Origin of the sequence: Sphingomonas citricola (genome assembly GCF_019429535.1) — a bacterium.
GTDB classification, from domain to species: domain Bacteria; phylum Pseudomonadota; class Alphaproteobacteria; order Sphingomonadales; family Sphingomonadaceae; genus Sphingomonas; species Sphingomonas citricola.
Genome location: NZ_JAHXZM010000005.1, coordinates 109,690 through 221,708 on the forward strand (window position 1 = coordinate 109,690; position 112,019 = coordinate 221,708).

The 112,019-nt window shown below is 68.8% G+C and carries 110 protein-coding genes, 1 tRNA gene and 1 pseudogene (1 of these 112 running past the window's edge); 37 read left to right on the top strand and 75 right to left on the bottom strand.

The features are described from left to right. Nucleotides 1–152: 152 nt before the first annotated feature. From nudC to KZ810_RS13315, 3 genes are read right to left on the bottom strand one after another with little or no spacing between them, the layout of a single operon-like run. Nucleotides 153–1,028 (bottom strand): NAD(+) diphosphatase, encoded by an 876-nt coding sequence (gene nudC, locus KZ810_RS13305; RefSeq protein ID WP_219769768.1) that lies wholly within the window; start codon nucleotides 1,026–1,028, stop codon nucleotides 153–155. A gap of 5 nt (nucleotides 1,029–1,033) precedes the next feature. Further along, nucleotides 1,034–2,443, bottom strand: coding sequence for a serine hydrolase domain-containing protein (locus KZ810_RS13310; protein WP_258044899.1), 1,410 nt, complete (start codon nucleotides 2,441–2,443; stop codon nucleotides 1,034–1,036). Further along, nucleotides 2,440–3,534 carry an A/G-specific adenine glycosylase gene (locus tag KZ810_RS13315; RefSeq protein WP_219769607.1) on the bottom strand — a complete coding sequence of 365 codons (1,095 nt, stop codon included), beginning with the start codon at nucleotides 3,532–3,534 and terminating at the stop codon, nucleotides 2,440–2,442. The genes KZ810_RS13310 and KZ810_RS13315 overlap by 4 nt, the downstream gene beginning before the upstream one ends. 26 nt (nucleotides 3,535–3,560) lie before the next feature. Here KZ810_RS13315 and KZ810_RS13320 point away from each other — a divergent pair, with 26 nt between their 5' ends. Genes KZ810_RS13320 through smc form a run of 4 tightly spaced genes read left to right on the top strand, consistent with a single transcriptional unit; the run spans nucleotide 3,561 to nucleotide 8,935 of the window. Next, a complete protein-coding gene (locus tag KZ810_RS13320; protein ID WP_373369166.1) occupies nucleotides 3,561–4,073 on the top strand; it encodes a DUF721 domain-containing protein in 513 nt (170 codons plus the stop codon). Next, the gene (locus KZ810_RS13325; RefSeq protein WP_219769609.1) at nucleotides 4,070–4,738 is read left to right on the top strand and encodes a thioredoxin domain-containing protein; all 669 of its coding nucleotides are present in this window, start codon (nucleotides 4,070–4,072) and stop codon (nucleotides 4,736–4,738) included. The genes KZ810_RS13320 and KZ810_RS13325 overlap by 4 nt, the downstream gene beginning before the upstream one ends. Nucleotides 4,739–4,768: 30 nt before the next feature. Continuing rightward, on the top strand, nucleotides 4,769–5,497 hold the full coding sequence (locus KZ810_RS13330) for a thioredoxin domain-containing protein (RefSeq protein WP_258044900.1): 729 nt from the start codon (nucleotides 4,769–4,771) through the stop codon (nucleotides 5,495–5,497). A gap of 30 nt (nucleotides 5,498–5,527) precedes the next feature. After that, nucleotides 5,528–8,935 carry a chromosome segregation protein SMC gene (smc, locus tag KZ810_RS13335; RefSeq protein WP_219769611.1) on the top strand — a complete coding sequence of 1,136 codons (3,408 nt, stop codon included), beginning with the start codon at nucleotides 5,528–5,530 and terminating at the stop codon, nucleotides 8,933–8,935. Here smc and KZ810_RS13340 read toward each other — a convergent pair. Beyond that, nucleotides 8,877–10,142, bottom strand: coding sequence for a glycosyltransferase family protein (locus tag KZ810_RS13340; protein ID WP_219769612.1), 1,266 nt, complete (start codon nucleotides 10,140–10,142; stop codon nucleotides 8,877–8,879). The genes smc and KZ810_RS13340 overlap by 59 nt on opposite strands. Before the next feature lie 87 nt (nucleotides 10,143–10,229). Between KZ810_RS13340 and KZ810_RS13345 the strand changes: the two genes are divergently transcribed. Continuing rightward, nucleotides 10,230–11,477 carry a putative DNA modification/repair radical SAM protein gene (locus KZ810_RS13345; protein WP_219769613.1) on the top strand — a complete coding sequence of 416 codons (1,248 nt, stop codon included), beginning with the start codon at nucleotides 10,230–10,232 and terminating at the stop codon, nucleotides 11,475–11,477. Between the two features lie 3 nt (nucleotides 11,478–11,480). Here KZ810_RS13345 and KZ810_RS13350 read toward each other — a convergent pair whose 3' ends face one another. Then, entirely contained in the window at nucleotides 11,481–11,966 is a 486-nt protein-coding gene (locus KZ810_RS13350) for a GNAT family N-acetyltransferase (RefSeq protein WP_219769614.1), read from the bottom strand. Between the two features lie 102 nt (nucleotides 11,967–12,068). Here KZ810_RS13350 and KZ810_RS13355 point away from each other — a divergent pair, with 102 nt between their 5' ends. Continuing rightward, nucleotides 12,069–13,472: a UdgX family uracil-DNA binding protein gene (locus tag KZ810_RS13355; RefSeq protein WP_219769615.1), complete on the top strand. Its 1,404-nt coding sequence runs from the start codon at nucleotides 12,069–12,071 to the stop codon at nucleotides 13,470–13,472. A 97-nt stretch (nucleotides 13,473–13,569) separates the two neighbouring features. Here the strand turns inward: KZ810_RS13355 and KZ810_RS13360 are convergent, their stop codons facing one another. Next, entirely contained in the window at nucleotides 13,570–14,364 is a 795-nt protein-coding gene (locus tag KZ810_RS13360) for an aldo/keto reductase (protein WP_219769616.1), read from the bottom strand. Nucleotides 14,365–14,455: 91 nt separating this feature from the next. Here KZ810_RS13360 and KZ810_RS13365 point away from each other — a divergent pair, with 91 nt between their 5' ends. Then, nucleotides 14,456–15,088: a DedA family protein gene (locus tag KZ810_RS13365; protein WP_219769617.1), complete on the top strand. Its 633-nt coding sequence runs from the start codon at nucleotides 14,456–14,458 to the stop codon at nucleotides 15,086–15,088. 23 nt (nucleotides 15,089–15,111) lie between these two features. Here the strand turns inward: KZ810_RS13365 and KZ810_RS13370 are convergent, their stop codons facing one another. The 9 genes from KZ810_RS13370 to KZ810_RS13410 form a co-directional block, all read right to left on the bottom strand. Continuing rightward, nucleotides 15,112–15,564 carry a hypothetical protein gene (locus KZ810_RS13370; RefSeq protein ID WP_219769618.1) on the bottom strand — a complete coding sequence of 151 codons (453 nt, stop codon included), beginning with the start codon at nucleotides 15,562–15,564 and terminating at the stop codon, nucleotides 15,112–15,114. A gap of 9 nt (nucleotides 15,565–15,573) precedes the next feature. Beyond that, on the bottom strand, nucleotides 15,574–16,107 hold the full coding sequence (locus tag KZ810_RS13375) for a demethoxyubiquinone hydroxylase family protein (protein WP_219769619.1): 534 nt from the start codon (nucleotides 16,105–16,107) through the stop codon (nucleotides 15,574–15,576). Then, nucleotides 16,104–16,598, bottom strand: coding sequence for a disulfide bond formation protein B (locus KZ810_RS13380; protein WP_219769620.1), 495 nt, complete (start codon nucleotides 16,596–16,598; stop codon nucleotides 16,104–16,106). The genes KZ810_RS13375 and KZ810_RS13380 overlap by 4 nt, the downstream gene beginning before the upstream one ends. Further along, nucleotides 16,595–17,974, bottom strand: coding sequence for a S41 family peptidase (locus tag KZ810_RS13385; protein WP_219769621.1), 1,380 nt, complete (start codon nucleotides 17,972–17,974; stop codon nucleotides 16,595–16,597). Before KZ810_RS13385 ends, KZ810_RS13380 begins: the two co-directional genes overlap by 4 nt. Nucleotides 17,975–18,089: 115 nt before the next feature. Further along, on the bottom strand, nucleotides 18,090–19,220 hold the full coding sequence (locus tag KZ810_RS13390; RefSeq protein WP_219769622.1) for a murein hydrolase activator EnvC family protein: 1,131 nt from the start codon (nucleotides 19,218–19,220) through the stop codon (nucleotides 18,090–18,092). Nucleotides 19,221–19,223: 3 nt separating this feature from the next. Then, complete coding sequence (locus tag KZ810_RS13395) at nucleotides 19,224–19,646, bottom strand: 23S rRNA (pseudouridine(1915)-N(3))-methyltransferase RlmH (RefSeq protein WP_219769770.1); 423 nt, start codon at nucleotides 19,644–19,646, stop codon at nucleotides 19,224–19,226. A gap of 1 nt (nucleotide 19,647) precedes the next feature. Beyond that, nucleotides 19,648–20,016, bottom strand: coding sequence for a ribosome silencing factor (gene rsfS, locus KZ810_RS13400; RefSeq protein WP_219769771.1), 369 nt, complete (start codon nucleotides 20,014–20,016; stop codon nucleotides 19,648–19,650). A gap of 75 nt (nucleotides 20,017–20,091) precedes the next feature. Beyond that, the gene (locus KZ810_RS13405; RefSeq protein WP_219769623.1) at nucleotides 20,092–20,742 is read right to left on the bottom strand and encodes a nicotinate-nucleotide adenylyltransferase; all 651 of its coding nucleotides are present in this window, start codon (nucleotides 20,740–20,742) and stop codon (nucleotides 20,092–20,094) included. 19 nt (nucleotides 20,743–20,761) lie between these two features. Beyond that, nucleotides 20,762–22,024 carry a glutamate-5-semialdehyde dehydrogenase gene (locus tag KZ810_RS13410; protein WP_219769772.1) on the bottom strand — a complete coding sequence of 421 codons (1,263 nt, stop codon included), beginning with the start codon at nucleotides 22,022–22,024 and terminating at the stop codon, nucleotides 20,762–20,764. An 86-nt stretch (nucleotides 22,025–22,110) separates the two neighbouring features. On the opposite strand from KZ810_RS13410, the gene msrB reads away from it, so the two are divergent. Further along, nucleotides 22,111–22,608, top strand: coding sequence for a peptide-methionine (R)-S-oxide reductase MsrB (gene msrB, locus KZ810_RS13415; protein WP_219769624.1), 498 nt, complete (start codon nucleotides 22,111–22,113; stop codon nucleotides 22,606–22,608). Nucleotides 22,609–22,624: 16 nt separating this feature from the next. On the opposite strand, the gene KZ810_RS13420 is transcribed toward msrB, so the two are convergent. The 3 genes from KZ810_RS13420 to KZ810_RS13430 all read right to left on the bottom strand — a co-directional run bounded on the left by KZ810_RS13420 (nucleotide 22,625) and on the right by KZ810_RS13430 (nucleotide 25,675). Continuing rightward, nucleotides 22,625–23,134, bottom strand: coding sequence for a CHAP domain-containing protein (locus KZ810_RS13420; protein ID WP_219769773.1), 510 nt, complete (start codon nucleotides 23,132–23,134; stop codon nucleotides 22,625–22,627). A 223-nt stretch (nucleotides 23,135–23,357) separates the two neighbouring features. After that, on the bottom strand, nucleotides 23,358–24,851 hold the full coding sequence (locus tag KZ810_RS13425) for an MFS transporter (protein WP_308461553.1): 1,494 nt from the start codon (nucleotides 24,849–24,851) through the stop codon (nucleotides 23,358–23,360). Next, nucleotides 24,848–25,675 (bottom strand): SDR family NAD(P)-dependent oxidoreductase, encoded by an 828-nt coding sequence (locus KZ810_RS13430; RefSeq protein WP_219769625.1) that lies wholly within the window; start codon nucleotides 25,673–25,675, stop codon nucleotides 24,848–24,850. Before KZ810_RS13430 ends, KZ810_RS13425 begins: the two co-directional genes overlap by 4 nt. 169 nt (nucleotides 25,676–25,844) lie before the next feature. On the opposite strand from KZ810_RS13430, the gene KZ810_RS13435 reads away from it, so the two are divergent. Then, on the top strand, nucleotides 25,845–26,990 hold the full coding sequence (locus KZ810_RS13435) for an acyl-CoA dehydrogenase family protein (RefSeq protein ID WP_219769626.1): 1,146 nt from the start codon (nucleotides 25,845–25,847) through the stop codon (nucleotides 26,988–26,990). 79 nt (nucleotides 26,991–27,069) lie between these two features. After that, nucleotides 27,070–27,858 carry an SDR family oxidoreductase gene (locus KZ810_RS13440; RefSeq protein WP_219769627.1) on the top strand — a complete coding sequence of 263 codons (789 nt, stop codon included), beginning with the start codon at nucleotides 27,070–27,072 and terminating at the stop codon, nucleotides 27,856–27,858. A 245-nt stretch (nucleotides 27,859–28,103) separates the two neighbouring features. On the opposite strand, the gene KZ810_RS13445 is transcribed toward KZ810_RS13440, so the two are convergent. The 6 genes from KZ810_RS13445 to KZ810_RS13470 form a co-directional block, all read right to left on the bottom strand. Then, nucleotides 28,104–29,066 (bottom strand): winged helix DNA-binding protein, encoded by a 963-nt coding sequence (locus tag KZ810_RS13445; protein ID WP_219769628.1) that lies wholly within the window; start codon nucleotides 29,064–29,066, stop codon nucleotides 28,104–28,106. An 89-nt stretch (nucleotides 29,067–29,155) separates the two neighbouring features. Next, the gene (locus KZ810_RS13450; protein WP_219769629.1) at nucleotides 29,156–30,652 is read right to left on the bottom strand and encodes an NAD(P)(+) transhydrogenase (Re/Si-specific) subunit beta; all 1,497 of its coding nucleotides are present in this window, start codon (nucleotides 30,650–30,652) and stop codon (nucleotides 29,156–29,158) included. A 58-nt stretch (nucleotides 30,653–30,710) separates the two neighbouring features. After that, entirely contained in the window at nucleotides 30,711–31,010 is a 300-nt protein-coding gene (locus tag KZ810_RS13455; RefSeq protein WP_019516324.1) for an NAD(P) transhydrogenase subunit alpha part 2, read from the bottom strand. After that, nucleotides 31,011–31,475, bottom strand: a complete 465-nt coding sequence (locus tag KZ810_RS13460; RefSeq protein WP_308461554.1) for an endonuclease domain-containing protein — start codon at nucleotides 31,473–31,475, stop codon at nucleotides 31,011–31,013. Continuing rightward, entirely contained in the window at nucleotides 31,472–32,593 is a 1,122-nt protein-coding gene (locus tag KZ810_RS13465) for an NAD(P) transhydrogenase subunit alpha (protein WP_219769631.1), read from the bottom strand. Before KZ810_RS13465 ends, KZ810_RS13460 begins: the two co-directional genes overlap by 4 nt. A gap of 5 nt (nucleotides 32,594–32,598) precedes the next feature. Beyond that, nucleotides 32,599–32,724, bottom strand: coding sequence for an aa3-type cytochrome c oxidase subunit IV (locus tag KZ810_RS13470; protein ID WP_258044904.1), 126 nt, complete (start codon nucleotides 32,722–32,724; stop codon nucleotides 32,599–32,601). A 167-nt stretch (nucleotides 32,725–32,891) separates the two neighbouring features. On the opposite strand from KZ810_RS13470, the gene KZ810_RS13475 reads away from it, so the two are divergent. Continuing rightward, the gene (locus KZ810_RS13475) at nucleotides 32,892–34,310 is read left to right on the top strand and encodes a sigma-54-dependent transcriptional regulator (protein WP_219769632.1); all 1,419 of its coding nucleotides are present in this window, start codon (nucleotides 32,892–32,894) and stop codon (nucleotides 34,308–34,310) included. Nucleotides 34,311–34,380: 70 nt separating this feature from the next. After that, nucleotides 34,381–35,082: an SDR family NAD(P)-dependent oxidoreductase gene (locus tag KZ810_RS13480; RefSeq protein ID WP_373369169.1), complete on the top strand. Its 702-nt coding sequence runs from the start codon at nucleotides 34,381–34,383 to the stop codon at nucleotides 35,080–35,082. A gap of 1 nt (nucleotide 35,083) precedes the next feature. Here KZ810_RS13480 and KZ810_RS13485 read toward each other — a convergent pair whose 3' ends face one another. From KZ810_RS13485 to KZ810_RS13510, 6 genes are all read right to left on the bottom strand, one after another. Continuing rightward, on the bottom strand, nucleotides 35,084–35,968 hold the full coding sequence (locus KZ810_RS13485; RefSeq protein ID WP_219769633.1) for a bestrophin family protein: 885 nt from the start codon (nucleotides 35,966–35,968) through the stop codon (nucleotides 35,084–35,086). 123 nt (nucleotides 35,969–36,091) lie between these two features. Beyond that, the gene (gene folP, locus KZ810_RS13490) at nucleotides 36,092–37,138 is read right to left on the bottom strand and encodes a dihydropteroate synthase (protein WP_219769634.1); all 1,047 of its coding nucleotides are present in this window, start codon (nucleotides 37,136–37,138) and stop codon (nucleotides 36,092–36,094) included. Between the two features lie 9 nt (nucleotides 37,139–37,147). Then, entirely contained in the window at nucleotides 37,148–38,278 is a 1,131-nt protein-coding gene (locus tag KZ810_RS13495) for a site-specific DNA-methyltransferase (RefSeq protein WP_308461555.1), read from the bottom strand. Between the two features lie 129 nt (nucleotides 38,279–38,407). Further along, complete coding sequence (gene rnhB, locus KZ810_RS13500) at nucleotides 38,408–39,118, bottom strand: ribonuclease HII (protein WP_219769635.1); 711 nt, start codon at nucleotides 39,116–39,118, stop codon at nucleotides 38,408–38,410. Continuing rightward, entirely contained in the window at nucleotides 39,118–40,287 is a 1,170-nt protein-coding gene (gene thiD / locus KZ810_RS13505; RefSeq protein WP_219769636.1) for a bifunctional hydroxymethylpyrimidine kinase/phosphomethylpyrimidine kinase, read from the bottom strand. Before thiD ends, rnhB begins: the two co-directional genes overlap by 1 nt. A gap of 25 nt (nucleotides 40,288–40,312) precedes the next feature. Next, nucleotides 40,313–40,540, bottom strand: a complete 228-nt coding sequence (locus KZ810_RS13510) for a DUF1272 domain-containing protein (protein WP_219769637.1) — start codon at nucleotides 40,538–40,540, stop codon at nucleotides 40,313–40,315. 147 nt (nucleotides 40,541–40,687) lie between these two features. On the opposite strand from KZ810_RS13510, the gene KZ810_RS13515 reads away from it, so the two are divergent. Together KZ810_RS13515 and KZ810_RS13520 are read left to right on the top strand one after the other, a co-directional pair. After that, nucleotides 40,688–41,731, top strand: coding sequence for a 2OG-Fe(II) oxygenase (locus tag KZ810_RS13515; protein ID WP_219769638.1), 1,044 nt, complete (start codon nucleotides 40,688–40,690; stop codon nucleotides 41,729–41,731). Then, the gene (locus KZ810_RS13520) at nucleotides 41,728–42,066 is read left to right on the top strand and encodes a hypothetical protein (protein WP_219769639.1); all 339 of its coding nucleotides are present in this window, start codon (nucleotides 41,728–41,730) and stop codon (nucleotides 42,064–42,066) included. The genes KZ810_RS13515 and KZ810_RS13520 overlap by 4 nt, the downstream gene beginning before the upstream one ends. Nucleotides 42,067–42,102: 36 nt before the next feature. On the opposite strand, the gene glmM is transcribed toward KZ810_RS13520, so the two are convergent. Continuing rightward, nucleotides 42,103–43,443 (bottom strand): phosphoglucosamine mutase, encoded by a 1,341-nt coding sequence (gene glmM / locus KZ810_RS13525; RefSeq protein WP_219769640.1) that lies wholly within the window; start codon nucleotides 43,441–43,443, stop codon nucleotides 42,103–42,105. Nucleotides 43,444–43,505: 62 nt separating this feature from the next. Between glmM and KZ810_RS13530 the strand changes: the two genes are divergently transcribed. From KZ810_RS13530 to KZ810_RS13570, 9 genes are all read left to right on the top strand, one after another. After that, on the top strand, nucleotides 43,506–44,768 hold the full coding sequence (locus KZ810_RS13530; protein ID WP_219769641.1) for a dicarboxylate/amino acid:cation symporter: 1,263 nt from the start codon (nucleotides 43,506–43,508) through the stop codon (nucleotides 44,766–44,768). Nucleotides 44,769–44,840: 72 nt separating this feature from the next. Then, the gene (locus KZ810_RS13535; protein WP_219769642.1) at nucleotides 44,841–45,638 is read left to right on the top strand and encodes a Coq4 family protein; all 798 of its coding nucleotides are present in this window, start codon (nucleotides 44,841–44,843) and stop codon (nucleotides 45,636–45,638) included. 166 nt (nucleotides 45,639–45,804) lie between these two features. Then, entirely contained in the window at nucleotides 45,805–46,842 is a 1,038-nt protein-coding gene (recF, locus tag KZ810_RS13540) for a DNA replication/repair protein RecF (protein ID WP_219769643.1), read from the top strand. 272 nt (nucleotides 46,843–47,114) lie between these two features. Continuing rightward, nucleotides 47,115–48,320 (top strand): MFS transporter, encoded by a 1,206-nt coding sequence (locus KZ810_RS13545; protein ID WP_219769644.1) that lies wholly within the window; start codon nucleotides 47,115–47,117, stop codon nucleotides 48,318–48,320. A 78-nt stretch (nucleotides 48,321–48,398) separates the two neighbouring features. Next, nucleotides 48,399–49,172, top strand: a complete 774-nt coding sequence (locus tag KZ810_RS13550) for an OmpA family protein (RefSeq protein ID WP_219769645.1) — start codon at nucleotides 48,399–48,401, stop codon at nucleotides 49,170–49,172. A gap of 109 nt (nucleotides 49,173–49,281) precedes the next feature. After that, entirely contained in the window at nucleotides 49,282–51,795 is a 2,514-nt protein-coding gene (gene gyrB / locus KZ810_RS13555; protein ID WP_219769778.1) for a DNA topoisomerase (ATP-hydrolyzing) subunit B, read from the top strand. A 221-nt stretch (nucleotides 51,796–52,016) separates the two neighbouring features. Next, on the top strand, nucleotides 52,017–53,102 hold the full coding sequence (locus tag KZ810_RS13560) for an FUSC family protein (protein ID WP_219769646.1): 1,086 nt from the start codon (nucleotides 52,017–52,019) through the stop codon (nucleotides 53,100–53,102). A gap of 64 nt (nucleotides 53,103–53,166) precedes the next feature. Next, on the top strand, nucleotides 53,167–54,021 hold the full coding sequence (locus KZ810_RS13565) for an NAD(P)-dependent oxidoreductase (RefSeq protein WP_219769647.1): 855 nt from the start codon (nucleotides 53,167–53,169) through the stop codon (nucleotides 54,019–54,021). 63 nt (nucleotides 54,022–54,084) lie between these two features. Then, on the top strand, nucleotides 54,085–54,867 hold the full coding sequence (locus KZ810_RS13570) for an SDR family NAD(P)-dependent oxidoreductase (protein WP_219769648.1): 783 nt from the start codon (nucleotides 54,085–54,087) through the stop codon (nucleotides 54,865–54,867). A gap of 39 nt (nucleotides 54,868–54,906) precedes the next feature. On the opposite strand, the gene KZ810_RS13575 is transcribed toward KZ810_RS13570, so the two are convergent. From KZ810_RS13575 to queF, 3 genes are all read right to left on the bottom strand, one after another. Further along, nucleotides 54,907–56,187, bottom strand: coding sequence for a glycoside hydrolase family 130 protein (locus KZ810_RS13575; RefSeq protein ID WP_219769649.1), 1,281 nt, complete (start codon nucleotides 56,185–56,187; stop codon nucleotides 54,907–54,909). Nucleotides 56,188–56,240: 53 nt separating this feature from the next. Beyond that, nucleotides 56,241–58,514 carry a glycosyltransferase gene (locus KZ810_RS13580; protein ID WP_219769650.1) on the bottom strand — a complete coding sequence of 758 codons (2,274 nt, stop codon included), beginning with the start codon at nucleotides 58,512–58,514 and terminating at the stop codon, nucleotides 56,241–56,243. Nucleotides 58,515–58,645: 131 nt separating this feature from the next. After that, on the bottom strand, nucleotides 58,646–59,098 hold the full coding sequence (queF, locus tag KZ810_RS13585) for a preQ(1) synthase (protein ID WP_219769651.1): 453 nt from the start codon (nucleotides 59,096–59,098) through the stop codon (nucleotides 58,646–58,648). An 83-nt stretch (nucleotides 59,099–59,181) separates the two neighbouring features. Between queF and ileS the strand changes: the two genes are divergently transcribed. From ileS to KZ810_RS13600, 3 genes are read left to right on the top strand one after another with little or no spacing between them, the layout of a single operon-like run. Next, nucleotides 59,182–62,103 carry an isoleucine--tRNA ligase gene (gene ileS, locus KZ810_RS13590; RefSeq protein WP_219769652.1) on the top strand — a complete coding sequence of 974 codons (2,922 nt, stop codon included), beginning with the start codon at nucleotides 59,182–59,184 and terminating at the stop codon, nucleotides 62,101–62,103. Continuing rightward, nucleotides 62,100–62,624, top strand: coding sequence for a signal peptidase II (lspA, locus tag KZ810_RS13595; protein ID WP_219769653.1), 525 nt, complete (start codon nucleotides 62,100–62,102; stop codon nucleotides 62,622–62,624). The genes ileS and lspA overlap by 4 nt, the downstream gene beginning before the upstream one ends. Beyond that, a complete protein-coding gene (locus tag KZ810_RS13600; protein WP_219769654.1) occupies nucleotides 62,617–63,093 on the top strand; it encodes a DUF3035 domain-containing protein in 477 nt (158 codons plus the stop codon). The genes lspA and KZ810_RS13600 overlap by 8 nt, the downstream gene beginning before the upstream one ends. 116 nt (nucleotides 63,094–63,209) lie before the next feature. Here KZ810_RS13600 and metC read toward each other — a convergent pair whose 3' ends face one another. The 10 genes from metC to KZ810_RS13650 form a co-directional block, all read right to left on the bottom strand. Continuing rightward, on the bottom strand, nucleotides 63,210–64,406 hold the full coding sequence (gene metC, locus KZ810_RS13605) for a cystathionine beta-lyase (protein ID WP_219769655.1): 1,197 nt from the start codon (nucleotides 64,404–64,406) through the stop codon (nucleotides 63,210–63,212). Beyond that, entirely contained in the window at nucleotides 64,403–65,248 is an 846-nt protein-coding gene (locus tag KZ810_RS13610; protein WP_219769656.1) for a sulfurtransferase, read from the bottom strand. Before KZ810_RS13610 ends, metC begins: the two co-directional genes overlap by 4 nt. An 82-nt stretch (nucleotides 65,249–65,330) precedes the next feature. Then, the gene (locus KZ810_RS13615) at nucleotides 65,331–66,872 is read right to left on the bottom strand and encodes a cryptochrome/photolyase family protein (RefSeq protein ID WP_219769657.1); all 1,542 of its coding nucleotides are present in this window, start codon (nucleotides 66,870–66,872) and stop codon (nucleotides 65,331–65,333) included. 24 nt (nucleotides 66,873–66,896) lie between these two features. Beyond that, nucleotides 66,897–67,823 carry a bifunctional riboflavin kinase/FAD synthetase gene (locus KZ810_RS13620; protein ID WP_219769658.1) on the bottom strand — a complete coding sequence of 309 codons (927 nt, stop codon included), beginning with the start codon at nucleotides 67,821–67,823 and terminating at the stop codon, nucleotides 66,897–66,899. A gap of 48 nt (nucleotides 67,824–67,871) precedes the next feature. After that, on the bottom strand, nucleotides 67,872–68,339 hold the full coding sequence (locus KZ810_RS13625; RefSeq protein ID WP_219769659.1) for a dihydrofolate reductase: 468 nt from the start codon (nucleotides 68,337–68,339) through the stop codon (nucleotides 67,872–67,874). Beyond that, nucleotides 68,336–69,091 (bottom strand): SDR family NAD(P)-dependent oxidoreductase, encoded by a 756-nt coding sequence (locus KZ810_RS13630; protein WP_219769660.1) that lies wholly within the window; start codon nucleotides 69,089–69,091, stop codon nucleotides 68,336–68,338. The genes KZ810_RS13625 and KZ810_RS13630 overlap by 4 nt, the downstream gene beginning before the upstream one ends. Before the next feature lie 12 nt (nucleotides 69,092–69,103). Further along, nucleotides 69,104–70,030 (bottom strand): thymidylate synthase, encoded by a 927-nt coding sequence (gene thyA / locus KZ810_RS13635; RefSeq protein ID WP_308461556.1) that lies wholly within the window; start codon nucleotides 70,028–70,030, stop codon nucleotides 69,104–69,106. Nucleotides 70,031–70,040: 10 nt separating this feature from the next. Then, complete coding sequence (locus KZ810_RS13640; protein ID WP_219769662.1) at nucleotides 70,041–70,784, bottom strand: 16S rRNA (uracil(1498)-N(3))-methyltransferase; 744 nt, start codon at nucleotides 70,782–70,784, stop codon at nucleotides 70,041–70,043. Further along, nucleotides 70,784–70,948, bottom strand: coding sequence for a hypothetical protein (locus KZ810_RS13645; RefSeq protein ID WP_219769663.1), 165 nt, complete (start codon nucleotides 70,946–70,948; stop codon nucleotides 70,784–70,786). Before KZ810_RS13645 ends, KZ810_RS13640 begins: the two co-directional genes overlap by 1 nt. A 125-nt stretch (nucleotides 70,949–71,073) precedes the next feature. Continuing rightward, entirely contained in the window at nucleotides 71,074–71,478 is a 405-nt protein-coding gene (locus KZ810_RS13650) for a DUF2147 domain-containing protein (protein WP_219769664.1), read from the bottom strand. A 224-nt stretch (nucleotides 71,479–71,702) separates the two neighbouring features. Between KZ810_RS13650 and ubiA the strand changes: the two genes are divergently transcribed. The 3 genes from ubiA (at nucleotide 71,703) to KZ810_RS13665 (ending at nucleotide 74,793) form a co-directional block, all read left to right on the top strand. Continuing rightward, a complete protein-coding gene (ubiA, locus tag KZ810_RS13655; protein ID WP_219769779.1) occupies nucleotides 71,703–72,563 on the top strand; it encodes a 4-hydroxybenzoate octaprenyltransferase in 861 nt (286 codons plus the stop codon). Nucleotides 72,564–72,653: 90 nt separating this feature from the next. After that, a complete protein-coding gene (locus KZ810_RS13660) occupies nucleotides 72,654–74,000 on the top strand; it encodes a TldD/PmbA family protein (protein WP_219769665.1) in 1,347 nt (448 codons plus the stop codon). Continuing rightward, the gene (locus KZ810_RS13665; RefSeq protein WP_308461557.1) at nucleotides 73,993–74,793 is read left to right on the top strand and encodes a 3'(2'),5'-bisphosphate nucleotidase CysQ; all 801 of its coding nucleotides are present in this window, start codon (nucleotides 73,993–73,995) and stop codon (nucleotides 74,791–74,793) included. Before KZ810_RS13660 ends, KZ810_RS13665 begins: the two co-directional genes overlap by 8 nt. 77 nt (nucleotides 74,794–74,870) lie before the next feature. On the opposite strand, the gene KZ810_RS13670 is transcribed toward KZ810_RS13665, so the two are convergent. The 5 genes from KZ810_RS13670 to KZ810_RS13690 all read right to left on the bottom strand — a co-directional run bounded on the left by KZ810_RS13670 (nucleotide 74,871) and on the right by KZ810_RS13690 (nucleotide 80,237). After that, on the bottom strand, nucleotides 74,871–75,251 hold the full coding sequence (locus KZ810_RS13670) for a hypothetical protein (protein ID WP_219769666.1): 381 nt from the start codon (nucleotides 75,249–75,251) through the stop codon (nucleotides 74,871–74,873). A 12-nt stretch (nucleotides 75,252–75,263) separates the two neighbouring features. After that, nucleotides 75,264–76,010: an HAD-IIB family hydrolase gene (locus tag KZ810_RS13675; protein ID WP_219769667.1), complete on the bottom strand. Its 747-nt coding sequence runs from the start codon at nucleotides 76,008–76,010 to the stop codon at nucleotides 75,264–75,266. Beyond that, a complete protein-coding gene (locus KZ810_RS13680; RefSeq protein ID WP_219769668.1) occupies nucleotides 76,007–76,822 on the bottom strand; it encodes a Cof-type HAD-IIB family hydrolase in 816 nt (271 codons plus the stop codon). Before KZ810_RS13680 ends, KZ810_RS13675 begins: the two co-directional genes overlap by 4 nt. Continuing rightward, complete coding sequence (gene gnd, locus KZ810_RS13685) at nucleotides 76,822–77,805, bottom strand: phosphogluconate dehydrogenase (NAD(+)-dependent, decarboxylating) (protein ID WP_219769669.1); 984 nt, start codon at nucleotides 77,803–77,805, stop codon at nucleotides 76,822–76,824. The genes KZ810_RS13680 and gnd overlap by 1 nt, the downstream gene beginning before the upstream one ends. A gap of 92 nt (nucleotides 77,806–77,897) precedes the next feature. Further along, nucleotides 77,898–80,237 (bottom strand): GH92 family glycosyl hydrolase, encoded by a 2,340-nt coding sequence (locus KZ810_RS13690; RefSeq protein ID WP_219769670.1) that lies wholly within the window; start codon nucleotides 80,235–80,237, stop codon nucleotides 77,898–77,900. A gap of 129 nt (nucleotides 80,238–80,366) precedes the next feature. Between KZ810_RS13690 and uvsE the strand changes: the two genes are divergently transcribed. After that, nucleotides 80,367–81,536, top strand: coding sequence for a UV DNA damage repair endonuclease UvsE (gene uvsE, locus KZ810_RS13695; protein WP_258044909.1), 1,170 nt, complete (start codon nucleotides 80,367–80,369; stop codon nucleotides 81,534–81,536). A gap of 40 nt (nucleotides 81,537–81,576) precedes the next feature. On the opposite strand, the gene ygfZ is transcribed toward uvsE, so the two are convergent. Further along, nucleotides 81,577–82,302, bottom strand: coding sequence for a CAF17-like 4Fe-4S cluster assembly/insertion protein YgfZ (ygfZ, locus tag KZ810_RS13700; RefSeq protein ID WP_219769671.1), 726 nt, complete (start codon nucleotides 82,300–82,302; stop codon nucleotides 81,577–81,579). 44 nt (nucleotides 82,303–82,346) lie between these two features. Here ygfZ and KZ810_RS13705 point away from each other — a divergent pair, with 44 nt between their 5' ends. Next, nucleotides 82,347–83,687: a dihydroorotase gene (locus tag KZ810_RS13705; RefSeq protein WP_219769672.1), complete on the top strand. Its 1,341-nt coding sequence runs from the start codon at nucleotides 82,347–82,349 to the stop codon at nucleotides 83,685–83,687. 108 nt (nucleotides 83,688–83,795) lie between these two features. On the opposite strand, the gene KZ810_RS13710 is transcribed toward KZ810_RS13705, so the two are convergent. Further along, nucleotides 83,796–84,023 (bottom strand): hypothetical protein, encoded by a 228-nt coding sequence (locus tag KZ810_RS13710; RefSeq protein ID WP_219769673.1) that lies wholly within the window; start codon nucleotides 84,021–84,023, stop codon nucleotides 83,796–83,798. 35 nt (nucleotides 84,024–84,058) lie between these two features. Further along, nucleotides 84,059–84,268 (bottom strand): annotated as a pseudogene (locus KZ810_RS17445) (PilZ domain-containing protein); the annotation flags it as partial. A gap of 151 nt (nucleotides 84,269–84,419) precedes the next feature. Between KZ810_RS17445 and KZ810_RS13715 the strand changes: the two are divergent. Beyond that, the gene (locus KZ810_RS13715; RefSeq protein ID WP_219769674.1) at nucleotides 84,420–86,153 is read left to right on the top strand and encodes a putative bifunctional diguanylate cyclase/phosphodiesterase; all 1,734 of its coding nucleotides are present in this window, start codon (nucleotides 84,420–84,422) and stop codon (nucleotides 86,151–86,153) included. Nucleotides 86,154–86,161: 8 nt separating this feature from the next. Here the strand turns inward: KZ810_RS13715 and KZ810_RS13720 are convergent, their stop codons facing one another. From KZ810_RS13720 to folK, 16 genes are all read right to left on the bottom strand, one after another. Then, nucleotides 86,162–86,800, bottom strand: a complete 639-nt coding sequence (locus KZ810_RS13720; protein WP_219769675.1) for a response regulator transcription factor — start codon at nucleotides 86,798–86,800, stop codon at nucleotides 86,162–86,164. Then, nucleotides 86,797–89,040 (bottom strand): sensor histidine kinase, encoded by a 2,244-nt coding sequence (locus tag KZ810_RS13725; protein WP_219769676.1) that lies wholly within the window; start codon nucleotides 89,038–89,040, stop codon nucleotides 86,797–86,799. The genes KZ810_RS13720 and KZ810_RS13725 overlap by 4 nt, the downstream gene beginning before the upstream one ends. After that, nucleotides 89,040–89,444 (bottom strand): response regulator, encoded by a 405-nt coding sequence (locus tag KZ810_RS13730; protein WP_219769677.1) that lies wholly within the window; start codon nucleotides 89,442–89,444, stop codon nucleotides 89,040–89,042. Before KZ810_RS13730 ends, KZ810_RS13725 begins: the two co-directional genes overlap by 1 nt. Before the next feature lie 13 nt (nucleotides 89,445–89,457). Then, nucleotides 89,458–89,736: a hypothetical protein gene (locus tag KZ810_RS13735; protein ID WP_219769678.1), complete on the bottom strand. Its 279-nt coding sequence runs from the start codon at nucleotides 89,734–89,736 to the stop codon at nucleotides 89,458–89,460. After that, nucleotides 89,733–90,773, bottom strand: a complete 1,041-nt coding sequence (locus KZ810_RS13740) for a chemotaxis protein CheB (protein ID WP_219769679.1) — start codon at nucleotides 90,771–90,773, stop codon at nucleotides 89,733–89,735. Before KZ810_RS13740 ends, KZ810_RS13735 begins: the two co-directional genes overlap by 4 nt. Nucleotides 90,774–90,806: 33 nt before the next feature. Beyond that, nucleotides 90,807–91,256, bottom strand: coding sequence for a chemotaxis protein CheW (locus KZ810_RS13745; protein WP_219769680.1), 450 nt, complete (start codon nucleotides 91,254–91,256; stop codon nucleotides 90,807–90,809). Between the two features lie 11 nt (nucleotides 91,257–91,267). Continuing rightward, nucleotides 91,268–91,630: a response regulator gene (locus KZ810_RS13750; RefSeq protein ID WP_219769681.1), complete on the bottom strand. Its 363-nt coding sequence runs from the start codon at nucleotides 91,628–91,630 to the stop codon at nucleotides 91,268–91,270. A gap of 19 nt (nucleotides 91,631–91,649) precedes the next feature. Beyond that, complete coding sequence (locus KZ810_RS13755; protein ID WP_219769682.1) at nucleotides 91,650–92,198, bottom strand: chemotaxis protein CheD; 549 nt, start codon at nucleotides 92,196–92,198, stop codon at nucleotides 91,650–91,652. Then, on the bottom strand, nucleotides 92,192–93,214 hold the full coding sequence (locus KZ810_RS13760) for a protein-glutamate methylesterase/protein-glutamine glutaminase (protein ID WP_219769683.1): 1,023 nt from the start codon (nucleotides 93,212–93,214) through the stop codon (nucleotides 92,192–92,194). The genes KZ810_RS13755 and KZ810_RS13760 overlap by 7 nt, the downstream gene beginning before the upstream one ends. Further along, entirely contained in the window at nucleotides 93,211–94,071 is an 861-nt protein-coding gene (locus KZ810_RS13765; protein WP_219769684.1) for a CheR family methyltransferase, read from the bottom strand. The genes KZ810_RS13760 and KZ810_RS13765 overlap by 4 nt, the downstream gene beginning before the upstream one ends. Beyond that, nucleotides 94,068–96,239, bottom strand: a complete 2,172-nt coding sequence (locus tag KZ810_RS13770; protein ID WP_219769685.1) for a chemotaxis protein CheA — start codon at nucleotides 96,237–96,239, stop codon at nucleotides 94,068–94,070. The genes KZ810_RS13765 and KZ810_RS13770 overlap by 4 nt, the downstream gene beginning before the upstream one ends. Beyond that, entirely contained in the window at nucleotides 96,229–96,519 is a 291-nt protein-coding gene (locus KZ810_RS13775) for an STAS domain-containing protein (protein ID WP_219769686.1), read from the bottom strand. The genes KZ810_RS13770 and KZ810_RS13775 overlap by 11 nt, the downstream gene beginning before the upstream one ends. Before the next feature lie 32 nt (nucleotides 96,520–96,551). Next, nucleotides 96,552–98,102, bottom strand: coding sequence for a globin-coupled sensor protein (locus KZ810_RS13780; RefSeq protein ID WP_219769687.1), 1,551 nt, complete (start codon nucleotides 98,100–98,102; stop codon nucleotides 96,552–96,554). 212 nt (nucleotides 98,103–98,314) lie between these two features. After that, a complete protein-coding gene (locus KZ810_RS13785) occupies nucleotides 98,315–99,727 on the bottom strand; it encodes a methyl-accepting chemotaxis protein (protein ID WP_219769688.1) in 1,413 nt (470 codons plus the stop codon). A 153-nt stretch (nucleotides 99,728–99,880) separates the two neighbouring features. Next, nucleotides 99,881–99,956: transfer RNA gene (locus tag KZ810_RS13790), tRNA-Lys, on the bottom strand. Beyond that, on the bottom strand, nucleotides 99,947–100,444 hold the full coding sequence (folK, locus tag KZ810_RS13795) for a 2-amino-4-hydroxy-6-hydroxymethyldihydropteridine diphosphokinase (protein ID WP_219769689.1): 498 nt from the start codon (nucleotides 100,442–100,444) through the stop codon (nucleotides 99,947–99,949). Before folK ends, KZ810_RS13790 begins: the two co-directional genes overlap by 10 nt. Before the next feature lie 23 nt (nucleotides 100,445–100,467). Between folK and KZ810_RS13800 the strand changes: the two genes are divergently transcribed. Next, nucleotides 100,468–101,136 carry a uracil-DNA glycosylase gene (locus KZ810_RS13800; RefSeq protein WP_219769782.1) on the top strand — a complete coding sequence of 223 codons (669 nt, stop codon included), beginning with the start codon at nucleotides 100,468–100,470 and terminating at the stop codon, nucleotides 101,134–101,136. A gap of 35 nt (nucleotides 101,137–101,171) precedes the next feature. Continuing rightward, on the top strand, nucleotides 101,172–101,405 hold the full coding sequence (locus KZ810_RS13805) for a hypothetical protein (protein WP_219769690.1): 234 nt from the start codon (nucleotides 101,172–101,174) through the stop codon (nucleotides 101,403–101,405). A gap of 18 nt (nucleotides 101,406–101,423) precedes the next feature. Here KZ810_RS13805 and aguB read toward each other — a convergent pair whose 3' ends face one another. From aguB to KZ810_RS13820, 3 genes are all read right to left on the bottom strand, one after another. Next, nucleotides 101,424–102,275 (bottom strand): N-carbamoylputrescine amidase, encoded by an 852-nt coding sequence (gene aguB, locus KZ810_RS13810; RefSeq protein WP_219769691.1) that lies wholly within the window; start codon nucleotides 102,273–102,275, stop codon nucleotides 101,424–101,426. Between the two features lie 6 nt (nucleotides 102,276–102,281). Beyond that, complete coding sequence (locus tag KZ810_RS13815; protein WP_219769692.1) at nucleotides 102,282–103,700, bottom strand: glycosyltransferase; 1,419 nt, start codon at nucleotides 103,698–103,700, stop codon at nucleotides 102,282–102,284. A gap of 92 nt (nucleotides 103,701–103,792) precedes the next feature. Continuing rightward, nucleotides 103,793–105,136, bottom strand: coding sequence for a NupC/NupG family nucleoside CNT transporter (locus KZ810_RS13820; protein ID WP_219769693.1), 1,344 nt, complete (start codon nucleotides 105,134–105,136; stop codon nucleotides 103,793–103,795). A 228-nt stretch (nucleotides 105,137–105,364) separates the two neighbouring features. On the opposite strand from KZ810_RS13820, the gene KZ810_RS13825 reads away from it, so the two are divergent. Further along, nucleotides 105,365–106,024, top strand: coding sequence for a queuosine precursor transporter (locus KZ810_RS13825; RefSeq protein ID WP_219769694.1), 660 nt, complete (start codon nucleotides 105,365–105,367; stop codon nucleotides 106,022–106,024). 40 nt (nucleotides 106,025–106,064) lie between these two features. Here KZ810_RS13825 and KZ810_RS13830 read toward each other — a convergent pair whose 3' ends face one another. After that, nucleotides 106,065–107,366, bottom strand: a complete 1,302-nt coding sequence (locus KZ810_RS13830) for a UDP-glucose dehydrogenase family protein (RefSeq protein ID WP_219769695.1) — start codon at nucleotides 107,364–107,366, stop codon at nucleotides 106,065–106,067. Nucleotides 107,367–107,557: 191 nt separating this feature from the next. Here KZ810_RS13830 and KZ810_RS13835 point away from each other — a divergent pair, with 191 nt between their 5' ends. Then, complete coding sequence (locus KZ810_RS13835; protein WP_219769696.1) at nucleotides 107,558–108,013, top strand: MaoC family dehydratase; 456 nt, start codon at nucleotides 107,558–107,560, stop codon at nucleotides 108,011–108,013. A gap of 5 nt (nucleotides 108,014–108,018) precedes the next feature. Here the strand turns inward: KZ810_RS13835 and KZ810_RS13840 are convergent, their stop codons facing one another. From KZ810_RS13840 to cysD, 3 genes are read right to left on the bottom strand one after another with little or no spacing between them, the layout of a single operon-like run. Then, on the bottom strand, nucleotides 108,019–108,822 hold the full coding sequence (locus tag KZ810_RS13840) for a 3'(2'),5'-bisphosphate nucleotidase CysQ (protein WP_219769697.1): 804 nt from the start codon (nucleotides 108,820–108,822) through the stop codon (nucleotides 108,019–108,021). Nucleotides 108,823–108,835: 13 nt separating this feature from the next. Further along, on the bottom strand, nucleotides 108,836–110,791 hold the full coding sequence (cysN, locus tag KZ810_RS13845; protein WP_373369167.1) for a sulfate adenylyltransferase subunit CysN: 1,956 nt from the start codon (nucleotides 110,789–110,791) through the stop codon (nucleotides 108,836–108,838). Then, nucleotides 110,791–111,705, bottom strand: a complete 915-nt coding sequence (gene cysD, locus KZ810_RS13850; protein ID WP_219769698.1) for a sulfate adenylyltransferase subunit CysD — start codon at nucleotides 111,703–111,705, stop codon at nucleotides 110,791–110,793. Before cysD ends, cysN begins: the two co-directional genes overlap by 1 nt. Nucleotides 111,706–111,868: 163 nt before the next feature. Here cysD and KZ810_RS13855 point away from each other — a divergent pair, with 163 nt between their 5' ends. After that, a protein-coding gene (locus tag KZ810_RS13855) for a hypothetical protein (RefSeq protein WP_219769699.1) crosses the window boundary here: on the top strand, nucleotides 111,869–112,019 show its 5' portion. 35 nt of this gene lie beyond the right edge of the window; only the first 151 of its 186 coding nucleotides appear in the window; it begins with the start codon at nucleotides 111,869–111,871; the stop codon falls past the right edge of the window.

Here is a 112,019-nt window from a genome sequence, read left to right on the forward strand (position 1 = left end):
GCGGTGCGGGTGTGGCGTGATCCTGGACCGGCTCGATCAAGCGAGCATCTCGGTTACGGTTCGCTAGACCCGGGCCGCCCCTCCCGAACCCGGTGCGAGCGCCGATCTGCCGTCCTTATCCTGCCCTCGTCAAACGCGGGGCAGCCGCCGTTTCACGCCAGCTCGTGCGCCCAGGCATGAAGCAGGGTGTGCGCGATTGCGTAGGGCGGCGGCGCGAGAAAGGCGTCGCCGGTCCCTGCGAGCACCGCGAGCACGTCATCGCGGGAAACCCATTTGGCATCCTGCAACTCGTTTTCGTCGAGCGTGATCTGATCGGTCAGCGCCTGCCCGATGCACGCGATCATCAATTGCGACGGGAACGGCCACGGCTGGCTCGCGACGTAGCGGACCGCCCCCACCTCGACGCCCGCCTCTTCGCCGATCTCGCGCCGGACCGCCTCTTCGATCGCCTCACCCGGTTCGAGAAAGCCGGCGAGCGCGGAATAGCGGCCGGCGGGCCAGCTCGGCTGGCGGCCGATCAGCGCGCGACCGTCGTGTTCGGCGATCATGATGACGACGGGATCGGTCCGCGGGAAATGCTCGGCGCGGCAGTTCGGGCATTTGCGCCCCCAGCCGGCGCGGAAGATTGCGGTGGCAGTACCGCAATTAGCGCAGAAGCCGTGGCGCGCGTGCCAGTCGAGCAGCGCGCGCGCGGTAGCGAACGTCGCCGCCTCGCCCGGGCGAAGCTGTTCGAGCGCGTTGAACAGGGTCGGCGAGCGGAACGGTGGCGGCACGCCCTGCCCCGGCACAATCGCGGCGAATCGCGGACGCCCCTGATCGAGCCCGAGCAGCACGAATTCGGCGTCGTCGGGCGCCTCGGTCAGCATCGTCCAACCGAGGCGGCCGTCGTCGGTCACCTCGGGCTCCCAATCGTGGAGCACCAGCAGGCGCGCCTGCCAGTTGCCGATCGCGGCGGCGATCGCCGCTTCGTCATGGCGCAACGCGTCGGCTCGATCGAGCGTGCCGCCGGTGAAGCCGGGGGTCAGCACCGCACTCACGGGCGGCGCTGCTGCGCGGCGCGGGTGGCGGCATCGCGGCGCAATGTCACCCCGACCTGTTCGGCGAGGTTGAGGCTGCCGGGCGGGAAGATGTTGGTCATCGCGGTACCGCGGGTCTTGTCGATCGTGTTGACGAACGCGATCGTATTGGCCGCCCCGCTCCAGCTATAGGTGCCGCGCGCCGCGCCGCCGGGCACGTCTTCGATCTGCACGAACCCGCCCGCGCCGAAGCCCGCGCCCTTCTGCGTCCCCGGCGTATAACCGGTGAAGGTGACGCCCGCGGGCAGCAGGTTGGAGGTCGCGAGCCGCACCGTCTCGGGCTTCATCACCTCGACGCCGTCGAGCGTTCCGCCGTTCTGGATCATGTGGAGGAAGCGGTCGTAATCACGCGCCGTCGATACCAGCCCCGCGCCGCCATACGCGAAGCTCGGCGGGTCGAGGTACGGCGACGTCGCGGCGGGATCGAACGGCATCAAACGACCGGCGGCGGCGACGTAGAGCGTGGCGAACCGCCGCTGCTCGCCGGCGGGTACCTGCCAGCCGGTCGACGTCATGCGAAGCGGCGTGAGGATACGCGTCTGGACGAACCGTTCGAACGACATGCCGCTCGCGCGTTCGATCACCGCGCCCATCACGTCGAGCCCGATCGAATAGCTCCACTTCGTGCCCGGCTGCGCGATCAGCGGCAGTTGCGCGGCGCGATCGGCGAAGGCGAGCAGGCTAGTCGGTCGCGTGCGGCGCGCCTCGCGCTCGACCTCGGCGTTGACCTGCGCGGGGACGACGCCGAGCCGCTCGGTTTCCTTCAGCAGCGGGCCCTTAGCCAGGATGTTGTAGCTCAGCCCCGCCGAATGCGTCAGCAGCATGCGGATCGTGATCGGGCGCGTTGCCGGCACCGTCTCGAGCGAGGTATCGGGGTGGGTTAGGACGCGCATCGACGCGAACGCCGGGATGTACTTCGAGACGGGGTCGTCGAGCGCGATGCGGCGGTCCTGCACCAGCAGCATCGCGGCCATCCCCGTGATCGGCTTGGTCATCGAATAAACGCGCCACAGCGTGTCGGGACCGGCGGCCGGGGCGGTCGCATCGGTCGCGATACGCCCGGCGGAGAGATACAGCGTCGGCCCGTCGCCGTGACCGAACGCGCCCGCGACGCCTGGCGCGCGGTTCGTCGCGACGAGACGGTCGAACAGAGCCTGCGTCTCGGGCAGGAATATCCGGCCGAGCGTCCCGCCGGTCGGGACCGGCATCCGCGGGCGTGGAATCGCGGGCTGACGCGTGGCAGCGTCGGCGCGCGGGTTCGCCTGCGACGACGCCTCGCGCGCCACCGTCAGCCCGGCCACGAGCGCGAGCATCGCGCTTCCCGCCGCCACCCCGGCGCGTCCACGCATCCAACGAACCAGCGTCATCCTGCCTCCACCCCGCCCATCACCGCACGCGCCGCCTTGGCAAAGACGGTCGGCAGACCGGCTTCGCCGAGCGACGCGACCGGCCACCATTCGCCGATTTGTACCGTGCCATGCGCTTCGCCCGTCACCAGCGCAAGATCGAGCGTGAAGTGGGTGAAGCCGTGGCTGACCTGCGTGTTGAGTGCGCGCCAACACGTGTCGGCGGGCGCGCCGGCGAGGCCGGGAGGATCCTGCTCCCACGGGCCGGTCGGCAGAGCGCGCATCCCGCCGAGCAGGCCGCGATCGGGGCGGCGGACGAGCAGCACCTCGCTGCCGTTCGCGCCCTCGCGGGTCAGCCAGAAGATCGTGCCGTGGCGGTGCGGGCGGTCGGGCTTTGGTTTCTTGGCCGGGTAGCGCTCGGGCTCCCCCCGCGCGTGCGCGGCGCAATGCGCGACCAGCGGGCAGAGCAGGCATTGGGGGCGGCGAACAGTGCAGACCGCCTGGCCCAGGTCCATCATCGCTTGCGCGAAATCGCCAGCGCGGGCGTTGGGGGTGATCGTGTTGGTCGCGGCGCGGATCGCAGGGCGGGCGTTCGGCAGCGGGGTCGAAATCGCGAACAGGCGGGTGACCACGCGCTCGACGTTGGCGTCGACCACCACCGCGCGCTCCCCGAACGCGATCGCGGCGACCGCGGCGGCGGTGTAGGCGCCGAAGCCCGGCAGGCGGCGCAGCACTACTTCGGTTTCGGGCAGTCGACCGTTATGGTTGGCGGCGATGACGCGCGCAGCGGCGAGCAGGTTGCGCGCGCGGGCATAGTAGCCGAGGCCGGCCCAGGCCGCCATCACGTCGGCCTCGTCGGCGGCGGCGAGATCGGCGAAGGTCGGCCACCGCTGGACCCATGCGGTGAAACGGGGACGGACGGTCGCGACGGTGGTCTGCTGGAGCATCACCTCCGACAGCCAGACGCGGTACGGATCGGGCATCTCGCCGGGTCGGGCGCGCCACGGCAGGTCGCGACGGTGGCGATCGTACCAGTCGAGCAGCGCGGGCGCGACCGCGCGGGGATCGGCAGGACCATCGGCGGGGGGTGCGATCGAATCCTTGGCGTCCACGCGTTCGCTATGGCATGGGCGGGCGGATGAGCAAGCGCCCGCGCGCCCCCCTTTCCCCGCCCGAGCGCCAGAACCGGTCGCGCGCCGTGTCCGAGCTGCTGCCCGCGATCGGCGGCGCGGCGTTCCGGCGCTTCGGCTTCGTCCAGTCGGCGGTGGTCTCGCGCTGGCCCGAGATTGTCGGCGAGCGGCTGGCGGCGGTGAGTTCGCCCGAATCGATCCGCTTTCCGATGGGCAAGAAGCAGGACGGCACGCTGACGCTGACCTGCCGCGGTGCGCACGCGGTGATGATGCAGCACGTGATCCCCGAGATCACCGAGCGGGTGAACCGCTTCTTCGGTTATCACGCGGTCGCGCGGGTCACGATCCGTCAGGGCGAGATCACCAAGCGCGCACCCCGCCGGACCTTGCCCGAACTCGCGCCTGCCCCGGTCGAACTGGGCGCGAGCCTGAAAGCGATCGCCGATCCCGAGTTGAAAGCGGTGCTGGAGGCGCTTGCCTCGGGTGTCGCCAACCGTCCCGCGCTGCCCCAGGTGAAATGAAGACGATCCTGCCCCTCATCGCCGCGGCGTTGTTCGCCGCCTCCCCCACGGCCGCCGCCCCGCGCGCGTGGACTTCGGTCGCCGCACCGGTGGCAACCGGCAGTTATCTGATCGGCAATCCCAAGGCGCGGGTGCGGCTGGTCGAGATCCTGAGCTACACTTGCCCGCACTGCGCGCATTTCGCCGCCAAATCGGACGCGAGCATCAAGGCGATGGTACGGTCGGGCACGCTGGCAATCGAGTTGCGCAACCAGTTGCACGACAAGATCGACCTCGCGGCCGCGACGCTCGCGCGCTGTGCGGGGCCAGCGGCGTTCCCGGCGGTACATGCGGCATTCCTCGCCCGCCAGCGCGAGTGGATCGACCGCGCGATCGAATGGGATCAGGCGAATGGCGCACGCGTCGCGACCTATCCCCAGGCCGCGCAGCTACGCGCGCTGGCCGACGGCGCCGGGCTGACCGCGATCGCGCGCGAGGCGGGCGTGACGCCCGCTGCGATCGAGGCGTGCTTCGCGAACGAGAATGCGATGAACGCGACGCTCAAGGTCTCGCAATCGACCGAGGCGGCGGCGGGAACGCCCGCGTTCATCGTGAACGGCAAGATGATCCAGACGGTGACCTGGGCCCAGTTGCAGCCGATGCTGCGCGCCGCCGGCGCCCGATAAGCAAGCCCGAACAAGCAAGTGGAGTTGACCATGAAGCGTATCGCACTTCTCGCCGGCGCGCTGGCGCTGATGACCGGCTGCGGCGGCAGCAACGACGCGCCGAGCGCGCCCGCCGGTTCGGTCAAGGCCGCCGCTGCTCCCGCCGGGCAGGACTGGACGCAGACGGTGTCGCAGACGCCCGAGGGCGGGTTCGTCGCGGGCAATCCCAACGCGACCCTGAAGCTGGTCGAATATGGCTCGCGGCTGTGCCCGACGTGCGGCGCGTTCGCCAACACCGGCATGCGTCCGCTGATGGACAATTACGTCAAGACCGGGAAGGTCTCGTACGAATTCCGCGAATTCCTGGTCCACGGCGCACCCGACTTCCCGCCCGCGCTGCTGGGCCGCTGCGGCGGTACGCAGCCGTTCTTCCCGCTGCTGGAGGAGATGTTCGCCGCGCAGCCGACGATCCTGCCCAAGATGGAGGACGCGGGCGCGTTCCAGCAGGCGCAGCAGGGCAAGCCGCCGGCCGTGATGTTCACCGCATGGGCGGAAAAGCTCGGCTTCATCGATTTCGTCAAGCAGCGCGGCATTCCCGAGGCGCAAGCACGCGCGTGCCTGACCGACGAGAAGCAGATCGAAGCGCTGACCAAGTACATGGACGCCGGCACCGAGAAGGGCGTGCAGGGAACGCCGACGTTCTTCCTGAACGGCAAGAAGCTCGACAATGTCGTGACGTGGGACGGGGTCGAGGGCGCGCTCAAGACCGCGGGCGCGTAACCGCCCGGTAGCGCGCCGGGGGAAGCGCGCGTGCAGATCAAGCGGCTGCGGTTGACGGGGTTCAAGAGCTTCGTCGACCCCGCCGACCTCGTGATCGAGCCCGGGCTGACCGGCGTGGTCGGGCCGAACGGCTGTGGCAAGTCCAACCTGCTCGAAGCACTGCGCTGGACGATGGGGGAGAATTCCGCCCGTTCGCTGCGCGGCGCAGGCATGGAGGACGTGATTTTCGCGGGCACCGCGACGCGGCCCCCGCGCGATTTCGCCGAGGTGTCGATCCTGCTCGATACCGACGCGGGCGAGGAAGCGGAGGTCGTCCGCCGGATCGAGCGCGGCGCGGGCTCGGCCTACCGGATCGACGGGCGCGACGTGCGCGCGAAGGACGTGCAATTGCTGTTCGCGGATGCAGCGACCGGCGCGCACAGCCCCGCGCTCGTCAGCCAGAACCGAATCGGCGCGGTGATCGCGGCCAAGCCCGCCGACCGGCGCGCGATGCTGGAAGAGGCAGCAGGAATCGCGGGGCTCCACGTCCGCCGCCGCGATGCCGAGGCGCGGCTGCGCGCGACCGAGGCTAACCTCGAACGGCTCGACGCGGTGATCGCCGACACCGACGCGCGTGCGGGGACGCTTCGGAGACAGGCGCGCGCGGCGGAGCGGTACCGCGCGCTGTCCGACGCGATCCGCGTGGCGGAGGCGCGAACGATCTTCGCGCGCTGGCGCGAGGCGGATCGCGTAGCGGTCGCGGCACGCGACGACGCACGCGCGGCGGAGGCGGGCGCGGCAACCGCGCAAGTAGCACACGATGCCGCCGCGGCGGCGCAAGAGGCAGCGATCAAGGCCGCCGCGGTCCTGCGTGCCGACGCGCTCGCCGCACGCGACCGGGCCAGCGACGCCGCTGCGACGCTCGCGGCAGCGCGTGACGATGCCGCCGCGGCCGGGCGACGCCTCAGCGAACTGGATCAGGCCCGCGCGCGGATCGCCGAGGACCGCGCGCGCGAGGGTGCGCTGGCGAACGACGCCGCGGCGGCGCTGACGGCGTTGGCGGCGGACACTAAAGGGCTGGAGCGCGCGCTCGCCGACGCCGAGCGCGCGTTACCGGTGCTGGAGGCGGCGTTGAGCGCGGCGGAGCGCGCGGGGCGCGACGCGGAAGTGGCGTTGGCGCAGGCGCTGGCGACGCAGGCGAGCGAGCAGGCCGATGCGCGGGTCTCGCACGCGGCGCTGCAACAGGCGCAGGCGCGGCTGACGCGTGCCGAGCGCGAGCGGACCAGCGCGGCGGCAGCGATCGCGGCGGTCGCACACGGCGAACCGATCGTGGCCGAGCACGAGGCGGCAGTGGCGGCGGAAGCGCGCGCGCGCGACGTGCGGGAACGTGCGCTCGCCGCGCTGAGCGCGGCGGAGGAGACGGTACGCGCGGCAACCGAACGCAGGGACGTCGCCGAACGGGAACGCGCCGCCGCGCAGGCCGAGCGGGTCGCGCTCGAAGCCGAGGCGGCCACCTTGTCGCGCGCGCTCCACCGCGGCGGCACGCGTCACCGCATGCTCGATCTCGTCACCGTCACATCCGGTTATGAGCGCGCACTGGCGGCGGCATTGGGCGACGATCTGGACGTCGGGCTCGACGCGGGTGCCGCGGCCCGCTGGCAGGGCGCGGCGATGCTGGACGACGATCCCGCCGCGCCGGCCGGTGTCGAGCCGCTGTCGCGCTATGTCTCGGCGCCCGATGCGATGGCACGGCGGCTGGCGCAGGTGTTCGTGGTCGACGCCGACGACGGGCGCAACCTCGCGGTCGGGCAGCGCGTGGTGACGCGTGGCGGGGCGATGCGACGCTGGGACGGGCTGATCGCGACCGGGGGCGGGATCGCGGCGGCGGAGCGGCTCGAGCGGCAGAACCGGTTGGCGGCGATCGAGGCGGCGCTGCCTGACGCGCGCGCGGCGGCGGAGCGGACGGCAGTGGCGCTCGCCGCGGTAACCGAGGCGATCGCGGCGGCGCAGCGCGATGCAGGGCAGGCGCGCGCGGCAATCGCGCAGGCGGACGCGACGATCCGCGAGACGCAGGCGCGCCAATCGCGTGCCGACGTCATGCTGGAACGGATCGCGGGCCAGCGCGCCGATGCAGCGGAGCGCGAGGCGCGCGCGGCGCGCGAGTGCGACGAGGCCGCGAGCGACGTCGCGATCGCCGCGGCCGCGGTGGCGGCGCTTCCCGACACCGGCGCGACCGCGCGCGGCGTTGCGGGCCTGCGGCACGAGGATGCGGCGCGGCGGCAGGCAGTCGATATCGCGCGAGCGGCGCGGCAGGCGGGCGAACGGCAGGCAGCGGTGCTGCGCGAGCGGCTGGCGGGTGCGCAGGGCGATGCCAAGAGCTGGCGCGCACGCGCGGGCGATGCCGCGCGGCGGATCGCCGACATGGTGAAACGCGACGCCGAAGTCGCGCGCGAACTGGAATTGCTATCGCCCACGATCCCGCGATTGGCGCATGCGGTGACCGTTGCCGAGGAGGCACACGGAGCGGCACGCGCCGATGCCGACCGCCTCGCGCGCGACGAACAGGCCGGCGACCGCGCGCTGCGCGAGCGGGAAGCGGAGGCAAGGCGCGCGGGCGAGCTTCTGGCGGCGGCACGCGAGGCGCGCGCGGGGGCTGCGGCGCGCGCCGACCATCACGAGGCGCGACGCGTCGATCTCGGCCGCCACGCCGGCGAGCGGTTCGAATGCCCGGCCCCGGTGCTGCCCGAGCGGCTCGGTTTCGCGGCCACCGATGTCGGCACGCCCGACGCCGAAGCCGCCGCGTTCGAGCGGCAGACGCGCGAGCGCGAGCGGATGGGGCCGGTCAACCTCGTCGCCGCGCAGGAGCTGGCCGAGCTGGAGTCGGCGAGCGCGGGCAACGCCGCCGAGCGCGCCGAGCTAGGTCAGGCGGTCAACCGCCTGCGCGGATCGATCGGGACGCTCAACCGCGAGGGACGCCAGCGGCTGCTCGCGGCGTTCGAGGCGGTGGACGGGCATTTCCGGCAGTTGTTCACGACCTTGTTCGATGGCGGGCAGGCGCATCTCGAACTGATCGACTCGGATGACCCGCTCGAGGCGGGGCTGGAAATCATGGCGCAGCCGCCGGGCAAGCGGCTGCAATCGCTGACGCTTCTGTCGGGGGGCGAGCAGGCGTTGACCGCGGTGGCGCTGATCTTCGGGCTGTTCCTGACCAATCCAGCGCCGATCTGCGTGCTCGACGAGGTCGACGCGCCGCTGGACGATGCCAACATCGATCGTTTCTGCGCGCTGCTCGATCGCATGACGCGCGAGACGCGGACGCGTTACCTGGTCGTCACCCACAATGCGGTGACGATGAGCCGGATGCACCGCCTATTCGGGGTGACGATGGTCGAGCGCGGGGTCAGCCGGCTGGTATCGGTCGATCTGGGGCGGGCGGAACGGCTGATCGCGGCGGGGTGAGGCGCGTGATCCACGCGGGTGCGGGATCGCGCACCGCCGCCCAGATGATCCACAACACCGCGATGCCGCGGACGGCGGCGGCGGTGGCGACGTCGACCTGCGTCGCCGACGGCCACGCGCCCTCCATGCCCGCGAACAGCCAGAACTCCGCGAAATAGGCGAGCACATCACCGAGCAGGAACAACGCGAGCGGCCGCGCCCGCGTCGCGGTCAGCACCAGCAGCGGCCACAGCCACAGGTCGAATTGTGGCGACCACACCTTGTTGGTGAGCAGGAACCACGCGAGCACGGGGGTGAACAGCACCCACGGCTGCCGGCCATGCCGGCGCCAGCCAGCGAGCAGGATCGCGGCCGCCCCGAGCGCGAAGGCGATCAGTGCGAGCCGGTTCCGCGCCGGAATGTCGGTTGGGTACCAGCCGAACGTGTTCGCGAGCTCCCAAACACTCGCCGCGGTACCGCTGCGCTGCTGCGAGAAGGCGTAGAATTCGCTCCAGTTGGTGAAGGCGGTGGCGGCGACGGGCAGGTTGACCGCGCCCCAGGCAGCGATCGCGACGACGACGAGCAACACGGCGCGCATGACGTTGCTGCCGGCCCCGGCGCCGCGCCGGAACAGCGCGCGGAGCCCCAGAAGCGGCAACAGCAGCAGCGGGAACAGCTTGGCCGCGCCGCCGAGTGCCGCGAGCGCGGTGGCGCGCACGTCCTCCCCGCGCCGCGCCGCGAGCACGGCAGCGACCGCGAGGCTCGCGGCGAGCAGATCCCAGTTATGTGCAAGGTAGAGCACGAGCGGCGGCGCCAGCGCCCACGCATATTGGCGCAACCGGCCGACACCCGCGCGACGCATGAGGTGGAGGATCAGATAGGCAAAAGCGGTGTTGCCCAGCCACACCGCGGTCAGGAAATCGGCCGCGTCGGGGCGACCGAGCCCGAGGACGCGTGCGACCGGCCCCTCGCCCCAGATCAGCGCGCCGGTGAGGACGGGATATTCCATCCGCGCCTGGAAATACGGCACCTGCCCTGCCGCGACCCCGCGCAGTCCCCAGAACGGCACCGCATCGCTGTAGCAGCCGGTCGTATATTGCTCGCCGCCGATCCAGTAGGCACCGCAGTGAAGCTTGAACGCGAGCCCGGCGAGACAGGTGAACGCGAGCGCCCAGTACGGCGCTTCGTCGCCCAGCCGTTCGGTCCATCGATCGATCGTGTCGCGCATCGCGCAACGTCTTGGCGGAGCGCGTGCGGGGCGGCAAGCGAGCGTGCGCACCTCGACATTCAGCGCCTGCGAACATATATCGAACGCATGGCGCAGCTCGATGTCAAACAGAAGCTGGCGATCCTCGCTGACGCGGCGAAATACGACGCGTCATGCGCCTCGTCGGGCACGTCGAAGCGCGACAGCCGCGACGGCAAGGGGCTGGGTTCGACCGAGGGGATGGGCATCTGCCACGCCTATGCGCCCGATGGTCGCTGTATCTCGCTGCTCAAGATCCTGCTGACCAACAGCTGCATCTTCGACTGCCATTATTGCATCAATCGTAAGAGCTCGAACGTGCAGCGCGCGCGCTTTACCGCGGCCGAAGTCGTGAACCTCACGCTCTCCTTCTATCGGCGCAATTACATCGAGGGGCTGTTCCTCTCTTCGGGGATCATCTCCTCGCCCGATTACACGATGGAGCAGATTGTCGAGGTTGCGCGGAGCCTGCGCGAAGATCATCACTTTCGCGGCTATATCCACCTCAAGACGATCCCCGACGCCGATCCCGAACTGGTGCATCAGGCCGGGCTCTATGCCGACCGCGTCTCGATCAACGTCGAACTGCCGACCTCGAGCGGGTTGAAGCGGCTCGCGCCCGAGAAGGACGAAGCGCGGATCGAGGGCGCGATGCGCGGAGTAACGGCTTCGATCGCGGACCTCAGCGACGCGAAGGCGAAATACAAGTCGGCGCCCCGCTTCGCGCCCGCGGGACAGTCGACGCAGATGATCGTCGGCGCGGATGCGGCGACCGACGGCGACATCGTCGGTAAGGCATCGCAACTCTACGATCGCTTCAATCTGCGCCGGGTCTATTATTCGGCGTTCAGCCCGATCCCTGACGCGAGCGCGGTGCTGCCGCTGCAGCGCCCGCCGTTGATGCGTGAGCACCGACTGTACCAATCCGACTGGCTGATGCGCTTCTACGAATTTAAGCCGCACGAGGTCGTCGCCGCCACCGATGCCGCCACGGGGATGCTGCCGCTCGACATCGACCCCAAGCTCGCCTGGGCATTGAAGTTTCGCGAACATTTTCCCGTCGACGTCAACCGCGCCCCGCGCGAGACTTTGCTGCGCGTGCCCGGCCTGGGCGTGAAGGCGGTCAAGAACATTCTGGCGTCACGCCGCTGGCGGCGGTTGCGGCTGGACGACGTGGCACGGCTGACCGTGTCGATTGCGAAGATACGTCCGTTCATCGTCACGGACGATTGGCGTCCGGTGTCGCTGACCGACCGGGCGGAGCTGAAACCGCTGGTCGCGCCGAAGAAACAGCAGTTGGAATTGTTCGCCGCCTGACCGTCAGTCGAGCGATCGCGTCATCAGGTAATGGTGGATCGGAACACCTGCGAGGTCGAAGTCGCGACGCCGGTCCAGCGTGAACCCGTGGCGCGCGAACAACCCGCGCGCCAGCTCGCTCGCTTCGACGTACACGCTCGGGATACCGGCCGCGCAGGCGTGATCGAGCAGCGCGGTCAGCAACCGAGATGCGATCCCGGTGCCGGCTGCGTCGGGATGGCAGTATAGCAGGTCGACGTGGCCGTCGGCCTCGATATCGCCGAACGCCACGACGATGTCATGCGCGTCGACCGCGACCAAGGTGCGTCGACCATCCGCGGCGCGCGCGGCAAACCGGGCGGGATCAGGCCGGACGGGTGCCCAGGCGGCGACCTGCGCTGCCGAGTAGTGCCGCGGACCGAGAGTTCGCACGGCGAGGAAGAAGACGCGCGCCATCGCGGTCGCGTCCCCGGCGCGATAATCGCGGATCGAAAACGGTGCGGCCGTCATCCGCGTCAATATACCGGCGGTCTTTCTAGCGCGCTACGGGAGGGCCGGCGCGGCGACCGGCGCGACGCAACCGTAGTGGGTGTTCGCCGGTTGTTCGCATCGATGCGTGTCGTCACCCTGCCCCTGTCCGACGATTTCGACGCCTGGCGCGACGCGGCGCGGGGGCTTGTGACCGACGGTGTGCCGCCCGACGAGGTGGTCTGGCAGGTCGGCGACGTTCCGGGCGACCTGTTCGCGGCCGCGGGGGGCGATGCATCCGCGCCGCGGCATGATCCGACCACGCCCGCGTTGAAGGTATCACGCGCCTTCATCGACCTCGCGCGCAGCGTCGTGCTGCACAGCGATCCCGAACGGTTCGCGCTGCTCTACACTGCGCTTTATCGCCTTCGGCGCGAGCCCAAGCTCGTCGAGGATCAGGCCGACCCGCTGGTGCGACGGCTGGACGGGCTAGCCAAGCACGTGCGGCGTGACATTCACAAGATGCGCGCGTTTCTGCGCTTTCGCGAGGTGGACGATGGGGGCACACCGCGCTTCGTCGCGTGGTGGGAGCCCGACCATCATATCGTGCGCGCCAACGCCGCCTTCTTCGTCAACCGCTTCGCCAGCATGCGTTGGTCGATCCTGACACCCGAGATTTCGCTTTTCTGGGACGGTGCCGCACTGTCGCAAGGGCCCGGGGCCGCGCGCGGCGACGCCCCCGAGGGCGACCCGATCGAGGACGTGTGGAAGACCTATTACGCCAGCATCTTCAACCCCGCACGCGTCAAGGTCGGCGCGATGCTGAAGGAGATGCCGCGCAAATATTGGAAGAACATGCCGGAAACCGCGCTGGTCCCCGAATTGCTGGCGACCGCGCAGGCACGGGAGAGCGGAATGATCGAGCAGGCACGTACCAGCATCGGGGGCAACGCGCAGGCAGCGTGGGAAGCGCTGCGTGAAGAGGCAATGAGTTGCACGCGCTGCCACCTCTACAAGCACGCGACGCAGACGGTGTTCGGCGAGGGACCGGTCGGCGCGTCGATGATGTTCGTCGGCGAGCAGCCGGGTGACCAGGAGGATCTGGCCGGTCATCCCTTCGTCGGTCCCGCGGGTCAGGTGTTCAATCGCGCGCTGGCGGAAGCCGGGATCACCCGCGCGGAAACCTACGTCACCAATGCGGTCAAGCATTTCAAGTTCGAGCCGCGCGGCAAGCGTCGCATCCATGCCAAGCCCGACGCGGGCGAGATCACCGCGTGCCGCTGGTGGATCGAACAGGAACAGATGCTGCTGCGCCCCAAGGTGACGGTCGCGCTCGGCGCAACCGCGGCACGCAGCCTGTTCGGCAAGGCGATGACGATCGGGCGCGAGCGCGGCCGCGCGCTGACCTTGCCCGGCGAGGGTGGCGGGACCGCGTGGATCACGGTGCACCCGAGCTATCTGCTGCGCCTGCCCGACGAGGCGGCGAAGGCGGCGGAATATGCGAAGTTCGTCGAGGACCTGAAAGCGGCGCACGCGCTGGTTGGATAGCGCGGCCTTGCGCGTCAATCGTCCGATCGTGGGCGATATCAGCCGGCACGAACCGCCGGGTCAGATACGCCCCGCGGCACGGCGTCCCGGCAAACGATCAGAGTTCGTTGGGATGCGGCCCCATCCGACCGTCGCGATCATTCATTGCGTCGATCGCGGCGATGTCGTCGTCCGCCAGCTTCACCTCCTGCGCGGCGAAGTTGCTTGGCAGACGGTCGACATTCGCGGTCTTGGGAATGACCGAGAAGCCTTTCGCGAGATGCCACGCGATGATGACCTGCGCGGGGGTCGCGCCCAGACGATCGGCGATCGCAACGATACGGTCGTCCTTGAGCGTCTCGCCCTGGCCGAGCGGGCTCCAGCTCTGCGTTACGATGCCGTGGTCGGCGTGATAGGCCACGCAATCGCGCTGCTGGAAGGTCGGGTGAAGCTCGATCTGATTGACCGCGGGCGTGACGCCGGTTTCGGCGATGATACGGTCGAGATGCTCGGGCAGGAAGTTCGACACGCCGATCGATCGCGTCTTGCCAGCTTCGCGCAAGTCCACCAGCGCGCGCCACGCATCGACGTAATCGTCGGCTTCGGGGCGCGGCCAGTGGATCAGGTAGAGGTCGACCTCGTCGCGGCCGAGCAGCGCCAGGCTCTCGTCCAATGCAGCCGCGGCGTCGGCGTGGCGGTCGTTCCACAGCTTGGTGGTCAGGAACACGTCGTCGTGGACCAGCCCCTCCCCCACGCCGCGCTCGTTGTGATAGATCGCGGCGGTGTCGATCAGGCGGAAGCCCGCGTCGAGGCCGCCGCGGACGATCGCCGCGACCTGCGCGTCGGGGATTTGATAGGTGCCTAGGCCCAGTTGGGGTATCATGCGGGCGTCGTTGAGGGTCAGACTGGTCATGGGGTGACGAACCGTCGCTCACCGACGCGGTTCCGACGGGTTCGTTGAAAGCGGCTTCCTTTCACGCGCGCTTTCGCGCAAGCGCGCGGACATGGTCGAGAAGATCCTGGCTACGCTCGCGGCATTCGCCATCTCCGTCATCTCCGGCATGGGATATTGGGGGATCGCGCTGCTGATGGCGATCGAGAGCGCGTGCATCCCGCTGCCGTCCGAGATCATCATGCCGTTCGCGGGTTACCTGGTGTCGACCGGACGCTTCGAGTTGTTCGCTGCGGCGACCGCGGGGGCGATCGGATGCAATCTGGGGTCGATCGTGGCGTATGAGATCGGCCGGCGTGGCGGGCGTCCGCTCGCCGAGAAGTTCGGCCGCTACGTGCTGATCGGGCCCGGCGAGCTCGACATGGCCGATCGTTTCTTCAACAAATGGGGCGGCTGGGCGATCCTGATCGGGCGGATGCTGCCCGTCATCCGCACCTTTATCGCCTTTCCCGCGGGCGTCGCGCGAATGAAGCTGATCCCGTTCCACGTCTTCACGTTCGTCGGGTCATGGCCGTTCTGCCTGCTGCTCGCGTGGATCGGCATGAAGCTGGGTGACCAGTGGAACAGCGATCCGCGATTGAAGGCATTCTTTCACCGCGCCGATGCAGTGATTGGTGTCGTGCTGGTCGCCGCACTCGGTTTCTACATCTGGCACCGCGTCCGCGGGGTCCGGAAACACGGCTGAGCGGACGCGCGCGCCCGACCGCGTCAGGGCAGGTCGGGCGTTTCCGCCTTCTTCGCCGCCTGCCGTTCACGCTTCCACGCCGACAGGTCCTGCACGTTGCACCCAGTGGCACCCGCCGCGCCGACCGCCGAGCAGGTGCCGACGCCGGAATTGCCGACATTACGGTTCGCCTGCTCCTTGACGGCCCAGCTCGCGTTCTCGGGCGTCACCTCGAAGTTGCGGAGCTCCTTCGGAATACGGAACTGCTCCGCGGCGGGGCGGCGGACGCAGACGACGACTTCCTCGTTGTTGCTGTTCGTCGGGCAGCGCTCGTTACCGTAGAGGACGAGCACGCCGTTGACGGGCGCGCTCTTCGACACGCCCTCCGCCGCGGTTACCTTGGCGACGCGCGGCTGTGACGGCGACGGCGGACCGAGCCCCTGCGCCGAGGCCATCGTGGGCAGCGCCACCGCGAGCAGACCAATCAACGAACGCATGTGCCTTCCTCAGATACGCTTGGCCGCGGCGATCGCGACGCGGCAGCCGAGCCGGATCGCCGCCGACATGATCGGGTAACCGAACGCCTGCTCCGCCCCGTGCGCGAGCGCGGTGTCGCGGTGTTCGAGCTCCTCGGCCTGAAACTCGCGGATCGCATCGGACAGTTCGGGATCGCTGTCGCCGAGTTCGGTCAGCTGATCCTCGTAATGCTTGTCGATCTCGGTCTCGACCGCGGCAGTGCACGCCATCGCGGCATTGGGACCGATCGCCGCGGTCACCGCACCGAGCGCGAACCCGGCCACGTCCCAGAACGGCGCGAGCAAAGTCGGACGCACCCCGCGCTCGGCAATCATGCGATCAAAGAACGCACGGTGCTTCTCTTCCTGCAACGCCATGCCCGCGATCTCGCGCGCGATCGGACTGCGATGGCCCATCACCGCCAATTGACCCGCGTAGATGCGCGTCGCACCGAACTCGCCCGCCTGATCGACGCGGATCATCGATCCGCTCTTCGCCGGACGGTCACCCGGTTTCCACGTCATGCACGCCTCCTCAGCAGCCATCCGATCAACGCCGCTCCAATGAGCGACGCCGCGGCGTTCCATCCCGCCAGCGAGACGCCGAACAGCGACCACTGCGCGGCGTCACAGCGTACGATGGGGGCGGCGAGCAGATCCTTCAACATCGCGTCCGTCGAACGGCCCGCGCCGCTGATCGTCATGGTGCAGGCGGTGATGCCCTGCCACCAGTGATATTCGACGCCGGCGTGGAAGATGCCGATCAGGCCCGATACCGCGATCAGCGCCGCCGCCCCCGCGACCAGCGTCGCCTTCGTGCGCGCGCCGCCCGCGACGAACGACAGCGCGGCGAGCGCCAGCGCGCCGTAATGCGGCCAGCGCTGCCAATGGCACATCTCGCACGGATACAGGTGACCGATCAGCTGGAACGCCCACGCACCCGCCAGCAATGCGGCCGGCACCAGGAACGCGAGCGCGCGGGCGCGGCGTTGCGAGGCGTTCAGAACCGGCGTCACTTGCGCGGTGTTCCCGGCGCACGTGTCGGCGCGGCGTCGGGCTTCGTCATCGACGCCGTCACCGCCGCGACCTGCGAGGCACCACCGAGCCGCGCGACCGTCTTCAACGCGTACCAGAGCTGGAAGTCCTTGATCCCCTGCTTCTCCAGCACCGCCGGCGTCGCAGTGAAGCGGGGATCCTGCTTGATGTCCTCCTCCAGCACCGCATTGTCAGGCGACTTGATCTCGTTGATCAGGTGGCGGCGCAGATCGGCCTCGCGGAAGACGGGGCGCGTCTTGTAGTCGGGGTCGGACAATTGCGGCACACGGATGTCGGGCTCAATCCCGCCCTCCTGCACGCTGCGGCCCGACGGCGTGAAGTAACGCGCGGTGGTGAGGCGCAGTGCCGTGCGGGGCCCGAGCGGTAGCAGCGTCTGCACCGATCCCTTGCCGAACGTCTTCTCGCCCATGATCAGCGCGCGGTGATGATCCTGCAGCGCGCCCGCGACGATCTCGCTCGCCGACGCGGTACCCGAATCGGTCAGCACGACGATCGGCAGCCCTTTGGCATCGTCGCCCGGCTTGGCGAAGTAGCGCTCGATATCGGCCTTGTCGCGTCCCCGCTGCGAGACGATCTCGCCGTGATCGAGGAACGCGTCGCTGACCGCGATCGCCTGCGTCAGCAGGCCGCCGCCGTTCTCGCGCAGGTCGACGACGTAACCCAGCGGCTTGTGCCCGAGCGACTTGTCGATCGCCATGATCGCGGCGCGCGTATCGGCGCCGGTATTCTCGGAGAAGGTGTTGATGTTGATGTAGCCGACGTCGCCCTTCACCTCCCATTTGACCGGGCGCTGGACGATCACTTCGCGGACGAGCGTCACGTCGATCGGCTTGTCGCGACCCGGACGGATCAGCGTCAGCATGACCTTCGATCCGGGCTTCCCGCGCATCTGCGACGTCGCCTCGTCGAGCGTGCCGCCGTAGATCAGCTTGCCGTCGATGTGCGTGATGTAATCGCCCGACTTGATGCCTGCGCGGCCCGCGGGCGTATCCTCCTGCGGCGCGACGACCTTGACCGCGCCGTCCTCCATTGAGACGGTCAGGCCCAGCCCGCCGTAATTGCCCTCCGTCATGATCCGCAGATTGTCGAAGTCGGACGCGTCGACGTAGCTGGAATGCGGGTCGAGCGCGGCGAGCATGCCGTCGATCGCGCCCTTCACTAATTGTTCGTCGGTGACCTTGTCGACGTAGTCGGCCTTCACGCGATTGTAGACGTCGAGGAACTTGTCGAGTTCGCGGTAGGTGCTGGTGTCGGCGGCGGCCATCGCGCCGGTGGCGACGGGCACGAGCGCGACCGTCGCGACGAGGGCAGTGGCCTGGAGCAGTTTCGACTTCATGCGGTGGGCGCTTGATCCTCGAGGGCGATGGGCTCGCCGTGTAGCGGAAAACCGAGCCGTATCAAAGCGGCACGCGGCTGAACCGCGGCTGAGCGGGACCGCGCATCGCGGGTCGTCAGATCAGCATCGTCAGGTCAACGGGGCGGCCGCGGCGGCGAAGTTCGACCGTGACCTGAGGGGGCTCGCCCGCCCCCGCAGTACCGATCAGCGCGCCCGCCGCGACGGGTTGTTCGCGGGTGACCGACAACCTACCGAGACCGGCGAGCAGCGTGACCCAGCCCTGCCCGTGGTCGATGATGACCACTGTGCCGAACCCGCGAAAGGGCCGCGCGAAGACGATCCGTCCCGCCGCCGGTGCGACGACGCGCGCGGCGGGTGCGACCGCGAAGGTCAATCCGCGCGCGCGCACACCATTGTCCGACAGTTCACCGAAGCCGGTGACGAGCCGGCCCGCGACGGGCAACCGATACGGCGCGACGTCTGGTGCGCGAACCGCTGCGATCGGCGGACCGGGCAATGCGACCAGGCTGGCAAGCGTGCCCTGCGCATCGCCGACCCCGCGCAATCGATCGACGATGTCGCGCGCGCGCTCGCCCAATGCCAGCGCACGATCGGAAGCGGTACCCGCGTCGAGCGGCTCGTCGCGCAGGCTCGCCAGCGCGCGGCGCGCGCCGAGCAGTTGCGTGCGGCCCGACCCCAGCTCCGCCTGCGCCGCCGCCGCGCTGGCATGAAGCGCGCGCGTCTCCGCCAGCTCGCCGCGGATCGCGCCGGTACGCTGCCGCACGAGGGGAAGCGCGGATCCCAGCACGGCGCGCACGTGGACGAGATCGTCGAGGCTGCCGGGCTGGACGATCGCGACCGCCGCGGGGCGACGCGCGAGCGCGGTGAGCCCCGTCAGCAGCCGCGCGATGGGTGCCTGTTGTGCCGCGAGCTGCCGCCGCTGATCGACGAGCGCGGAGTCCATGAGTCGCGTACGCAGTCCCGCGATCGCGATCTCGGCTTCGGCGACCTCGACCCGCGCCTCCAGCGCCGCCTCGCGCAGGCGGGCGCGGCGCGTGGGGTTGCCCGTCGCGGCGGCAGCGCGGTCGGCCTGCGTCGCGCGGCGCTGCGCCGCGACGCGGTTCGCCTGCGCGGCACGAAGCGAGGCAGAGGATGCCTGCTCCGGCGCGGCGGTCGCCTGCGCGACGATGCCGAGCAACGCGGTGCTGAGCGATACCGCGGCCAACGCGCTGATCAGGCGCCGCATCGCCTAACCTTCGCGGTGATAGGGATGATTGGCGAGGATGCTAATCGCGCGGAACAACTGCTCCGCCAGCATCGCGCGCGCCAGCAGGTGCGGCCAAGTCGCGCGACCGAAGGAGACGAGCAGGTCGGCCTCCGCCCGGTCGGCGTCGCCGAACCCGTCCGCTGCACCCAGGAGAAACCGCGCCTCCCGCACGCCGTCGTCGCGCCAGCGGCCGAGCGTGTTCGCGAAGGCCGTTGACCCGAGCACCTCACCCTTTTCGTCGAGTAGGACACGACGGCTGTGCGCGACGCGGTCGGGCTCTCGTCCGCCCTGGTCGGGCAATTCGGTCACGCGGGTCGGCCAGCTGATCCGCTTCAGATAGCGCTCGACCAGCTCCGCTTCGGGGGAGCGGCCGATCCGCCCCCTGGCCACGATGTGGAGCAGCAGGTCAGGCGTTCCCCGCGGGGGCCGCGATGGCCGCGTCCTGCGCCGGCGCAGCGGGTGCATCGCCGAACGACCACATGCGTTCCAGATTGTAGAAGGTGCGCACTTCGGGGCGGAACAGGTGGACGATCACGTCGCCGGCGTCGATCAGGACCCAGTCGGCGGTCGGCAGCCCCTCGATCCGCGCGGAACGCCCGGTCTCGCGCTTAACCTTCTCCGCGAGCTTGGCCGCCATCGACGCGACCTGGCGCGTCGAGCGACCCGACGCGATCACCATATAATCCGCGATCGACGACTTGCCCGCGAGCGGGATCGAGATCGTATCGACGGCCTGATCGTCGTCTAGTGACTGCAGAACGAGCCGATGCAACATCTCGATCTGTTCGGAGTCGGGCGATCGGTTTGCGGCATCGGACGCGAGAACGGGGGTGGCGGGCAAGTTTGCTCCTCAATTTGCCGGTTCAGGTAAGGATATGGGGGCACGAACCGTTGGTGCCATGTCTTTGTGGGGCATGAAGCGTTCATGCCATGATGGATCGGCGGCGCGCTTGAGCGTCGCGGAGGTTCGGTCCGGGCGGAAACGCAGCAGCACCAGTGCCGGCACACTCCATTGCGTCCAGTCCGTGGCTCGACGTGACAGATGTCCGAAGCGCCGCAGCCACGCCATCGCGGGGGCCGCGGCGGCGCGCGCATCATATCCGGGGCGTGCAACAACCGCAATCGGCATCGTGCGCGCGATCTCGCGCCAGCGACGCCAGGCGGAGAACTGTACCAGATTGTCCGCGCCCATGATCCAGACGAAGCGATCGCGCGGGTAGCGCCGCGTGATCATCCGAAGCGTATCGACGGTGTAGCGCGTGCCCAACCGCGTTTCGACGTCGCTCGCGCGGATCCGGCTGCGGCGTGCCATCAGCCGGGCCGAGGCGAGCCGCGCGGCGAACGGTGCCATCCCGGCGGCGGGCTTCAGCGGATTGCCCGGCGATACCAGCCACCAAAGTTCGTCGAGCGCCAGCGCGTCGATCGCGGCGAGCGAGATGCGGCGGTGACCCGAGTGCGCGGGATTGAACGACCCGCCCAGAAGGCCGATGCGGCGCGTCACGGCCGCGTGCTTCCCGTCATCACCCGCGAACCTGCCCGGTGCCGCGGCCGACCCATTTGTAGGTCGTCAGCCCCTCGAGCGCGACGGGGCCGCGCGCATGGAGCCGACCCGTCGCGATGCCGATCTCCGCGCCGAGCCCGAATTCGCCGCCGTCGGCGAACTGGGTGGAAGCGTTCCACAGCACGATCGCGCTGTCGCAGCGCGCGAGGAACCGCTCCGCCGCCTGCGCGTCGCCCGCGACGATCGCGTCGGTGTGGCCCGAGCCGTGACGCGCGACGTGCGCGAGTGCCGCGTCCACACCGTCCACCAGCGCGACCGAGGAAATCGCGTCGAGATACTCGGTATCCCAATCGGCGGCGCTGGCCGAAACCACGCCCGGCACGAGCGCACCGATCGCATCGTCGCCGCGCACCTCGCAACCGGCGTGCCGCAACGCCCCGACCAGCATGGCCGGATCGGCGAAGTCGCGGTCGATCAGCAGCGTCTCCATCGCGCCGCAGATACCGGTGCGGCGCATTTTCGCATCGAGCACGATCGCGCGCGCCATGTCGGGGTCGGCCGAAGCGTGGACGTAGACGTGATTGATCCCGTCAAGATGCGCGAGGACCGGCACGCGTGCCTCGGCCTGGACACGCGCGACCAGGTTCTTGCCGCCGCGCGGAATGATCAGGTCGATCAATCCGTCCGCGGCGAGCATCGCGCCGACCGCGGCGCGATCGGTCGTCGGAACCAATTGCACCGCCTCCGTCGGCAATCCCGCCGCGGCGAGCCCCGTAACGAAGGCGGCGTGGATCGCGCGGTTGCTCTCGATCGCCTCCGATCCGCCGCGCAGGACCACCGCATTGCCGGCGCGGACGCATAAAGCGGCGGCGTCGGCGGTGACGTTGGGCCGGCTCTCGTAGATGATGCCGATCACCCCGATCGGGACGCGGACGCGCGAGAGGACGAGGCCGTTCGGGCGCGTCGCCGTATCGATCACCTGCCCCAGCGGATCGGCAAGCGCGGCCACCGCCGCCACGCCGCCCGCGATCGCCTCCACCCGCGCGGGGTCGAGCCGCAGCCGGTCGAGCATCGCGTCGGAAAGCCCGGCGTCCCGGGCGCGCGCGACGTCGATCGCGTTGGCGGCAAGGATCGCGCCCGCCGCGGCGCACAGTGCCTCGGCGGCGTGCGACAATGCCGCGGCGCGACGGGCATCGGAGGCGCAGGCAAGCATTGCGCCGGCACGACGCGCGCCCTCTCCCATGCGTGCGATCAGCGCGGTGGAAGCGTCGGGGTCGAGCATTGCCGGGGGCGCTAGCACGAAATCTTCCGCGACGCACGGCGGGCGGCGCCACTGGCGGGCGGGCGGCTGCTACTTACATAGGTTGCATGACTGAGCATTCTGTCGATCGCCGCCGCTTTCTCGCCGTTGCCGGCATGGGCGCTGCCGCCACCAGCCTGATGGCGTGCGGCGCGCGTTCGGCCGCCGCGGCGGAGCATTTTCCACTCACCAAAAGCGACGCGCAATGGCGCGCCCAGCTCGGCCCCGCGGCCTATCAGGTTCTACGCGAGGAGGGCACCGAACGACCGTATTCGAGCCCGCTCAACAGCGAACACCGCGCAGGCGTCTTCGCGTGCAAGGGCTGCGCGCGGCCGCTGTTCTCTAGCAAGACGAAGTTCGAGAGCGGCACCGGCTGGCCGAGCTTCTGGGCACCGCTCAAGGGTGCGGTGGCGACGCGGCGGGATTCGACGCTCGGCATGGTTCGGACCGAGGTTCATTGCCCGCGGTGCGGCGGGCATCTTGGCCACGTATTCGACGATGGCCCCAAGCCGACCGGGCTGCGTTATTGCATGAACGGGGCGGCGATGACCTTCCGCCCCGCCTAATCGCGTGGTCGCGCGGTCAGCGGGCCGATGCGAGCGCGACGCCGGTCACGACGTGGATCGGGGCGTTGGTTGCGATCGTCATCGCCGGCAGGGTCGGCTCGGCGGTGGCCGGCTCGGCTGCGGGCGATCCGTGCGCGTAGATGAAACCCTGAACCGGGTTCACCGAGGTACCGAGATCGTGGTTGGCGGCGTACCACACGCGAACCTGGCTCCAGTCCCCGGCGGGCGACACGTCCACCGCGCGCACGTCGCGCTCGATCCCGCCGCGCGTCGACCAATTGGCGTGGGTTAGCAGAACCTCGCGGTTGCTGACGATGCGGCTGACCATCGCAACGTGACCGACGCGCATCCGCGACGTCGCCTTGAACGCCATGACCGCGCCGACGGCTGGCGTGTTGCCGCGGTCGTAACGGCCCGCGGCCTGGCCCCACCAGGTGTTCGCATTGCCGCGAAGATCGATGCCCGACACTTCGCGCGCGAACGGCACGCACTGCAGATACTTCGCCGAGGCGGGGACCGCCGTCATCAGGGTGCAGGAAACCACCAGCGCGAAACGCGCTGCCAACGACTTCAAGTTCACGGGAGCCCCCCGGCCAGATGACAGTGTTGAGCTGCTGCTAGCCTGGGGTGTTCAAAACAACAAACGCCGCCGGAACCTTTTCCGATGAATTGAGTAACCGCGGCGACGAACCGGGTTTTGACCGCTTATCGGTGTAGAAACACTGTCCTTTTTTCCGCGATCACCGGGATCAGGCGAACGGTTCGCGCGGTGCGGAATCGATCACTGGCGCTCCGGTCAACCGCTCCATGCGCAACGTGTGCTCGGTGCGCCCGAAGGGGAAGCGCGTGTAGAAGAACGCCGCGAGACAGGCGAGCACGGCGTAGCAGCCCGCGTAGATCAGCATCAGCCGGTCGAGCACCTCGACGGGCACCTGCCCCGGCACCGCCTTTGCCGGGAAACCCGCCGCGGTCAGGATCAGGCTGCACACGAAGATGCCGACCCCGCTGGTGCATTTCTGAATGAAGAACCCGCCGGCGAAGAACACGCCCTCCGATCGCCGCCCGGTCTTGACCTCCGAATCCTCCACCACGTCGGCCATCATCGAGGCGCCGAGGATATAGGCCGTGACGCCGCAACCCGTACCCGCCGCGACGAGCGCGAACAGCAGCGGCAGCATGACCGGACTGCCCACCGCCGGAAAAAGCCCCGCGAGTTTCAGCCAATAGGGCATCGTCCCGAACGCCATGCCGAGCAGCGCCGCGGTCGCGGCGGCGCGCGGCTTGCTGGTCGCCATCCCGATTCGCGGTGCCGCGACGAACGCGCACGCGACGCCCGCGAACAGCGACAGGCTGAGCAGCACGAACGTCAGCCCGCGAAAGCCCCAGATATAGGTGTAGAGGTAATTGGAGATCGCGTAGATAATCCCCTGTGCGGTGTAGGCGAACAGCCCCGCGAGCATCAGCGTGACGAACGCGCGGTTCTGCACGGTCTGCAGCATCTCGCGGAAATTGTCGCCGAGCGACTGGCGCACTGCGGGCGGCTTGGGCAGGTTCGGGATCTCCTTGTGCGTGCCGGTCGCCGAGATAAGGATCGTGACGCCCATGAACAGCGCGCCGGCGAGCGCGAAACCCTTGTACCCATCACGGTTAAGCAGACCGTTGGGGAAACCCGGCGCGGGCGCCAAGAAATACAGATAGGCGCTGACCAGCATCACCAGCCCGCCGGCCCAACCGAACAGGTACCGGTACGCCATGATGCGTGTGCGCTCGTCGTAATCGCCCGATAGTTCGGCGGCGAGTGCCTGGCTCGGCACCTCATAGGCGCTGACGGCGGAGCGGACGAGCACCGCGACCGCGAAGAGCCAGCCGAGGATCACCTTTTCCGACGCCTGCGGCGGGTTCCACAGCATCAGCCAGCCGAGCATAATCGGCAGCGCGGCGCCGTACATCCACGGGTGGCGCCGGCCCCAGCGACTGCGCGTCCGGTCGGAGAAGAAACCGACCGTCGGATCGACGAACGCGTCGATGATCAGGGCGCACATGATGACCAGCCCGACGGTCGCGGCCGGCACGCCGATCACCTGATTGTAGAACAGGAGGAGGAACGTCCCGAAGCCCGAATCCTTCACTCCGTAGGCGGCGGCGCCGACCCCGTAGCTCGCCATCGTCGCGGGCGAGAGGCGACGCAGTTTCGGTGCGTTGCCGGCAGGTGCGCCCGCGTCGACACCCGCCGCAACGCTCACTGAAACGCTTCCAGCGCGGAGAACAGCGACGGCTGGGTCGCATCCCAGCTCGCGCGCGTGCCGATCGTCAGCCCGCCGTCGACGACGATCGACGTACCGGTGACGAAGGCGGCGTCGTCGCTGGCGAGATAGGCGACCGCGGCGGCGATGTCTTCGGGCCGCCCGGCGCGCTTCACCGGCTGCGCATGCGCCGCGATCCCCGCGATCGCCTGATTGGCCTGCGCGCGCTTTTCCTCGGGCACGTCGAGGTGACGCGTGAAGATGTTGGTGGTGATGAAGCCCGGGATCACCGCGTTGACGCGGATGTCGTGCGCGGCGAGGTCGGCGGCGGCGAGTTTCGTCAGGTGGAGCACGCCCGCCTTAGCGGTCGAATAGGCGATCGGTGCGTAGCCCGAACCGAGGGCGGATACGCTCGACGTATTGACGATCGCGCCGCCGCCGCGTTTCGCCATCAAGGGCGCGGCGTAACGGATGCCAAGCGCGACCGAGCGGAGCAGCAGCGTCTGCGTCCGGTCCCAGTCATCAGGCGCGATCTCGTCGATCTTCTCGCGCGCGCCGCCCGCGCCTGCGTTGTTGAACAGGATATTGACCCCGCCGGCATCGTCGGCGGCCTGGAGCAGCGCAGCGATCGCCTCCGCATTCGTGACGTCGGTGTGGCGGAAATGGATACGCCCGTTGGAGGTCGCCGCGATCTCCTCCCCCGCGGCCGTATCGATGTCGCCGATCCAGACCTCGGCGCCTTCCTCAACCAGTCGAATGGCGGTCGCGCGGCCGATGCCCGATGCACCACCCGTCACGACCGCGCGCTTACCAGCAAGCCGCATCCGCTCTCCTTTTCCCCGGTCCCGTCGATCATGAGCCGGTGTTTTCAGCATCATAGTATGGGGTATTGCCGTGTCAATCCATCGCGGTTCGAATGTCCGGTTTGGCGGCCTTGTCTCGCCGCGTGCCGCGCGATAGGACGCACGACGACTTGAATCGTATGGGCGGACCATGGCTCTCGACACCGAAACCTTCGACGCGCTGATCGACCACCTGCGCCGCTTCGTCGCCGACCGGCTGCGCCCGCTGGAGGGCGAGGTCGAGGCGAACGACGCGATCCCCGACGCGATCGTGCAGGAAATGCGCGAGATGGGACTGTTCGGGCTGTCGATCGCCGAGGAATACGGCGGGCTCGGGCTCACCATGCTCGAGGAAGCCAAGGTCGCGATCGAGATGGGGCGGACAACGCCCGCGTTCCGGTCGACCTTCGGCACCAACGTCGGGATCGGCAGCCAGGGGCTCGTCATGTCGGGCACCCCCGAACAGAAGGCGGAATGGCTGCCGAGAATCGCGAGCGGCGAGATCGTGACCAGCTTCGCGCTGACCGAGCCCGACGTCGGATCGGATTCAGGCAGCGTCAAGACGCGCGCGGTGCGCGACGGCGACGTCTACCGCCTGTCGGGGACCAAGCGTTACATCACCAATGCCGACAAGGCCGATCTGTTCACCGTGATGGCGCGGACCGGCGACGAGCCCGGCGCACGCGGCGTGTCGGCGTTCCTGGTGCCCAAGGCACTCGCCGGGGTGACGATCGGCGAGCCTGAAAAGAAGATGGGGCAGAAGGGCGCCAAGGTCGCCGACGTCAATTTCGACGACGTCGCGGTGCCCGTCGCCAACCGGCTCGGCGCGGAAGGCGAAGGCTTCAAGATCGCGATGCGCGTGCTCGACCGCGGGCGGCTGCACATCAGCGCGGTATGCGTCGGTGTCGCGGAGCGGTTGATCGCCGACTGCGTCGCTTATGCCGCCGAACGCAAGCAGTTCGGCAAGCCGCTCGCCGATCACCAGTTGATCCAGGCGATGATCGCCGACAGCAAGACCGAGGCGCTCGCCGCCCGCGCTTTGGTGCTCCAGACCGCCGCCGCAAAAGACGCCGGCACCGACGTGGTGATGGAAAGCGCCGCGGCGAAATATTTCGCCTCCGAGATGGTCGGCCGCGTCGCCGACCGCGCGGTGCAGATCTACGGCGGGGCGGGCTATATCGCCGATTACGGGATCGAGCGGCTGTACCGCGACGTGCGGCTGTTCCGAATCTATGAGGGCACGAGCCAGATCCAGCAGATCATCATCGCGCGCGAGACGATGAAGCGCGGCGGCTGAACGACATCGCGGGGGAGAGGGCGGTGCGTGGGGCCTGCCCTCACCCCGGCCCGCTCCCCGATGGGGAGAGGGAGAGGTTATGGATACGAGCAAGCTGTTCCGGCTGGACGGGCGCGTCGCGCTGGTGACGGGGGGTAGCCGCGGCATAGGCAAGATGATCGCGGCGGGCTTCATCGCGCAGGGCGCGACCGTCTACGTGTCGAGCCGCAAGGCGCCGGCGTGCGACGAGACCGCGGCGGAACTGGGTGAGCGCTGCATCAGCCTGCCCGCCGACGTATCGACTGTCGAGGGTTGCCGCGCGCTGGCGGCGACGTTCGCCGAGCGTGAGGAACGGCTCGACATCCTCGTCAACAATGCGGGTGCTGCCTGGGGTGCGCCGTTCGAGGAGTTTCCCGAGACCGGCTGGGACAAGGTCATGGACCTGAACGTCAAGTCGCCGTTCTTCCTGACGCAGGCGCTGCACCCGATGCTCAAGGCCGCGGCGCGGCGCGAGCAGCCGGCCAAGGTGATCAACATCACCTCGATCGACGGCCTGCGGCTCAACCCCTGGGACACGTACAGCTATCACGCGTCAAAGTCGGCGCTGATCTATCTGACCAAGCGGATGGCGGCGCGGCTGGTCAGGGACGCGATCAACGTCACCTCGATCGCGCCGGGCGCTTTTGCCAGCGAGATGAACCGCGCCGCGCGCGACCACGGCGATGCAGTGGCGCAGAACATCCCGGCCAAGCGGATCGGCGTCGACGAGGACATGGCGGGAACAGCGATCTATCTCGCCAGCCGCGCGGGCGATTACGTGATCGGGGAAACGATCGCGGTCGACGGCGGCATCGTCAACGCGAGCCTGGGCATGTCGATCGACCCATGATGCTGCGGTGAGTGCGGGGGCGGGCGCGTACGCTGTCCGCCGCCCTGCTCCACCATGGGTTGCCGCCGCTTATCTCGACGCCCCGCGACCGTTCGCGGGGCGGGGCCCGAATAGACCAAAGGTCACAAAGGTCACACCCCTACGCATGTGCGCGCGCGCAGGATTCGATTCGGTTGTGCAAGAGCGATCCACGCTGTGCCGGCTGAGCGACGTGTAGGACAGCGTCGATTGATTGTTACCCGCCCTCACACGAAGGGCAGCTTGGCCTCGCGTACCGCCGCGACATATCGTTGCATCGCGTGTTCGGCCCTGGGCGTCAGCTTCAGGAACGCGCGACGCTTGTCGAACGGATCGGCCTCACGCTCGAGCAGCCCGGCGTCGGTCAGCTTGGTGATCCAGCGCAAGGCGGTGGTCGGGGGCACCGCGGCCGCGATGCACAGGCTCGACACCGAAACCTGACCGCGTTCGAGTTGCGCGGCGAGCAGGTCGAGCAACATGTCCCAGGCGGGATCCTCGAACAGCCCGCCCTCGAAGAACCGATCGCGCAGCCGTCGCGCGCGGATCACCTCGCGGATTTGCGCCGCGCCGATGTCGAACGCGGGCGGCGGCGTGAGCGGCTGCCGGCGCTGTTCGTGCTGCCGTTGCCGCGTCGCCTCGCTCTGCCGGCTGAGCCGCGCGACCACCTCGGCGATCCGCGCGACCTCGGCGTTCAGACGCTGGAGCCGCGCCGCCTCGCTCTCGTTGACGCGTTCGGACAAGGGCTCGGGGGCGTTATATTCCGCCGCGATCGCGAGCGCCGCGATCCACTCGGCCACCTCGGGATCGCACAGCAATTGCGGGGCGGACGCGGTGCAGGTGGCAGCGACGAGATCGAGCAGCGCGAGCGGAAAGGCAATGACGAGCGGCCAGTCCCGCATCGCGGCGGTGTGATCGATGCGCGCGAGCAGGTCGGGTGAGACATCGTGCTCCCCGGTCAGATCGAGGAGAAGGACGGGCCGGCCCGAATGATCGGAGAGGTCGGACAGATCGGCGTCGATCGCCCATTCGGCACCGACGATGCCGCCGAGCGCGTCGAGTGCGGCCGTCCGCGCGTCTGCGTCGCGCGCGTCGAGACCGATCACCAGCGCGACGAAGCGCGCGGGCGGGGGTGAGGTCGTGGCCAGCGGCCATGCGCGCGCTGCATCGGTCCGGTCCGCGTGCATGCTCATGCCCTGCCCCACCTCTTTTTCTGATCGATCCCCGGCTTAACCCGCCAACGCCGATTTGACGGAAGTTACCACCGAAATGGAGACAATAGTCAGTCGAGCGACTTCACGATCTCCTCAACCATCTTCTTCGCATCGGCGAGCAGCATCATCGTGTTGTCCATATAGAAGACGTCGTTGTCGACCCCGGCGTAACCCACCCCGCCCATGCTGCGCTTGACGAACAACACGGTCTTGGCCTTTTCGACGTCGAGCACGGGCATCCCGTAGATCGGCGAGGTCTTGTCGGTTTTCGCCGCGGGGTTGGTCACGTCGTTCGCGCCGATGACGAAGGCGACGTCGGTCTGCGCGAATTCGGAATTGATGTCCTCGAGCTCGAATACCTCGTCGTAGGGCACGTTCGCCTCGGCGAGCAGGACGTTCATATGGCCGGGCATGCGCCCCGCGACCGGGTGGATCGCGTATTTGACGCGGACGCCGTGTTCCTTGAGCTTGTCCGCCATCTCGCGCAGCACGTGCTGGGCTTGGGCCACCGCCATGCCGTAGCCGGGAACGATGATGACCTGCTCGGCCTGACTCATCAGGAAGGCGGCGTCCTCCGCCGAACCGCGCTTCCACGGGCGATCGACCTTGGCGCCGCCCGCACCGCCCGCTTCTGCGGTCTGACCGAAACCGCCCGCGATCACGCTGATGAAGCTGCGGTTCATCGCGCGGCACATGATGTAGGACAGGATCGCACCCGAGCTGCCCACCAGCGCGCCGGTGATGATCATCGCGGTATTGTGGAGCGTGAACCCCATCGCCGCCGCCGCCCAGCCCGAGTAGCTGTTGAGCATCGACACGACGACCGGCATGTCCGCGCCGCCGATCGGCACGATCAAGAGGAAACCGATCGCGAAGGACAGTAGCACGACGATCCAGAAGTCCCACGGCGATTGCGTCGCCCAGAAGGAGAAGGCAAACCACGCGATCGCGAGGCCCAGCCCCAGATTGATCGGGTGGCGCGCGGGCAGTAGGATCGGCGCGCCGCCCATGTTGCCGTTGAGCTTCAGGAAGGCGATGACCGAGCCCGAAAAGGTGATCGCGCCGATCGCGACGCCGAGGATCATCTCGATCCGGCTGACCTGGTGGATGACCGCGAACGGTTGCCCGATCAGTGGGGTGACGACATCAGCGATCCCGAAGGCGACGGGATTGAGATAGGCCGCGACCGCGACCAGCACCGCCGCGAGCCCCACGAGGCTGTGGAAGGCGGCGACGAGCTGCGGCATCGCGGTCATCGCGATCCGCCGCGCGGTGGTGATGCCGATCGCGGCGCCGACACCGATCGCGGCGAGGATTTCGAACACCGCGGACTTGTCGACACGCGAGAGGATTGCGGCGTAATCCTCGCCTTCGACGATCAGCGAGACGGTCGGCACGTGCGTGACCAACGTGGTCACGACCGCGATGGCCATCCCGATCATGCCGTAGCGGTTGCCCCGCTGGCTGGTCGTCGGGCTGGAGAGACCACGCAGCGCGAGGATGAAGCACACGCCCGAGACGAGGTAGGCGAGCGCCACCCAGGGATTGACCGCGACCTGTTCCACTTGACCTTGCTCCCCCGATTACGTCGTCGTCCCTCCGCGTACCCGCGGACGGCGCGCGTCAGTGTTTGGCGACCGCGGGCCGCTCCTTCTTCTTGTACATCGCGAGCATCCGGCTGGTGACCGCGAAGCCGCCGAAGATGTTGATGCTGGCGAGTACGACGCCGAGCAGCCCGAGCCATTTCGACCCCGTGCTGCCCGCCGCCGCGCTCGCGATCAGCGCGCCGACGATGATAACCGACGAGATCGCGTTGGTGACCGCCATCAACGGCGTATGAAGCGCCGGCGTCACCGACCAGACGACGTAATAGCCGACGAAACATGCCAGCACGAAGATCGACAGGATCGCGACGAAGTCCATTCAAGCAGCTCCGGCTAGATCCTCCCCATGCCCGGCATGGGGAGGGGGACCGCCCGAAGGGCGGTGGAGGGGCGATGCGGCACGCTTAACGGCGTCTGCGACCGCATCCGCATCGCGCAAGATGTCCGATGCGGCGATGCGCAGGATGTTTAGCCCGTTCGCCCGCAAGACGGCGTCGCGACGTGCATCGCGAAAAGGGCGGTCGCCACGATCATGCGCCTCGCCATCCACCTCGACCGCCAGTCGAGACGCGGGACAATAAAAGTCGAGCACGTATCCGGCGAGCGGGTGCTGGCGGCGAAATTTCACACCGGAGCTACGGCGGCGCAGGCGCTGCCACAGCAGGACCTCCGGAAGCGTCATGGCACGGCGTAACGAGCGCGCATGCCGAACAGGTGAAGCCCCTCCACCGTGCTGCGCACGGTCCCCCTCCCCATGCGGGGCATGGGGAGGATTGATGGTCACGCGGACAGCCTCGCGTTGACGATCTGCCCGTCGCGGGTCAGCCGGACCGCGTCGCCGATCTCGGCGTCGAGCACCGGGCGCCCCTGATCCTTGTCCCAGAAGGTCGACAGGAAATTGTAGAGGTTGCGCGCAAACAGCGCCGAGGCATCGGTCGCGAGCCGGCTGGCGACGTTGCGGTGGCCGATGATCCTGACGCCGTGGCGTTCGACGACCTCGCCCGCGACCGCGCCCTCGACGTTGCCACCCTGTTCGACCGCGAGGTCGACGATGACCGAGCCGGCGCGCATCGTCGCGAGCTGCGCGTCGCTGACCAGCCGCGGCGCGGGGCGGCCGGGGATCAGCGCGGTGGTGATGACGATGTCCTGTTTCGCGATATGCGCGGACACGAGTTCGGCCTGCGCGGCCTGATACTCGGGCGACATCTCGCCGGCATAGCCGCCCGCGCCCTCGCCCTCGATGCCCTTCACGTTCTCGACGAAGATGGGTTTCGCGCCGAGTGACTGGATCTGCTCGCGCGTGGCGGACCGGACGTCGGTCGCGGATACCTGCGCGCCCAGCCGCCGCGCGGTCGCGATCGCCTGCAAGCCGGCGACGCCGACCCCCATCACGAACACCTTGGCGGCGCTGACCGTGCCCGCCGCGGTCATCATCATCGGGAAGGCGCGACCATATTCGGCCGCGGCGTCGAGCACCGCCTTGTATCCCGCCAGGTTCGACTGCGACGACAGGATATCCATCGACTGCGCGCGCGTGATGCGCGGCATGAACTCCATCGCCAGCGCCTCGAACCCTGCATCGGCGTAGCTCTCGACCCGCGCACGTTCACCGAAGGGATTGAGCCCGGCGACGATCCACGCCCCCGTCGCGGCCCCCGCGATCGTGGCGACGTTGGGGCCCTGCACGCCGAGCAGGATGTCCGCGCCCGCCACGGTCGCCGCGCGGTCACCCACGCTCGCCCCCGCCGCGGCGTAATCGGCGTCGGCGTAGGAAGCGCGGACGCCCGCGCCCGCCTCCACCGCGACATCGGCCCCCAGGCCGACGAATTTCTTCACCGTTTCCGGTGTCGCCGCGACGCGGCGCTCGCCGTCCGCCCCCTCGGCCAGGACAGCGATCTTCACCATGGTCAGGCGATCAGCCAGATGACGAAGAAGGCGATGATCGCGACCGCGAGTGCGCCCCATTTCATCATCGCGATCACGCGATCGTAGGTGGAGACGTGCGCCTTCAACTGCGACGGTTGGGCAGCCATATGGTCCTCTCGAGACGTGGTCGTTTCGTGCCCGACCCTATGCACGCCCGCGCGCGCTGGCAACGGCCGATGTGAGACGCATCGCATGTCTAATCATGGGACGGTTTAAGCTCGGCTTTACTCCATTACGCTATTTACATGCCCGATAACCTGTCGGGAACATGGGAATGACGCGCAACGGGCAGCGCTTATTGATGCTGATCGACGAGGAGCCGGCGCAGCGACGGCTGGTCGCGGCGCTGGCCGCGCGCGGCGGCTGGCGCACGTTGTTCGCGAACGACGGCGAGATGGCGCTGGCGACGCTCGGCACGCACGAGGGGATGCAGCTCGACGCGATCGTGCTCGATCACTGGTCGGACGATGCGGCCGCCGCCGCGCTGATCGCCGAACTGCGCGCCAACCGCCCCTCGCTTCCGATCCTGATGCTGACCGCCAACGGATCGGTCGCGCACGCGGTATCGGCGATGCGGGCGGGCGCGACCGATTTCCTGGTCAAGCCGCTCGCGCCCGAACGCCTTCTACAGGCGCTCGACGCCGCGGTCGCGGGAAGTGCCGCGGGTGAGCTGCGCCCCCTGACCGAGAAAATCCCCGCGATGCTCGGGTTCGACGAGATCGTCGGCTCGGCACCCGAATTCCGCGCCGCGCTCGCGATCGCGGCCAAGGCGGCACGCGCGCGCGTCTGCGTCCTGATCGAGGGCGAGCCGGGGGTCGGCAAGGAAGTGGTGGCGGAGGCGATCCACAATGCGTCCCCGCGCAGCCGCACGCAGATGGTGACGATCGACTGCGGCGCGCTGCCCGCCAATCTGATCGAGAGCGAGTTGTTCGGGCACGAGAAGGGCGCATTCACCGGCGCGTTCGAGCGCAAGGTCGGGCGTCTCGTCGAGGCGGACGGCGGAACCGTGTTCCTCGACCACGTCGACGCGATCCCGCTGGAGGCGCAGGCGAAGCTGCTGCGGCTGCTGCAATTGGGCGAGGTTCACCCGATCGGCGCGCGCCACCCGCGCGACGTCGACGTGCGCGTCCTCGCGGCGAGCGACAAGAATCTGGCCGAGGAGGTCGAGGCCGAGCGGATGCGCGAGGATCTGTTCTACCGGTTGAACGCGGTACAGGTGACGATCCCCCCGCTTCGCGCGCGCGCGGGCGACATCCCGGCGCTGTCACGCCACCTGCTCGCGCGGATCGCAGGGCAGCCGGGGTTGCGCGAACTGGGGATCACCGACGACGCGCTGGCGCTGCTGGTCGACTATCACTGGCCCGGCAACGTCCGCCAGTTGCAGGACGCGTTGTTCCGCGCCGCGGTGCTGTGCGAGGGCGACGCGCTGACCCGCGCCGATTTCCCGCAGATCGCCGCCGTCGGCGGACGACCGGCGCGCGGTGGCCCCGCGCCGATGGCGCAGTCGGGCGGCGTGACGCTGTTCCTCGCCGACGGCAATCTGCGCCCGCTCGAGCAGATCGAGGCCGACGTGATCCGGCTGGCGATCGGTCACTATCGCGGTCGCATGACCGAGGTCGCGCGGCGGCTGGGGATCGGGCGATCGACGCTGTATCGCAAGCTGAGCGAATTAGGGATCGACAGCGCGGCTTGAGGCGCGGCACGCGCATGCTAGGCTGGCCGCATGGCGACGCACATCCTCCATCACCGGCGCTGCATCGGGCATCGGGCTCGCCTGCGCGCAACATCTGGCGGCGCATGGCGCGCAGCGGGTGGTGCTGGTCGACCGCGACGCCGACGCGCTGGCGCGGATCGAATTGCCCGTCAGCATCGACCGGCTGATCGGCGACGTGCGCGACGAGGCGATGTGGGACGACGCCGCCCCGCTGCTCGCCGGGATCGACGCTGCGGTCATCAACGCGGGCGTCGCGGGGGCGGGGGCGATCGCCGAGCTGTCGTTCGCCGAGTGGCAGCGGATCGTCTCGGTCAATCTCGATGGCGCGTTCCTGACGCTTCGTGCCGCGATGCGCGCGATGAAGGACACGGGCGGCGCGATCGTCGCGACGGGTTCGGCCGCCGGGATCAAGCCCGAGCCGGGCGTCTCGGCCTATGGCGCGTCGAAGGCGGCGCTGCTTCATCTGGTCAAGGTCGCCGCGAAGGAAGGCGCGCCTGACCGCATTCGCGTCAATGCGGTCGCCCCCGCCGGGGTCGAGACGCCGGTGTGGGACGCGGTGCCGATGTTCGCCGATCGCGCCGCACAGATCGGGCGCGACGCGGCGTTCGCGGAACTGGCGGCAATGGCAACCCCGCTCGGCCGCTATGCCAAACCTGCGGAGATCGCGGCACAGGTCGCGTTCCTGCTGTCGGACGCCGCGGCGCTGATCACCGGCGCGACGCTTGTCTGCGACGGCGGCTATACGCTGTAGCTTACCACAGCACGCCCTTTTCGGGTTGCAGCGGCTTGGGCGCCTCGTCACCGATCGCCTGAAGCAGATCGATCTCGATCGTGCGGCACATCCCCGTCAGCGGCACGTCGTGAACGGTGTTGGCGAACGGATCGACCAGATCCTCGCCGATTGCGAGCACCGCGAGGAACATCAGGCTCGCGACGGTCGAGCCGAGCGGGGTGGCGTAGCCCAGCGTCTCGACCAAACCGATCGGCAGCAGGATCGCGAAGACGTGGGTGAACAGCGTCGGCAGGAAACGATACTGGTTGGGCAGCGGCGTGTTCTTGATCCGCTCCATCCCGCCCTGCGCGTTGGCGATGTCGACCAGCACCGCCTCCATCTGCGTCTGCTGGATCGTGTCGATCCAGCCGTTGCGGCGCGCGATGTCGATGCGGCGGCCGGTGCCGTCGAGCAGACCGTTAGCGACGTTCGTCCGCTCGAGCGAGGGATGCGCCTCGTCTTCCGACAGATACTTGAGGACGACCTCGTCGACGGCCTGCTTGCGCAACTGGCAGCGCAGCGCGTTGACGTAGGCGATCTGGCGCAGGACGATCGTCCGCTTCATGTCGCGCGCTTCCGGGTCGGGCAGGAAATTGCGCGCGGCGCGTGCGATGCTGCGCGACGCGTTGATCATCGCGCCCCACAAGGTGCGCGCCTCCCACCAGCGATCATAGGCGGAATTGACGCGGAAGCCGAGGAACAGCGCGAGCACCGATCCGAACAGCGTCAGCGGCAGTGACGGCGCGCGGAACGGGAACTGCATGTAGATGATGGTGACGATCACGTCCCAGACGAACAGGACGGTGAGCGGTTTCCAGACCTCGAGGGCGATCTGCTTGGCGCGTGGTACGGAAGTGACGATCATGACGCGCCTGTAACCAGCATCGCCCGAAACGGATGCATGATTAGTGCAAGATGGATCGCCGAGAAACGTATTGAAACGGCCCGATCGGGCGCGGTCAACGAAACCGAAACGTGGCGGTCACGGTCAGCCGACGAGCGCGCGATCGCGCAGGCCCCGCCAGACGCGCAGTGCCTGTACCGTTTCCGCAACGTCGTGGACGCGGAGCAGTTGAACCCCCGCCTCGGCCCCCTTGAGCGCGAGCGCGACCGATCCGCCGAGCCGTTCGGCCACCGGCGCCTCGTTCGACAGCGCACCGATCAACCGTTTGCGGCTGGCACCGAGCATGATGGGGCAGCCGAGCGCGTGAAAGATCGACAGGTTGTTGAGCAGCGCCAGATTGTCCGACAGCGACTTGCCGAACCCGATGCCGGGATCGACCGCGATCCGCGTGCGGTCGACGCCCGCTGCTACCACCGCGTCGATGCGCGCCTCCAGCCAGTCGAATACCTCGGTCACGACATCGGCGTAACCGCTGCCGCCGTGCGGACCCGTTTTCGGGTCGGGCGAATGCATCAGGATGACGGGCGCGCCGCTGCGCGCGACGATCGCGGGCGCGCGATCGTCCCACAACAAGGCGGCGACGTCGTTGACGATCCCCGCCCCCGCGGCGAGCGCGGCATCCATCACCGCGGCCTTGCGCGTATCGATCGAGACGAGCACGCCCGCGCCCGCCAGCCGTTCGATCACGGGCGCGACGCGGCGGGCCTCGTCCTCTTCCCACACCAACGGCGCGCCGGGGCGGGTCGATTCGCCGCCGACGTCGATCAGCGCCGCCCCCGCCGCGGCCATCGCCACCCCGGCGGCCGCGGCGGCGGCGGGATCGTCCATGTTGGCGCCCCCGTCGGAGAAGCTGTCGGGGGTGACGTTCAGGATGCCTGCCACCTGCGGCTGATCGAAGCGGAGCGTGCGAGCGCCGAGCTGCCACGCCGGCCGGGCTGCGGTGACGCGCGCGTGGAGCATCGCGGCACGCTCCCCCAGCCCCGCGATCGCGGCAACGGGCACGATGTGGCGCCCTCCGCCGTCGCGCACCTCATAGGCCGCGAACCATTGCATCCCGCCCGCGAGCCGCGCGACCGCGCCGTCTGCGTGCGCCGCGGGGGTGTCGACGAACTGGACCGGGCGCAGGTGCATCGCGGAGGCCTAGGGCTGCGTCGCGAGCAGGTAGGTCTGGCGCACCGCGTCGATCGGCTCGAGCGTGCCCGCTATCTCGCGATGCCAGAAGGTCCAGCCGTTGCACGCCGGCGCATTCTGCAACGCGGAGCCGAGCTTGTGGATCGAGCCCGAAGCCCCGCAGGTGGACAGCAGGCTGCCGTCGGCGCGGACGGTCGCGGCGAAGCGGCGCTTCGCGTCGGTGAGGACGGTGCCGGGGGTGAGGAGGCCGTTCTCCACCAGCACGCCGAACGCGACCTTGGGCGCGCTGCGCGGGCTCTGCATCGTCGCGAGCGCCGATTCGTCGAGCGGCAGCGCGGCGGCGATCCGCTCCATCGCGGCGTCGACGTATCCGAGCTCGCGCTCGATCCCGATCCAGCGTCGGCCGAGCCGCTTGGCGACGGCGCCCGTCGTGCCGGTGCCGAAGAAGGGATCGAGCACGACGTCGCCGGGCTTCGTGCTGGCGAGCAGGATGCGATAGAGCAGCGCCTCGGGCTTCTGCGTCGGGTGGACCTTCACCCCGCCCTTCTTCAACCGCTCCTGCCCGCCGCAGATCGGGAATTCCCAGTCGGAGCGCATCTGCAGCTCGTCGTTCAGGGTCTTCATGCTGCGGTAGTTGAAGGTATATTTCGCCTTTTCCGCCTTCGACGCCCAGATCAGCGTCTCGTGCGCGTTGGTGAAGCGCGTGCCGCGGAAATTGGGCATCGGATTGGCCTTGCGCCAGACGATGTCGTTGAGGATCCAATAGCCCAGATCCTGCACCGCCGCGCCGACGCGAAAGATGTTGTGGTAGCTGCCGATCACCCAGAGCGTGCCATCGTCCTTCAGGATGCGGCGCGCCTCTGCAAGCCACGCGCGGGTGAACGCATCGTAGGAGGCGAAGCTGTCGAACTTGTCCCACTCGTCGGTGACCGCGTCGACGTGGCTGCCGTCGGGCCGCGCGAGATCGCCGCCGAGCTGGAGATTATAGGGCGGGTCGGCGAAGATCATGTCGACCGACTTCGCGGGCAGTGCGCGCATCGCGGCAACGCAATCGCCCATCACGATCTGGTCGAGCGGGAGGACCGACTCCTCGTCGCCAGCCGCGCGCCTGGCCCGCGCGACCTTCGTTAACACACCCATAACCGGAACCCCTTGAACGGCCCCTATCGTGCGGGAAAGCGCGAATCCGTCAAGCGTCGTTCGTTGACGACGCCGCGAACCGAGTCCGCGCGGCGGCGGAACGAAGCCGGACCGCGGGCAGATGTTGAGTCAAACCGCGGGCGGCGGACTCAAGCCGTTGTGGTGTGGCGCGGAAGACTCACCCGGGGCGACAAACGCGAACGGCAGTTCGGCCTGCGCCACCGGCGCGAAGCTGCGGCGGTGAATCGGCGCGGGGCCATGCTCGCGCAGCGCCTTCAGGTGCGCGGCGCACCCGTAGCCCTTGTTCGAATGCCAGCCGTAATGCGGCCAGGTTTCGGCATGCGCGATCATGATCCGGTCGCGCGTGTGCTTGGCGATGATCGAGGCAGCGGCGATCGAGCGGCTGACCGCGTCGCCACCCACGATCGGCGTCGCGGCGTAGCTCCAACGCGGCAGGCGGTTGCCGTCGACCAGAACGTGACCGGGCGCGTGACCGAGTACGGCGGCGAGCCGGTCGACCGCGAGCGTCATCGCCTTCATCGTCGCGCAGTAGATGTTCAACCGGTCGATCTCGTCCGCCTCGACCACGCCGATGCCGACGATCGCGCACGCCATCAGGCGATCGTGCAGCCGCGCACGCTCGCCGGCGGGCAGCTTTTTCGAGTCGTCGATACCGCGCGGGACACCCCTGGCGGGCAGCACGACCGCCGCGGCGACGACGGGTCCGGCGAGCGGGCCCCTGCCCGCCTCGTCGACCCCCGCGACCGGGGGCAGGCAGAGCTTTTCGTGGCGCAGACCTGGTTTGATATCGGGTTTGGAATGGGGCCTGGGGCGGGGCATCAGACGCGCCACGGCGGAAAGCGGCGATATTCGCCCGCGGTATAGAGCCGCAGCGCGTTGCCGGCGGGATCGATGAGGGATGCCTCACGCCAGCCCCACGGTTGGTCGACCGGATCGGTGACCGCGATCCCCGCGGCGCGCGCGGCGGCGACCGCGCCGTCGAGGTCGGCGATCTCGAGATAGACAATCGCGGCGTTGGCCACCTCGTCCGCGGCCTCGACCGAGAGCGTCGTGCCGCCGCCGGTTTCGAAACGCGCGTAGCGATCGCCGCTGTCGACGATGCGTGTCAGGCCGAGCGCCTCGTAGAAGGCGACGCTCGCCGCGTGGTCGGTGGCGGGCAGTGTGACCTGATTGAGCGACGCACGCGCGCCCGGCACGTCGCGCACCAGCGCGTGCCCCATCGGCCCGTGCCCCGCACCCAGTCCGGGCGCCTCGAGCAGCGCGAGCCGCACGAACAGGCGCGCACGCGCGACCGCGTCGACCAGCGACAGGCCACGCCCCAGCCCCTCGGCGATCGCGCTCGCCAGCGTGCAACCGGTGCCGTGGGTATGGATCGTGTCGATCCGCGGCGCGGACCAGCGCGTCACCGTCCCGTCGGGCGCGATCAGGCGATCGACCACGGTGTCGCCCGCGGCGTGCCCGCCCTTGACCAGCACATGAGCGCCGACTTCGTCGGCATAGGCGCGTGCTTCGTCCTCCACCGCATCGTCGGGCAGGTCGGGGCGCCCGCACAGCACGCGGAACTCGGGCAGATTGGGCGTGACCAGCGTCGCGAGCGCGGCGAGCCGCCGCATTGCGGCGATCGTCGCCTCGTCGGCGAGCGCGGCGCCGCTGGTCGCGACCATCACGGGGTCGAACACGATCAGGTCGCCGTACAGGCCGGAGGCGAGTTCGTCGGCTACCACGTGGGCGATCGCCGCGCCGCCCAGCATCCCGATCTTGACCGCGTCGACGCCGATATCCCGGGCGACACAGGCCATCTGCTGGACGACGAAGGCGGGCGGGACCGGGTGGACGTGCTCGACCCCGAGCGTGTTCTGCGCGGTGAGCGCGGTCACCGCGGTCATCGCGTGGCCGCCCAGCATCGTCACCGTCTTGATGTCGGCCTGGATACCCGCGCCGCCGCCCGAATCCGAGCCGGCGACGATCAGGATGCGCGGGATCGTCATGCGCGTCGCGTCGGCCGGGCGGGCGTCAATGCGCGCGGGCGTGGCGCGTGGTGGAGGCGGGATGCCGCTTCAGCAGCGTCCCGACGCGCGCGGGCCGGTCGAGCAATTCGCCGCCACAATCGGGGCAGCGTTCGTCGAGCGCGTCGGCACAATCGGCGCAGAAGGTATTCTCCAGCGAGCAGATGAAGGCGCCGCCCTCGTCGGCGGGCAGATCGACGCCGCAGCGTTCGCAGTCGGGGCGCATTTCGAGCATGGGGGCGAGATAGCGACGCGCGCGCGTCCGGGAAAGTGGGACCGGGGAGACGGAGAAAGGTGCGGGCACCGCGACCTTGGCCGCGGATGGACTTGGCGCGGGCGCCGACTACAAGTCGAGGCGTTGTTCGCAGGCCCGACCCGACCCATGTCCACGATCTCGCCCCCCACGCTCACCATCGGCGAGCCCGCGCCGTGGTTCACCGCGCCGATGCTGGGTCAGGCGACCGGCGCCGATTTCGACAAGGCGGGCGGGCGGCACGTGCTGTTGCTGCTGTTCGGCACCGCGGCGCATCCCGCCTGTGCGGCGGCGCTGGGGGTGTTGCAGGCCGACCCGTCGATCTTCGCCGACGCGCGTCTCGCGGTGCTGGGCGTCACGATCGACGGGCGCGACGCGACGAACCCGCAGGTGGTCGCGTTGCAGCGCGCCGGGATGCACATCTTCGTCGATGCCGACCAGCGCGTCAGCCGCGCCTACGGCGTCGTCGCGGACGGTGCGACCGGTGTGACGCTCCAGCCCTATTGGCTGCTGCTCGACCCGTCGCTGCGCGTCACCGCGCTGTTCCCACTTAGCGCCGCTGCGGCGGCGATCGCGGCGTTGCGGCAACAGCGCGACGCCGAGCCGGTCGCGGCCGACGCCCCCGCGCTGGTCCTGCCCAACATCGTCGACCCGGCCTACGCCGCCGAACTGATCGCGCGCCACGCGGGCGACGGCGGGCGCGAGTCGGGCGTGATGCGCCAGGTCGGCGACCGAACGGTCGAGGTGCAGAACCACGCGGTGAAGCGCCGGCGCGATTATCTGATCGAGGACGCGGACCTGCAGCTCTACCTGCGCCAGGCGGTGATGCGGCGGCTGGTGCCGATGATCGAGCGCTGCTTCCAATATCGCCCGACCGAGATCGAGCGCTATCTCGTCTCGTGCTACGACAGCGGCGACGGCGCGCATTTCGCGCCGCACCGCGACAACACGACCCCCGCGACCGCACATCGCCGCTTCGCGGTCACGATCAACTTGAACGACGATTACGACGGCGGCGACCTGCGCTTTCCCGAGTTCGGCACGCGCACCTACCGGGCGCCCCGCTGCGGCGCGATCGTCTTTTCCTGCTCGCTGCTGCACGAGGTCACGCGGATGACCCGGGGGCGGCGCTACGCGACGCTGCCGTTCCTGTACGGCGGCGCGGGGGCGTGACCACGCTGCTGATCTGGGCGTTCGCGATCATTCTCGCGCCCGTCGCGTTCAGCTTGTTGGTCGCCAAAGTGCTGCGGTTCGAGCATCCGGTCTGGGTCTTCGCGGTCGCGGCGACGATCCTGCCGGCCATTCCGCTGATCGGCGGCCTGGGCCTGTTCGCGTGGTTCATCGTGGCGGTGAAAACGCGGCCGCCGAACGTCCCCGATGGCGGCGACGGACCAGCATTCTTCGGCATTATCTTCATCGCGTTCATGCTGCCGTGCCTGCTCGCAGCGCCCGGCATCGTGTCGGGGTTCCTGGCCGCGCGCATCTTCCGGTGGCTCAGGAACGAGTGAAGGTCCCGGCCGCACGAAGCGGCCGGGATGCGACGCTCACGCCGCGCGGCGGACCGCGTCGCAGATCGCGTCGACGATCTGTTCGACCTGCGCGCGGTCGTCGCCCTCGGCCATGACGCGGATCACGGGTTCGGTGCCCGAGGGGCGGATGACGAGCCGGCCGGTGCCCGCGAGCTCGGCCTCGGCGCGCGCGATCTCGGCCTTTACCGCCTCGTGCTCGAGCGGCTTGCCGCCCGCGAAGCGGACGTTCTTGAGCAATTGCGGGACGGGCTCGAAGCGGTGGAGCACCTCGCTCGCCGGCTGGTCGGCGCGCTTGACCTCGGCGAGCACCTGAAGCGCGGCGACGAGGCCGTCGCCCGTGGTCGCGTAATCGGACAGGATGATGTGCCCCGACTGCTCGCCACCGACATTATAGCCGCTGCTGCGCATATGTTCGAGCACGTGGCGGTCGCCGACCTTGGTACGCACGAGACCGAGCCCGCGTGCCGCCAGATGGCGTTCGAGCCCGAGGTTGGACATGACGGTCGCGACCAGGCCATCGCCCTTCAACCGCCCGGTGCGCGCCCAGCCTTCGGCGATCGTCGCCATCAACTGGTCGCCGTCGACCACGCGACCGCGTTCGTCGACGACGATCAGGCGGTCGGCGTCGCCGTCGAGCGCGATGCCGATGTCGGCGCGCGTTTCCAGCACCTTGGCCGACAGCGCGGCGGGGTGGGTCGAGCCGATCTTGTCGTTGATGTTGAGCCCGTTGGGCTGGACGCCGATCGAGATCACCTCCGCGCCCAGTTCCCACAATGCCTCGGGCGCGACGTTGTACGCCGCACCGTTGGCGCAATCGACGACGACGCGCAGCCCGTCGAGGCGCAGGTCGGCGGGGAACGTCGTTTTCGCAAAGTGGATGTAGCGGCCGCGCGCGTCGTCGATCCGCTTCGCGCGGCCGATCTCGGCGGGGGGTGCGAGCGTCACGTCGCTCGCGTCGATCAGCGCCTCGATCGCTTCCTCGTCCTCGTCGGACAGCTTGTAGCCGTCGGGGCCGAACAGCTTGATCCCGTTGTCGCCGAACGGATTGTGACTGGCCGAGATCATCACGCCCATGTCGGCGCGCATCGACGCGGTCAGCATCGCGACCGCGGGCGTCGGGATCGGGCCGACGAGCGTCACGTCCATGCCGACCGAAGTGAAGCCCGCCTGCAGCGCGCTTTCGAGCATATAGCCCGACAGGCGCGTGTCCTTGCCGATCACGACGCGGTGGCGGTGCTGCCCGCGCAGGAAGTGGCGGCCCGCCGCCATGCCGACGCGCATCGCCATTTCGGCGGTCATCGCACCCGCATTGGTAAGCCCACGTATGCCGTCAGTGCCGAAATACTTTCTTGCCATCACGCCTTCCATCCGCTTCGCGCTAACGGGCTCCATAACGTTTGGCGGTGAAAAGGGCGATAATGTCGCAGGCGACCCGAATTTTACTCTCGCTCGTCGTCGGACTGTCGGGCGGTATCGCGCTCGCCGCCTTTGCCCCCGGCTGGGTGCCGGGCGTCGCGGGCGTGGCGGAGCCGATCGGGTCGGCGTGGCTCCACGGGCTGCAGATGACGATCGTGCCGCTGGTCGTATCGCTGCTGGTGACGGGGGTCGCCGCCACCGCGGAGGCCGCCAAGGCGGGGCGGCTCGCCGCACGCGCAATCGCGCTCTACGTCGGATTGCTTTTCTGCTCGGCCGCCGCCGCCGCGGTGCTGACGCCGCTCTTTCTTGAGCTAGTGCCGCTGCCCGCCGCATCGGCCGCCGCGCTTCGCGGCGCGCTGACGGGGGCGCAGGCGATCCCCGAGGTACCGCCGCTGGGTGAGTTCCTGGCCGGCGTCGTGCCCTCGAACGTCGTCAAGGCAGCGGGCGACAATGCGTTCCTGTCGCTGATCATCTTCACGCTCGTGTTCGCGTTCGCGCTCGGGCGGATCGAGCCCGAGCTTCGCGTCCTGCTGACCAAGTTCTTCACCGCGCTGCGCGACACGATGCTGGTCGTGATCGACTGGGTGCTGTGGATCGCACCGATCGGCGTGTTCGCGCTCGCGCTGGTGGTCGGCGCGCGCGCGGGTACCGGCGCGTTCGGCGCGCTGGTGCATTACATCCTGACCGTGGTCGCGGTCGGCGTCGTCGTCTCGCTGTTCGCCTATCCGCTCGCGCTGATCGGCGCGCGGCTGCCGCTCGGCCGGTTCGTGCGCGCGGCGCTGCCCGCGCAGGTGGTCGCGATCAGCACGCAATCCTCGCTCGCCTCGCTGCCCGCGATGCTGGAAGGCACACGCGCGGCGGGCGTGCCCGTGCGCGTCGGCGGGGTGACGCTGCCGCTCGCGGTCGCGGTGTTCCGCGCGACGGGACCGGCGATGAACCTGGCGGTCGCGATCTACGTCGCGCGCTGGTTCGGGGTGGAGCTGACGTTCGGGACGATCGCGACCGCGACCGTCGTCGCAACGCTGACGTCATTGGGATCGGTCAGCCTGCCCGGCACGGTCAGCTACGTCAGCGCAATCGCGCCGGTGGCAGCGACGCTCGGCGCACCGGTCGCCCCGCTCGGGCTGCTGGTGGCCGTCGAGACGATACCCGACATCATCCGCACCGTCGGCAACGTGACGATGGACATCGCGACCACCGCGCTGCTCGGGCGCGGCGCCGAGCCCGCGGTGGAGGACGACGCGCTGGTCGAACTGCCCGCCTAGCGCGCGCCGACGAGGCGTTGACCGGGGTTTGGAAACGACTTATTGACACCTTTGTCAGTAAGGAGTCGACCCATGGCTACCCTTCCCCCCTTTCCCGGCACCGACGGCAGGCGCGACTGGCGCACCGCGATCGACGCGATCAAGAAACTGATGAACAACGGCGACGACACGCAGCAGGTGTTCCGCATCATGCGCGCGCTGAACGTCGGCAATGCGCCCGAGAATTACGCGAAACTGATCGCGACCGAGAAGGGCGGCCGCATCGCGCAGGACCACGTCGAGCTGGCCGAGCGCTTCACCGACCCCGCCTTTGTCGCAAGCTTCGCGCCCGGCACGGTCGGCGCGGCATACCGGCACTTCCTCGAGAGCACGGGGTATTCCGCCGACGGGCTGGTGGCGGTGAGCAAGCTTGCCCCCGACGAGGACGACATGGTCCACCCCTACGCCTGGATGGGCCGGCGCATCCGCGACACGCACGACATCTGGCACGTGCTGACGGGCTATCAGGCGGACGAGAGCCTGGGCGAGGCGGCGCTGGTCGCGTTCAGCTACGCGCAGGTCGGCGGGCTCGGCTGGGCGTTCATCGCCGCGGCAGCCTCGCTCAAGAGCCTGAACGTCACCAAGGGAACGTTGTTCTCCAAGGCGGTGATCGAGGGTTATCGTCACGGTCGCGCGGCGAAATGGATTTCGGGCGAGGATTACCTCGAATTGCTTCACGAGCCGATCGACGAGGCGCGGCGGCGGCTGAACATCAAGGAGCCGGTGGCGTATCGCCGCGCGCAGCGCGAGCTCGGCCCGGCGATGGCATCGTACTTGAGCGCGCAAAAGGCACGCAACACCGCAGCGGAGCCCGAACGGCTGGCGGCCTGAGCATTTCAGGGCCTCCGCATCGATCGACGGTCGGTGTGGTTGGTTGCGCGGAACCTGCCCGCGCGAGCGCGTGGACGTTCGTCGCGCGTTCGGGTGAACCACCCCGGTCGCCGCGCCGGCGTTTGTCTGTGTCGGCGGCGATGAAAGCGCGCTACGGACCGACGCGATGCTGTCGCGGCTGGTGCTCACTGACTTTCGCAACCATGCGGACTTGGCATTGCAGCCGGCGGGCGGGTTCGTCGTGCTGACGGGACACAACGGCGCCGGCAAGACCAACGTGCTCGAGGCGGTATCGCTGCTGGCGCCGGGACGGGGCCTGCGCCGCGCCGGGCTGTCGCAGATGGCGCGCAGCGACGGTCCGGGCGGGTTCGGGGTCGCCGCGACGCTCGCCGACGGTGTCGAGATCGCGACCGGTACGCTGGCGAGCGCGCCCGAGCGGCGGGTGGTGCGCGTCAGCGGCGCGAACGCGAGTGCGGCCGCGCTTGCCGAGCGGCTGTCGGTGCTGTGGCTGACCCCGGCGATGGACCGGCTGTTCGTCGAGCCCGCGAGCGAGCGGCGGCGCTTTCTAGATCGGCTGACGCTGGCGCTGCTGCCGGGCCACGCGAGCGAGACGCAGCGCTACGAGCGCGCGATGCGCGACCGCAACCGGCTGCTGGCTGATGAAAACCCCGAACCCGCCTGGCTCGACGCGCTGGAGGCGCAGATGGTGCGCCACGGCGTCGCGCTCGACGCGGCGCGGCAGACCACGGTAGCGGCGCTGGGGGAACGGTTGCAGGATGCGCCCGCGCTCGATTTCCCGCGCGCGTCGATCACGCTCGAGGGCTGGGGCGACGACGCCGACGCATTCGCCGCGGCGCTGCGCCACGGCCGCGCGCGCGACGCGGCGGCGGGCCGCGCGCTCGTCGGGCCGCACCGCGTCGACCTGTCGGTGACGCACGTCGACAAGGCGGCGCCCGCGGCGCTTGCCTCGACGGGCGAGCAGAAGGCGCTGCTGCTCTGCATGGTCCTCGCGCATGCCGAACTCGTGGCGGAACGTCGCGGTAGCCCGCCGGTGCTGCTGCTCGACGAAGTGGCCGCGCACCTCGATCCCGCTCGGCGCGCCGCGCTGTTCGCGCGGCTGGCCGGGCGGGGACAGGTTTGGATGACGGGCACCGAACGCGCGCTGTTCGACGCCGCAGGCGACGCGATGCACGTGACGTTATGAGCCGTGCGGGTCGATCGAGCGACGCGGGGAAACGTGCCAGGCGGAACGGATCGCGGCCGGCGCCGGTTGACCTATCGATCAGACCATCGCGACCGACGCGGTGCGACAGGGTGAACGGGGGTGAGCGCGCATGACCGAGGTTTCGCCCTGCCGCCGTGGCCCGCCACCATCTGCGGTGACGCGTCATCCGCGCTGATCACCCCCTTCCCGCTTCGCCATCGCCCGGTGCCGACGCGCACACGCGGTCCGAATGGCGCCGGGGCTGGCGCGTCGTGCTCGCGGCGCTGCTGGGCGCGGGGTTCGGACCGGGGCTGTACCAGAATCTGTCGAGCCTGTTCACGCCGGGGCTGGAGCGTGAGTTCGGCTGGTCGCGCGGCGACATCTCCACTGCGGCCGGGCTCGCGCTGATCGGAGCGCTGATCGCGCCGTTCGTCGGACGCGTCGCCGACCGCGTCGGCGTGCGCCCGGTGATCGTCGCGTCCTCCGCGGTTCTGGTAGTCGCATATCTGCTGCTGGCGAGCGTCGGCGGCGCGATCTGGCATTATCAGGCGTGCGTCGTGCTGCTGGTGCTCGCGGTGCCGGGCACGAGCAGCCTCGTCTACGGCAAGATGATCGCGCTGCGGTTCGAGCAGCATCGCGGCACCGCGCTCGCGATCGCGACCTCTGGCCTCGCGGTGATGACGATCGTAGCCGCACCTGCACTCGGACGCGTGATCGACGTCTGGGGCTGGCGACGCGGGTTCGTCGCGCTATCGATCGCGAGCGCGCTCGCGCTGCCGTTGATCCTGCTGGTGATCCGCCCGACCTCGGTGCTCGCCAAGCCGACGATCGTCGACCACGGGCAGCCGCCGTTGGTGGTCGAGGGCATGTCTGCGGGGGAGGCGCGGCGCGATCCGCGGTTCTGGTGCGTCGTCGGCGGCGCGATGCTGGTCAATCTAGCGACCACCGGGCTCGTCACGCAGATCGTCCCGCTGGGGCTCGAGATGGGGCTGAGCAGCGGCGAGGCAGCGGTCCTCCTGACCAGTTTCGGCGCCAGTGCGATCGCGGGGCGATTGCTGATCGGCGCGTTGATCGACCGGGTCCGCCCGCAGCCCGCCGCCGCGGTCTTCGCGATCGTCTCCGCGCTCGCGTTCGTCGCGCTCGCCTGGGGATCGTCGAACCTCGCGATCGCATTCGTGCTCGTGTTCCTCGCCGGATTGATGAACGGCGCGGAGAACGACCTGCTGCCGTTCCTTGCCGCGCGACTGTTCGGATTGCGCGCGTTCGGCGAGATCTACGGCAGCGCGATCCCGCTGACGCTGATCGGTACCGCGATCGGCATCATCGGGTTCGGGCGGCTGCACGACCTGACGGGCAATTACGATGCTGCGCTGATCGTCGGTGCGGTGGCGCTGCTGGGTGCCGGGGGATGCTTCCTGTCGCTGCGCGATCGCGCGCTGCCGCCTGTGACCTCGTCCGAGCGCCTGAACGACGCCTGACGATTCCGGCCAACCCAGGTTAAACCGAATCGGTCGATACGCGTTCGCGAGCCCGGGGGTTATTCAGGAGTTGAACGCGTGAAACATCTGTCGCTTCTCGTCGCCGCATCCGCGACGCTTGCCGCCACCCTCGCCACCGCGCCCGCGTCGGCGCAGGGGCGCTGGGATTATCGGCCCGGTGACTATCGCCTGGTCGGAGCCGGCGTCGGGCTGCTGGTGCCCGAACTGCGCCGCTCCCCGCGCGGGCAGGCGTTCGTGATGCGCAACTTCGACTTCAATCGCGACGGCCGCGTCCAGCCGCGCGAGGCGGAGGCCGCGAACGAGGCGTTCCTGCGCGTCGCCGGCCCGAACCGCGCACGCTACGCCTGGCCCGCCGCCGACCGCGTGACCGTGATCGAGGAAACGCGCGTGGTGCCGGGCGGCCCGGGCCGGTGGGATCGCCGCGCGATGCACGATTACGGCTTCCGCCAGACCCCGCGCGGCGCGACGCTGACGCTGCAGGAGGATGTGCTGTTCGCGACCGACAGCGACCGGCTGCGTCCCGGCGCGATCGAGAAGCTGCGCCCGCTGGCGGGCTATCTGCGCGACAATCCGGGGGTGCGCGTCGCGATCGACGGCTTCACCGATTCGCGCGGCACCGATGCGCACAACCAGGACCTGTCGGAACGGCGGGCGGCGAGCGTCCGAGCGGCGTTCGACCAGATGGGCGTGACGCGCGCGCGTTTCTCGGTCGTCGGGCACGGCGAGCGCGATCCGGTCGCGAGCAACGCAACCGCGGCGGGGATGCGGCAGAACCGCCGCGTCGAGGTGACGCTGCTGGGTCGCCGCGCGAGCGAGTTCGCGCGCTACTGATCGATACGGCGCTCCCGCCCCGCGCCAGGGGTGGGAGCGGCCTGCCCGACGGGCACGGAAACGCGCCATTTCGCTTCCGTTTCGGGCGCGAAATCCCTACATGCTTGATATGGCAAGCGATCCGCAGAACAGCAATTCCAACGAATATGGCGCCTCCTCGATCAAGGTGCTGAAAGGCCTCGACGCGGTGCGCAAGCGTCCGGGCATGTACATCGGTGATACCGACGACGGGTCGGGTCTGCACCACATGGTGTTCGAGGTGTCCGACAACGCGATCGACGAGGCGCTGGCGGGGCATTGCGATCGGATCGACATCCAGCTGAACGCCGACGGATCGGTCAGCGTGACCGACAACGGCCGCGGCATCCCGACCGGGATCCACCCCGAGGAAGGCGTATCGGCGGCCGAGGTCATCATGACTCAGCTCCACGCCGGGGGTAAGTTCGAGAACACCAGCGACACCAACGCCTACAAGGTGTCGGGCGGCCTGCACGGCGTCGGCGTGTCGGTGGTGAACGCGCTGTCGGAGTTTCTCGATCTCACGATCTGGCGCGAGGGCCAGGAACATTACATGCGGTTCGCGCACGGCGACGCGGTCGCGCCCTTGAAGGTCGTAGGCCCCGCGGCCGAGGGGCAGAAGGGTACGCGCGTCACGTTTCTACCCTCGCCCTCGACGTTCAAGATCACCGAATTCGATTTCGAGAAGCTTGAGCACCGCTACCGCGAACTCGCCTTCCTCAATTCGGGCGTGCGGCTGTTCCTCACCGACGCGCGGCACGAGGAGCCCAAGTCGGTGGAGCTGTTCTACGAAGGCGGGATCGCGGCGTTCGTGAAGTATCTCGACCGCAACAAGACCGCGCTGATGCCCGAGCCGATCGCGATCAACGGCAGCCGCGACGATGTCGGCATCGACGTCGCGCTCGAGTGGAACGACAGTTATTACGAGAACGTGCTGGCTTTCACCAACAACATCCCCCAGCGCGACGGCGGCACGCATATCGCGGCGTTCCGCGCGGCGCTGACGCGCACGCTCAACAATTACGCCGACAAGACGGGGCTTCTCAAGAAGGAGAAGGTCACGCTGACCGGCGACGACATGCGCGAGGGACTGACCGCGATCGTCTCGGTCAAGCTTCCCGACCCCAAATTCTCGTCGCAGACCAAGGACAAGCTCGTCAGCTCCGAGGTGCGCCAGCCGCTGGAAAGCCTGATGGCGGACAAGCTCGCCGAATGGCTGGAGGAGAATCCGGCACACGGCCGCGCGATCATCGGCAAGGTGATCGACGCCGCCGCCGCGCGCGAGGCGGCGAAGAAGGCGCGCGAGTTGACCCGGCGCAAGGGCGTGATGGACATCGCCAGCCTGCCCGGCAAGCTCGCCGACTGTCAGGAGCGCGATCCGGCCAAGTCCGAGCTGTTCCTCGTCGAGGGCGATTCCGCGGGCGGTTCGGCCAAGCAGGGCCGCGATCGGCATTTCCAGGCGATCCTGCCGCTTCGGGGCAAGATCCTAAACGTCGAGCGCGCGCGCTTCGACCGGATGCTCGCCAGCCGCGAGATCGGCACGCTGATCCAGGCGATGGGCACGGGCATCGGGCGCGACGACTTCAACCTCGCCAAGCTGCGTTATCACAAGATCGTCATCATGACCGACGCCGACGTCGACGGCGCGCACATCCGCACGCTGCTGCTGACGTTTTTCTACCGCCAGATGCCCGAGATCATCGAGGCGGGGCACCTCTACATCGCGCAGCCGCCGCTCTACAAAGCGACCAAGGCGAGGAGCGAAGTGTATCTGAAGGACGATGCCGCGCTCGACGAATATCTGGTCGAGGCGGGCGTCGCGGCGACGATGCTGGAGACGGCGGGCGGCACGCGTTTCGATGCCGACCTGCGCGTGCTGGTTGATCACGCACGGCGGATGCGGACGCTGATGCGCTACGTGCCGCGCCGGTACGACCCCGCGATCATCGAGACGCTGGCGCTCGGCGGCGCGCTCGACCCCGAGGCGTCGCGCGAGGCGCGCGTGGCGGCGGTCGCCGAGGTGACGCGCCGGCTCGACCAGGGCGACACGCAGGCAACGTGGAGCGCGCAGGTCACCGAAGAAGGCGGCATCCACTTTCAGCGGCTGTGGCGCGGCGTCACCGACCATCATATCGTCGAGGCGGCGTTCATCGCCTCGGCAGAGGCGCGCAAGATGCACACGCTCGCCACCGAGCAGGCCGACGCCTACGCGCAGGCGGCGAAGCTGGTGCGATCGTCGCGCGGTGCGGCCGAGGCGGTCGAGACGCCGGTCGATGCCGAGCAGACCGACGAGAATGGCGAGGAGACGGTAACACTCGGCAAGGGGGAAACCCTTGTCGCGCGGCCGTCGCAACTGCTCGACGCGATCCTGCTCGCTGGGCGGCGCGGGTTGTCGATCCAGCGCTACAAGGGGCTGGGCGAGATGAATGCCGAGCAGCTGTGGGAAACGACGCTCGACCCGTCGAACCGCTCGATGCTGCGCGTCGAGATTGCGGCGGCGGACGCGGCGGACGACATCTTCACGCGCCTGATGGGCGACGTCGTCGAGCCGCGACGCGAGTTCATCCAGGACAATGCGCTGTCGGTGGCGAACCTCGACGTTTGAGGCAACGGCGGGGGCCGCGCCCTTCTTTTTAAAGGAGAGGGACGTGCGGCGGCGCAACGCGATGATGCGTTGCCCGCCTTGCTTGCGACGGGCTGGGGCATAGGGTCCGCGTTGCCCCGTCGTCTTGGCAAGAGAGCGATGGGCCGACCCCGCGCTGCGGATCGAGTCCCGGCACGGGTGATTGTGTCGGTCATGGTCTCCCGCCTGCCCCTCGATCGCGCGTGAACGCGCGCCTCGCCCGCGTGCCGCTCGACGCGCGGCGGGTCGACGCGATCGAGTGCGTCGTCTCGGTCCTGCTCGCGATCACGCTGGCGCACTGGACGGGCGCGCGAAACGTCAGCTGGGCGGCGTTCTCGGGCTATATGGTGATGCGCGGGCACGTGTCGGAGACGATGCTGCGCGGGCTGTTGCGGATCGTCGGGACGAGCGTCGGCGCCGCGCTCGCGCTCGCGCTGGTGCCGTGGGCGACGCGCGGACCGGCCACGATGTCGCTGGCGCTGGCGGCGGTGACGCTGCCGACGCTCTACGCCGCGCTGACCGCCAAGCGCGCCTATGCGTGGCTGTTCGTCGCGGCGACCTTCGCGATGATCGTGCTGGACGCCGCCGAACACTCCGGTGCCGCGCTGCGCGCGCTGGTCGCGACGCGCGTGCTCGAGGTCGCGGTCGGCACGCTCGCCTGCGTGCTCGTCAGTCTCGCCTCGACGCTGACGCTCCGGCGCTGGTGGCCCGCCGCCGCGGCCGCGCGGGCGGTGCGCCAGCCGTGGCACCCCGATGCGTGGCGGCACGCGGCGCAGGGCAGCGTCGCGGTCGCGCTGCTGCCGTGGATCGCGCAAGCGGTCGACGTGCCCGAGATCGCGCAGGGCGCGGTCACGATCCTCGCGGTGATGATGGTGCCGTTGACGGGTTTGCGCGCGGGCGGATTGCGACCGGTATCAGCGCGGCTGGGGCAGCGCGTGCTCGGCTGCGTCGCGGGCGCTGGCTATGCCGGCGTGGTGCTGCTGCTCCACGTCTCGACGGGGGTGCTGATGCTCGCGGTGGCAGCGGGGGTCGCGGCCGGGCGGCTGGCGGAGAACGGCTGGCGCGCGCAAAGCTATGTCGGCACGCAGTTCGTGCTCGCGGTGCTGGTGACGCTGGTGCCCGACCGGATCGAGCAGGCGGCGGTCGCGCCCGCGCTCGCGCGGCTCGCGGGGATCGCGGTCGGGCTCGCGGTGCTCGAGCCGGTGCTGGTCGCGTGGCACCTACTGTCGCGGCGCGACGCAGGCGCGCGTCCCGGCGACGTGCCGGCCACGGGACCGGGCGGGCCGTAGAACCGCGCGGCTCCCTGAAGCGTTCGCGCCCGCAGGATCAGATCGGACACGTGGGAAGACGAACATGGACATCGGTTTTGTCGGCTTGGGCCGGATGGGCATCGGCATGGCGCGCAACCTGGCGGCGGCGGGACACCGCGTCCGCGCGTGGAACCGCTCCGCGGTCGACGCGGACGAGTTGCCGGAGATCGAGGTGGTGGGCGACGCCGCGGACGCGTTCGATGCCGAGGTCGTGTTCACCATGCTCGCCGACGATGCCGCGATCCGGCAGGTCATCCTCGACGCCGGACTGCTCGCGCGGGCGCGACCGGGGCTGGTCCATGTCGTCAGCGCGACGATCGCGGTCGAGTTCGCGCGCGAACTCGCCGCGGCGCATGAGGCAGCGGGGCTCGGTTACGTGTCCGCGCCAGTGTTCGGGCGGCCCGACGCGGCAGCGGCGGCGAAGCTCAACGTCGTCGCGGCGGGCAAGCACGACGCGGTGGCGCGCGTTCGTCCGCTGCTCGACGCGATCGGGCAGCGCACCTTCGTGCTCGGCGAGGAACCGAGCCAAGCGAACGCCGCCAAGGTCGCGGGCAACATGCTGATCGCGATGACGATCGAGGCGCTGGGCGAGGCGATGACGCTGACCGAGGCGCACGGGCTGTCGCGCGCCGATTTCCTCGAGATCGCAACGGGCACGTTGTTCGGCTGCCCCGCGTTCCACACCTACGGCGGCAAGATCGTGGACGGTGATTTCGAGCCGGGCTTCGTCATGAAGCTGGGGTTGAAGGACCTGCGCCTCGCGACCGCGGCGGGGGAGGCATCGGGCCGCGCGCTGCCGATGCTCGACGCGGTGCGCGGGCAGATGGAGCGCGCGATCGACGCCGGAATGGAGATGCGCGACTGGAGCGCGCTCGCCGATTATACGATCCGCGGCTAGGCGAATTGCGCTCGCCGAATGATCGGCTAGGCTCGCGCTCAACGAAAGAGTGGGAGAGCATCGATGGCGTACGCCCCCTTCGATCTGACGGGCAGGGTCGCGCTGATCACCGGCGGTAACGGCGGGATCGGGCTCGGCATGGCGGACGCGCTGGCGCAGGCCGGCGCGGACGTCGTGATCTGGGGCAACAACCCGGCGAAGAACGCCGCCGCCGAGGCGCAGCTCGCCGCGCACGGGCGTCGCGTGGCGGCAGTGGCGGTCGACGTCACCGATGAGCAGGCGGTCGAGGCGGGGATTGCCGACGTGGTGGCGCGCATGGGGCGGCTCGACTTCGTCGCGGCAAATGCGGGTACGGGGAAAAGCGCCCCCGCGTTCGACCAGTTCCCGACCGAGACGTGGCGACGCGTCCTCGCGGTCAATCTGGACGGGGTGTTCTGGACGCTGCGCGCGGCTGCGCGTCACATGCGCACGCGCGCCGAGGCGGGTGATCCGGGCGGGTCGCTGATCGTCACCTCGTCGACCAGTGCGATCCACGGCGCGCCGCGCAACCAGGCCTATGCCGCCAGCAAGGGCGCGGTGCTGTCGATGATCCGCGGGATCGCGGTGGAATATGCCCGCTTCGGCGTGCGCGCGAATGCGGTGCTGCCGGGCTGGGTCCGCTCCGACATGACCGGCAGTCTGCAGGAAAACGAGAAGTTCAACGAACGCGTCATCGCCCGCGTGCCCGTGCGCCGCTGGGGCGAGCCCGCGGATTTCGGCGGCGTCGCGGTCTATCTGGTGAGCGACGCGTCGCGCTTTCACACCGGCGATTCGCTCGTCATCGACGGGGGATATACCGTCTTCTGACGTGGCGGCCCCGCCCCGACGGGGGCGAGGCCGGACCGATCACATCGCCTTCAACAGCTCCGCGATCTCGACGAAGGCGAAGCCGACCGAGCTGTCCGCGATGCCGTAGGGCATGAACAATTTGTCGCCGTGCCGCATCGCGCCGCAGGTGTAGACGACGTTCGGGACATAACCCTCGCGATCCTGATCGGCGGCGGCGAGGATCGGCTGCTGCGTGCGGCCGATCACCTTTGACGGATCGTCCTTGTCGAGCAGTGCCGCGCCGATCGAATATTTGCGCATCGCGCCGACGCCGTGCGTCAGCAGCAGCCAGCCCTCGTCGATCTCGATCGGCGGGCCGCAATTGCCGATCTGGACGAACTCCCACGGATATTCGGGCTTCAAAATCAATTGCCCGTCGTCCCAGTGCGTCAGGTCGTCGGTCGAGAGCAGGTAGAGATTTTCGCCGTCCTGCCGCCCGATCGACAGATAGCGTCCGCCGACCTTGCGCGGGAAGAGCGCGATGCCCTTGTTGCGCGCGGCAGTGCCCGTCATCGGCACGAGATCGAAGGCGCGGAAATCGCGCGTGCGCAGCAGTTCCGACTGGATCGTCGCGCCGTTGTACGCGGTATAGGTGCCGAGCCACTCGACCTCGCCGTCGTCGTGCGTGAAGTGGACGAGGCGGAGGTCCTCCAGCCCCTTCGACTGCGCGTCGGTGATCGGGAAGATGACGGTGCCCGACAGCGTGCTGTCGCGGTGGCGATAGACAGTGACGGGGCCGACGGGCGGCTCCTCCTCGTCGTTGCCGACCGCGTCAGCCGAGGTTGCGAACGGTGGCTCGGGCGCGAGCTTCAGTTCGTTGTCCTCGCCGATGATGCCCTCGCGGAACGCGACGGAGGAAATATGCCCCTCCCCGACCGAGCGCAGGCTGATCAGAATACGCTGCGATCCCGGTGACATGCCCGACTGATCGGGGTGCGGCACCGCGCTGGGGTTCATCAGCGCGGCAGCGGCGTAGCTGTATTCGTGACAGAAATAGGCGCCGATCAGCTGACGCTTCTCGTCGTCGATCCGGCTGCCGTCGAGCCCGTGCGCCGAGGCGATCTCGTCGTAGCGCGTCATGAAGACGCGTCGCGTCTGCCAATGGCGTGCCTCGAAATCCTTGAGCACGAGGTCGAGCTGGTCGCGCGTCTGCTGCGCGTCCATCTCGAGCACTTCGTTGATCAGCCGCTGCGACCGGCTGATACCACTGCCATTGGCGAGCCAGCCGATATGGAACGGCCGCACCACGACGCGCGAAGGGTCGGCGTGCAGACGCAGCCGGTGATTAAACAGGTTCAACGGGAATACGCCTCGCGATTAACTCGTCTGTGCGATGCGCACCGCATCATGGATCATGCGGCGACGCGCGCCTTCCCTGCCACGCCTGCCGCCCGCTTTGAAAGCCCCGAAATCGCGCAACTCGCCAATTGGAGCGCGAGAATGCTCTCCGCGCCCTGGTTGCGGTTGAGCCCGGCAGGCATCAACCCGTCGAAGCAGCCGCCGTCCTTCGCGGTCGCGAGCGGCAGATCGAGGTCGTTGGCGCCCAAGAACCAGTTGTATGCGCGCGTCGCCTCGGCGAGCCAGCGACGGTCACCGGTCGCGTCGAACGCCGCGGCGCATGCCTCGACAGTCGCCTGCGCCTCGAGCGGCTGCTGGTCGTAGGGCAAGGGTTCGGCGTAGACACGGCCGAAGCTTTCCGAGCCGACCGCGCGGAAATGCCCCTCGGGCGAGGTCTGCTTGGTCATGATCCAGGTCAGCGTCTCGATCCCGCAATCGATCAAATCCTGCCGCCCGAGCGCCTTGCCCGCGCGGATCAATCCCTCGGGCAGGCGCGCGTTATCGTATGCCAGCACGATCTCGAACCAGCCCCATTCGGGCCGGCGCGCCGCGTCGAGCAGCGCCAGATGCTGGTCGGGGAACCGCTCCAGTATCTCGGTCGCGAGCGGGTGGTTGGGCGATGCCTGCAGCATGGCGGCTGCGCCCAGCATCGCGAACGACTGCGCGCGCGGGCTGCCGAGTTCGAACGCGAGGCTCGCGGTCATGTCAAACATCATCGTCGCCCAGTCGCGGTGCTTGGGCTCTGCCGCATCGCGCGCGGTGACGCCGAGCGCCCAGAGCGTGCGGCCGTTCGAATCCTCCGATCCCACGTCCTCGCACCAGGTCCGGTCGAAGTTCATGAAGTTGCGGAAGCGCCGGCGATCGGGGTTCCAGGCATATTGCACGAACGAGGCGTAGATCGTGACCCACTTGTCGCGCACGATCGGGTCGACGTCGGCCATCTGGCTCATCAGGATGAGCGCGCGGGCGTTGTCGTCGATGCAATAGCCGTGGCGGCGGTCGGGGATCGAGAAGATCGAATGCTGGAGCATCCCTGTCGAGTCGCTCATCCGCTCAACCGCGGCGAGATCGGGGGCCAGCACCTTTGGGTCCGCGGCCGCACCCGCCGACAGGCGTTTGGGCTGCGCGTTGATGCTGCGTGCGACTTCGGTCATGGCCTTCTCCGCGACGGCGGGCCAGATCATCGTACGCCCCCGTGCATAGGCGCGCTGCGAGAGTCTGCCCAGGTTGCGCTCGCTGCCGAGCAGGTCGTTGATCTCGCGCGCGAACGCGGCGACATCCTTGAAATCGACGAGAACGCCGTGGCCGTCGGCCAGGATCTCGGTCGCGTGAACGTAGGGCGTGGATACCACCGCCTTGCCGACGCCGACCGCGTAGGAGAGCGTGCCGCTCGTAATCTGCGCGGGGTTGAGATACGGCGTCGCGTAGATGTCGGCGGCCTGGAGATAATCGATCAGGTCGTCGTGATCGACGAAGGCGTCGATGAACGCGACGTTGTGATCGACGCCCAGGTCGGCCGCCAGCGCCTTCAACCGGTCGCGATACGCCTCGCCCTCGTGCGCGACGAGGCTGGGGTGCGTCGCGCCGAGCACGACATAGGCCGCGTCGGGGTGTTTCGCGACGACCGCGGGCATCGCCTCGATCACCGTCTCGATCCCCTTGCCGGGGCTGAGCAGTCCGAAGGTCAGGATGATGCGCTTGCCCTGCCAGCCGAAGCGCGCCTTGAACGTGTCGGGCGAGACGAAAGTGCGGTCGGGAACGCCGTGCGGGATGACCGAGATCGACGACGGGTTGGCGCCGTAAACGCGCTGCAGGATGTCGCGACCGCGCTCGGCCATGACGATCACCTTGGCGGCGCGGCGCAGCAGCCCCTCGAGCACCGCGCGCTCCTGCGTGCCGGGTTTTTCGAGCACGGTGTGGAGCGTCACGATCAAGGGCACGGTGGTGCGGTCGATCAGTTCGAGGATGTGCGCGCCCGCGTCGCCACCGTAGATGCCGTATTCGTGCTGAATCCACAGCGCCTGCGCGCCGCTCGCCTCGATTGCGCGCGCGGTCGCGATATAGGCGGCGCGGTCGTGTTGCGGGATCGCGGCGGTCACCGCCTCGGGATAATCGTAGCGGCCGGGATGGTCGTCCATCGCGTAGACGTCGACGCGCAGGTCGGGATAACGCTTTCGCAGGGCCTCGTACGTGTCGGTCGTGAACGTGGCGATGCCGCACTTACGCGGCAGGAAATTCCCGATCAGGGCGATGTGCTTGACCGCGCCCGGCTCGACCGACTGCTTCATCCTTCTACCTTTGCTGAACCCGCAGCCGTCATGACGGACCACCGCTTGGCTTCATCAACGGGCAGATGGCAGTTTGGTTGCACTGGCATTTATTGCAGCGCAACAAGACATTTCTACCAGATGGCAGAACGTTAGCCGCGCCCGCGGTAGCCCGGAACGCCCTGATCGGGCAGCCACAGCCCCTCGGGCGGCGTGCCCGATTGCCAGAACACGTCGATCGGCATGCCGCCGCGCGGGTACCAGTAACCGCCGATGCGCAGCCAGCGCGGCCGCATCTCGCGGAACAGCCGCTCACCGATGCCGACGGTGCAATCCTCGTGAAACGCATTGTGGTTGCGGAAGGAGCCGAGGAAGAGCTTGAGCGACTTCGACTCGACGATCGTCTCGTCGGGTACGTAGTCGATCACGAGGTGCGCGAAATCGGGCTGGCTCGTCACCGGGCACAGCGAGGTGAACTCGGGCTGGGTGAAGCGGATCAGATAGGTCTGCTGCGGGCGCGGGTTGGGGACGTAGTCGAGCACCGCCTCCTCCGGCGAGGTGGGGAGCGGGACCGGCTGACCGAGATGGGTGGGAGCGAGCGTCATGCGCGCCAGATAGGAACCGCTGCCGCCCGCGTCACCTGCCCGTTTGTTTCGCGGCACGGCTCGCGCTAAGGCGCTCGCCGATCATGGCCGACCAACCCGACACCAAGCGCGACTGGCGCGACACCGTCTTCCTGCCGAAGACTGATTTCCCGATGAAGGCAGGGCTCGCGCAGAAGGAGCCCGCGATCCTCGCGCGGTGGCAGCAGATGGGGCTGTACGACCGGCTGCGCCACGAGCGTGCCGGGCGCGAGCGCTGGATCCTGCACGACGGCCCGCCCTACGCCAACGGCGACATCCACATGGGCCACGCGATGAACAAGGTGCTGAAGGATGTGATCGTCCGCAGCCGTTCGCTGATGGGATACGACGCGCCCTACGTGCCCGGCTGGGATTGCCACGGCCTGCCGATCGAGTGGAAGGTCGAGGAAGCCTATCGCGCGAAGAAGCTCGACAAGGACCAGGTGCCGGTCGACCAGTTCCGCGCCGAATGCCGCGCCTACGCCAACAAATGGGTCGCGGTGCAGGCGGACGAGTTCCAGCGTCTGGGCGTGATGGGCGACTGGGCGGACCCGTATCTGACGATGAAGTACGAGGCCGAGGCGACGATCGCGGGCGAGCTGTTGAAGTTTGCAGAGAGTGGCCAGCTCTATCGCGGCGCGAAGCCGGTGATGTGGAGCCCGGTCGAGAAGACCGCGCTCGCCGAGGCCGAGGTTGAATATGAGGACGTAGTGTCGACGCAGATCGACGTGGCGTTCGAGATCACGGAGGCGCCCAACGCGCCCGAGCTGGTCGGCGCGCACGCGGTCATCTGGACGACGACGCCGTGGACGATCCCGGTCAACCAGGCGTTGGCGTACGGGGAGGATGTACATTACCACGTCTTCCAAGATGAAAACGGACGGCGCTTCCTGCTAGCTTTTGATTTAAAGGAGCAGTTCGAGCAGCGCTCAGGGCTAAGTCTAACGACAGTTCCAGACTCGATCGACGATGATGTCTCCGATCTGCGGAAGATCGCTGATCGACAGGTCTCAGGCTCGCAACTCGCCGGCGCGCTCGCCCGTCACCCGATGCATCACCTCGGCGGATTCTTCGCCAAGCCGCGACCGTTGCTGCCGGGCGACTTCGTGACCACCGACGCCGGCACCGGGCTCGTCCACATGGCGCCCGACCACGGCGAGGACGACTTCCTGCTGTGCAAGCAGTACGGGATCGAGCCGGTATTCGCGGTCGACGGCGCGGGCTTCTACCGCGCGGACTGGGCGTGGCTGGGCGGCCAGGGTAGCGTCATCAACAAGAAGTTCGTGTCGGCCGAGGGCCCGATCTGCGCCGACCTGCGCGCGGCGGGGGCGCTGCTGGCGGCGTCGGACGATTTCAAGCACTCCTACCCGCATTCGTGGCGCTCGAAGGCGAAGGTGATCCAGCGCGCGACGCCGCAATGGTTCATCCCGATGGACGTGCCGGCGGGTCAGGCGCGTGCGGCGGGGATCGCGGGGGAGCAGGATCAGGCGGACCGTGGCGCGCAGCCCCTCTCCCAACCCTCTCCCCAGCGGGGAGAGGGCATTGGCGGCGACAATGCCCCCACCCTGCGCAACCTCGCGCTCGACGCGATCGCGCGGACGCGCTGGGTGCCGGCGCGCGCCGAGAACCGCATCACCGCGATGGTCGAGGGACGCCCCGACTGGGTGATCTCGCGCCAGCGTGCCTGGGGCGTGCCGATCGCGCTCTACGTCCACCGTGCTACGGGTCAGTATCTCGCCGACGCTGCGGTCAACGCGCGCATCCTCGATGCGTTCAAGGCAGGCGGCGCGGACGCGTGGTTCACCGCCGACCACCAGCAGTTGCTTGGTGATCAATATGACCTGGCCGAATACGAGCCGGTCAACGACATCCTCGACGTGTGGTTCGACTCAGGCTCGACCCACGCCTTCGTCGTCGAGGCGCGCTACGGAGAGGGCACGCGCGCCAACCTGTACGTCGAAGGGTCGGACCAGCATCGCGGCTGGTTCCAGTCGTCGCTGCTGGAAAGCTGCGGCACGCGCGGGCGTGCGCCGTACGACGCGGTGCTGACGCACGGCTTCGCGCTCGACGGCAAGGGGCGCAAGATGTCCAAATCGCTCGGCAACGTCGTCGATCCGCTCAAGATCATCGGCGAGAGCGGCGCGGACATCCTGCGGCTGTGGGCGGTGTCGACCGATTATTTCGACGACATCCGGATCGGCAAGGAAGTGCTGGCGACCGCGTCGGACGCGTATCGCAAGCTGCGCAACACGTTCCGCTACCTGCTCGGCGCACTCGACGGCTTCACCGACGACGAGCGCGTCGCGGTGGCGGACATGCCCGAGCTCGAGCGCTACGTGCTCCACCTGCTCCATAAGCTCGACTTGGAGCTGCGTAGCGCAGTGGACGCGTTCGAGTTCAACCGCTACACCCGCGCGCTGACCGATTTCTGCAACGAGGATCTGTCGGCGTTCTTCTTCGACGTACGCAAGGACTCGCTCTACTGCGACGCAGCCAGCGACGTGAAGCGGCGCGCGTACCGGACCGTGCTCGACACCTTGTTCCACGCGCTTGTCCGCTACGCGGCCCCGGTGCTGGTGTTCACCGCCGAGGAGGTGTGGCAGGCACGCTTCCCCGACGCTGAAACGTCGGTCCACCTGCTCGAATGGCCCGAACTGCCCGAGCAGGCGGCGGAGGATATCGCGCAGCGCTGGCACGAGGTGCGCAAGCTTCGTGAGCGCGTGACCGAGGCGATCGAGCCGCTCAGGCGCGAGAAGACGGTGCGATCGAGCCTGGAGGCAGAGGTAACGGTGCCCGAGGCTCCGCTGCCCGCCGACGCGCTCGCCGAGGTGTTCATCGTCGCGAAGGTGAGCGAGGCGGGCACGGTCGACGTCGCGCGGACCGATTACCACAAGTGCGGGCGCTGCTGGCGGCACCTGCCCGAGGTGGACGAGGACGGCGACCTGTGTGCGCGTTGTGAGCAGGTCGTGGCCGAGGTGGCGGCATGACGCGGGTGACGCCGCGCGCGGGACTGGTGCTCGCCGCCATCGTGCTGGTGGTCGATCAACTGGTGAAGTGGCTCGTCACCGGGCCGCTCGGGCTGAACTTCCTCGGCGCGTCGCGCACGATCCTGCCGATCTTCGACCTGCGCTTCGTGCAGAACAACGGCGTGTCGCTTGGGCTTCTGCGTGCGGAGACGGCGACGACGCGCTGGGTGCTGGTCGCGTTCACCGCCGCGATCGCGATCGCGGTGGCGGTGTGGATGTGGCGCGAACCCAAGCGCGGCGACCAGCTCGCGCTCGGGCTGGTGCTGGGCGGCGCGATCGGCAACATCCTCGATCGCGTCCGGCTGGGCTACGTGGTCGATTTCGCCGACTTGCACTTTGGCGAGTGGCGACCGTTCCTCGTCTTCAACATCGCCGACGCGGCGATTACGATCGGCGTGCTGATTCTGCTGGTGCGCGCGCTCGTGATCCGCGACAAGCCGGACGAGATTGCGAAGAATTCCTCGGAGAACGTACATGCGTAAGTTGGTGGTCGTGGGCGCGGCACTCGCCGCGGTGGCGTCGCTGTCGGCGTGCGGCAAGCGCGGGTACGACCGCGCACGGCCCGACGAATTCGCGGTCGCGCGCCAGGCGCCGCTGGTGATCCCGCCCGATTTCTCGCTGGTGCCGCCGCAGCCGGGTGCCGCACGCACGCAGGGGACGAACACGCAGGGCCAGACGCTGGAGGCACTGTTCGGCACCCCCGCACCGCGCAGCCAGGCCGAGGCGGGCGTAGTCGATCAGGCAGGTGGCGACGTCGCGCAGCCCGGTATCCGCAGCGCGGTCGGCGATCCGCAGACCAACGTGATCGACAAGGGCCAGACAACGCGCGACATCATCGCCGCGCCGCAGGGCGACGGTCAGGGCGCGCGCGCGGTCGCGGGCGGTGCACAGGCCGGCGCGACGCAGGCGACCGCCCCCTCGCCCGCCGCGACCCCGACGCCGCAGCCGTAAACGGCGCGGCGCATCGTCGCCGCCACCGGATCACGTTACGAAACCTCGCTGGACGGGAAGAGCGCCGCGAGCGTCCCGTCCCGCTTAGCCATGCCGGAAGCGCCTCAGCTCCTGCCTCACCCTCGCGCGATGCGGAACGCCGCGAGGCCGCGGTCGAGATCGGCGATGAGGTCGCCCGCATCCTCCAGCCCGATCTGCAGCCGCACCAGCGGCCCGGCAAAATCGGGTCTGGTTGCGGTGCGATAGCGCGCGGGGTCGACCGGCAGCGCAAGGCTCTCATACCCGCCCCAGCTATAGCCGATGCCGAAATGGTCGAGCGTGTCGATCAGCGCGGCGCGCGCGCGCTCGTCGCCACCCTCGAGCGCGAACGAGAACAGCCCCGACGAGCCGAGGAAGTCGCGCGCGAATGTCTCGTGTCCGGGGCATGACGAAAGCGCGGGGTGGAGGACGCGCGATACCTCGGGGCGCGCGTCGAGCCAGCGCGCGATCTCGAGCGCGCTCGCCTGATGCTGGCGGAGCCGCACCGACATGGTGCGCAGGCCCCTGCTGCCGAGCCAGGCGTCGTCGGGGCCGGTGACCTGCCCGAGCTGGAAGCTCGTGTCGCGCAAGGCTGCAAAGCGGCCGGGGGCGGCGGTGACCGAACCGAGCATGACGTCGGAATGGCCGACGACGTACTTCGTGCAAGCGAGGATCGAATAATCGACGCCCTTGGCGATCGCGGGGAAGAACAGCGGCGTCGCCCAGGTGTTGTCGACGATCGTCGCCAGCCCGCGCGCCTGCGCGACTGCGACGATCGCGGGCACGTCCTGCACCTCGAAGGTCAGGCTGCCGGGCGATTCTATGAAGATCGCGCGTGTTGCGGGACCGATCAGCTCGGCGATACCCGCACCGACGAGCGGATCGTAGAAGCGCGCGGTGATGCCGAAACGGCGCAGCAGCCCGGTCGCCATCGACCGCGTCGGATCATACGCGCTGTCGGGGACGAGCAGCTCGTCGCCCGGTGACAGCACCGCCATCAGGCACGCGGCGATCGCGGCGACGCCGGACGGGTAGAGGAACGTCCCCTCCGCGCCGGGCTCGAGCGCAGTCAGCGCGTCGGCGAGGCTCCACTGCGTCGGCGTCCCGCGGCGGCCGTAGAACAGGCGGTGGTGCGTGTCGGTCGCCCCGCTCGCGCGCAGGTGCGCGACATCGTCGTAAAGGATCGTCGACGCGCGCCAGACCGGCGTGTTGACGACGCCCGCGGTCCATTCGGGGCGGCGACCGGCGGTGACGACGCGGGTGCCGAGGCCGAGATCGTGGGTGCCGCCGCTCATGCGTCACCCGTCGCCTTGGGGGTGGACGGATCGGCGCCCCATTCGGTCCAGCTGCCGTCGTACACCGCCGCCTCCTGCCCCAGCAGGTGCGCGGCGAACGCGAGCACGCTGGCGGTGATGCCCGATCCGCACGTCATCACCATCGGGCGTGTCGGATCGACGCCCGCGGCGGCGAAGGCATCGCGCAGCGCATCACCGCGCTTCCACGTGCCGTCGGGGTTGAACACGCCCTTGTACGGCAGGTTGCGCGCGCCGGGGATGTGGCCGGGGGCGACGCCCGGCCGGGGATCGGCCTCCGCGCCGGTGAAGCGCGCCTGCCCGCGCGCGTCGACGATCTGCGTATCGGTGTCGAGCGCGGCGCAGACCTTTTGCATGTCGGCGATGCCGTGGCCCTGCTCGCGCGGGGTCGCGTGGCGTGGGCGGACGACGTGTTCACCGGTTTCGAGCGGTCGCGCCTCGGCGCGCCATTTCGCGAGGCCACCGTCGAGGATCGCGACGTCGGTGAACCCGAACGCACGCAGCATCACCCAGGCGCGCGCCGCGGTGTGGTGCGAGGCATCGTCGTAGAGGACGATCCGCAACCCGTCGCCGAGCCCTGCCCGCGCCATCCGGCTGGCGAAACGCGCCGCGCTCGGCATCGTCGAGGGGAGCGAACTGTCGGGGTCGGAGAAACCGGCGAGGTCCATGAACACCGCGCCGGGCACGTGGCCGCTCTCGAACTCGGCCGCCGCGTCGCGATCGGGCTCACCCGGAAGGTTGACGTGATAGGTTGCGTCGGCGACGCGCAGGTCGCGGTCGCCCAGATGTTCGGCGAGCCACTGGGTGGAAACGAGCGGGTCCATGCGCGCCAGCATAGCGGGGCGCGGGGGTGACGCCAGTGGTGGGTTGCGCGCGCGACCCGACTCCTTTTTCCGGCGATCACGCTCAATAGGGCGGGCCACTCGCGTCGAGCCGGTCGAGAAACGCCGCCGCCTGCGCGCGCGTCTCCTCCTGCGCCTCCGGCTTCAACTTGTCCCACGTGCGGTAGGGCATCGCCATGCGGGGATTGGGGCGCAATTTGTCCGCGTTGCGCGCGAGAAAGTCCCAGTAGAGCGCGTTGAACGGGCAGGCATCCTCGCCGACGCGCTTTTTCACGTCGTAGCGGCAGTGCGCGCAGTAATCGGACATGCGGTTGATGTACGCACCCGACGCCGCGTAGGGCTTCGAGCCGAGCAGCCCGCCGTCGCCGAACTGGCTCATGCCGAGCGTGTTGGGCAGCTCGACCCACTCGTACGCGTCGATATAGACTTCGAGATACCAGAGGTGGACCGCCTTCGGGTCGGCGCCGATCAGCAGCGCGAAATTGCCCGTGACCATCAACCGCTGGATATGATGCGCGTGCGCGGTGGCGAGCGTCTGGCCGAGCGCTTCGCGCAAGCAATGCATGTCGGTGTCGCCGGTCCAGTACCAGTCGGGCAACGGGCGCGTGTTCCCGAAGTAATTGCGCTCGACGTAATCCGGCCCCTCGCGCCAGTAGACGCCGCGCATATACTCTCGCCAACCGAGGATTTGGCGGACGTATCCCTCGACCGAGTTGATCGGCGCCTTGCCCGCGCGATACGCCGCCTCGGCACGGCGGCACAGGTCGAGCGGATCGAGGAGCCCGGCGTTCAGATAGGGCGAGAGGATCGAGTGCCACAAATGGCGCTCGCCGGTCAGCATCGCGTCCTCGTAATCGCCGAATCTCTCCAGCGCGTGCGCGAAGAAGGTATCAGCCTGGCGCCCGGCGTCCTCGGCGGTGACGGCATAGTCGAACCCGTCGAGCGTGCCGGGATGATCGGCGAAGCGCGCAGCGACGAGGTCTAAAACCTCCCGTGTCACTGCGTCGGGCTTGAACGCCAGCGGTTGCGGCATGAACAGATCCTTGTTCGCCGGCTTGCGATTCTCCTTGTCGAAGTTCCACTGTCCACCAACTGGGTCCTTGCCGTCCATCAGCACGCCGGTGCGTTGACGCATCGCGCGATAGAAATACTCCATCGTCAGCACCTTGCGCGACGCGGCCCAGGCCTCGAAATCGGCATGCGTCGCGATGAAGCGGTCGTCGGTCAGGATGGCGACGGGCACGCCGAACATCGTCTCCCACGCGTCGAGCATCGCCCGCACGCGCCACTCGCCCGCCTCGGTCACGACGATACGATCGGGGGCGTGACGCTCGACCGCGCGCGCCACCTCGCTGGTGAAGCTGCCGGTGTTGTCGGGGTCGTCTAGGCGGACGTAATCGACTTGCCACCCCGCCTCGCGCAGTGCCGCGGCATGATGGCGCATCGCGGAGAGGATGAACGCGATCTTCTGCTGGTGATGGCGGACGTAGGTCGTCTCGTCGGCGACCTCCATCATCAGCACGACCGTGTCGGCCTTGTCCGCGGCGGCGAGCGAAGAGAGCGTCGGGGTTAATTGATCGCCGAGAACGGGGACGAGGGTGGTCATGCCCGCGCTAACGCATGTCGTGGGTCAGCGCTCCAGGATCTCGCGGGCGCGCGCGCAGTCGGCGTCCATCTGCGCCATCAGGGCGTCGAGGCTGTCGAATTTCGCCTCGGGTCGCAGGAATTCGATCAGTTCGACCTCGATACACTCGCCATAGAGGTCGCCGGAGAAATCGAAGAAATAGGGTTCGAGCAATTCCTTCGGCGGCTCGAACTGCGGGCGGATGCCGAGGTTGGCCGCGCCGTTCAGCACGCGCCCGTCGGCGAGACGCCCGCGTACCGCGTAGATGCCGTAGGCGGGGCGCAAATACTTGCCCATGTCTAGGTTGGCGGTGGGATAGCCGATCGTGCGGCCGACCTTGTCGCCGTGCTGCACCACCCCCTCAATCGCGAACGGGCGCGTGAGCAGCCGTGCCGCGCCCGCGGGATCGCCCGCGCGCAGCAACGCGCGGATGCGGGTCGACGACACCGTCTCACCACCGAGCGCGACCGCACCAACCGTCTCGGCAGTGAAGCCGAGCGCGTCGCCGTACGCGGCGAGAGCCGCCACGTCGCCGACCTTGCCCTTGCCGAAAGTGAAATCCCCGCCGGTGACGACGCCCGCAACCCGGAGGCGATCGACCAGCCGCTCGTCCACGAATTGCTCGGCCGTCAGTGCGGCAAAGGCGGCGTCGAACGAGAATACGACGGTCGCGTCGGCACCCGCGGCGGCGAACAACCGCTCGCGCTGGTCGAGCGTGGAGAGGCGGAACGGCGCGGTGTCGGGGCGGAAGAAGCGAACCGGGTGTGGATCGAAGGTGGCGACGAGCGCGGGGCGGCCCGCGGCACGCGCACGCTCGACCGCGCGCGCGACGACCGCCTGGTGGCCGAGGTGAAATCCGTCGAAATTGCCGAGCGCGACGACGCCGCCGGCGAGATGCGGCGGCACCGGGGCGCTGCCGTCGAGGCGCTCCATGACGCGGGCTCTAGGGGGCGCGGTGGCGGGCGGCAAGTCCGCGGGCGCTCATCGCTCCAGCCGGACGAAGCTGTAGGCGGGGCGCGTCCCCTCGGCCGAATGATCCTCACGCGACACCTCGCGCCAGCCGGTGAACGCGGGCACGACCGCGTCGCCCTCGGGCGCCACGTGGATCTCGGTCAGCTCGATCGCGTCGGCGCGTGACAAATAGAGCGCGAAGATCTCGGCGCCGCCGATCACCGCGACGTGTGCGCCCGCGATGCGCAAAGCGGCGGCGGGATCGTGCACCACCTCCGCGCCCGCAGCCGTCCAGCCACGGTCGCGCGTCAGCACGATGTGGCGGCGACCGGGAAGCGGGGCGGGAAAGCTCTCGAACGTCTTGCGCCCCATCACCATCGCGCGCCCGGTGGTCAGCGCCTTGAAATGGCGCAGGTCGGCGGGCAGGTGCCACGGCAGCTTGCCGCCCGCGCCGATCACGCCGTTCGTCGCGCGGGCAAGGACGAAAGTGACGCTCACAGCGATTGCCCGTCGTCGACGTCGATCACGCTGCCAGTGACGTGCGCCGATGAGTCGGAAGCGAAGAACGTCAGCATGTCGTCGAGCGCGTCGATCGGGAGCAACCGGCGACGGTGCCACGCCGCGATCTGCGCGCGGCCGCCGTCGGTCGAGAACCAGTCGCCGTTGATCTCGGTCTGGATATAGCCGGGCTGGATCGTGTTGACGTTGATGCCCGCGCGCACCCACTCGCGCGCGAAATTGCGCCCCAGATGCGCGACCGCGGCCTTCGACGCGGCATAAGCGGCGTCGCCGGTCGCGGTCTGATGCGACGTGATCGACCCGATCAGCACGACGCGGCCGTGCCCGCGCTCGCGTGCACCCGCCGCGATCAGGCGGCGCGCGCCCTCGCGGACGGTCAGGAACACCCCGGTGAAGTTGGTGTCGACGGTCGACCGGATGAGGTCGGCGGACAAGTCGGTCGAGCGGCCGGGATTGGCCTGGCCCGCGTTGGCGACGATCGTGTCGACGGTGCCGAAATGCGCCTCGACGGCGTCATAAGCGGCGGCGATCGACGCCTCGTCGGTCACGTCGAGGCCGAGCGGCAGCGCGGCATCGCCGAGCCGGTCGGCGAGCGCCCGAACCCGGTCGACGCGGCGCGCGCCGATCGCGACACGCGCGCCGCGCGCGACGAACAGCTCGGCGAAATGCGCACCCAGCCCCGAGGACGCGCCGGTGATGAGCGCGACGCGCCCGCTCAGGTCGAATGGCATCGCTTCCTCCCCCTACACCGCGACCGGCGCAGCGATGTGCGGGTGCGGATCGTAATCGACGACGCGGAGATCATCGATCTGGTAGTCGAAGATCGAGCCCGGACGGCGCAGCAGTTCGAGCCGCGGATGCCCGCGGGGCGCGCGCGCCAGTTGTTCGCGCACCAAATGTTCGTGGTTCAGGTAAACGTGTGCGTCGCCGCCGCTCCACACCAATTCGCCGGGCAGCAGGTCGCATTGCTGCGCCAGCATGTGGACGAGCATCGCGGCAGAGAAGGCGTTGAACGCGAAGCCGAGCCCGAGATCGCATGAGCGCTGCCACAACAGCCCCGACAGCCGGCCGTTGGCGACGAAGAACTGGTACGTCATGTGGCAGGGTGGCAGCGCCATTCCGCCCAACTCGGCGACGTTCCAGCCGGTAAACAACAAACGCCGCGAGGTCGGGTTGGTGCGGATCGCGTCGACCAGCTCGGCGATCTGGTTGACCCCTGCGCCGCGGCGGTAGAGGTCGTCGCCAGCGGGTTCGTAGGTCGGCCAGTCGACCCATTGCTTGCCGTAGACGGGGCCAAGATCACCCCACTCCCGCGCGAAATCGTCGTCGGACAGGATGCGCGCCTCGAACGCGTCGCGGGTCACCTCATCGCCGGTCGCGCGGCGGTAACGATCGAGCGGCCAGTCAGTCCAGATGTGAACCTTCTGTTCGACCAGGGCGCGGATGTTGGTGTCGCCGGTCAGGAACCACAGCATCTCGCGCGCGGCGGTTTTCCACGCGACGCGCTTGGTGGTGAGGAGCGGCACCGCGCCGCCTTCGAGCGAGAAGCGCAGTTGCGGGCCGAAGATCGCGCGGGTGCCGACGCCAGTACGGTCGCGACGCTCGTCGCCCTCCTCCCAGACGCGGCGCAGGAGGTCGAGATATTGGTGTTCATAGTGCGAGTCGGTCACGGCGGCTGTGCTACCGCCAGTCACCCGCCGACGCCATCCACAGCGCGATCGCCGCCGCCGCCGCGGTGTCGGCGCGCAGGATGCGGGGACCGAGTGCAATCGGGATCGCCTGCGCGAGCGCGCGGATCGCGGCGCGTTCGTCGTCGTCGAAGCCGCCTTCGGGGCCGATCAGGATCGCGGCCGAACCCGGGCGGCTGCGCATCGCCTCGGCGGCGGGGGCGCCGCCCAGCTCGTCGGCGAAGAACAGGTGGCGGTCGGCGGGCCAGTCGCGCAGCAGCGCGCTGAGCTTCACCGGTTCGACGACCGCGGGCACCGCAGTGCGGCCGCATTGCTCGGCCGCCTCGACCATGTGCGCGGCGAGCCGCTCGGTATTGGGCTTGTCGACCACGGTTCGACGCGTGAGGACGGGGACGAGCCGCGCGACGCCCAACTCGCACGCCTTCTCCGCCATCCAGTCGACGCGGCCCTTCTTGAGTGGCGCGGCACATAGCCACAGGTCGGGGACGTGTTCGAGCGGGGCGAGTTGCTGCTGCACGTCGAGCGTCACGTCGCGGCGCGCCACGTGCGAGGCAACCGCCAGCCACTCGCCGTTCACGCCGTCGAACAGCTTGACTGGGTCGCCCGCCTTCATCCGCATGACCGAGACGAGATAATGCGCCTGCGGTCCCGACAGCGTCAGCGGACCCGCCGCGAGCGGCGCGTCGACGAACAGCCGCGGGGTCGAGCGCGGCGGCCAGGCAGGGGTCGCTCCCATCATTTCCTCCGTCCGCGCACGATCAGCCAGCGCGCGCCGAGAAACAGGATCGCGCCGGCGAGCGCAACCCCCAGCACCACGCCCGTCACGACCCCGGCAACGCGCACGATCGCGAAGAACAGCGCCTCGAAGAAGCGACCGATCGCGACGGAGATATGGACCATCTACCGGGCGATCCGGTGCGTCACGCAGCGCCGCGGCGACGGAAGGGCGAAGCGGTGCGGCATTCGGAGTGCCGCATAGCGTAATCCGCCATCATGGTCACCGGCGCACGACGCGCGCGGCCCCGTCACTTGGCAGCGACGCGAGTCCAGGTCTGCGACTTGCACAATCCCGGCAGCACGCAACCGGTGCCGACGAGCGTGTTCGCGTTCTCGAGCGACAATGTCCCGTCGAACTCCTGCCCCAGATCGGGGACGAAGACGGTGCCCTGCCACACGCCGCCGGGGCCGCGACGGAAATCGCGGAACAATTGCGTCCCGATCAGCCGATCGGTGCCCCCGGCCGCGGCATCGTCGCGTGCGCGCTGGTCGGCGGCGACGACGGTGCCGCACAAGCCCGCACCGCAGGGGGCGACGCGGATGCGGACGCTGTCACGTGCGTTGCGCCACGTGCCGGCGGGGCTGGCGGCGGGGGCAGCGATCGCGGGCGAGGCCGCGGCGACCGCGAGGGCGGCGAGGATCAGACGCTTCATTGGGCCGAGATAGTAATACGATCGGCCCGATTTAAGGCAGTGATTTCAGACCAGATATACCATCATGCCGTCGCCTACAGCGTCAGCCGTTGGCGGTGTGGCGCGAATGGCGATAGGACGGTCCGGTGAACGCCGCCCCCACCCCGAACGCCGACCCGTCCCTTGCTGGCGGACCCAATGCCGCTGAGACCACGCCCGACAGCGAGCATCGCGGGCTCGTCGCGATGCTGCCGCGCGGCCTTCGCGGTTTCGCATTGCTCGCGCGGTTCGATCGGCCGATCGGCTGGTGGCTGCTGTTCTGGCCCGGCGCCTGGGCGGTGGCGCTGGCGGGCGGCGCGGTCGCGCGGTGGGATTTGATCCTGTGGCTGCTCGTCGGCGCGATCGCGATGCGCGGCGCGGGCTGCGTCTACAACGACATCGTCGACCGCGACCTCGATGCGAGCGTCGCGCGGACGCGCAACCGGCCGCTCGCGTCGGGTGCGGTCTCTCTACGCGCGGCGTGGGTGTGGCTGCTGCTGCTCTGCCTCGTCGGGCTGATCGTGCTGGTGCAATTGCGCCTGCCCGCCGCGATCGTCTCGGTCGCGGCGATCTTGCCGGTCGCGGCCTATCCGTTCATGAAACGCATCACCTGGTGGCCGCAGGTGTGGCTGGGGCTGGTCTTCTCCTGGGCGGCGCTGGTCGGGTGGACCGAGGCATGGGGATCGCTTGCCGCCGGTGGCGCGCTGCTCTACGCCGGCAGCATCTTCTGGGTGGTCGGCTACGACACGGTCTACGCGATCCAGGACCGCGAGGACGACGCGCTGGTCGGCATCCGATCCTCGGCGCTGCGCATGGGGCGGCACGTGCGCGGCGGCGTGGGCGTCTGCTACGCGCTGGCGATCGTCCTATGGGCAGCGGCCTTGTGGCAGGTCCGCGCCGATCCGCTCGCGCTCGCGGCATTGCTGCCGGTGGCGGGGCATCTGGCGTGGCAGGTAGTTACGCTCAGGCCCGACGATGGGACGGGAGCGCTCGCGCGGTTCCGGTCGAACCGATTCGCGGGGCTGCTGATGTTCCTCGCCTGTGTGGTCGTGGGAACGCCGCTGTAGCACCGGCCGGGATGCGACGCCGGCCCCAGTGACGCCCGACCCATGAAGCCGCACCTAGTATCGCGCGCGTACGCCTCCTAAGTCGCCCCTATGCTTACCCCCGATCAGGCGCAGGAGCGCGCCCAGGATATCGTTCGCCGCGCGACCGCCGCGGGTGCCGACGCCGCCGACGCGGTATTCGCCGCCGATGCATCGAGCGAGGTGTCGGTGCGGCTCGGCAAGCTGGAGGATGTCGGCCGGTCCGAGGCGGAGGAACTGGGCCTGCGCGTCTTCGTCGGGCAACGATCGGCGAGCGTATCGACCTCCGACCTGTCGTCGGCAGCGATGGACGCCTTGGTCGAACGCGCGGTCGCGATGGCACGCGAGGCGCCCGAGGACCAGTGGGCCGGGCTCGCGCCGGCCGAGCGGTTGATGCACGGCACCGCGCCGCTGCTCGATCTCGCCGACGACGGCGCGGTGACGCCCGCCGAGTTGCGCGAACTGGCGTTGCAGGCCGAGGAAGCCGCGCGCGCGGTCCCCGGCGTGACGAACAGCGAGGGCGGTGGCGCGGGCGCGTCGTCGAGCGTATGGGCGCTCGCTACCAGCCACGGCTTCGCCGGCGCCTACGCGACAACCGGATACAGCGTCTCGGCGAGCGTGATCGCGGGCGACGGCGGCGCGATGCAGCGCGACTACGCGTTCCACTCCGCGCGTCACCGCGCCCGGCTCGACCCCCCGCACGAGATCGGGCGGCAGGCGGGCGAGCGCGCGGTCGCGCGACTCGATTCCGGTCGGGTGGCGAGCGGCGCGATGCCGGTCGTGTTCGATCCGCGCGTCGGATCGAGCCTGCTCGGCCATCTGAGCGGCGCGATCTCGGGTCAGGCGATCACGCGCAAGACGAGCTTCCTGCAGGGCGCGATGGGTACCGAGGTGTTCGCGCCGGGCGTGACGATTTGCGACGATCCGCACCGCCCGCACGGACTGCGCTCGCGCCCGTTCGACGGTGAGGGGCTGCCGGTGTCGCCGAGCTCGATCATCGAGAACGGGATGCTCGAGACCTGGCTGCTCGACAGCGCGTCGGCGCGGCAACTGGGGCTCGAGCCGACGGGTCACGCCGCGCGCGGCGTCAACGGCGCGCCGGGGGTCACGACGAGCAACCTGTTTATGCAGGCGGGGCACGTACCCGTCGCGACGCTGATTGAGGACATCGCACTCGGCGTCTACGTCATCGAGCTGATCGGTCAGGGCGTCAACCCGGTGACGGGTGACTATAGCCGCGGCGCGGCGGGGTTCCTGATCGAGAACGGCGAGATCACGCGCCCGGTCGCCGAGTTCACCATCGCGGGCAATCTAAAGGACATGTTCCGCGCCTTGGTCCCCGCGAACGACCTCGCATTCCGCTACGGCGTCAACGTGCCCACCATCCGGATCGACGGAATGACGGTCGCGGGTGGCTGACACCGACGCCGCTGCCGAGCTGACCGCGCTCGCCGAGGCGGTGACCGCTGCCACGCGCGAGGCGGCGGCGATGGCGATGGCGCGCTGGCGCACCGATTTTGCGCGCACCGAAAAGAGCGACGGCAGTCCGGTGTGCGAGGTCGATCTCGACGTCGACCGGATGCTCCATGCGCGGCTCGGCGCGCTTATACCTGAAGCGGGCTGGCTGTCGGAAGAAACCGCGGATAGCGCCGAGCGGCTGTCGGCGAGGCAGGTGTGGGTGGTCGATCCGATTGACGGGACGCGCGACTATGTCCGTGGCCGCGCCGGCTGGTGCGTATCGGTCGCGCTGGTGGAGGCCGGACGCGTGGTGATCGCGGTGCTGGATGCGCCGGCGCGCGGCGAGGTATGGCGCGCGATCGCGGGGCGCGGCGCGACGCTGAACGGGGCTCCCGCACACGCCGGAAACCGCGACGAGATCATCGGCGCGCGCGTACCGGCCGATGCATTGCCCAAGGTCGACCGTGATCTGACCGCGGTGGAGAAACCGAATTCGATCGCGCTGCGCATGGCGATGGTGGCCGACGACCGCGCCGATCTGGTCGCGACGATGCGTTGGGGCAACGAATGGGACATCGCCGCCGCCGCACTGATCGCGCAGGAATCGGGGGCGAGCGTCACTGATGCGCTCGGAGCCGCCTTGTCATTCAACAAGCCTCAGCCGCAGGCGTTCGGCGTGTTGACGAGCACGCGCGGCATCCACGCCGCCGCGGTCGAGCGGCTCGCCGGCCGCGCGAGGGCGGTGATCCGCTAGGTTCGGCGTAGATGATGTGTTGAGCCTGGGTTCCAAGTCGCCACGTACGAGGAACGTGACGCCGCCAAGCCTCAATATTAGTCGGCCGCGACCGGTACGTCGTTGGCATCAGCCAGCGACGCGCGTGCACTGCTGTGCCGCGCCACGTCGCTTGCGACCATCGGGCGCAGCCGCACCGCGAGACAGATGACCGCGGGCCAGAACAGGGTGTTACCGATGTCGCCGAGCGTATCCGACCAGCGCCACGACCCGTAGTGCATCCGATCGAGGATCTCGTTCCCCGCCTCCGCCGCGACGACGACGGAGAGCGGGATCAGCGTGCCGAGCGAACGGCCGGTGACGAGCCGCGCGACGAGCAGCACCGCCATGCCCGCGTGGATGTGCAGAATCGTGTCGGGAAGGCCGGTGCCGTCGCCGATCCACGCAATGAACTGGGCCCACAGCCCCGCGACATCCACGACGAGCAGCCCTTACTTCTGGCAGGCGACGATCGTCGCGATCACCGACAGCGTGTCGTGCGGATCGCGGACGCGAACGGTGTCGAGGCCAAGCTCCTTGGCCGGATAATCGTTACCGCCGGGGAAGATCGCGTCGCCGATGAACATCATCTTGTCGAGCGCGATCCCGCTCTCGTCGCGCAGGCGCTTCAGGCCGTACGCCTTGTCGACGCCCTTCTGCGTGATGTCGATCGAGGTCGCGCCACCCATGTTGATCGACAGGTCGGGCAGGCGCTTCTTGAGGTCGGCCTGGATCACCTTGCGCTTGGCGAAATCAGGATCCCACTTCTCCTTCGCCTCGACCGGCGCCTGCTGGCCGAGCGCGGAGAAGGTAATCTGCGAGCCGCGATCCTCGATCCGCTCACCCCAGGTCTCTTCGGGCTTGAACCCGGTATCCTCGAGACTCTTGTTAAACGAATCGATGATGTTCTTCTTCGTCTCGTCGTCGAACAATTCGGCGTAGACCGCTTTCCACTCACCCGACTGGTGGGTGTAGAGCTTGGTGCCCGTCGTCGGCATCAGCCACAGCTTTGACAGGTCGGCGCGCGCGGGCAGACGGCTCGCCACCTGCTTGTCGAACTGCGGCCAGTCGCCGCCCGAGATGACGGCGACGTGCGCGACCTGGAGCAGATCGGCCAGCGCCTCGCCCATGTCTTCCTTGATCGCCTGCTTGCTCTCGGCGAGCGTTCCGTCGAGGTCGAAGGCGACGAGTTCTTTCACTTGGGTGTCTCCAGGGTAGGCAGGATGATCGTTTCGATGGCGTGCGCTACGCCATCCTCGTCGTTGGCGCGAGTGACTTTACGTGCAGCCGCCTTCACGTCGTCGGGCGCGTTGCCCATCGCGATCGGCAGCCCGGCACGGCGGAGCATCGGCAGATCGTTGTGCTGGTCGCCGATCACCGCGGTGTCGGCGAGATCGACGCCGTTCGACCGCGCGAGCGCGACGACGCCGTCGCCCTTATTGGCGGCGAGTGCGGTGACGTCGAGGTAGTAGGTTTGCGACTGCGCGATCGTCGCCTGCTCGCCGTATTGCGCGTGCGCGCGTTCGTAGAGCGCGTGGAGACGATCGGCGTCGTCGCTGACGAAGGTGATCTTGTCGGCGTGGTCCAGCAAATCGGCGAAATCGTCGCGGATGGCGGGTTCCTGGTTCGAACTCACCCGCTCGCTCGCGGTGTGCGGCCCGTCACCGTCGGTCGCGAACCACTGATCGTCGGCGAAGACCCAGGTGTCGACCCCCTCGCCCGCCGCCATGTCGATCACGCCGCGCGCGACGTTCGCGTCGATCGTGTGATGGCTGACGATCGTACCGTCGCGGCGAAAGACGATCCCGCCGTTGAACGCGCCGACATCCTCGTCGAGCCCGAGGGGTTCGAGCAGCGGCTGGATGCCCGACATCGGCCGCGCGCTGATGACCGTGAATGCAACGCCCGCGTCGCGCAGGCGCTTTACCGCGGCGATCGTCGCGTCGGTCAGCTTCTTGTCCTTGTCGACGAGCGTGCCGTCGACGTCGGACACCATAAGGCGGATCGGCATTATTGCGGCATCTCGACGTGGCCGCCGAAGCCGAATCGCATCGCCGACAGCACCTTGTCGCCGAACGTATGCTCGACGCGGCTGCGGTAGCGCGCAAACAACGCGGTGGTCAGCACGTTGGCGGGGACCGCTTCCTCCATCGCGGCGTCGATCGTCCAACGCCCCTCGCCCGAATCGGCAACATGGCCCGAGAAATCGCTCAGCTGCCCGTCCTTCGCGAGCGCGATCGCGGTCAGATCGAGCAGCCACGACGAAATTACGCTGCCGCGCCGCCACACTTCGGCGATGTCGGTCAGGTTGAGGTCATAGCGCTGGTCCTCGGGCAGCTTGTCCGATGCCTTGCCCTTCAGGATGTCGAACCCTTCGGCATAGGCCTGCATCAGCCCGTACTCGATCCCGTTGTGGACCATTTTGACGAAATGCCCCGCGCCCGCGGGGCCGGCGTGGATGTAGCCGTTCTCGGCGCGCGCGTCGGAATTCCCCTCGTCACGCCCCGCCGTCCGGTCGATCGTGCCGATGCCGGGCGCCAGCGTCGAGAAGATCGGGTCGAGCTGCCGCACGATGTCGTCGGGGCCGCCGATCATCATGCAATAACCGCGCTCGCGGCCCCAGACGCCGCCCGAGGTGCCGACGTCGACGTAGTGCACGCCCTTCTCCGCCAGCGCCTTGGCACGGCGGATGTCGTCCTTGTAGAAGGAATTGCCGCCGTCGATGACGATCTCGCCCTCGGCCGCATTCTCGCAGATGCTGTCGATCACGCCCTCAGTGATCTCGCCCGCTGGGACCATCACCCACCAGATGACCGGCGATCCCGCCTTGGCGCGCGCGTCGTCGACCGACGTCGCGGCTTCGGCGCCGGCCTCGACCAGTTTGGCGACGGCATCCTGATCGCGGTCGAAAGCGACGATCTCGTGCCCCTTGTCCATCAGCCGCCGCGCCATGTTGCCGCCCATGCGACCCAGCCCGATCATCACCATCTTCATGCGAACACGCTCCTGCTCATTGCCCGCGTAAAAGGGCGGCGCGGTTCAATGTTCCGCTACGGCCGCGCGAGGACGCGCCGGACGGTGCCGACTCAGCGTTTCACCGATGCGGAGAAGGGTCGTGCGTGACGATCGGTCGCCCATTTATAGTTCGGCTCGGCCGACATCGCGAAGCGCAGTTCGCCGCCCGCCATGATCTCGTCATGCGTCAGGTAGCTGCGCTCGAGCGGCTTTCCGTTCAGCATCACCGCGCCGACATAGGGTCGCGAGACGCCGAGATTGTCGGCTACCACCGTGAAGCGCTTGCCATTGGGAAGATCGAGCGCGGCGCGGCGCAGGAACGGCCGACCGATCGCATATTCGAGGCTGCCCGGCGTCACCGGATAGAAGCCGAGCGCGGTAAAGACGAGCCAGGCCGACATCTGACCCAGGTCGTCGTTGCCCGCGAGCCCGTCGGGGGTCGGCTTGTACTGCGAATTGACGATCTGGGTCAGGCGGTACTGCGTCCGCCACGGCGCCCCGGCGTGGTCGTAGAGATAGGCGACGTGGTGGCTCGGCTCGTTGCCGTGGATGTACTGGCCGATCAGCCCGGCGATGTCCTCGGCATGCGAGTAATCGAGCTTCGAATTGTCGAAATCGAACATCTGGTCGAGCTTGGTCACCGCGGCCTGATCGCCGCCCATCGCCTCGAACAGCGCGGCCTGGTCCTGCGGGACGAACCAGGAATATTGCCACGCATTCCCTTCGGTATAGTCCGAGCCGTAGTTGATCGCGGTGGGATCGAACGGTTCGCGGAAACTGCCGTCGGCCTTGCGCGCGCGGACGAAGCCGGTTTTCGGGTCGAAGGTGTTGCGCCAGTATCCCGACCGCGCGTCGAACCAAGTGGCGACGTCGTCGCGCTTCATCGCGCGCGCCATCTGCGCGATCGTCCAGTCGTCATAGGCATATTCGACCGTCTTCGACGCCGCCTCGGGCTCGCGGTCGATCGCGATGTAATGGAGCACCGGCAGGTCGGCGAGCCCGCCATAGGGCGCGTAGGTCGCGCTCTTGATCATCGCGGCGAGCGCCTGCGTCGCGTCGAACCCGCGGATACCCTTCAGATACGCGTCGGCGATGACCGGGACGGCGTGATAGCCGATCATCGTCCACGTCTCGCGCCCCTGGAACTGCCACACGGGGAGGATGCCGTCGGGCGAATATTGCTGGCTCGCGAGCAGCGAGCGGATGATCTGCCCGTTCACCTCGGCGGGCTGGACGAGCGTCAGCAGCGGGTGTTCGGCGCGAAACGTATCCCACAGCGAGAAGGTCGAGCGCTGGGTATATCCTTCCGCGCGGTGGACCTGATTGTCGGGACCGCGCCAGCGCCCGTCAACGTCGCTCGTCACCGACGGCGCGAGGAGGCTGTGGTAGAGCGCGGTCATCACGTTCTTGCGCATCGACGCGTCCCCGTCGACGTCGAGCACGCCGAGCGCCTGTTTCCACGCCGCGGTGGTCGCCTTGCGCACCGCGTCGAAACCGCCGCCCTCCGCCTGTAAATTGGCAATCGCGCCGTCCTCGTCGACGCTCGAGATCGCGACGGTGACCTCCAGCGGCTTGTCGAGCTTGCCGAAGTCGAACCGCCCGACGAGCGCGCGCCCGGCGCGTTCCATCACGCGGTCGCTGCCGCGTCCCGGGCCCTGGAACCCCTTGTAGGTCACGTCCGCCTCGGTGCTGACGAAGGCGTGGTTGGTGATCGCACGCGAGAAGCGCATCGCGAAGAACAACTGCCGGTCGGGCGCCCAGCCGCGCGTCTGGCGGCTGCCGGTGATCGTGCCGTCTGGGCGGAGCCGTAGCGACGACCACAATGTCTTGCCGGGGTAATTGTAGAGCCCGGAGCGCAGGTCGAGGATCAGATGCGCCTCGTCGCCCGAACGGAAGGTGTAGCGGTGGACGCCGACGCGGGTGCCCGCGGTGAGTTCGGCGCGGACGCGCGCATCGTCGAGTTGGACCGAATAATAGCCCGGCGTCGCCTGCTCGCTGCGGTGGCTGAAACGCGAGCGATAGCCCGAACCGGGCTGCTTCGGGTCGCCCGGTTCCAGCTTAACCTCGGTGCCGGTCGCGGGCATCAGCAGGAAGTCGCCAAGATCGCTGTGCCCCGCGCCCGAGAAATGCGTGTGCGAGAAACCCTGGATCGTCGGATCGTCGTACACATAGCCCGCGGCATGGGCGTAGCAGTCGCGCACCACGCAGCTCGTGTCGGTGTCGGGCGAAAGCTGCACCATCCCGAACGGGGCGACCGCGCCGGGAAAGGTGTGCCCCTGCCCGCCCGTCCCGATGAACGGGTCAACCGCGGCGAGCGGATCGGCCTCGCGCTGTGCCGCGACAGGGGTGGCGAACGGCATCGTCAGCGAGAGCGCGAGGATGGCGGACAGGCAGCGGCGGGCAAGCGTCATGATGCACCTTGTGCCCGGTGCGGCGGGTCGGGGAAAGATGCCGTGGGGTCGGACGGGTACCGCTTATCCGCGCAACGCGGGCCGCGGTCGGCGCGTTAGGCGGTTCGATCAGCACGAGTATTTCCGACGATGACCGACCCTGCCCGCCCGATGCGCCTCGGCTTTCCCGTCAAGGTGATGGGCAAGCCCGGCTTCAAGAGCAACGACACGCGGCGGTGGCAAAAGGACCCGCACCTCAAATGCTCGCTGGAGGAAGTGTCGAAGATCCTCGACTATCTGGCGAAGGAAAAGCTCGACATGTACCGGCTGTCGTCAGATCTCGCGCCATATGCAACGCACCCCGACATGCCGCAGTTCCACAACATGGTGGCGGAGAGCGACGCCGAGCTTGCCGCATTCGGCAAGAAAGCGCGCGAACTCGACATCCGGCTGTCGTTCCACCCGTCGCAATATGTCCTGCTCAACAGCCCCGATCCGGCACTGACGGCCAAGAGCATCTGGGACCTGTCGAGCCAGGCCGAGATGCTCGACCGCATGGGGCTGGACGACGAGGCGGTGATGATCACGCACGTCGGCGGCGTGTACGACGACCATGACGCCAGCCGTGCGCGCTGGATCGAGGGGTGGGAGAAATGCCCCGAGCACGTCCGGCGCAGGCTGGTGCTCGAGAATGACGACATCCGCTTCTCCGCCGCCGACGCGTTGTGGATCCACGAGCGGACGGGGGTGCGCCTCGTGTTCGACTACCAGCATTTCTGGTGCCTGAACCCCGAGCGGCTGGACATGCGCGCGACGTTCGAGAAGTTCCTGGCGACCTGGCCCGAGGGGGTGCGTCCGAAGATGCATTTCTCCTCGCCGCGCACCGAGATGCGCGAGATCAAACAGAAGATCACCGCCAAACAGCGCGCGAGCGGCAAGACGACGAAGAAGGGCGAACTGACCAAGGCGCCGGTCAAGGCGAACGCGCGCGTGAAGACGGTGCTGCGCCCGCCGATCTGGACGGGTCACGCCGATTTCACCAACCCGTTCGAGTTCGCGACCTTCATGCGGATGGCGGAAGGGCTCGTGTTCGACGTGATGATGGAGGGCAAGTCGAAGGACGTCAGTCTGCTGAAGCTGCGCCCGGACCTGCTGCGCTTCGCCCCCGACGTGGCGGCGCGGTTCGGCATCTACCCCGAGGATGCCGATGCGCTGGCGGCGGACGAGGCCGAGCTCGAAGGCGGCGTCGACGCTGAGGACACGCCCGACGTCGACGAGGGCGATGGCGGAGGTGGGGCGATGCTGGAAGCGGCGGAGTAAACCGCCTCCGCTCGGGCGAGTATTCGTCCGCCGGGTGGGGCTAGCCGATCGGATCACCCGTCGGCACGACCGCGTCACCCAGTTCCTCGGCACGGCGGACGGTCACCATCACGCCCAGGTCGGGGTAGGCCACGCGCCGCTTCGGGTCGGTCGCGTCGTCGGGTGCGACCGCCAGCCGGCGGTTGACCTTGCTGCGGTGGTGCATTCGCGCGGTGTTTTCCTGCCCGACGTAGCAGCCCTTGGTGAAGCTGACCCCGTTCAGTTCGCGCGCGTTCGCCTCCAGCCACAGCGTCTCGCCCGAGCCGAGTTCGGCGACACCCTCGGTCACGCCGAGCGACAGGCGATGCGCGTGATAACCCTTGGCCGCGGCATCAGGCGGCGCGATCCAGCGATAGCCGAGCGCGGGGAGTCGCGGGTCGAGGAAGGCACCCGCCACGGCGTCGAGCGACCAATGCACCGCCACGCGCTCGTCGCGCGCGATCGTGATCGCGCGGCGCAGGCGATAGATCGACAGACGCCTGGCAAGCGCGTCGGCCTCGCTCGCCTCGACGTCGAGCAGAACGTCGTCGCCGTCCGGCCACATGATGAAGTCGAACAACGCCTTGCCCTGCGGCGTCAGCAGCGCGGCATAGGCGGGCAGCCGGGCCGTGTCGTTGGTGACGAGCCCCTGGAGGAACGCCGCCACATCCTCCCCCGACACGCGCAGCACGGCGCGATCGGTCAGGGTCGTGCCCGGTCGCGGGTCGCTCGGGGTGGCATCGCTCATGCCCCCAAGCTAGGGAGGCGCATCACGCGACGAAAGGGCTGGCGATGGCGACCTGTGACCTGAAACTGACGGGCGGCACCGTCCATACGCCCGGCGGCCCCGTACAGGCGGACGTCGCGGTGAGCGGCGGGCGCATCGTCGCGATCGGCAGCGCGGGCGGCAGCATCGGCGACGCGGGACGGACGATCGACTGCACCGGGCTCGACATCCTTCCGGGGGTGATCGACACGCAGGTCCACTTCCGCGAACCCGGCCTCGTCTACAAGGAGGACCTGGAGAGCGGCAGCGTCGCCGCGGTGATGGGCGGCGTGACGGGCGTGTTCGAGATGCCCAACACGAAACCCAACACCGACAGCGCGGAGGCGATCGCCGACAAGCTGGCGCGGGCGAAGGACCGGATGTGGTGCGATCACGCCTTCTACGTCGGGGCGACGCACCATAACCCGGCTGCGCTCGCCGAGCTGGAGCGGATGCCGGGCACTGCGGGGGTCAAGATCTTCATGGGCGCGTCGACCGGCGACCTTTTGGTCAGCGACGACGCCACCTTGTCGCAGGTGCTGGCCCACGGCACGCGCCGCGTCGCGATCCACGCCGAGGACGAGGACCGGATGAACGCGCGCGAAGGCGAGCGCGTGACCGGCGACGCCTCGTCGCACCCGGTATGGCGCGACGACGAGAGCGCGATCCTCGCGACCCGCCGTATCCTGGGGCTGGCGCGCGCGGCGGGGCGGCGCATCCACGTGCTGCACGTCACGACGCCGGCGGAACTCGAGCTGCTGGGGCAGAACAAGGACATCGCTACCTGCGAGGTAACGCCGCAGCATCTGACGTTGGCGGGCGAGGAAGCCTATCCGCGGCTCGGCACGCTCGCGCAGATGAACCCGCCGATCCGATCGGGGAAGCACCGCGACGGGTTGTGGCAATGGCTCAATCAGGGCGTGCCCGACGTGATCGGCTCCGACCATGCACCGCACACGCTGGAAGAGAAATCGAAGCCCTACCCCGCGTCGCCCAGCGGGATGCCCGGCGTGCAGACGCTTCTGCCGCTGCTGCTCGACCACGCCGCCAATGGTCGCCTGACGCTCCAGCGCGTGATCGAGCTGACGAGTGCGGGGGCGCAGCGGATCTTCGGCATCGTCGGCAAGGGGCGGATCGTCGCAGGGTACGACGCCGATTTCACGGTGGTGGACCTGAAGAAGCGCTGGACGATCGAGGACAAGTGGCTCGCCTCGCGCAGCGGCTGGTCGCCGTTCACCGGCATGGAACTGACCGGCAAGCCGATCGGCACGATCGTTCGCGGCCAGGTGGCGATGTGGGAGGATCAGCTCGGCGAGCGTGCGCAGGGCAAGCCAATCCGCTTCGAGGCGACCGCGTTCGCCCGCTAAGCGGGTGATTGGGGGGGCCAGCTTGGCGGGCCTACGGTCCTCCTCGACGGCCGATGTGCGATCGGGTTCGCGCGGCGGATCGAACAAGCCGTTATGGGTGCGCCCGCGTCACAGGTTGACGCGGAGCAGCGTCAGCGCCGGCAGGATGCGATGATACGCCGCCGCGATCCCCAGCGCCGACACGAACATGATCGCGATCGAAACGGCGAAACTTTCGAACAGGATGCCGAACGCGCGCGCGTCGATCGCCGCAGCCGCCGGTGTCTGCCGCCTGATCCGGCGACGCTCCCGCTCGGCCATGCCGCCGCCGCGCCGCCCGCGGGCAAGGACAGCCATTGCTCGAGCTGGACCCGGTCCTGCGTCTGGATGCCGCAATGCTGCGCGTCGCTCCAGATCGTCCGGCCGACGATGACCGAGGCCCCCTTGCGCAGCTCGACATAGGTCCCGCGCCTGGGCGGCGACGCGGACTGGAGCATCGCGCCGTTTGCCGACATGTTCTTGATGATCACGTCGGACCAGCCGTTGTCGCTGTTGAGCCGCGCCGCGATCAAGGTCGCGACACGGGGTTGACGGGGTTTCATGATGACGCTCGTTCCGCAATCATCATAGATACTTAGCAAAAGCGTCGCGGTGCTGAGATAGCGTAGATGTACGATCACGTAGTTCTACGCTCATCAACGTTTCGTTAGCCAGACGGTAGGAGGAAGGAACGCGAACAGACGAGTGAGCGCGATGATTGATCAGACGTCTTGCCTTGATAAATCACTGCCGCGGACGGCGCACGACGATCGTCTGCGCGAGCTGTTGCAGCTTACCCGTTTCCAGCGCGAGGCGCTCGATGCCGCGGCCATCGTCGCGGTCACCGACCGGCGCGGCGTCATCACCTCGGTCAACGCGCGCTTCTGCGAGATCAGCGGCTACGACGAACACGAGCTCGTCGGCGCGACGCACCGCATCGTGCGATCCGGCCAGCACGACCGTGCGTTCTTTCAGGATCTGTACCGCACGATCTCGGCCGGCGCGGTCTGGCACGGCGTGATCTGCAACCGCGCGAAGGGCGGGCACCTCTACTGGGTCGACACGACCATCGTTCCGCACAACGACGGGTCGGGCTATACCGCGATCCGTTTCGACGTGACGCCGCAGAAAGAGGCGGAGCAGCATCTGTGGCGGCTCGCCAACGTCGATCCGCTGACGGGCTTGCCGAACCGCCGCCGCGTCATCGAACTGCTGGGCCAGGCGATCGCCGAGGATCAATCCTTCGTGCTCGGCATCCTCGACGTCGATCACTTCAAGGAGGTGAACGACAGCGCCGGGCACGACATCGGCGACCGGCTGCTACAATCGGTCGCGGCGTGCGTCTCGCACGCGATGGAGCCGGGCGACGTGCTCGGCCGGCTCGGCGGGGACGAGTTCGCGGTGATCCTGCGCGCCGACACCGACCCCAACCGCGCGCGCTGCCGGCTCGAGGCGCTCAACGCCGCGATCGCGACCGATCCGGCGCTGCAGGGATTCGGCAGCGCGATCCAGGCGAGCATCGGCGCGGCACGGTTCCCCAGCGACGCAGCGGACGCGGGGGAATTGCTCAAGCGGGCGGACATGGCCTTGTATGCCGCCAAGCGGGGCGGGCGCGGCTGCGCGCGGTTGTTCGCGCCGCAGATGGGCGAGGAGGCCGAACGCCGCGCCAACACCCGTGCCGCGATCCAGCGCGCGCTGACCGCGCAGGAGATGTTCGTCGTCTATCAGCCGATCACCACGATCGGCACGCACCAGCCGATCGCGTTCGAGGCGCTGCTGCGCTGGCGGCGGTCGGACGAGCTGGTGCAGACCCCGGCGAGTTTCGGCGACGTGTTCGACGACGATCGCACCGCGGCCGAGATCGGTTCGTTCGTGCTCGGCAAGGTCCTTTCCCAGATCAAGCGGTGGAACGACGCGGGCGTGCCGTTCCAGTCAATCGCGATCAACGCGACGCTGGGCGATTTCCGCGCCTCGTCCTTCGTCGACCGGATCGTCGCCGAGGTCGACGCCGGCCGCCTGCGCAGCGACCAGCTGTGCGTCGAGATCACGGAGGGCATGCTGCTCGATCGCGGCGCGCGCGCGGTCCGGCAGTCGATCGACCGGTTGCACAGCCGCGGCATCCAGATCGCATTCGACGATTTCGGCACCGGCTTTGCATCATTGACCCACCTACGCCAGCTGCCGATCTCGCGCGTCAAGATCGACAAGAGCTTCATCGAGGCGATCTGCGCCGACCACAAGGACCGCGTGATCGTGAAAAGCGTCATCGACCTCGCGCACCAGCTCAACATCAACGTGGTGGCCGAGGGCGTCGAGGAACGCGAGCAGGCCGACCTGCTGCTCACCCTGTCGTGCGACCGGATCCAGGGTTTCCTGATCTCGCCCGGGGTCGGCGCGGACGACGCGGCGCGGTTCGCCTACGGCAATGCCGCCGCACTCGCGGCATGACCACGACGTTATCTGATGCGGACGATGTCGCCCTTGGGCTCGTGCCCGGCTTCGAGCCCGAGCTTGACCGCGTCGGACAGGCTGCGCACACCGAGCTTGTCCATGACGTTCGCGCGGTAGGTTTCGACCGTGCGGACCGAGAGCCCGAGCCGGTAGGCGATGATCTTATTGGGAAGCCCGAGCGTGATGCCCGAGAAGACGTCGTGCTCACGCTCCGACAGGCGATCGAGCCGCGCGATCGCGGCGGCGCGGCCCGCGCGTTCGTGCTGCTCGTGGCGCTGCCGCTGCAACGCGCGGTCGACCACCGCGACCAGATCGTCGACGCGCAGCGGCTTTTCGAGAAAGTCGACCGCCCCGCCGTGCAGCGCGGCGACCGCGGCGGAGATCGTTCCCGCCCCTGTCAGCATCACGATCTTGTGCACGCTCCCCTCGCGCGCGAGCGTGCGCTGCACCTCCATCCCGTCGACGCCAGGCATGTTGAGGTCGAGGACGATGCAGCCCGGCGGATAGGTCGCGTGGTCGGCGATGAGCGCCGCCCCGTCGGCGAATTCGCGCACCGCGAAGCCGCGCGCGGCGAGCGCATCGGCCAGCTCGGAGCGGAGGTTGGCGTCGTCGTCGACGATGTAGACCGCGCCGCGCTCGGTCATGCCGCCGCCGCCAGCGCGGCCGATGGTTTGGGAAACTGCATCCGCAACGTGGCCCCCGGTTTCGCGACATTGTCGGCGAGCGTAATCGTGCCGCCGACCTCGTCGATGATCTGGCGGCAGACGAACAGGCCCAGCCCCGTCCCCTTTCCGGCAGGTTTGGTGGTCGAGAACGCCTGAAACGCGCTGTCCGCGATGTCGGCGTGGAGCCCCGCCCCGGTATCCTCGATCGCGATGCCGATCGCGTCGGCGCCGACCTCGACCCGGACGGTGATCCGGTCGGGCGGCGCCGGCGACACCCGCAGCGCGCGCGCCGCCTCGATCGAGTCGGCCGCGTTCTGGAGCGCGTTGACGAGGATCTGCTCGACCCCGACGCGCGGCAGCATCAGCGTCGGCAGCGCCTCGGGCGTGACAATCGACAGATGGATGTCGCGCTCCTGCACCACTGCGCGCATGAAGCGGGCGGCGTTCTGGACGGTCTGGAGCAGGTCGGTCGGCTCGCGCTCGTCGCGCTCGATCCGCGCGTAGGTCGAGGTGCGCTGGATGATCGCGGTCGCGCGCTCGACCTGCTCGACGATGCGGTCGAACTTGCGACGGGCGGGCAGGACGGCATCGCCCATGCGGTCGAGCAGCGTGCCGCCATTCTCCGCCGCCAGCGCGATCGTGAACAACGGCTGGCGCAATTCGTGGCTGAGCGCGGAGGCCATCCCGCCCAGTTCCATCAGCCGCGCGTTGTGCCGCATCTGCGTCTGGAACGCCTTGGCGGTGCGCAGCCGGATGACGCAGCCGTAGCGCCACCCGTCAAGCTGCGCGTCATGATCGTGCGCGAGCAGGAGGTACCAGTCGTCGCCGTCGCTGTTCGCCATGCGGAATTCGACCATGATGTCGTTCTGCCCGCCGACCGACTGGAACGCCGCGCGGTCGGCACTGGTCACGCGCATGACGATGTCGCGCCGGCCGAGCGTCGGGTCGAGCTTCACGAACCGCAACGCGCATTCGTCCGGATCGAAGACGACGTCGCTGAACAGTTTCAGGTCCATCGTCGCGCGCAGCTCGGTCACCGCGCGCGCGAGCCGCGCACGCTCGTGTTCCGCCTCGAGGTAATCGTTGCTCGCGGTGGCGAACAGCGCCTGGAGCTCCGCGGTCTCGGCGAAGCGGGTCGGCCGCACGTCGATCGTCTCGCGCGCGCGGAACTTGCCGATCGCGACCACCCAGTCGTCGAGCGATCGCTGGATCGCGCGGCGAAACACCATCAAGGCGACCTGCGCGACGAACAGGAACAGCAGCAGCGGTGCGGTGCGGCGGCCGATATCGCCGAACATCGCCGTCGCCATCGGCCGCATCGGGACGATCGCGACTCTCGCACTCGGCAATGGCGCGGTCACGCACAGGTGCAGCCAATAGGTGAAGGTGTTGCGGTCGCTGGTGTTCGACCGCCTGCCCGTGTCGAACCGTTCGCACCCCAGCCGCCCCGCATCGGTGCGCCACGTGGCGGCTGACGCCACGAAGACACGGGTCACCCGCCCCTCGTCGTTGATCCGCAGCGGATAGGATCGACCCGCGGGTGCGTCCGTCCGCCCCGGCCAGTCGGCCAGATCGTGCGACACGCGCTCGTTGATCGACTGGACGGCCGCGGTCACGCCGTTCAGCTGCCCGAGCAGGAACAGGGCCGCGGCGCACGCGACGACGTTCGACACCAACGCGTCGATGCTGAACTGGAGCGACAGATGCTCGTTGCGGACGATGCGGACGCGGCGCGGATCGTAGCGGAAGAAGAGCACGATCGCGTCGGCCGCGCCCGCGAGCACGAGCTCGCACAGCACCTTACGCGCGATGACGATCGCCGACACCTCGATCGGGCTGGCATAGGTGAGCGACAGGAACACCACGCCGATCGCTGAGCCGAACAGCCCCTGGTAGAATAGCGTGATCGTGGAGAAGCTGTGGCGACCGCGTGCCCAGCGATCGATGACGAACACGTGCCCGATCGCGAGCGCGATCGAGACGGGATGCCCCCACCAGAAGAACGTCGGCGTCATCACCGCCGCCGCGACGACGAGCGCGGGCTTCAATCCGAACCACCGCCACGCCAGCATGTAGAAGACCGGACCGGCGTAGAATTCGAACCCCGGCGCGGCGACGAAGCGCAGTGAGGAAAAGGCGAGCGCGACCACGAACGCCGCGGCGAGCGTCAGCCAGCGGCGACGCGCCGGATGATCGGCGTCGATGACCTCTCCCACCATCAATCACGGTCCGATGTGATGTGCCCGTCGAGAATGATGCCGCGAACGACCGCGGGGCGCAATGGCTTCATAAATAATCCCCGCGTCGCCGACTCGATTTCCTGCCGCGCGGCAAAGGTGAGATCGAGGTGCCCCGTCATCAGGTAAATGGCGGCGCGCGCGGGATCGAAACATTGCGCCTCGCGAAGCGCTCGCAAGACATCCAGGCCATTCTCAATCCCGAGCTTGTAATCACACAGGATGACGTCGATCTCACCGGTGCACGCCGCCATTGCCTCCGCACCATTGCGCGCACCGACCACGCGCGCGCCGAGTGTCGTCGCGAGCTCTACCAGTTCCTCGCGCAGCTCGCAGTCGTCCTCGATGATCAGCACGCGCCGCATGGGGCCGGCATGACACGTCATCGTTGACATCGCGCTAAGACATCGCGCGGTGGAGCCGCTGGCGCAGGTGTTCCAGTGGGACGTCGACGATCGCGGCCGCGGCATCGTCCGCCTGGAGCAGCCCCGCGATCGCGAGCAGGTGCTGACCGATGCGGTCGAACGCCTGCAACGCGGTCATGTGCCGGATCGTGACCTCGGGATCGGCGCACAGCGCCTCGCCGATCACCTCGATCTCGCCGCGCGCGCGGACGAGCTCGTCCGCGATCTGCATCCGCAGCACGGGTGGAAGCGGGTCCGGGTCGGGGGCGGTCATGCGGCAACCGGAACGGGCGCGCGGTGGCACAGCAAGGTGCGGCCCAGCTCGGTCAGGTCGAGCGCGGTCGCCCCGGCGAGCGTTTGCGCCGCGTGCGCGAGCTCGCCCGCCTTCGCCTCGGACGCGACGACGCTGGCGACGCAGCCGCCCGCCGCGCGGACCGCGGCCGCGGCGACGACCCCGTCGTCGCCGACCCCGCTCAGGAACCCCGCCGCGACCCGGCCACCCATCGTGGTGACGAGCGACTGGAGCAAAAGGTTCGCGGACGGCCGGTGCCCCGCGATCGGATCGCCGTCGACTAGGCGGATCACCGGCTGCGCGCCGCGATCGACCACCGCGTGGCGGTGATTGTCGCGGATGAGGTACACGTTGCCGCTTTCGAGCATTTGCCCGTCGAACGCGGCGCGCGCGGTTGGGCGCGCGGATTTCTGCAGCCGGTCGACCAGCGCGTCGGCGAACCCCAGGCTGTCGCCCATGTGCAGGATGACCGGCGGGCAGTTCGCGGGCAGGCGGTTGACGATGTTGGTCACCATGTCGACGCTGCCGGTGTTGCCGACAAGGACCATCACGCTGTCGGGCGTCTGGTAATCGGCCCCGACGAGCGCGCCGCCGGTCGCGTGATGCGTCTTGGTCGCGGTGCCCGCCGCCGCTGCCTTCACGATCTTCGCGAGTTTCGGCCCGATCTTGCGGAACTCCTCCATCGTCGCCGCCTTGGGCTTGGGGAAGCAATCGTACGCACCGAGCTCGAGCGCCTCGAGCGTCGTCGCCGAGCCTTTCTGGGTCAGCGACGAGAGCATGATGACGGGGCGGGGCTTGTCGCGCATGATCTCACGCAGCAGCTCGATGCCGCTGGTACCCGGCATCTCAACGTCGAGCGTGACGACATCGGGGTGGGTGGTCGCGATCAGCGTGCGCGCCTCGGCCGCATTGGCGGCATGGTTGATGACCTGGATGCCGGGGGCTTCCTCCAGAACACCGGAGAAGAGCGCGCGCATCGTGATGGAATCGTCGACGATCAGAACACGGACGGGGGGCATGGCATTATCCTGCAAACGGCGGGGCGGTTGGTGTCACGCAGCGGTGGCGAGCGGCATGGGCGCGGCCGCGATCGCCATGCATTTCAGGTCGAGCACCATCGCCATCCGGTCCTCGACCGCGATCAGCCCCTCGACGTAGCGCTCGGCGTCGGGCTGGCCGAGGTCGGGCGGCGTCTGCATCTCGCTTTCCTCGATGGTGACGATGTCGTTGACCGAATCGACGATCAGGCCGTGGAGCTGCCGGTCGATCTGCAGCACGATGATGACGTGCCGCTGCGTCGGCTCGATCGCGCCCCAGCCGAGCCGCTGGCTCAGATCCATCACGGGCAGCACCGTGCCGCGCAGGTTGACGACGCCGCGGACGAACGGCGGGGCGTGCGGGATCGCGGTGGTCGGCGTCCAGGCGCGGATCTCGCGGATCGCCATGATGTCGACGCCCAGAAGCTTGTTGTCGATGCCGAAGGTGATCAGTTGCCGTGTCACGATGCGCCTCCTCAGTGCGTGACCCGCCGCACCGCCGCGGCGAGTTTCTCGGGGTCGAATGGCTTGACGATCCAGCCCGTCGCGCCGGCTTCGCGCGCACGCGCCTTCTTCTCGGGCGAGCTCTCGGTGGTCAGGACCAGCACGGGAATGTCGCGGAAACGGTCGCGGGCGCGCAGCTCCGCGATCAGGCCGAACCCGTCGAGCCGCGGCATGTTGATGTCGGTGATGACGAGCGTGGGCGAGTTGTTGTCGAGCCACTCGAGCGCGGCGCGGCCGTCCTCGGCTTCCTCGACCTTGAACCCCGCGGCGGTCAGCGAGGCGCGCAACAGCATCCGCATGCTCATGCTGTCGTCGACGGCAAGTATCTGTTTCATCCCCGTTTTCTCCTCGATCTCAGAACAGCTCGACATGGCCCGACGACGGCGGCGGCGCGGCCGGCCGCCCATCGGGCACGTGCTCGGCCACGTGACGACAGCGGACCCGGCCCGACGCGGGTTGCAGCTCGAGCCTGCGCGCCAGGACGCCGCCGGTATCCTCACGCACCAACTGGATGCGATCGGCGGCGAGGAAGTCGCGCGCGAATTGCGCGTTCTTCGACCCGATCGCGCGCATCCCCTCGTGCAGGTTCGCGCCGCCGTAGAGATGCGCGCGCATCGTCGCGCGGCTGGCGCCGCGGGTCAGCATCGCGTTGACCAGCACCTCCATCGCGTAGATCCCGTAGCGCTCGGCCTCGCCGCGATCCTCGCCGCGCCCCTCGGGCGGCGTCGGCAGCAGGAAATGGTTCATCCCGCCAAGCGCGAGCGTGGGATCGAACAGGCAGCAGGCGATGCAGCTTCCGAGCACGGTGCTGAGCACCATCCGCTGGTCGCTCGATACCTCGCTCTCGCCCTGCATGATGGTGTGGCGCCGCGTGCGCGGTTCGGTAGCAAGCGCGCTCAGCATCGGCAGAGCTCCAGTACGTGCGACGCGATCGCATCGAGCGGCAGTACTGTGCCGAGCGCCCCGCATTCGAGTGCCGCGCGCGGCATGCCGTAGATGAGCGAGGTCGCCTCGTCCTGCCCGATCGTGGGCATGCCCGCGCGCCGCATCGCCACGAGCCCCGCCGCACCGTCCTGACCCATCCCGGTCAGGATGATCCCCGCGACGCGCGCCGGGTCGTGCCTGGCCAGCGAATGGAACAGCATGTCGACCGAGGGGCGATGACCCGATAGCGGCGCGTCGTCCGCGATCCGGCACACCGGCTGCTGACGCCCGCTGACGGTCAGATGGCCGACCCCGCCCGGCGCGATATAGACCGTTCCCTGGCGGATCGGCATGCCGTCCTCCGCCTCGACGACCTTCGGGCGGACGCGCATGCTCAACCGCGTCGCGAACATGCGCGTGAAGTTCGCGGGCATGTGCTGGACGACGAGCGTCGGCGGGCAATTGACGGGAAAGGTCGACAAAAGCGCGGTCAACGCCTCGACGCCGCCGGTCGACGCGCCGATCGCGATCATGCGCCCGTTCCACTCGAACCCGACGGGCGGTGCCGCCGCGGGCGTGACGCGCGCGAGCCGGCCGCGGCAGCCCGCGGCCCCCTTCACCTTCGCGATCAGTTCGTCTGCGCAGGTTTCGAGCAAGGTGCGCAACCCGCCGCTCGGCTTCGCGAAACAATCGACCGCGCCCAATTCGAGCGCGCGGACCGTCGCCGCCGCGCCACTCGTCGTGAACGACGACACCATCACGACGGGGGTCGGGCGCAGCCGCATGATCCGGTCAAGGAAGTCGAGCCCGTCCATCCCCGGCATCTCGACATCGAGCGTCACGACATCGGGATCGAGCTCGCGCATTAGCGCGCGCGCCTTGAGCGGCTCGGACGCGGTGCCGACCACCTCGATCTCGGGATCGCGACGCAGCATCGCGGTCACCAGCCCGCGCATCGTCGGCGAGTCGTCGACCACCAGCGCGCGCACGCTCATGCCTCCACCTTTCGATAGATCGTCTGGCCGACCGACGTGAACAGTTCCGCCGCGGCGCCGAGCAGGCGCTCCGAATGCCCGATGTAGAGATAGCCGCCGGGAACGAGCTTCTGCGCCAGCCGGCATTGCAGGCGTTCGGTCGTCGCGGCGTCGAAATAGATCATCGTGTTGCGGCAGAAGATGGCGTCGAACGGGCTCGCGATCGGCCATTCGTCGAGCAGGTTGAGCCGGCGAAAACGGACAAGCCCGCGCGCCTGCGCGCCGATCCGGAAGCCGGCGCCCTCCTGTTCGGTCCAGCTTTCCGCCAGTGCGGGTGGAATATCCGCGAGTGCTTCCGCCGGATAGACGGCGTGCGCCCCCGCCTCGACCACCTGCGCGTTCAGATCGGTCGCGAGCAGCGCGACGTCGCCGGCCAGCAGCGCACGCGCCTCCGCCGCCTCCTCGCCCAGCAGCGTCATCGCGAGCGAATAGACTTCCTCGCCGGTCGACGACCCGGCCGACCACAAGCGCACCCGTTTGCGCGCACGCACCGCGTCGAGGATGCGCGGGCGCAGCGTCGTCGCAACGTGGGTGAAATGGTGGCTTTCGCGGAAGAACCGCGTGTGGTTGGTCGTCAGCGCCTCGATCGCGGCACGCCGCACGACGGGATCGTGGACGATCTTGGTGACAAGCGCGTGCATGTCGCTGCACCCGTTCGCGCGCATCTGCTTGGCGAGCCGGGAGCCTACCAGCACGCGCTTGCCGGGATGGAGGACGAGCCCGGCGTGCGCGTGCGCGATACGCGCGATGACCGTGAAATCGGCGACCGACAGGTCGCGCGGGTCGGTGCCCTCGGCGGGAACGAACGCGGTGTTCATGATGCGAGCAGCCGCGGCATCGTGCCGTCGCGCAGTGCGACAATCCCCTCGACGTCGAGGATCAGCGCGACGCGCCCGTCGCCGAGGATCGTCGCCCCCGCGACGCCCTCGACCTGCTGATAATGCGTCTCCAGGCTCTTGATGACGACCTGACGCTGATCGATGATCTCGTCGACCATCAGGATCGCGGTGCCGAGGCCTTCGGTTTCCACGACGATCAGCACCGCCTCCGCCGGTTCGGAAATCGCCCCCGCGACGCCCAGTTTGTCGCCGACGCCGAGCACCGGCAGGTACGACCCGCGCACGTTCAGCATCCGGTTGCCGAACCCGGTCGATTGCACTGCACCGCGTTCGGGCCGGAGACTCTCGACCACGTGCGTCAGCGGGATGATGTAGGTCTGGTCCGCGACCGAGACGATCATGCCGTCGACAATCGCGAGCGTGAGCGGCAGCGCGAGCGCAAAGGTCGATCCCGCCCCCAGCGTCGACTGGATCGTGACGCGGCCGCCCAGCGCCTGGACGTTCTGCCGCACCACGTCCATGCCGACGCCGCGCCCCGAGATGCTCGACACCTGCTGCGCGGTCGAAAAGCCGGGTGCGAAGATCAGCTGGTCGATCTCCTCGTCGCTCAGTTTCGCGTCGACGGGCACGATCCCGCGCTTCACCGCGATCTCCAGCACCCGCGCGCGGTCGATCCCGCGGCCGTCGTCGCTGACCGAGATGACGATCCGGCTGCCCTTGTGCTCGGCGGATAGCCGCAGCCGCCCCTCGGGCGGCTTTCCGCACGCGATCCGTTCCGCGGGCGTCTCGATCCCGTGATCGACGCAATTGCGCACCAGATGCGTCAGCGGCTCGCCGATCCGCTCGATCACCGTCTTGTCGAGCTCGGTCGCCTCGCCCTCGACCTCCAGGTTGACGCGTTTGCCGGTCGATGCCTCCAGTTCGCGCACGATCCTCGGGACGCGGCCGAACACCGATCGGACCGGCTGCGCGCGGATTGCCATCGCGCTGTCCTGCAATTCGCGCGTGAGTTGATCGAGGTCGGTCAGTTCCTCCAGCCGGGTCATGCCGCTCGACAGCAGCCGCTGCGACAGCATCGATTGGGTGATGACCAGTTCGCCGACGAGGTCGACCAGACGGTCGAGCTTCTCCAGGTCAACGCGGATCGTCGCGCCGTTCGCGGCCTTGGCCTTCGCATCCGCCACCGCGGCCGCGGCCGGCGGCGCGGGGCGCGACACCGGCTCGGCGCGCTCAAGCCGGACGACATTATCGGGCAGCGGTTCAGCGGCGGGGACGGGCCTGCCGCCGGCCGCCGGGTCGGTCTGCGGTCGGGGTGCGACATGATCGGCAACTGGCGATCCCGGCGCGCGCGCGATCGCTACCGACGCGGGGTCGGACACGAAGTCGAACGGCTCGCGGACGCGCGCCTCGTCGAGCGTGCCGGGCAGGCGCAATCGCCACGTGACATACGCTGCGGCCGGGTCGAACGCGTCGACCGGCGGCACGCGGTCGGCATTGACCGACACGATCCTGCCGCCGAGCTCGATCAGTTCGCGGATCACCAGCAGCGGTTCGGCGCCGTTGATCAGATCGCCGCCGGTCGGCGCGAACATGATCTCCCACTCGGCCTGTCCGTCGGACGTGTCGTCGCCGTCGGAGGCTGTGGCGTCGGACGGGGCGATGCCGGACGGGTCGGGGTCGGGTTCCTGCGACAGCGCCGCCATCATCGTGCCGAGATCGAACGACAATGCGGGTGCTTGCGGGCCCGGCGCGGCCGCCCCGGCGGCGGGCTTGATGGTCAGCGCGGTGCGCAGCGCGTCGATCATGGCCGCGTCGTCGGGCGCGTCACCGGCACCGCGGATCGCGGCGACATGGTCGGCGAGCACATCGAACGCGCTGATCAGCAATTCGGTCAGTGCGGCATCGAGCAGCAGCTCGCCGTCGCGTGCCTTGTCGAGCACCGTTTCGAAATGATGGGTGAAGGATTGCAGCGCGAGAAAGCCGAACGCGCCCGCGCCGCCCTTGATCGAGTGAACCGCGCGGAAGATCGTGTTGATCGTTTCCTGATCGTGCGCGCCGGCCTTGATCGTCAGCAGCGCTTCCTCGGCGCTGGCCAGTCCTTCCTCGCATTCCTGCAGGAAAATCTGCTGGATGTCTTCAGGCGCCATGATCGACCTCCGCCTCGATACCGAGCAACGCCGACACCCCGGCGAGACGCGCGGCGTCGCGCAGCGCGGTCGATGCCTTGACCAACTGCACTTCCGGATCGCCGGGCGCCCCGGCACGAAGGACGCTGATCAGCAATTGCAGTCCGGCAAGGCCGATCCGCTCGACGCGGCTGCCGTCGAGCGCGAAGCTCGTCCCTGCATCGGACAGCGCGCGCAATTCGCCCGCGGTGACGCGAACGCCGTCGCGGTCGAGCACCGGTAGAAGAGTGAGGTGGGTCATCGATTGTCAGCCCGCTCGCCTTGTTGGCCCGATCAGAATTCCGACCAGTCTTCGCTGGCGGCCGGCGACAGCGCGACCGCCAGATTGCCGCGCGTCATCGGGCGCGGTGCGGCGCGCGCGGCGGGCGGGCGGCTCGCCTGCTCGGGCTTGCGCGCCTTGTCGCGCGCGGGTGCGGACGGCTTGCGCTCGGTCGAGAGCGTGAAGCGCGAGACGAGCCCGGTCAGCTGATCCGCCTCGCCCGCCAGGCTGCGCGCGGCGGCGGTCGATTGCTCGACCATGGCGGCGTTCTGCTGCGTCATCTTGTCCATCTCGCTGACCGCGACATTGACCTGCTGAAGGCTGTTCGACTGGCTGGCGGCGAGCTGCGAGATCGTGGCGGCGAGTTTCGAGATCTCGGCCACCTTGCCGACGATGCGGTCGAGCGCCTCGCCCGACTGACCGACCAGCGCGACGCCGCGTTCGACCTGTTTTGAGCTCTCGCCGATTAATTCCTTGATGTGCTTCGCCGCCTCGGCCGAGCGCTGCGCGAGCGCGCGCACCTCGTTGGCGACGACCGCGAAGCCCTTGCCGGCATCGCCGGCGCGCGCCGCCTCGACCCCCGCGTTCAGCGCGAGCAGGTTGGTCTGGAAGGCGATCCCGTCGATGACGTTGATGATCTGCGCGATCTCCTGCGCCGAACGCTGGATGTCGTCCATCGCGCCGACGGCTTCCTTGACGACCGCGCCGCCCTGCGTCGCATCCGCGTGCGCCTCGCCGACCGACTGGTTGACGCGCGCCGCGCCCGCCGCGGTTTCGCGCACTCCGCCGGTCAATTGGTCCATCGCCGCCGCGGTCTGTTCGAGCGACGCTGCCTGCTGTTCGGTCCGGTTCGACAGGTCGTCGGATGCCTGGCTGATCTCCGCCGAGCCGGTGTTGATGCTTTCCGCGGTCTCCGACACCTGCAACAGCGTCTCGCTGATCCGCTCGCGCATGAAGGTGAAATCATCGCCGATCTTGCGGAACGCGTCGGGCAGCCCGTCGAGCGTCACCGTGAACTCGCCCTTCGCGAGCGAATCGAGTGCCTCGCCGACGCGCGCGATGACGGCGAGGCGCTGCCCCTCCTCGACCCGGAAATAGCTCGACAGCGCGATGTCCATGTCGAGCAGCGCGCATTTGACGAGTGTCCCGATCACGTGACCGAGCTGCTTGTCGGCGAACCGCGCGACCGGGGAGTCCGCGACGATCTTCTGGATCATCTGCTCCAGCACCATCGCGTACCCGCCGATGTACCATGTCGGTGCGAGCCCGATGCGCGCGTGGACGTTGCCGATCTGCTCGGCCTTCGCGAAATACTGGTCGTTGATCTCGCGCGAGAACAGGTTGTTCCAGTGGTTCAGCTGCTTGTCGCGCGCGTGATCCATGACCTGGCGCGTAGGAAAGAAGCGTGCGACCTCGGGGGTGGAAGCGATCTTGGTGTAGAAATCGCCGAGCGCCTTGTCGGCGTGCTTGTCGACGACCTTCAGGATCCGCGGGAAACTCGCATAATCACTCTGATCGATACCGAAGAAACTGATCCTGGTCGCGTTCTCGGATTCTCTATCCATTACACTTCTCCCCACGGGTTAGGGAAAGATCGGCTTGGGCAGTAAGCGATCGGTTAATTAGCGTGTTATTACGGAGGCGGGCTGGACGCGCGCCATCGGCGGGATGGACGGGTGATCGCCCGCGCCGCGCCCGACACGAATGCAAGCCCGCGACGCCGGTCACGCCGGCGCCGCGGGCACGCGATGTTAGGTGCGGAACAGCCCGGGTCCGGTCAGAACTCGCTCCAGTCGTCGTTCAACGCCAGATTCCCGTGCACCCGCGAGATCTTCGGGACGGCCTTGGTCACGGGGCGAAGCTCGGTCGGGACCGCGGGCGCGGGCATGCGCGTGGCGGCATCGGTCTGGAATCGACCCATCTCGCGCGACAGCGTCGCCGCCTCGTCGGCGAGGCTTCGCGCTGCGGCAGTCGACTGCTCGACCATCGCGGCATTTTGCTGCGTCGTGGTTTCCATGTCGCGAACGGAGACGTTGACCTGCGAGACGCTCTGCACCTGCGCGGCGCTCGCGTTCGCGATCGCCTCGATCATCGCGCTCACCTGCCCGATTTGCCCCAAGATCCGCTGCAACGCCTGTCCCGTCGCATCGACGAGCTTGACGCCCGCGGTGACTTCCTTGGCACTCGCGCTGATCCGCTGCTTGACGTCCATCGCCGCCTCGGCCGACCGCTGGGCGAGGCTTCGGACCTCGGTCGCGACGACCGCGAAGCCCTTTCCGGCCTCACCCGCCCGCGCGGCTTCGACGCCTGCGTTGAGCGCGAGCAGGTTGGTCTGGAACGCGATTCCGTCGATGAGCGCGACGATCTCGCCGATTTCTTCCGAGGTGCGCTCGATCCCCGCCATCGCCTCCACCGCCTGTCGCACGGTTTCCTCGCTCGCGAGCGCCTCGTTCCGCGCCGCGGCGGCGGACTGGTTGGCCTCCGACGCGCCCTCCGCGGCCTGCCGAATCGTCTGCGTCACCTGCTCGAGCGCGGCGGCCGTCTGCTCGAGGCTCGCCGCTTGGCGCTCGGTCCGCGACGACAGGTCGTCGGACGCCTTGCGGATCTCCTCGGCACCCGTCAGCACGCTCGCCGACACCTCGTCGGCCGAGCGGATCATCCCGCTCATCGTCGCCAGCGCGTCGTTGAAGTCGCTGCGCAGCTTGTCGTATTCCGCGGGAAATGCATGATCGATGCGGAACGTCAGGTCGCCCTGCGCGAGCGCGGCCAGGCCCTTCTCCAGCGACGTCACGACGGTCTTGACCGTATTCGCCTCCAGCCTCGTCGCCGCAGCGGCGTTCGCGACGCGGGCGTTCTCGGCAAAGGTTGCCATCGCCTTGGTCATGCGCCCCACGCAATCGCGATAGTCCAGGTATTGGACCTCGCTGTCGAGGTCGCCCTTGGCGAGTGCTTCCATCCGCACCACCGTCGTCACGTACGGATCGCAGATCAATTTCTTGGCCACGAGGATCAGTGCCGCAGCGGCAATCGCGCTCGCCGATGCCAGCAACAGCGCGGTCGACCAGTCGACGTGATCGGTCGAGTAGGTGGTCTGCGCGAGCGAGACAGCAAAGGAGAGGCTTCCGATCAACCCGGCTATCACATTGAACTTGGTGCGAACGGGAGCGTTGCGAATGAACCATGTGATCATGTTCGAACCCCAACGATAGGACGCGCTCCTGATCGCTCCGCGGGGAAAATAATGTGTTAAAACACTGCTACCGTATTTGTACGGAGGTGCGAGGGAACGCCTCGATACTTCGGGGCAAGCGCATCTCATCATGCCGGGGCGCGTATAGGAGGCTGGTGGGTCCGCCGGGGCTCGAACCCGGGACCTCTCGATTAAAAGTCGCTTGCTCTACCGACTGAGCTACGGACCCCAACAGCGTCCGCGCGAACTAGGGGCGGGGCGGCGCGCGGTCAACCGGGTGTAGAGCTGCCGGACGCTGAGACCCGTCACGGGATCGCGCCACGCCGGTGCGATCGCGAGCGCGGGTGCCAGCACGAAGCCTCGCGCGCGAAAGGCGCGGTGCGGCACGGTGAGCGTCGGCGTAGCGATGCGCCCGCCCGACCACAGGATGATATCGAGGTCGATCACCCGCGCGCCCCAGCGGCGCCCGGTCCGGCGACCGAACGCCCGCTCGATCCGCTTCAACCGCGCGAGCAGCTCGGCGGGCGACTCGTCGCTCTCGATCACGGCCGCGGCGTTGGCGAAGGTGCGCGTCGAGGGCCCAAGCGGCGCACTGGCGACGATCGGCGAGGCGCGCCCAGCCAGCAGCCGCAATGCGGCGGCGACCTCATCCTTCGGGCGACCGTGACGCCCGGCGCGGTTCGACCCGAGCGCGACGAGGTAGGTTGAGCGACGCATGGTGATGCGCCTATCGCATGGCCATGTATTTCGCACCCTCCCCCATTCCCGCGACCGAACCGCCGCGCGACTGCCCGCGCTGCCCGCGGCTGGTCGCGTTCCGCGAAGCCTTGCGCGTCGAATATCCCGACTGGTGGAATGCGCCCGTCAACGCGTTTGGTGATCCGGACGCGTGGCTCGCGATCATCGGCCTCGCCCCCGGCAAGCACGGCGCGAACCGCACCGGCCGCCCCTTCACCGGCGATTACGCGGGCGAGCTGCTGTTCAGCACGTTGGGCAAATACGGCCTCGCACACGGCACGTTCGAGGCGCGGGCGGACGATACGCTGGCGCTCGACGGCGCGATCATCATCAACGCGGTGAAATGCCTGCCGCCCGAAAACAAGCCGACGCCCGAGGAGATCCGCACCTGCCGCACCTTCCTCGAGGGGCAGGCAGCGGTGCTGCCCAACGTCCGCGTGTTCGTGGCGCTGGGTCAGATCGCGCACCAGTCGGCGGTCAAGATGCTCGGCGGGCGGCTGCCCAAGGCGAAGTTCGGCCATCTGGCCGAGCACGAGATGCCGGACGGGCGCATCCTGCTCGATAGCTATCATTGCTCGCGCTACAACCAGAACACCGGGCGGCTAACGACGGAGATGTTCGAGGCGGTGTTCGCGCGCGCGCTGGAACTACGCGGGCGGTCCGCACCATGATAGGGTCGCGCCGTCACTGACCGGAGACTTCGACCATGTCGCTTCTTCTGCTCGTCGCGCTGGCCAGCGCCGCGCCCACCAGGGCGCCCGACGCCAAGCCGTTGTGCCAGGACACGCAGACCCGGCTGATCGCGGCGAAGCGCAAGAGCGGCATCCACCCGCTCGGTCAGGAACCCAACGCCGACGCGGTGCTGACCGTGCTGCGCAGCGAGAACGGCTGCTCGCGCCCGGTGAAGGTGCGCGAGGACATCGGCGCGCGGAAGCGCTGAAGCCGCGGTGCCGGCCGCTCAGATGTCGGCGACGAGCCGGCCATAGAGTTCGGGGCGACGATCGCGGAAGAAGCCGAAGGCGGCGCGGTGGCGCTTGACCCGCGCGAGGTCGAGCGTCGCGGTGATGACGCCCTCCTCCTCGCGGTCGAGCTCGGCCAAGATGTCGCCGCGCTCGTCGGTGATGAACGACGTGCCGTAAAAGGTCTGACCGTGCTCCGTGCCGACGCGGTTCGCGGCGATGACGGGAACGACGTTCGACACCGCGTGGCCGACCATCGCGCGCCGCCACAATCGCGCGGTGTCGAGGCTGGTGTCGTGCGGCTCGCTGCCGATCGCGGTCGGGTAGAACAACAGCTCCGCGCCCATCAGCATCATCGCGCGCGCGGTCTCGGGATACCATTGATCCCAGCAGACGCCGACGCCGAGCGTGGTGCGGTTGGGGCCCGGCCACACCTTGAACCCGGTGTTGCCGGGGCGGAAATAGAACTTCTCCTCGTAGCCCGGACCGTCGGGGATGTGGCTCTTGCGGTATACGCCCTGCACCTCGCCGTCGGGGCCGATCATCGCCAGGCTGTTGTAATGGTGCGGGCCGTCCGCCTCGAAGAAGCTGGTCGGGATCCAGACGCCCAACGCCTCGGCCAGTGCCTGCATCGCCAGCACCGCCTTGTGTTCGCCCACCGGCGCCGCGTTCGCGAAAAGCCCCTCGTCCTCGACGCGGCAGAAATATTCGCCTTCGAACAATTCGGGCGGCAGGATCACCTGCGCACCGCGGCCATGCGCCTCGCGCACGGCGTCGGACACCTTGGCGATGTTGGCGTCGATATCGGCGGAGAAGGCGAGCTGAAGCGCGGCAACGGTGATCTCGGTCATGCGGCGTCAGATAGGCGCTCGCGCAGGGTTGCGCAAAGGCGATCGCGGCATCCGCACGCCACCTTGCGTGCGAACTCGCTCGAAAGCGATCGCGATGCCGAGCAGCAGGAACGGCGTCACGAACGCGCGGTGGCGCTCGTCGAACTCGAACCAGACGCCCAGCAGCAGCAATTGCGCGAAGCACGCCGCGAGCAGCCGCGTCACGCGCTTCCCGCGCAACCGGAAGGTCGCCACCGACGACAGAGCCAGCAGCAGTACGTGCGCGCCTTGCACCAGCGGCAGCAGCAATGCGGTGATCGGCGCGGTGACTACGGGGCGCATCGCGGCGAGCCGGACCAGCCCCGCGTCGGCGAGGCCCATCGCGCGCACGAACTTCGCGACCGTCAGCCGCGCCGCCTCGGCCGGGTGGGTCGCGATCCACTCGATCGCGATCCGTCCCGCGGCATGCGAGAAGGCGAGTTCGGGCAGGCCGTAGAGCGCGGCGGGCGGCGGCATCCACGTGCCCGTCGCCGCCGGGTTGTTGCCGATCCACAGGCTGTAGCCGCTCGCGCTGGTCAGCGGCACGAAGGCGCCGAGCAGGTCGTAGTTGCGCCACCACCACGGCAGCATCGCGAGCGCCGCGACGCCAGCGGCCATCGCGCCGGCCCGCGCCAGCCGAACCGTCCCCAGCCGCCGCCATTGCAGCAGCGCGAACAATCCGCCGAGCAGCGAGTCGCCCGGCTGCGTCAGCGCGAGCACGGCCGAGGCGAGCCCGAGCAGCGCGACCTCGCGTACACGCCCGCTCGTCACGCTCCAGCCATAGGCGAGCAGCAGCGCGAACAGCGTGACGAGGCTCTCCTTCTGCGCGAGCGGCGCGTCTAGCAGAACTGCGGGCCAGATCAGGAACAGCCCGGCCGCCGCCACCCCTGCGCGCGCCGCGCCCAATTGCCGCGCGATGAGCATGATCACACCGGCCGAGGCGACGTCGAGCAAACTGGAGAGCAACAGCAGCGACGCGGTCGACAGCCCGGCGATCGCGCCCCAGCCCGCGAGCAACAGCGGGTAGGCGGGCGGGAACAGCGCCACCGCGCGCGTGCCCATATACGGCTCGACCACGCCGAGCCCGTGACCCGCCAGAAACCCGCGCGCGAGGACGAGATACCAGTGCGGATCGCCCGGCGAGACGCGCCCGTCGCTCAAGAACGCGGCTGCGACGCGGAGCGCGATCGCGACGGTGGCGACGGCGACCCAGCCTCCCCTGCCCGTCGCGCGCGGCAGATGCGTCAATACCCACGCGGCGACGACGAACCAGGCGGCGAACAGCACCCATCCGCCCGCACCCGCACCCCAGCGCGCGGCGAGTGCGGGTGCGCTGCCGACGCCGTAGGCCGCCAGCAGCAGCAGCATCGCCGCCAGCGCGGCGCCGAGAACACGGTCGGGCTTCATCGCACCCGCGACCCTATGACCGCGTGCCGCTCAAGCAACCAAGCCGATCGCCGCGCGGTGGCCGATCTGTCCCTTATTCGCGCATGACGTGGTTAACCGATCAACAATCCCGCGAGCGCGGCGCTCATCAGGTTGGCGAGGCTCCCCGCGAGCAGTGCGCGCAGGCCCAGCTTGGCGATCGTCGGGCGCTGATTGGGGGCAAGCCCGCCCGTCACCGCCATCTGGATCGCGATCGAGGAGAAATTGGCAAATCCGCACAGCGCGAACGTGATGACAGCGACCGTGCGCGGCGACAGGTTCGCCGCCTGCTTGCCGAGGTCGATATAGGCGACGAATTCGTTCAGCACGATCTTCTCGCCGAACAGGCCACCCGCGATCCCCGCCTCGTTCCACGGCACGTTCAAGAGGAACATCACCGGCTGGAACACACGGCCGAGCAGCCCCTGGAAGCTCAGCCCCGGCAGCCCGACCAGATTGCCCAGCCCGCCGAGGATCCCGTTAGCAAGCGCGACCAGCGCGACGAACGCGAGCACCATCGCGCCGACCGCGACCGCCAGCTTGACGCCTGTCTGCGCCCCCTGCGCGGCGGCCATGATGAGGTTGGCAGGCTTTTCCTCGTCGTGCGTCGCTTGCGGAAGCGGCTCACCCGGCGTTTCCGACGGCAGCACCGCGGGGCCGCGCGCGTCGAGCCGCCCTTCGGCGATCGCGATCTGCCGCCCCTCGATGCTCAGCGGATCGTTGGGATCGTCGAGCGGCAGTTCGCCGGGGCGCGGCTGCAGCCGGTCGGGCATGATGATCTTCGCCATCAGGATGCCGCCCGGCGCCGCCATGAAGCTCGCCGCCAGCAGGTAGTCGATGCTGATTCCCATCGACGCATAGGCAGCGAGGATCGTGCCCGCGACCCCCGCCATCCCGCTCGTCATGACGGTGAACACCTGCGGCGGGGTGAGCCCGGCGAGATAGGGGCGGATGACGAGCGGCGATTCGCTCTGCCCGACGAAGATGTTGGCGGCGGCGCACAGGCTCTCGACCTTGCTGACGCCGATCACGCGTTCGATCGCGCCGCCGAGCCAACGCACCACCAATTGCATGATGCCGAGATGATAGAGGATCGAGACGAGCGCTGCGAAGAAGATGATGACGGGCAGCGCCGCGATCGCGAAGCTGGTGCCGCCAATCTCGGGTTTCGCCAGCGGGCCGAACAGGAACTCGACGCCCGCGTGCGCGTACCCCAGCAGCGCCGCGACCCCGCCCGACGCGCCGGCGAGCGCCGCTCGGCCGGGCGACCAGTAAAGCACGATCACCGCGATCGCCGCCTGAAGCGCGAAGGCCGAGCCGACCACGCGCAGCCGGATCGCGCGGCGATCGGTGGAAAGCAACAGCGCGATCCCGAGGATCACCGCGACGCCCGCGAGGCCGATGAGGATACGCTGCATGAAACTTCCGCGTGAGAAATGGAAACGACAACGCGGCCCCCCGCGCGGCCGCGCATCATACACATGACGCACGCGCACGCCACACATGCTTGCCGGGGCTCGACGACCGAGCGCGCCGCACGACGTTACTGACTTGCAACACGAGCCCCAACCCCACGATCTCGCAGGCGGACACGCGGATTGGTTCCGCACGATTGACCCGGCGGCGTTTCGCGCTAGCAGTCGGCCATGCCGATCCCGCCAACACCCGTCGCCCATCCACCCGCGCCGCCGATCTCGCGGTCGCTGTTCGTGTTCTCGATTTTCTACGGCGGGATGACGTGCATCGCGGGCGTGCTCGGGAACAAGCAGGTGGCGCTCGGGCCCCTGGCGGTCGAAGCGGGCATCTTCGCCTTTCTTCTGCTGGTCGTCACCTCCAGCGCGGTGGCGGAACTGCACGGACGCGTGGTCGCGGGGCGACTGGTCGTGTTCGGCTTCGTCCCGCTGCTCGTCTCGATCCTCCTGTCGGGCATCGTCCACGCACTGCCCGCCTCGCCCGAGATGCAGCCTGCCAACCGCGACGCGATCCAGCTCGTCCTCGGCTCCACCTGGCGGATCTGGCTCGGCGGCATCGTTGCCTACGGCGTGTCGCAGTCGCTCAACATCACGATCTTCTCGTGGCTGAAGGGGCGCGAAGGGTCGAGCCTGCTGTGGCTGCGCGCCGGCCTCGCCAGCATGCTGTCGCAGGTCGTCGACACGCTGCTGTTCGTCACGATCGCGTTCGGCGGGGTGTTCCCGATCGCCGAACTGCTCGCGGGGCAGATGATTTCGAAGGTCGTGTTGTCGGCGGTGCTGGTCCCGCCGCTGATCTATCTCGCGGTGTCGATCGGACGGCGCCTAGACGCCTGACGCGGGCCTAGGGGGAGCGGACCGCCGCTCCCCTGCCCAATCACCGCCCGACTGCGGTATAGTCGAAACCCGCGGCCTCGACCTGGTCGCGGTTGTAGATGTTGCGCAGATCGACGAGCACCGGTGCGTTCAGCAGCGACTTGACGCGGCGAAGGTCGAGTGCGCGGAACGCGTTCCACTCGGTTAGGATGACGAGCGCGTCGGCGCCCTCCATCGTCTGATACGCGCCGTCGCAGTAATGGACGTTTTCGAGCACCTTCTTCGCCTGCTCGTGCCCTTCGGGATCGTAGGCGCGGACGGTCGCGCCCGCGTCCTGCAACGCCTGGATCACCGCGATCGCAGGCGAGTCGCGCATGTCGTCGGTGTTGGGCTTGAACGTCAGGCCGAGGATCGCGACCGTCTTGCCGCGCACGTCGCCGCCCATCGCCGCGATCACCTTGCGCCCCATCGCGCGTTTGCGGTTGTCGTTGACCGCGACGACTGCCTCGACGATCCGCTGCGGCGCCTCGTAATCCTGCGCGGTCTTCAGAAGCGCCAGCGTGTCCTTGGGGAAGCACGACCCGCCGTAGCCGGGGCCGGCGTGGAGGAACTTGTCGCCGATCCGCCCGTCGAGCCCGATGCCGCGTGCGACGTCCTGCACGTTCGCGCCGACCTTCTCGCACAGATCGGCGATCTCGTTGATGAAGGTGATTTTGGTCGCGAGGAAGGCATTGCCCGCGTATTTGGTCAGCTCGGCCGCGCGACGGCTCATCTCCACGATCGGCGACTTGTTGAGGTAGAGCGGGCGATAGACGTTGCGCAGCACCTCGAGCGCGCGTTCGTCGTCGGAGCCGATGACGATGCGGTCGGGACGCTTGAAATCGTCGATCGCAGCGCCTTCGCGCAGGAATTCGGGGTTGCTCGCCACCGCGAATTCGGCGTGCGGGTTCGCCGCGCGGATGATCCGCTCGACCTCGTCGCCGGTGCCGACGGGCACGGTGGATTTGTCGACGATGACGGTGAAACCGGTCAGCGCCGCGGCGATCTCTTCGGCTGCGGCATAGACGTAGCTCAGGTCGGCATGGCCGTCGCCGCGCCGCGACGGGGTGCCAACCGCGATGAACACCGCGTCCGCATCATGCACGCCCTCGCGCAGATCGGTGGTGAAGCGCAGCCGCCCCGCCTCGACGTTGCGCGCGACCAGTTCATCGAGGCCTGGCTCGAAGATCGGCATCACGCCCGCGAGCAGTTTGTCGATCTTGCCCTGGTCCTTGTCGACGCAGATCACGTCGTGGCCGAAATCGGCGAAGCAGGCACCCGAGACGAGGCCGACATAGCCCGAGCCGATCATGGTGACGCGCATGATGGTGATGATACCCCCGTTGGACGCAAGCGCCGCCGTGATCGCGCGGCACGATGTTGGTGGGTGCTTAGCTTCGTCGCGGGAAGAGTGCCAGCGACGAACCCTTCCTACGCGGCGGTCGCCTCGCACGTCGCGACAGGCTGGCGAAGCGCGCGCCGGCACGGCAAAGCGGTCCGCAGAGGAGAGAATGAATGGGTTTGTGGTTCGAGGAATTCGCGGTCGGGCAGACCTTCATCCACCCGCTGCGCCGGACGGTGACCGAATATGACAACATGAGCTTCAGCCTGCTGACGATGAACCCGCAGCCGCTCCACATCGATTTCGACTTCGCGGAAAAGAGCGAGTGGGGGAAGCCGTTGGTCAACAGCCTGTTCACGCTGGGGCTGATGATCGGCATGTCGGTGCAGGACACGACATTGGGCACGACTGTCGGCAACCTGGGCATGAGCGACACGCGCTTTCCCAAGCCCGTGTTCCACGGCGACACGCTGCAGGCGGCGAGCGAAGTGGTGTCGATCCGCGAGAGCAAGTCGAACCCAGCGGTCGGCATCGTCGAGTTCGAGCACCGGATGAAGAACCAGCGCGGCGAGCTGGTCGCGATCTGCCGCCGCGCGGCGATGATGAAGCGGCGGCCGGCCGAGGGCTGAGCCGGTCAGCCGCGCGCCGCGTCGGCAGTGAAGCGCGCGTACGCCTCCAGCACCGGTACGGCGAGTTCCGGACGGCAGATCAGCAGGTCGGGCAGATAGGTGTTCGCACGGTTGTAGACGAGCGGCGCGCCGTCGGCGCGGCTGACGTGGAGCCCGGCGGCGCGCGCCACCGCGGCAGGGGCGCAATTGTCCCACTCATACTGCCCGCCGGTGTGGAGGTAGATGTCGGCCTCCCCGCGCACCACCGCCATCGCCTTCGCGCCGGCCGACCCCATCGGGATCAGCTCGGCGTCGAGCGCCTTGGCGACCGCCACCGCCTCGGCCGCGGGGCGCGAGCGGCTGACCAGCATCCGCAATCGCGCGGGCGCGTCGCACAGCGCGCGCGGCCGCGCCGAACACAGCGTCAGCGATACCGCGGGAAGTGCCACCGCGCCGACCTGCGGTTCGCCATCGATCGCGAGCGCGACGTGCACCGCCCAGTCGTCGCGCCCCTCGCCATATTCGCGCGTGCCGTCGAGCGGGTCGACGATCCACACGCGCCGCGCCGACAGCCGCGCGTCGCTGTCGCGTTCCTCCTCCGACAGGATCGCGTCGTCGGGGCGATTGTGGCGCAACGCCTCCATGATGAAGGTATTGGCGACCCGGTCACCCGCACGGCCAAGTGCGGCGCCGGTGAAAAGGCTCGACGCGCGCGCGGCGACAAGGATCGCGCCGGCGTGCTCGGCGATGTGGCGTGCAAGCGCGGCCTCGTCCTCCAGCCCCGGCGGTGGCGCGATCGCGGCGAGCGCGAGCGGCTGTGTGTCGATCATGATTGCGTCACCATCACGGGATCAATCGCGCCACGATCGCGTCGGCGGCCTCGTCGGGCGTCATCGCACGCGTGTCGATGCGGATCTCAGGGCTTTCGGGCGGCTCGTACGGACTGTCGATCCCGGTGAAGTTCTTGAGCTGGCCCGATCGCGCCTTGGCATAGAGCCCCTTCACGTCACGCGCCTCCGCGTCGGCGAGCGGCGTGTCGATGTGCACCTCGATGAACTCGCCCGGTTTCATAAGCCCACGCACCATGTCACGTTCGGAGCGGAAGGGCGAGATGAACGCGGTGATGACGATCAGCCCGGCATCGGTCATCAGCTTCGCCACCTCGCCGACGCGACGGATGTTCTCAACCCGGTCGGCGTCGGTGAAGCCGAGGTCGCGGTTCAATCCGTGGCGCACGTTGTCGCCGTCGAGCAGGAAGGTGTGGCGGTTCATCCGCGCGAGCTTCTTCTCGACCAGATTGGCGATCGTCGACTTGCCCGCGCCCGACAGCCCGGTGAACCACAAAACGGCGGGCTGCTGGTTCTTGAGCGCGGCGTGATGTTCACGCGAGGTGTCGGTCGCCTGCCAGTGGACGTTCTGGGCGCGCCGCAGCGCGAAGTGAATCATGCCGGCGGCGACCGTCGCGTTGGTGAACTTGTCAATCAGCATGAACCCGCCAAGCGTCTTGTTGGTGGTGCCGTCCTCGCCCGCGTACGGCTCGAACACCAAGGGCCGGTCGGTCGAGAGATTGGCAATACCGATCGCGTTCAGCTCCAGCGTCTTGGCGGCGAGCCGCTCCATCGTGTTGACGTTGACCTGATATTTGGGGGGCTGGACGCTCGCGGTGACGGTCTGCGTGGCGAGTTTCAGCCAGTAGCCGCGGCCGGGCAGCAGCGCCTCGTCCGCCATCCACACGATTGTCGCCTCGAACTGGTCGGCGGCCTCGGGCGGATCGTCCGCGGCGGCGATCACGTCGCCGCGTGAGCAGTCGATCTCGTCCGCGAGCGTCAGCGTGACCGACTGACCCGCAACGGCCTCGGGCAGATCACCGCCCTGTGTGACGATCCGTGCGATCGTGCTGGTACGGCCCGAGGGGAGCACGCGCACCGCGTCGCCGGGGCGGACGCTGCCGGCGGCGATCAGCCCGGAAAAGCCGCGGAAGTCGAGATTGGGGCGGTTGACCCACTGCACCGGCATGCGAAACGCGCGCATCGCGTCGGCGTGCTGGTCGACCTCGACGCTGTCGAGGTGATCGATCAGCGTCGGCCCCGCATACCAGGGCGTGTTCGCCGACGCGGCGGTCACATTGTCGCCGCGGAAGCCCGAGATCGGGATGGCGGTGAAGTCCTTGATCCCGATCGAGATCGCGAAGGCGCAGTAGTCGGCGACAATCGCGTCGAAGCGCGCCTCGTCGTAGCCGACGAGATCCATCTTGTTGATCGCGAGCACGACCTGCCGGATGCCGACGAGATGCGCGAGATAGGAATGCCGGCGCGTCTGGGTCAGCACGCCTTTGCGTGCGTCGACTAGGATCACCGCGAGGTCGGCGGTCGACGCGCCAGTCACCATGTTGCGCGTATATTGCTCGTGCCCCGGCGTGTCGGCGACGATGTACTTGCGCGCGTGCGTCGAGAAGAAGCGGTAGGCGACGTCGATCGTGATCCCCTGCTCACGCTCCGCCGCAAGCCCGTCGACCAGCAGCGCGAAGTCGATCTCCTGCCCTTGCGTGCCGACGCGGCGCGAATCTGCCTCGAGGCTCGCGAGCTGGTCCTCGAAGATCGTCCGGGAATCGTAGAGCAATCGTCCGATCAGCGTCGACTTGCCGTCGTCCACCGACCCGCAGGTGATGAAACGCAGCAGCGTCTTGTTCTGGTGCCGGTCGAGATAGGCGTGGATGTCGTCGGCGATCAGCGCGTCGGGGGTGTAGGTAGCGCCGGCCCCTGCGCCAGCCCCGGCTTCGGTCATGGTCTCGGGCGGCATCAGAAATAGCCCTCCTGCTTCTTCTTCTCCATGCTGGCATCGCCCGCATCGCGGTCGATCGCGCGGCCCTGTCGCTCGGAGGTGGTGGTGAGCAGCATCTCGCGGATCACGTCGGGCAAGGTCGCCGCCTCGCTCTCGACCGCGCCGGTCAGGGGATAGCAACCGAGTGTGCGGAAACGGATCGAGCGCGTGACGGGTGTCTCGCCGGGCAGGAAGCGGAAGCGATCGTCGTCGACCATCAGGAGCGTGCCGTTGCGCTCCACCGTGGGCCGCGGCGCGGCGAAATAGAGCGGGACGATCGGAATGTCCTCGGCGGCGATATACTGCCAGATGTCGAGCTCGGTCCAGTTCGAGATCGGGAAGACGCGGATGCTCTCGCCTTTCGCCTTCCGCGCATTGTAGAGGTTCCACAATTCGGGCCGCTGGTTCTTCGGGTCCCAGCGGTGATTGGCCGAGCGGAACGAGAAGACGCGTTCCTTGGCCCGGCTTTTCTCCTCGTCGCGGCGTGCGCCACCGAACGCGGCATCGAAGCCGTGGAGGTCTAGCGCCTGCTTGAGCCCTTCGGTCTTCCACAGATCGGTGTGGAGTGCGCCGTGGTCGAACGGGTTGATCCCGCGCGCCTCGGCGTCGGGGTTGCGGTGGACGAGCAATTCCATCCCGCTCTGGCGCGCCATGCGGTCGCGCATCGCGTACATGTCGCGGAACTTCCACGTCGTATCGACGTGGAGCAGCGGGAACGGCGGCGGCGACGGGAAGAACGCCTTGCGTGCCAGATGCAGCATGACCGCCGAATCCTTGCCGACCGAGTAGAGCATCACAGGGCTCTCGCACTCCGCCACCACCTCGCGCATGATATGGATCGCCTCGGCCTCAAGCCGATCGAGATGGGTCAGCGTGCGCTGGTCGGGCGCCATTCGTCGTCCTCTGTCATCGGCACCGGAACAGCGGCGCCTCGTGGGCGATATATGCTGACGCGCACGCGTGCCCGCGACAATGATCTGCTCGCGGGGTTGATAGCGCGGGTTGGGCGGCGGTAGCGTTGCGCGCCGCCGCTGCGGACATGAGGAGACGGAAACGATGTTCGTCGACAATCGCGACTGGCCCCCGCCGCCGCCGTGGCAGCCGAACCGTCCGGTTCGCCTGCTGAACCCCGGACAGGCACGCGTGATGCGCAACATCGTCGTCTTCAACCTGGTGATGCTGATCTTCGGCCCGCTCGCCGGCGTGA

Coding starts and splice junctions, on each gene's coding strand:
- KZ810_RS13310 (WP_258044899.1), bottom strand. CDS start 2,443: ATGACGCTGGTTCGTTGGATGCGTGGACGCGCCGGGGTGGCGGCGGGA.
- KZ810_RS13320 (WP_373369166.1), top strand. CDS start 3,561: ATGAGCAAGCGCCCGCGCGCCCCCCTTTCCCCGCCCGAGCGCCAGAAC.
- KZ810_RS13325 (WP_219769609.1), top strand. CDS start 4,070: ATGAAGACGATCCTGCCCCTCATCGCCGCGGCGTTGTTCGCCGCCTCC.
- KZ810_RS13330 (WP_258044900.1), top strand. CDS start 4,769: ATGAAGCGTATCGCACTTCTCGCCGGCGCGCTGGCGCTGATGACCGGC.
- KZ810_RS13340 (WP_219769612.1), bottom strand. CDS start 10,142: ATGCGCGACACGATCGATCGATGGACCGAACGGCTGGGCGACGAAGCG.
- KZ810_RS13345 (WP_219769613.1), top strand. CDS start 10,230: ATGGCGCAGCTCGATGTCAAACAGAAGCTGGCGATCCTCGCTGACGCG.
- KZ810_RS13350 (WP_219769614.1), bottom strand. CDS start 11,966: ATGACGGCCGCACCGTTTTCGATCCGCGATTATCGCGCCGGGGACGCG.
- KZ810_RS13355 (WP_219769615.1), top strand. CDS start 12,069: ATGCGTGTCGTCACCCTGCCCCTGTCCGACGATTTCGACGCCTGGCGC.
- KZ810_RS13360 (WP_219769616.1), bottom strand. CDS start 14,364: ATGACCAGTCTGACCCTCAACGACGCCCGCATGATACCCCAACTGGGC.
- KZ810_RS13365 (WP_219769617.1), top strand. CDS start 14,456: ATGGTCGAGAAGATCCTGGCTACGCTCGCGGCATTCGCCATCTCCGTC.
- KZ810_RS13370 (WP_219769618.1), bottom strand. CDS start 15,564: ATGCGTTCGTTGATTGGTCTGCTCGCGGTGGCGCTGCCCACGATGGCC.
- KZ810_RS13375 (WP_219769619.1), bottom strand. CDS start 16,107: ATGACGTGGAAACCGGGTGACCGTCCGGCGAAGAGCGGATCGATGATC.
- KZ810_RS13385 (WP_219769621.1), bottom strand. CDS start 17,974: ATGAAGTCGAAACTGCTCCAGGCCACTGCCCTCGTCGCGACGGTCGCG.
- KZ810_RS13390 (WP_219769622.1), bottom strand. CDS start 19,220: ATGCGGCGCCTGATCAGCGCGTTGGCCGCGGTATCGCTCAGCACCGCG.
- rsfS (WP_219769771.1), bottom strand. CDS start 20,016: ATGTTGCATCGGCTCGTTCTGCAGTCACTAGACGACGATCAGGCCGTC.
- KZ810_RS13410 (WP_219769772.1), bottom strand. CDS start 22,024: ATGCTCGACCCCGACGCTTCCACCGCGCTGATCGCACGCATGGGAGAG.
- msrB (WP_219769624.1), top strand. CDS start 22,111: ATGACTGAGCATTCTGTCGATCGCCGCCGCTTTCTCGCCGTTGCCGGC.
- KZ810_RS13420 (WP_219769773.1), bottom strand. CDS start 23,134: ATGACGGCGGTCCCCGCCTCGGCGAAGTATCTGCAGTGCGTGCCGTTC.
- KZ810_RS13430 (WP_219769625.1), bottom strand. CDS start 25,675: ATGCGGCTTGCTGGTAAGCGCGCGGTCGTGACGGGTGGTGCATCGGGC.
- KZ810_RS13435 (WP_219769626.1), top strand. CDS start 25,845: ATGGCTCTCGACACCGAAACCTTCGACGCGCTGATCGACCACCTGCGC.
- KZ810_RS13440 (WP_219769627.1), top strand. CDS start 27,070: ATGGATACGAGCAAGCTGTTCCGGCTGGACGGGCGCGTCGCGCTGGTG.
- KZ810_RS13445 (WP_219769628.1), bottom strand. CDS start 29,066: ATGAGCATGCACGCGGACCGGACCGATGCAGCGCGCGCATGGCCGCTG.
- KZ810_RS13455 (WP_019516324.1), bottom strand. CDS start 31,010: ATGGACTTCGTCGCGATCCTGTCGATCTTCGTGCTGGCATGTTTCGTC.
- KZ810_RS13470 (WP_258044904.1), bottom strand. CDS start 32,724: ATGGCTGCCCAACCGTCGCAGTTGAAGGCGCACGTCTCCACCTACGAT.
- KZ810_RS13475 (WP_219769632.1), top strand. CDS start 32,892: ATGACGCGCAACGGGCAGCGCTTATTGATGCTGATCGACGAGGAGCCG.
- KZ810_RS13485 (WP_219769633.1), bottom strand. CDS start 35,968: ATGATCGTCACTTCCGTACCACGCGCCAAGCAGATCGCCCTCGAGGTC.
- folP (WP_219769634.1), bottom strand. CDS start 37,138: ATGCACCTGCGCCCGGTCCAGTTCGTCGACACCCCCGCGGCGCACGCA.
- KZ810_RS13495 (WP_308461555.1), bottom strand. CDS start 38,278: ATGGGTGTGTTAACGAAGGTCGCGCGGGCCAGGCGCGCGGCTGGCGAC.
- rnhB (WP_219769635.1), bottom strand. CDS start 39,118: ATGCCCCGCCCCAGGCCCCATTCCAAACCCGATATCAAACCAGGTCTG.
- thiD (WP_219769636.1), bottom strand. CDS start 40,287: ATGACGATCCCGCGCATCCTGATCGTCGCCGGCTCGGATTCGGGCGGC.
- KZ810_RS13510 (WP_219769637.1), bottom strand. CDS start 40,540: ATGCTCGAAATGCGCCCCGACTGCGAACGCTGCGGCGTCGATCTGCCC.
- KZ810_RS13515 (WP_219769638.1), top strand. CDS start 40,688: ATGTCCACGATCTCGCCCCCCACGCTCACCATCGGCGAGCCCGCGCCG.
- glmM (WP_219769640.1), bottom strand. CDS start 43,443: ATGGCAAGAAAGTATTTCGGCACTGACGGCATACGTGGGCTTACCAAT.
- KZ810_RS13530 (WP_219769641.1), top strand. CDS start 43,506: ATGTCGCAGGCGACCCGAATTTTACTCTCGCTCGTCGTCGGACTGTCG.
- KZ810_RS13535 (WP_219769642.1), top strand. CDS start 44,841: ATGGCTACCCTTCCCCCCTTTCCCGGCACCGACGGCAGGCGCGACTGG.
- recF (WP_219769643.1), top strand. CDS start 45,805: ATGCTGTCGCGGCTGGTGCTCACTGACTTTCGCAACCATGCGGACTTG.
- gyrB (WP_219769778.1), top strand. CDS start 49,282: ATGGCAAGCGATCCGCAGAACAGCAATTCCAACGAATATGGCGCCTCC.
- KZ810_RS13565 (WP_219769647.1), top strand. CDS start 53,167: ATGGACATCGGTTTTGTCGGCTTGGGCCGGATGGGCATCGGCATGGCG.
- KZ810_RS13570 (WP_219769648.1), top strand. CDS start 54,085: ATGGCGTACGCCCCCTTCGATCTGACGGGCAGGGTCGCGCTGATCACC.
- KZ810_RS13580 (WP_219769650.1), bottom strand. CDS start 58,514: ATGAAGCAGTCGGTCGAGCCGGGCGCGGTCAAGCACATCGCCCTGATC.
- queF (WP_219769651.1), bottom strand. CDS start 59,098: ATGACGCTCGCTCCCACCCATCTCGGTCAGCCGGTCCCGCTCCCCACC.
- ileS (WP_219769652.1), top strand. CDS start 59,182: ATGGCCGACCAACCCGACACCAAGCGCGACTGGCGCGACACCGTCTTC.
- lspA (WP_219769653.1), top strand. CDS start 62,100: ATGACGCGGGTGACGCCGCGCGCGGGACTGGTGCTCGCCGCCATCGTG.
- KZ810_RS13600 (WP_219769654.1), top strand. CDS start 62,617: ATGCGTAAGTTGGTGGTCGTGGGCGCGGCACTCGCCGCGGTGGCGTCG.
- metC (WP_219769655.1), bottom strand. CDS start 64,406: ATGAGCGGCGGCACCCACGATCTCGGCCTCGGCACCCGCGTCGTCACC.
- KZ810_RS13610 (WP_219769656.1), bottom strand. CDS start 65,248: ATGGACCCGCTCGTTTCCACCCAGTGGCTCGCCGAACATCTGGGCGAC.
- KZ810_RS13615 (WP_219769657.1), bottom strand. CDS start 66,872: ATGACCACCCTCGTCCCCGTTCTCGGCGATCAATTAACCCCGACGCTC.
- KZ810_RS13620 (WP_219769658.1), bottom strand. CDS start 67,823: ATGGAGCGCCTCGACGGCAGCGCCCCGGTGCCGCCGCATCTCGCCGGC.
- KZ810_RS13630 (WP_219769660.1), bottom strand. CDS start 69,091: ATGCCATTCGACCTGAGCGGGCGCGTCGCGCTCATCACCGGCGCGTCC.
- KZ810_RS13640 (WP_219769662.1), bottom strand. CDS start 70,784: ATGGGAGCGACCCCTGCCTGGCCGCCGCGCTCGACCCCGCGGCTGTTC.
- KZ810_RS13645 (WP_219769663.1), bottom strand. CDS start 70,948: ATGGTCCATATCTCCGTCGCGATCGGTCGCTTCTTCGAGGCGCTGTTC.
- KZ810_RS13650 (WP_219769664.1), bottom strand. CDS start 71,478: ATGAAGCGTCTGATCCTCGCCGCCCTCGCGGTCGCCGCGGCCTCGCCC.
- ubiA (WP_219769779.1), top strand. CDS start 71,703: ATGCTGCCGCGCGGCCTTCGCGGTTTCGCATTGCTCGCGCGGTTCGAT.
- KZ810_RS13660 (WP_219769665.1), top strand. CDS start 72,654: ATGCTTACCCCCGATCAGGCGCAGGAGCGCGCCCAGGATATCGTTCGC.
- KZ810_RS13680 (WP_219769668.1), bottom strand. CDS start 76,822: ATGCCGATCCGCCTTATGGTGTCCGACGTCGACGGCACGCTCGTCGAC.
- gnd (WP_219769669.1), bottom strand. CDS start 77,805: ATGAAGATGGTGATGATCGGGCTGGGTCGCATGGGCGGCAACATGGCG.
- KZ810_RS13690 (WP_219769670.1), bottom strand. CDS start 80,237: ATGACGCTTGCCCGCCGCTGCCTGTCCGCCATCCTCGCGCTCTCGCTG.
- uvsE (WP_258044909.1), top strand. CDS start 80,367: ATGACCGACCCTGCCCGCCCGATGCGCCTCGGCTTTCCCGTCAAGGTG.
- ygfZ (WP_219769671.1), bottom strand. CDS start 82,302: ATGAGCGATGCCACCCCGAGCGACCCGCGACCGGGCACGACCCTGACC.
- KZ810_RS13705 (WP_219769672.1), top strand. CDS start 82,347: ATGGCGACCTGTGACCTGAAACTGACGGGCGGCACCGTCCATACGCCC.
- KZ810_RS13710 (WP_219769673.1), bottom strand. CDS start 84,023: ATGGCTGTCCTTGCCCGCGGGCGGCGCGGCGGCGGCATGGCCGAGCGG.
- KZ810_RS13715 (WP_219769674.1), top strand. CDS start 84,420: ATGATTGATCAGACGTCTTGCCTTGATAAATCACTGCCGCGGACGGCG.
- KZ810_RS13720 (WP_219769675.1), bottom strand. CDS start 86,800: ATGACCGAGCGCGGCGCGGTCTACATCGTCGACGACGACGCCAACCTC.
- KZ810_RS13725 (WP_219769676.1), bottom strand. CDS start 89,040: ATGGTGGGAGAGGTCATCGACGCCGATCATCCGGCGCGTCGCCGCTGG.
- KZ810_RS13730 (WP_219769677.1), bottom strand. CDS start 89,444: ATGACGTGTCATGCCGGCCCCATGCGGCGCGTGCTGATCATCGAGGAC.
- KZ810_RS13735 (WP_219769678.1), bottom strand. CDS start 89,736: ATGACCGCCCCCGACCCGGACCCGCTTCCACCCGTGCTGCGGATGCAG.
- KZ810_RS13740 (WP_219769679.1), bottom strand. CDS start 90,773: ATGCCCCCCGTCCGTGTTCTGATCGTCGACGATTCCATCACGATGCGC.
- KZ810_RS13750 (WP_219769681.1), bottom strand. CDS start 91,630: ATGAAACAGATACTTGCCGTCGACGACAGCATGAGCATGCGGATGCTG.
- KZ810_RS13755 (WP_219769682.1), bottom strand. CDS start 92,198: ATGCTGAGCGCGCTTGCTACCGAACCGCGCACGCGGCGCCACACCATC.
- KZ810_RS13760 (WP_219769683.1), bottom strand. CDS start 93,214: ATGAGCGTGCGCGCGCTGGTGGTCGACGACTCGCCGACGATGCGCGGG.
- KZ810_RS13765 (WP_219769684.1), bottom strand. CDS start 94,071: ATGAACACCGCGTTCGTTCCCGCCGAGGGCACCGACCCGCGCGACCTG.
- KZ810_RS13770 (WP_219769685.1), bottom strand. CDS start 96,239: ATGGCGCCTGAAGACATCCAGCAGATTTTCCTGCAGGAATGCGAGGAA.
- KZ810_RS13775 (WP_219769686.1), bottom strand. CDS start 96,519: ATGACCCACCTCACTCTTCTACCGGTGCTCGACCGCGACGGCGTTCGC.
- KZ810_RS13780 (WP_219769687.1), bottom strand. CDS start 98,102: ATGGATAGAGAATCCGAGAACGCGACCAGGATCAGTTTCTTCGGTATC.
- KZ810_RS13785 (WP_219769688.1), bottom strand. CDS start 99,727: ATGATCACATGGTTCATTCGCAACGCTCCCGTTCGCACCAAGTTCAAT.
- folK (WP_219769689.1), bottom strand. CDS start 100,444: ATGCGTCGCTCAACCTACCTCGTCGCGCTCGGGTCGAACCGCGCCGGG.
- KZ810_RS13800 (WP_219769782.1), top strand. CDS start 100,468: ATGTATTTCGCACCCTCCCCCATTCCCGCGACCGAACCGCCGCGCGAC.
- KZ810_RS13805 (WP_219769690.1), top strand. CDS start 101,172: ATGTCGCTTCTTCTGCTCGTCGCGCTGGCCAGCGCCGCGCCCACCAGG.
- aguB (WP_219769691.1), bottom strand. CDS start 102,275: ATGACCGAGATCACCGTTGCCGCGCTTCAGCTCGCCTTCTCCGCCGAT.
- KZ810_RS13815 (WP_219769692.1), bottom strand. CDS start 103,700: ATGAAGCCCGACCGTGTTCTCGGCGCCGCGCTGGCGGCGATGCTGCTG.
- KZ810_RS13820 (WP_219769693.1), bottom strand. CDS start 105,136: ATGCAGCGTATCCTCATCGGCCTCGCGGGCGTCGCGGTGATCCTCGGG.
- KZ810_RS13825 (WP_219769694.1), top strand. CDS start 105,365: ATGCCGATCCCGCCAACACCCGTCGCCCATCCACCCGCGCCGCCGATC.
- KZ810_RS13830 (WP_219769695.1), bottom strand. CDS start 107,366: ATGCGCGTCACCATGATCGGCTCGGGCTATGTCGGCCTCGTCTCGGGT.
- KZ810_RS13835 (WP_219769696.1), top strand. CDS start 107,558: ATGGGTTTGTGGTTCGAGGAATTCGCGGTCGGGCAGACCTTCATCCAC.
- KZ810_RS13840 (WP_219769697.1), bottom strand. CDS start 108,822: ATGATCGACACACAGCCGCTCGCGCTCGCCGCGATCGCGCCACCGCCG.
- cysN (WP_373369167.1), bottom strand. CDS start 110,791: ATGCCGCCCGAGACCATGACCGAAGCCGGGGCTGGCGCAGGGGCCGGC.
- cysD (WP_219769698.1), bottom strand. CDS start 111,705: ATGGCGCCCGACCAGCGCACGCTGACCCATCTCGATCGGCTTGAGGCC.